Raw genomic sequence first — 114,206 nt, 5'->3', positions numbered from 1 at the left:
TTCGGTGTGGTGGTCAAGGTGGTGATCAGCACCGCCGGCTTACGCTCGATGAACACTTGGCGCAGCATCAGGTCGCGTCCCTCGCGTTGCCAGGTGTAGTCGAGCAACGTGGTGGTGAGCCCCTGCAGCACGGTGTCCCAGCGCTGGACCAGCTTGAAGCCCGGCAATTGCTGCTCCGCGCTCTTGAGCTGGCGATCCACGTACTCGGCAAAAGGCGCATCGCCCTGGCTGGCGTCGCGGCTGATTACAAAACTGGCTTCTTTGGCAGGACCGACCGCCGGCAACTTGAAAATATTGATGCTCTGGTCCTGCCAGGCATCGGGGATGTCGAGATCGGCTTCTTGAATGCGGTAGGAGGTCACAGTAATCGCTTTCCATGGACGTGAGGTGACGCGCGAAGTAGCAGATATTCAAGTAATGCCTGGCAACAATCAAGAACCGGGTTCCTCTGCCTCACGTAAGGCACTACATTATGCGATCAGCGTCACTACTCTAGCGATCAAGCGCCCCGTAGGAGCTGCCGAAGGCTGCGATCTTTTGATCTTTCGCTTTAGACTCAAGGGTCTGGGCAAAGATCGCAGCCTCGCGTTGCTCGACAGCTCCTACGAGGATGCAAGGCATCAACAAGGGATAATTGATGTTATTCAACCAAGCCTCCCGCCTGGCCAAGATCACCAGCCCCCTGGGACCCGAGGTGCTGTTGCTCAAGGACATGGGCGGCGGCGAAGAGCTGGGCCGGTTGTTCAACTATGAGTTGCAACTGCACTCGCTGGACAACGCCATCGACCTCAACCAGGTGCTCGGTAAACCGATGTGCGTGAGCCTGCAACTCGATGGCGGTGGCGAGCGCTATTTCCACGGCATCGTGTCGCGCTTCAGCCAGAACGTCGACCAGGGCCAGTTCGCCAGTTATCAAGCCACCTTGCGCCCGTGGCTGTGGCTGCTGACCCGCACCTCCGACTGCCGGATTTTCCAGAACCTGACCATCCCGCAGATCATCAAGCAGGTGTTCCGCGACCTGGGCTTTTCCGATTTCGAAGACGCCCTCAGCCGGCCCTATCGCGAGTGGGAATACTGCGTCCAGTATCGCGAGACCAGCTTCGACTTCGTCAGCCGGCTGATGGAACAGGAAGGCATCTATTACTTCTTCCGCCATGAGCAGGGCCGCCATGTGCTGGTGCTGGCCGACGCCTACGGCGCCCACACCACCGCGCCCGGCTACGGATCGGTGCCTTACTATCCGAAGAACGAGCAGCAGCGCGAGCGCGATCATATTCACGATTGGCACCTGGCCCAGGAAGTCCAACCCGGCTCGCTGGAGCTCAACGACTACGACTTCCAACGGCCCAGCGCGCGCATCGACGTGCGCTCGGCCATGCCCCGACCGCACGCCGCTGGCGACTATCCGCTGTTCGATTACCCGGGCACCTACGTGCAGAGCGAAGACGGCGAACATTACGCCCGCACCCGCATCGAAGCCTTGCAGACCTTGCACGAGCAGGTCGAGCTGGCGGGTAACGCCCGGGGCCTGGGCTCGGGGCATCTGTTCAGCCTCACCGGCTTCAGCCGCCAGGACCAGAACCGCGAATACCTGATCGTCGGCGCGCGCTACTACTTGTCCCAGGAAAGCGGTGAATCCGGTGTCGGCGCGCCGTCGGCCCAGTTCGAAAGCAGCCTGACCTGCATCGACGCCCAGCAAAGCTTTCGCCCGATGGCGATCACTCACCGGCCCATCGTCAAGGGCCCGCAGACAGCATTGGTGGTCGGCCCGAAGGGCGAGGAAATCTGGACCGATCAGTTCGGCCGGGTGAAGGTGCACTTTTATTGGGACCGTCACGACCAGTCCAACGAGAACAGTTCGTGCTGGATTCGCGTGTCGCAATCCTGGGCCGGCAAGAATTGGGGCTCGATGCAGATCCCGCGCATCGGCCAGGAAGTCATCGTCAGCTTCCTGGAGGGGGATCCGGACCGGCCGATCATCACCGGTCGGGTCTACAACGCCGAACAGACCGTGCCCTACGATCTGCCCGAGAACGCCACCCAGAGCGGCATGAAGAGCCGTTCGAGCAAAGGCGGCACGCCGGCGAACTTCAACGAAATACGCATGGAAGACAAGAAAGGCGCCGAGCAGCTTTACATCCATGCCGAGCGCAACCAGGACATCGTGGTCGAGGTGGATGAAAGCCATTCGGTGGGCCACGACCGCAACAAGAGCATCGGCCACGACGAAACGGTGACCATCGGCAACAACCGCCTGCGCATCGTCAAGCAGGAAGACATCCTCTCGGTGGGCCAGCGCAAGACCGACAGCATCAGCCAGAGCTACGTCATCGAAGTGGGCGAGAACCTGCGTCTTGTCTGTGGCGAGAGCATCCTGGAGCTCAACGCCAGCGGCCAGATCAACCTGACCGGCGTGCAAATCAGCTTCTATGCCAGCGGCGATGCCGAGTTCAACACCGGCGGCGTGCTGCACCTGAACAATGGCGGCGGCCCCGGCGCCACGCCGGACGGCCAAGGCGTCAAGGCCAGCATCGACGCCAACGTCGCCGCCGCGTTCCCGGCGCCCAAGGGCTAACTTCGAGAATCCAGCACCATGACTTACCGCCTCAACGAATTCCAGCTCCAACTGCCGCCCAGCGAGTTGCTCGACGCCTCGATCAACATCCTCAAGTTTCCCGGACTGGGCACGTCCCTGATCGTCAGCCGCAGCCTGCTGGCCGAGGCTGAAACCCTGCAAAGCAACCTCGACGACCAGCTCAAGCGCCTGGAAAAACAAGTCCAGGACCTGCGCTGTCAACCGGGCGCAACGCTGCGCGTAGGCGCGAACCAGGAAGTCGAAGCCATCGAATTGCGCAGCCAGTTCAACAAGGGCAACGAAAAGGTCTTCCAGTACCAGTTGGCGCTGGTATTGCCAGGCACGCGCAAGATGCTTGCCTTGAGTTATGTGAAGGCCGAGAAGCTGGGCGATGCCGAAGCGGCGCATTGGGCGATGATCAAGGGGTCGTTGATGTTTGACGGCCAGGCTTGACCTACAACCAACCGCATCAACGATGATGCCCATGGCGAGGGAGCTTGCTCCCGCTGGGTCTGTAGGAGCTGCGTAGGAGCTGCGTAGGAGCTGCCGAGCAAAGCGAGGCTGCGATCTTTTCACGGCCAATTGAGTCTTAAGCGAAAGATCAAAAGATCAAAAGATCGCAGGCTTCGCCAGCTCCTACAGAGCCGAGCGGGAGCAAGCTCCCTCGCCACGGGCTGTCGGGTGGATCCGAGGGTGTGTTCGTTAACCTTCCACCAAACCACACATGCTTGCGCCTTTGCCTACAACTACGCCAGAGTCCGCCGGCTTGTTCCGCCACCCGCGCGTTGAATAACGTCGATCCCCGCTAGCCGCCACACCGCAAGCCTCTGTGGCGAGGGAGCTTGCTCCCGCTGGGTCTGTAGGAGCTGCGTAGGAGCTGCCGAGCAAAGCGAGGCTGCGATCTTTTCACTGCCAATTGATTCTGAAGCGAAAGATCAAAGATCAAAGATCAAAAGATCAAAAGATCGCAGGCTTCGCCAGCTCCTACAGGGGCCGAGCGGGAGCAAGCTCCCTCGCCGGGGTCTCGGGTTGGCTTAACGAATGGTTGCTATCCAGCGGCCACAAAAAAAGGCATGCCGATCACCATCGGTATGCCTTTTTTGTTGCCGCTTCCTTCCCTCGACCGAGGTACTCGCCGCAATTATGGGTTGACGCTGTCCTTCAAGGATTTGCCCGGCTTGAACGCAACGGTGTTGCTGGCCTTGATTTTCACCGGCTCGCCGGTTTGTGGGTTCTTGCCGGTGCGGGCGCCGCGGTGGCGTTGCAGGAAGGTGCCGAAGCCGACCAGGGTGACGCTGTCCTTGCGGTGCAGGGCGCCGGTGATTTCTTCGAGGACGGCGTTGAGGACGCGGTTGGCTTGTTCTTTGGTGAGGTCCGCTTTTTCCGCGATGGCGGCGGCGAGTTCTGGTTTACGCATGAATGAAGCCCCTTTGACGGTTTTTTTGTTGTTATGTCCGTGCTGTTCTCTTCGGAACAACCCCTAAGGCGCCGCAGGCTCTACTCTGCGGCAGACGGGAGTGAGGATGGCACGGGGCCGCAACCGGCGCCAGTGGCCGGCGGGCGTTTGTGGCCTCAAAAGCAGGGTATTTACGACAGAACGACCGGCATTTACGCCAGCAGCGCCGGAAGCTGCTTGTTCAGCGCCAGTTTCTCCATCACCGCCGCGCCGGTCAGCGCGTAACCCAGCAGGTTGCCTTGGGCGTCGCGGCACAGGGCCTTGATATCGGCGCCCTGCCCTTCGACGCTCCACACGCCTTCGGTGCCCCGTTGCGGTGGCGAAACCACCAGTGGGCACACCGGCGTCTTGACGGTGATCGGCATGGCGCCGTAGCTGACGGCGGTCGGGTTGCCGGCCAAGGTTTGGGCCAGGGCCCGGGCGCAGCTCATCAGCGGCATGACATAGAGCAGATTCAAGCCATCGACCTCGGCGCAATCGCCCAGGGCGTAGATATTGGCGTGGGAAGTCTTCAGGTGGCGGTCGACTACCACGCCACGATTGACCACAAGGCCAGCCGCGGCGGCCAGGTCAATGCGCGGGCGCAGGCCGATGGCCGAGACCACCAGGTCGCAGGCAATCACTTGGCCGTCCGACAGGTGCGCTTCCAAGCCGTCAGCCACCCGTTGCAGGCGATTGAGTACCGGGCCGAGGTGGAAACGTGCGCCGAGGCTTTCCAGCCCGGCCTGTACCGCGGCGGCGGCAGCCGGGTGCAGCAGCGTCGGCATGACCTGCTCGCACGGGGCCACCAATTGGACTTCGTAGCCGCCGAGGATCAGGTCGTTGGCAAATTCGCAGCCGATCAGGCCGGCGCCGAGCAGCAACACCCGGCGCTTGCCCGCGGCGGCGGCCCGGAAGCGCGCGTAGTCTTCAAGATCGTTGATGGGGAAGATCAGGTCCGCCCCGTCGCCCTGCACCGGCACGCGCACGGTTTCAGCGCCCCAGGCCAGGATCAGGTCGCGATAGCTCACCGCCTCTTCGCCGATCCACAGGCGCTTGTGGCCCGGGTCGATGCCGCTGATGCGCGTGTGGGTGCGCACCTCGGCGTTCAGTTGCTCGGCCATGGCGCCGGGTTCGGCCATGCTCAGGCCATCGGCGTCCTTGTTCTTGCCAAAGCCCGTGGAGAGCATCGGCTTGGAGTAGGAGCGGCCATCGTCCGCGGTAATCAGCAGCAACGGGGTTTCGCTGTCGAGCTTGCGAAATTCCCGGGCCAGGTTGTAACCGGCCAGGCCCGTACCGACGATAACGACAGGTGCGCTCATGTTGCTCTCCATATAGGGGAAATAATCAGCCGATTGCGATCATTTCAAAATCCATTTTGCCGACGCCGCAATCCGGGCACAGCCAGTCCTGCGGTACATCTTCCCAACGGGTGCCGGGCTCGATGCCATCGTCTGGCCAACCCAGGGCTTCGTCATAGATCAGGCCGCAGACGATACATTGCCACTTCTTCATTCCAATACTTCCTCAAGATGTCAGGCCTTGGCCGGTATTTTCCGGCTCAGGGCGGTTTTGTACTGATCGATCGCGACAGATGCAAGCAGGATCGGCGCGACAGCCTTCGGCTCGGTCAAAATCGCCGACCGGCATGGTAAGCTCGCGACCTCATTTGCTGCCACTCAAGACCCCAGTGCCGCCGACAAATTCGATATTTCCTACACTTCAATGGCTGCCCCAACACCTGCTGTCGCCCCGCCCGGATGCGTGCGTCATGGATTGGCTGTTTGACGAAGGCTCCCTGACCCGGCGCCTGACAGGCCTGTCGAACGATCACTTCAGCGTGACGCCGCTGTTCGAAGGCTGGCAGCCGTTGCGCACCGACGAATGTGCCGCGCTGGACCTCGCCGAGGGCAGCGAGGGTTGGGTGCGCGAAGTGTACTTGCGCGGCCACGGTGAGCCATGGGTGTTTGCCCGCAGCGTGGCGGCACGCAGTGCGTTGCAAGGCGACGGCTTGCAGATGGACGAACTGGGCAGCCGCTCCCTGGGCGAGCTGCTGTTTTGCGACCAGGCGTTCCAGCGCCGGGCGATCGAGGTCTGCCATTACCCGAGCGAATGGCTGCCGCCACAGGTTCGCGCCCACGCGCTGTGGGGCCGTCGTTCGCGTTTCGATCGCGGCGCATTGAGCGTGCTGGTGGCAGAGGTGTTCCTGCCAAGCCTGTGGACGGTCGCCCGCGCCTATCCGGAGAATTGCTGATGTACACGCAACTGCTCAAATCCTTGAACCGCCTCAATCCGCGGGCCTGGGACTTCGTGCAACTGACGCGCATGGACAAGCCCATCGGTATCTACCTGCTGCTGTGGCCAACGCTGTGGGCGTTGTGGGTTGCCGGCGAAGGCTCGCCGTCCCTGGCCAACGTCGTGATTTTCGTCCTTGGCGTGGTGCTGACCCGTGCCGGCGGTTGCGTGATCAACGACTGGGCCGACCGCAAGGTCGACGGTCACGTCAAACGCACCGAGCAACGGCCCTTGGTCAGCGGCAAGATCAGCTCGAAAGAGGCGCTGGTGTTCTTCGCGGTGCTGATGAGCGTGAGTTTCCTGCTGGTGCTGTGCACCAACGCGCCGACGATCCTGCTGTCCCTCGGCGGCCTGGCGCTGGCGTGCAGTTACCCGTTCATGAAGCGCTATACGTATTACCCACAGGTGGTGCTGGGCGCGGCGTTTTCCTGGGGCATGCCGATGGCGTTCACCGCCGAAACCGGTCATCTGCCGGCGGCTGCGTGGCTGCTGTACATTGCCAACCTGCTGTGGACGGTGGGCTACGACACCTACTACGCGATGACCGACCGGGACGATGACCTGAAGATCGGCGTGAAATCCACGGCGATTTTATTTGGCGATGCCGACCGGGTGATCATCCTGACCCTGCAGGGCCTGGCCTTGGGTTGCCTGTTGCTGGCTGGCGCGCAGTTCAAACTGGGTGGCTGGTTCCACCTGGGGCTGGTGGCCGCTGCGGCGTGTTTCGCCTGGGAGTTCTGGTACACCCGTGGCAAGGACCGGATGCGTTGCTTCAAGGCGTTCCTGCACAACCACTGGGCCGGGTTGGCGATTTTCGTGGGGGTTGTGTTGGATTACGGGTTGCGCTGAATCAAGCTCGGCGCACGTTGACCCCGTGGCGAGGGCGCTTGCTCCCGCCGGGCCTGTAGGCGCTGTGTAGGAGCTGTGTAGGAGCTGTGTAGGAGCTGCCGAGCGAAGCGAGGCTGCGATCTTTTCACTACTCATCGAAGCTTGAGCAAAAGATCAAAAGATCAAAAGATCAAAAGATCGCAGGCTTCGCCAGCGCCTACAAAGCCGAGCGGGAGCAAGCTCCCTCGCCACGAAAAGCAGTCCGGCCGGTCAATCGGGCTTGGCAACTTTCCAGGCACCGTCCATCAAGCCATCGCCCGTCTTGTCTCCAGCGTCTTTGTCCTTCACAAAGGTGTACAACGGCTTGCCGTCGTAAGCCCATTGTTTTTTACCGTCGTCACGCTTGATCACAGTCCATTCGCCCATGGATTTGTCATCGTCCTTCGCCATGAGCGGCGGCCAATTAGACGCACACTTGTCGTTGCACATCGACTTGCCGGCGGAGTCCTTGGCGAAGGTGTAAAGGGTCATGCCCTTGTGGTCGGTGAACATACCGTCCTTCTCCATCGCAGGATCGGCAGCCATCGCAAATCCAGGCAGGGCCAGGGCAGCAGATATCAGCAGGGTTTTCAAAGAAACAGTCATGCGCGTCATAGGAAACCTTCCTTTGTAGTTGTCAGGATTCGGACTGAAAAGCGTAGTCCAGGATCCCCTTTGCTGCCTCGCACGGAAATTTCTGTCACACGACTGCAATAATTCCGTTATCTAATGCGGCGCAAGACAGTTAAATGACAAGAGGATTACCCCATGGTTGGCAGGAGCATTCTGATCGTCGACGACGAGGCGCCCATCCGCGAGATGATCGCCGTTGCGTTGGAGATGGCCGGCTATGACTGCATGGAAGCAGAGAACTCCCAACAGGCCCACGCCATCATCGTCGACCGCAAGCCAGACCTGATCCTGCTGGACTGGATGCTGCCCGGCACGTCCGGCATCGAGCTGGCGCGGCGTCTCAAGCGCGATGAGCTGACCGGTGATATCCCGATCATCATGCTCACCGCCAAGGGCGAAGAGGACAACAAGATCCAGGGCCTGGAAGTCGGCGCCGACGACTACATCACCAAGCCGTTTTCCCCACGAGAACTGGTGGCGCGCCTGAAGGCCGTGCTGCGTCGGGCCGGGCCGACCGATGGCGAAGCGCCCATCGAAGTCGGCGGCCTGCTGCTCGACCCGATCAGCCACCGCGTGACCATCGACGGCAAGCCTGCCGAGATGGGCCCGACCGAATACCGCCTGCTGCAATTTTTCATGACCCACCAGGAGCGCGCCTACACCCGCGGGCAGTTGCTGGACCAGGTCTGGGGCGGCAACGTCTACGTCGAGGAGCGCACCGTGGACGTGCACATCCGACGCCTGCGCAAAGCCCTCGGCGATGCCTACGAGAATCTGGTACAAACCGTGCGCGGCACCGGTTATCGTTTTTCAACAAAGGCTTGAGAGCAGCTGCAAGCTTTCAGCTACAAGCGGCAAGTCAAAGCCGCGTAGCGTTAGCTTGCCGCTTGTAGCTTGGAGCTGCTTTTCTCCCAAGGATTTTCCGTGAATCAAAACTGGCATGGCACCCTGATTCGCCACATGTTGTTGCTGGTTACCGGTTGCCTGTTGATCGGCCTGATCACCGGGTATTACGGCTGGAGCCTGGCCGCGGGCCTGGCGCTCTACTTGGCCTGGACCCTCAAGCAGTTGCTGCGCCTGCACGAGTGGCTGCGCCTGCACCAACCCGACGAAGCCCCGCCCGACGGCTATGGCCTGTGGGGCGAGGTGTTCGACAGCATCTATCACCTGCAACGGCGCGACCAGCGCGTCCGGGGCCGCCTGCAAGCGGTGATCGACCGCGTCCAGGAGTCCACCGCCGCGCTGAAAGACGCGGTGATCATGCTCGACAGCGAAGGCAACCTGGAATGGTGGAACCGCGCCGCCGAAACCCTGCTGGGCCTCAAGACGCCCCAGGACAGCGGCCAACCGGTGACCAACCTGGTGCGCCACCCGCGCTTCAAGGAATATTTCGAGCAGGACAATTATGCCGAACCCCTGGAAATCCCCTCGCCGACCAACGATCGGCTGCGCATCCAGCTCTACATCACGCGCTACGGCAATAACGAGCACCTGATGCTGGTGCGGGACGTGACGCGCATCCATCAGTTGGAACAGATGCGCAAGGATTTCATCGCCAACGTATCCCATGAACTGCGCACGCCGCTGACGGTGATCTGTGGTTACCTGGAAACCCTGCTCGACAACGTCGAGGAGGTGAACCCGCGCTGGAGCCGGGCCTTGCAGCAGATGCACCAGCAGAGCGGACGCATGCAGACCCTGCTCAACGACCTGCTGTTGCTGGCCAAGCTGGAAGCCACCGACTACCCCTCGGACAACCAGCCAGTGCCCATCGAGGAGCTGCTGCAGACCATCGCCGAAGATGCGCAGGAGCTGTCCGGCCCCAAGCAGCAGGCGATCACGCTTGAAGCCGACCCCGCCGTGCAACTCAAGGGCAGCGAGGCGGAACTGCGCAGCGCGTTTTCCAACCTGGTGTTCAACGCGGTCAAGTACACGCCGGAGCAAGGACGGATCCACGTTCGCTGGTGGGGCGATGAGCAAGGCGCGCACCTGAGCGTGCGCGACTCCGGCATCGGCATCGACAGCAAGCATTTGCCGCGCTTGACCGAACGGTTCTACCGGGTCGACTCCAGCCGCAACTCCAACACCGGCGGAACCGGCTTGGGATTGGCCATCGTCAAGCACGTCCTGCTACGCCATCGCGGGCGCATGGAAATCAGCAGCGTGCCCGGCCACGGCAGTACGTTTACCTGCCATTTCGCCCCGGCCCAGGTGGTTCACGGACGGCTCTCAAGCCGCGACGAGTGATGCCGACTGGCCGTCCCCTCTAGGCAATCGACCGGTCAGCCGCTACATTGGCTGACTTGTGCCTGCCTTTTCAGGCGCCGATTTCCAACCCTACGAACATACGGAACCCGCAAAACCCCATCATGGACCCTTCCCCTGGCTTGTCCCTCGTTACGCTCTTCGCCGAATTCGGCATGATTCTCTTTGCTCTGATCCTGGTCCTGCTCAACGGTTTTTTCGTTGCGGCCGAATTCGCCATGGTCAAGCTGCGCTCGACCCGGGTCGAGGCCATCGCCGAGCAGAACGGCTGGCGCGGGCATATCCTGCGCACCGTCCACAGCCAGCTCGACGCCTACCTGTCAGCCTGCCAATTGGGCATCACCCTGGCTTCCCTGGGCCTGGGCTGGGTCGGTGAGCCGGCGTTCGCCCACATCCTCGAACCGTTGCTGGGCGCGGTCGGCGTCCAGTCGCCGGAAGTGATCAAGGGCGTGTCGTTCTTCACCGCGTTCTTCATCATTTCGTACCTGCACATCGTGGTCGGTGAACTGGCGCCCAAATCCTGGGCCATCCGCAAACCCGAGCTGTTGTCGCTGTGGACCGCCGTGCCGCTGTACCTGTTCTACTGGGCCATGTACCCGGCGATCTACCTGCTCAACGCCAGCGCCAACGCCATCTTGCGGATTGCCGGCCAAGGCGAGCCCGGCCCGCATCATGAACACCACTACAGCCGCGAGGAACTGAAGCTGATCCTGCACTCCAGCCGTGGCCAGGACCCGAGCGACCAAGGCATGCGCGTGCTGGCCTCCGCCGTGGAGATGGGCGAGTTGGAAGTGGTGGACTGGGCAAACTCCCGGGAAGACCTGGTGACGCTGGAATTCAACGCGCCGCTCAAGGAAATCCTGGCGATGTTCCGCCGCCACAAGTTCAGCCGTTACCCGGTGTACGACAGCGAGCGACAGGAGTTCGTCGGCCTGCTGCACATCAAGGACCTGCTGCTGGAACTGGCCGCCCTGGATCACATTCCCGAATCGTTCAACCTGGCTGAACTGACCCGGCCGCTGGAGCGCGTGTCGCGGCACATGCCGCTGTCGCAATTGCTGGAGCAGTTCCGCAAGGGCGGCTCGCACTTCGCCTTGGTCGAGGAAGCCGACGGCAACATCATCGGCTACCTGACCATGGAAGACGTGCTGGAAGTGCTGGTGGGCGATATCCAGGACGAACACCGCAAGGCCGAGCGCGGCATCCTGGCCTACCAGCCGGGCAAGCTGCTGGTGCGCGGTGACACGCCGCTGTTCAAGGTGGAGCGCCTGCTGGGGATCGACCTGGATCACATCGAGGCGGAAACCCTGGCCGGGTTGGTCTATGAAACCCTCAAGCGGGTGCCGGAAGAGGAAGAAGTGCTGGAAGTCGAAGGCCTGCGGATCATCATCAAGAAGATGAAAGGGCCGAAGATCATCCTGGCGAAGGTGTTGATGCTCGATTGAGGGTCGACCTGCTTTCCGGCGACACTCTCCTGTGGCGAGGGGATTTATCCCCTCGCCACAAAAAGCCCCTCGAATATCCAGTGCTACTGCTTGCCCAACGCAAAGTTGGGCAGCTCGCCCACCGGCTGGTTGAACTGGTAGGGAATCGACACCAGCCCCAACCCGGTGTTGCGCTGCACCACGAAGTGCAGGTGCGGGCCGGAGCTGTTGCCGGTGTTGCCCGACAGTGCCAACGGCGTACCCACCATGACCCGTTGCCCTTCCCTGACGCTCACCGAGCCCTTCTGCAGGTGCAGATAGACGCCCATGGTCCCGTCATCGTGCAGCACGCGCACGAAGTTGCCCGAAGGATCGGTTCCACGCCCGGTCTGCTCGTTCTCGGTCTTGACCACCACGCCGCGCCGCGCCGCGATGATCGGCGTGCCTTCGGGCATGGCGATGTCCATGGCGTAGCGGTTCTTCGGACCGTAGTGGCTGTATTGACCGTTGGCGCCCTGGCTCAGCCGAAACGGCCCGCCACGCCACGGCAACGGATATTGATAGGCCTGCAACGTGCCTGCCGGGTCGCCCAGGGAGTATTCGAACCTTGGGGTATAGGCCAGCGGCCTTCCCGGTCGCGTCGCCGTCAGCAGCGCCAGGCGCAGCTTGCTGCGCGCAGGCAGCACCCGACGAATCGGCCGGCTCGGCGCCCCGCTGACATTGCGCAACCCGGCGAAACTCAATTCGATCTCCACGGGCGCATACAGGTCGTTGCGCACGTACACCGCGTCCGCGCCCTTCTGCTTCCTGATGTCGAGAAACACCTGGCGCTCGAGGCGTTCGACCATGCGATCGCGGAACACGAACACCTGCGAACCCTTGCTGGGGCGGTCGCTATAGGAGACCACACCATTGGCATCGGTGGATTTGTAGATGGTCATGGCCATGGCCGGGGTGGCAGCCAGGACAAGACCACAGGCGAACAGCAACGGCACGAGCATGGGCAAGAATTCTGTCGAAATGAAGGCCTGCAAAGCAGCCTAGCAGCTGGGATGGACCAGCGTAGTCGACGGATGTTTCAAAATTGGATCAGCGGTCGGTGTTGGAGCTGATGGCCCCATCGTCGGATCGCCGCCCGGAGCAAGCTCGCTCCCACAAGGATCTTCAGTGCTCACTGGATCAACTGTGGGAGCGAGCTTGCTCGCGATAGCGGACTGAGGGGCGCCGCCGGATCAGGCGCCCGGTACGAAGTGCTTCTGCGCCGTGCCGCGGGCGATCAGGCGCGAGATGTAGTCGAGTTTCTGCGGATCCTTGTCGACGAAACGGAAGGTCAGTTGCAACCATTCGCTGTCCGGCGTCTGCTCGTGGGCGACGATGGCGTGCAGGTAACCGTTCAGACGGGCGGTCTCGGCGTTGTCGCCCTGCTCCATGTCCAGCACCGAGCTTTCCAGCACTTGCGGCAGGGTGTCGGTGCGCTTGACCACCAGCAGCGCTTCCTTGAGGCTCAGGGCCTTGATCACGCATTGCTGGGTGCCACTGGACAGGCGCAATTGGCCTTGCCCACGATTGCTGGTCGGCGCGGACGCGGCGGGTGCCTTGACGGGCGGGCTGTTGAGCAGGCCACGGGCGGCAGCGGCCGCCGGTGCAGGGGCGGCTGGGGCAGCGGGCTTGGCAAAGGGGTTCACGGCTGGCGCTGCGGCGGCGGCCGGAGCAGCCTTGCCACCGGTCAGGGCACTGAGCGAATCGTTGCCAAACGCCGAATTCATCTTCGTCGGGGCGCTGTTCATCAGCGTGTCGAGCTTGCCGACCTTGTTCAGGGCCTGCTTGACCTTGGTCAGCAATTGTTCGTTGGTGAACGGTTTGCTGACGTAGCCGGAAACGCCGGCCTGGATCGCCTGGACCACGTTTTCCTTGTCGCCACGGCTGGTGACCATGACGAACGGCATGCCCTTGAGGTTGTCCTGCTGACGGCACCAGGTCAACAGCTCCAGGCCCGACATCTCCGGCATTTCCCAGTCGCACAGCACCAGGTCGAACGCTTCACGGGCCAGCAGGGCCTGGGCTTTCTTGCCGTTCACCGCGTCTTCGATGCGGATGCCTGGGAAGTAGTTGCGCAGGCACTTCTTCACCAAGTCACGAATGAACGAAGCATCGTCCACGACCAACACACTGACCTTACTCATCCAGATACACCTCTAAAAAATCCCGGCAAGCATACCGCTTTACTGATGGCACACTGCCAAAAACCTTCAGTCACGCCGGGACTTTTCGTTCACGGGGTGCTGCTTTCGATTAAAAAAACCGCAAAAAAAAGCCCGACCAGAAGGCCGGGCGCTTTTCTTGGCAATCTTACTTATCGTCAGTTTCAGCGGGAACATTAGCGGTTTCGGACGGGGTGCCCTCCACTTCTTCCTTCATCCGCTTGAGCCCCATGTGCCGCACGTCGGTACCACGCACCAAGTAGATCACCAGTTCCGAGATGTTGCGTGCATGATCGCCGATGCGCTCCAGGGAACGCAGCACCCAGATGATGCTCAACACCCGCGAGATGGAGCGTGGATCTTCCATCATGTAGGTCGCCAGCTCACGCAGGGCCGTCTTGTACTCGCGGTCGATGATCTTGTCGTACTGGGCCACCGACAGCGCCAGGTCGGCGTCGAAACGGGCGAAGGCGTCCAGCGCGTCACGGACCATGTTGCGCACCTGGTCACCGATGTGGCGAACCTCGACGTAACCACGCGGCGCTTCGCCTTCTTCGCACAATTGGATGGCGCGACGGGCGATCTTGGTGGCTTCGTCGCCGATCCGCTCCAGGTCAATCACCGACTTGGAGATGCTGATGATCAGGCGCAGGTCGGAAGCGGCCGGCTGGCGACGGGCGAGGATGCGCAGGCACTCTTCGTCGATGTTGCGTTCCATCTGGTTGATCTGGTCGTCGATCTCGCGCACTTGCTGGGCCAGGCCGGAGTCGGCCTCGATCAGCGCGGTCACCGCGTCGTTGACCTGTTTTTCCACCAGCCCGCCCATGGCCAGCAAGTGACTGCGCACTTCCTCCAGCTCGGCGTTGAACTGTGCGGAAATGTGGTGGGTGAGGCCTTCCTTTGAAATCATGGTTTTGCTCCGCAAAAGCTGTGAGCTGCAAGCTTCAAGCTGCAAGCTGATATATGTCGTTTCTCAAACCGCCTTTACTTGCCGCTTGTAGCTTGTAGCTTGCGGCTCTACGGCTAGCCGTAGCGACCCGTGATGTAGTCTTCGGTCTGCTTCATGGCCGGATTGGTGAACAGGGTATCGGTGTCGCCGAACTCCACCAGTTTGCCCATGTACATGAACGCGGTGTAGTCGGACACCCGCGCCGCCTGCTGCATGTTGTGGGTCACGATGACGATGGTGAACTTGGACTTGAGCTCGTAGATCAGCTCCTCGACCTTCAGCGTCGAGATCGGGTCGAGTGCCGAGCACGGTTCGTCGAGCAGCAGGACTTCCGGCTCCACGGCGATGGTGCGGGCGATGACCAGGCGTTGCTGCTGGCCGCCAGACAGGCCCAGGGCCGAATCGTGCAGACGGTCCTTGACCTCGTCCCACAGGGCCGCGCCCTTGAGGGCCCACTCCACGGCTTCATCGAGGATGCGCTTCTTGTTGATACCCTGGATGCGCAGGCCGTAGACCACGTTCTCGTAGATGGTCTTCGGGAACGGGTTGGGCTTCTGGAACACCATGCCCACGCGGCGACGCAGCTCGGCGACATCTTCGCCCTTGCGGTAGATGTTATTGCCGTAGAGGTTGATTTCACCTTCGACGCGGCAGCCGTCCACCAGGTCGTTCATGCGGTTGAAGGTGCGCAGCAAGGTCGACTTGCCGCAGCCCGACGGGCCGATGAAGGCCGTGACGCGCTGCTTCGGAATGTTCAGGCTGACGTCGTACAGCGCCTGCTTCTGGCCGTAGAACAGGTTCAGGCCGGGCACTTCGATGGCGACGGTCTCCTGGGCCAGGTCCAGGCTCTGCTTGTCGCGGCCCAGGGCCGACATGTTGATGCCGTGTGTGTGTGCTTCGTGTTGCATGGGAGGCTCCCTGTGCTAACAAATTCGGTTCGGAACGCCTGTGTGGCGGCCCCATGAAATTCCAGTGAACGCCGATCAGTGTGGGAGCGAGCTTGCTCGCGAAGGGGCCCTCGAGGCCGCCAAAAGCTTCGCGAGCAAGCTCGCTCCCACAGGGTCCGCGTCGATCATCAACTATCCAGTGCCTTGTACTTCTCGCGCAGGTGGTTACGGATCCACACCGCCGACAGGTTGAGCGTGGCGATCACCAGCACCAGCAGCAGCGCCGTGGCGTAGACCAGCGGCCGGGCTGCCTCGACGTTCGGGCTCTGGAAGCCGACGTCATAGATGTGGAAGCCCAGGTGCATGATTTTCTGGTCCAGGTGCAGGTACGGATAGTTGCCATCCAGCGGCAGCGACGGCGCCAGTTTCACCACGCCCACCAGCATCAACGGCGCCACTTCGCCAGCGGCACGGGCCACGGCGAGGATCATGCCGGTCATCATCGCCGGGCTCGCCATTGGCAGGACGATTTTCCACAAGGTCTCGGCCTTGGTCGCGCCAAGGGCCAGGGAGCCTTCGCGTACAGTCCGCGGAATCCGCGCCAGGCCTTCCTCGGTGGCGACGATCACCACCGGCACCGCCAGCAACGCCAGGGTCAGGGATGCCCAGAGCAGGCCCGGCGTGCCGAAGGTCGGCGCCGGCAAGGCTTCGGGGAAGAACAGTCGGTCAACCGAGCCACCCAGCACGTAGACGAAGAAGCCCAGGCCGAACACGCCGTAGACAATCGCCGGAACGCCCGCGAGGTTGTTCACCGCGATGCGGATCAGCCGGGTCATCGGGCCTTGGCGGGCATATTCACGCAAGTAGACCGCCGCGAGCACGCCAAACGGCGTGACGATCATCGCCATGATCAGCGTCATCATCACGGTGCCGAAGATCGCCGGGAAGATCCCGCCCTCGGTGTTGGCTTCACGCGGGTCGTCGCTGAGGAATTCCCAGACCTTGCTGAAATAGAAACCCAGCTTGGTGAACGTGCCCATGCCGTTTGGCTGATAGGCGTGCACCACCTTGCCGATGCCGATTTCCACTTCCTTGCCGTTGGCATCGCGGGCCGTCAGGCTGTCGCGGTTGAACTGGGCGTGCAAGTCGGTAAGGCGCGCTTCGATGTCCTTGTAGCGGGCATTGAGTTCGGCCCGTTCACTGTCCAGGTCGGCTTGGGCGGCGGCGTCGAGCTTGCCGTCCAGTTCCAGCTTGCGGCCGTGCAAGCGGATGCGTTCGAGGCCGGCGTTGATCGCGCCGATGTCGACCTTTTCCAGGGTCTTGAGCTCGTCGGCGAGCTTGTTGACGCGCTCGATACGCGCCTGCAATTGCGGCCAGGCGGCTTCGCCTTCGGCTACGACCTTGCCTTCTTCCTTGACGTTGACCAGATAGCCGTAGAAATTGCCCCATTCGCGACGCTCGATGGCCATCAGCTCGGGCGGCGTGGTCTGGTTTTTCAGCCAGTCACCGACGATCCAGGTGAAGTCGGTGCCGTTGAGGTCACGGTTGCCGACCTTGACCAGTTCGCGGGTCATGAACTCCGGGCCTTCGTCCGGCACCGGCAGGCCGGCGCTTTTCAGGCGCTCGCGAGGCACTTCTTCTTTCTGCACGACTTCGCCAACGACCAATTGCGCAGGCATGCCCGGCACGGTGTAGCTGGCGTGGATCAGGTCCGCCGGCCAGAAGTGGCCCAAGCCGCGGACGGCAATCACCGCCAGCAGGCCAATGGTCATGATGACCGCGATGGACACCGCGCCGCCGCTGATCCAGACGCCGGGGGCGCCGCTCTTGAACCATCCTTTCAGGGAGTTCTGTTTCACAGACTTCTACCTTTCTTAAAGCGACGAATATTTCTTGCGCAGACGCTGACGGATCAGCTCGGCGAGGGTGTTCATGACGAAGGTGAACAGCAACAGCACCAAGGCCGACAGGAACAGCACGCGGTAATGGCTGCCGCCGACTTCCGACTCGGGCATTTCCACCGCCACGTTGGCCGCCAGGGTGCGCAGGCCTTCGAACAGGTTCATTTCCATGACCGGCGTGTTGCCGGTGGCCATCAGCACGATCATCGTCTCGCCCACCGCGCGGCCCATGCCGATCATCAGCGCCGAGAAGATGCCCGGGCTGGCGGTGAGGATCACGACACGAGTCATGGTCTGCCACGGCGTGGCACCGAGGGCCAACGAACCCAGGGTCAAGCCGCGCGGCACGCTGAACACGGCGTCTTCGGCGATGGAGTAGATGTTCGGGATCACCGCGAAGCCCATCGCCAGGCCCACCACCAGGGCGTTGCGCTGGTCGTAGGTGATGCCCAGGTCATGGGAGATCCACATGCGCATGTCGCCGCCGAAGAACCAGGCTTCCATGTACGGACTCATGTACAGCGAGAGCCAGCCCACGAACAGGATCACCGGGATCAACAGGGCGCTTTCCCAACCGTCCGGCACCTTCAGGCGAATGGATTCCGGCAGGCGGCTGAAGACGAAACCGGCGACCAGGATGCCGATCGGTAGCAGCATCAGCAGGCTGAAGATCCCCGGCAGGTGCCCTTCAACGTAGGGCGCCAGGAACAGGCCGGCGAAGAAGCCGAGGATGACCGTCGGCATGGCTTCCATCAGTTCGATGACCGGCTTGACCTTGCGGCGCATGCCCGGTGCCATGAAGTACGCGGTGTAGATCGCGGCGGCAACCGCCAGCGGCGCGGCCAGCAGCATCGCGTAGAACGCGGCTTTCAGGGTGCCGAAGGTCAGCGGCGAAAGGCTCAGCTTGGGTTCGAAGTCAGTGTTGGCAGCCGTCGACTGCCAGACGTACTTGGGCTCGTCGTAGTTTTCGTACCAGACCTTGCTCCACAGCGCGCTCCAGGAGACTTCCGGGTGCGGGTTTTCCAGCGTCAGCGGTTGCAGCTTGCCGCCCTGCTCCACGATCAGGCGATTGGCCCGTGGCGACATGCCGAACAGGCCTTGGCCATCGACCACCTGGTCCACCAGCAAGGTGCGGTGGGCGGTGCTGTGGAACACGCCGAGCTTGCCGGCGGCGTCGAGGGCCACGAAACCTTTGCGACGCTCCTCGGCGCTGATTTCAACGATGGGTGTGTTGCCCATCTGGAAAGTACGGATCTGTTTGAAGCGCAGCTCGCCGTCCGGGTCGCGGGCCATGAACCACTGGGCCAGGCCGCCCTTGGAGTCGCCAATGATCAGCGAGATCCCGCCCACCAACTGGGTGGCCGCGGTGACTTGGGCATCAGCGTTTTCCAACAGTTTGTAGCGACCATTCAGGCTCTTGTCCCGCAGGCTGAACACATCGGCCTGGGCACGCCCGTTGACCACGTACAACCACTGCTGGCGCGGATCGACGAAGATGTTCTTCACCGGCTCGGTCATTTGCGGCAGATCGATACGCGTCTGCTCGCTGGTGACTTCACCGGTCATCATGTTTTCTTCGCTGGTCAGCGACAGCACTTGCAGTTGAGCACCGCTGGAACCGGCCAGCAACAAGGTCGAATCAGTCGCGTTGAGGCTGACATGCTCCAGGGCAGCGCCCTGCTCGTTCAATGCGATCGGCGTCTCGCCATAAGGGTATTCGACGGCAGGCGAGATGGTTTTCTTGCCGTCCGGGTAGGACACCTTATAGGTGTGACGGAACACCAAGGCCTGGCCGTTGGACAGGCCGATCGCCACGAGCGGGCTGCCGGGCTGGTCTTCGCCAATGGACGTCACGCTCGCGCCGGCCGGGATCGGCAGGTCGACGCGGCGCAGTTCAGCGCCACTGGCGATGTCGAAAAACAGCGCCTGGCCCTTGTCGGAGACCCGCATGGCCACCTGGTTCTGCTCTTCGATGGAGATCATCAGCGGTTTGCCGGCATCTTGCATCCAGGCAGGCGTGATCGAATCCTTGGCGGTCAGGTCCGCCCCCTTGAATAGGGGCAGCACCACGTAGGCCAGGAAGAAGAAAATCAGGGTAATGGCCGCGAGAACGGCGAGGCCGCCGACCAACACGTACCAGCGGGTCAGGCGATCCTTGAGGGCGCGGATGCGGCGCTTGCGTTGCAGCTCAGGCGTATTGAAGTCAATGCGCTTGGGAGGGGAAGTCGTAGTCATTGTGGAGTTGGCCAGATCATTCATGCGCACACCCTAGCGATCCTGTATGACAGAAAGATGACAATGCAGTGACGCAACAAATCCGCCGCCAGCGGTGAGCGGCAGCGGACAGGAATTGGGGCTATGGGGGCAGGCTTCACCCCCACAGGAAACCCGGGCATCGGCCCGGGTTCAGGTGTTACTTCTTGGCGACGTTGCCGCCTTCTTGCAGACCCAGGTCAGCCAGTGCCTTGGCGGCGACTTTGGCTGGAACCGGGATGTAGCCGTCCTTGACCACGACTTCCTGGCCTTGCTTGGACAGGATCAGCTTGACGAACTCAGCTTCCAGCGGCGCCAGGGGCTTGTTCGGTGCCTTGTTGACGTACACGTAGAGGAAGCGCGACAGCGGGTACTTGCCGTTCAGGGCGTTTTCTTCGGTGTCTTCGATGAAGTCCGTGCTGCCTTTCTTGGCCAGGGCCACGGTCTTCACGCTGGCGGTCTTGTAGCCGATGCCCGAGTAACCGATGCCGTTCAGCGAAGAGCTGATCGACTGCACGACCGAAGCCGAGCCTGGTTGTTCGTTGACGTTTGGCTTGTAGTCACCTTTGCACAGGGCTTCTTCCTTGAAGTAGCCGTAGGTGCCGGACACCGAGTTACGACCAAACAGTTGCACTGGCTTGTTGGCCAGGTCGCCGGTCACGCCCAGGTCGCCCCAGGTCTTCACGTCGGCCTTGGCGCCGCACAGGCGAGTGGACGAGAAGATCGCGTCAACCTGTTCCATGGTCAGGTGCTGGATCGGGTTGTCCTTGTGCACGAACACGGCCAGGGCGTCCACGGCAACCGGGATAGCGGTTGGCTTGTAGCCGTACTTCTGTTCGAAGGCCTGCAGTTCGTTGTCCTTCATCTTGCGGCTCATCGGGCCCAGGTTGGCGGTGCCTTCGGTGAGTGCGGGTGGCGCGGTGGAGGAACCGGCGGCCTGAATCTGGATGTTTACGTTCGGGTATTCTTTCTTGTAGTTCTCGGCCCACAAGGTCATCAGGTTGGCCAGGGTATCGGAGCCGACGCTGGACAGGTTGCCCGACACACCAGTGGTCTTGGTGTAGCTCGGGATCGCAGGGTCAACAGCGGCAACCGCGTTGGCAGTCGCAACGCCAGCGGCGACAAAGGTCATTGCCGCCATCAAACGCTTCAGTTTCATGCCTTACTCCTAGCAGATAGGGTGTGTTAAGTCGGCCAAGTATCGGTAAGCCGTGTGAACACTCTATGGCTGAAATATGACAATTGGATGAAAGGCCAGTATTGAGTTTTGCAAGATGATTCTTGTGGCGAGGGAGCTTGCTCCCGCTGGGTCTGCAGGCGTTGTAGGCGCTGCCGAGCGAAGCGAGGCTGCGATCTTTTCACTGCCAATTGATTCTGGAGCGAACGATCAAAATCGAAAGATCAAAGGATCGCAGGCTTCGCCAGCTCCAATTACAGAACGCTGCGCGAGCAAGCTCCCTCGCCACATGAGTCACTCCCGCCTTGAGTAGGCAGCCGCCTAGCGACCTTGCTTCCAAAGGTACCCACCAATCACCATCCCGATCCCGCAGATGATCGCCACGTAATACGCCGGCCCCATCGGGCTCTCCTTCAACAGCAACGTCACCACCATCGGCGTCAAGCCACCGAAGATTGCGTAGGCCAGGTTGTAGGAAAACGACAAGCCACTGAAGCGCACCACGGCCGGAAAGGCGTTGACCATGACGTAGGGCACCGCGCCGATAGTGCCCACCAACAAGCCACTCAAGGCGTAGAGCGGGAACAGCCACTCGGGGTGAGCGAACAGGCTGTGATAGAAGGTCCAGAAGGTCATCAACAGCAGGCCGCTGCCAAAGACGAACACTCGGCCAGCGCCGAAGCGGTCGGCCAGTACACCGGCGCCGATGCAACCGAAACTCAGGAACACGATCGCCAGGCTATTGGCCTGCAACGCCGTGGTCGGGCTGAAGTGGTAGACGGTCTGCAGCACCGTTGGCGTCATCAGGATCACCACGATGACGCCGGCCGACAGCAACCAGGTCAGCAGCATCGAAATGGCGATGGCGCCACGATGGTCGCGCAGCACCGCGCGCAACGGCACTTCTTCGGCCAAGGCCTTGCGCTGTTGCAGCTCGGCGAACACCGGGGTTTCGTGCAACCAGCGGCGCAGATACACCGAAAACAGGCCGAACACACCGCCCAGCAGGAACGGAATCCGCCAGGCGTAATCCGCCACTTCCACTGGCGTATAGATGCTGTTGATGGCGGTAGCGACCAACGAACCCAACAGAATCCCCGCGGTGAGGCCACAGGTCAGCGTGCCGCAGGCGTAGCCAATGTGCCGCGCCGGAACGTGCTCGGAAACGAATACCCAGGCGCCCGGTACTTCGCCGCCAATCGCAGCGCCTTGGATCACGCGCATCAGCAACAGCAGAATCGGCGCCCACATGCCGATCTGCGCATAGGTCGGCAGCAAGCCCATGATCAGCGTCGGCACGGCCATCATGAAAATGCTCAGGGTGAACATTTTCTTGCGCCCCAGCAGGTCGCCGAAGTGAGCCATGATGATTCCGCCCAACGGGCGAGCCAGGTAACCGGCGGCAAAAATGCCAAACGTTTGCATCAGGCGCAGCCATTCAGGCATTTCGGCGGGGAAAAACAGTTTGCCGACCACGGTGGCAAAGAACACGAAAATGATGAAGTCGTAGAACTCCAGCGCGCCGCCGAGGGCAGAAAGCGACAAGGTCTTGTAGTCGTTACGGGTCAGCGGACGGGCGGGTTGTGCGGACGTCGCCGTGCTCGAAGGCGCAGTGGTCATGGCAAGGGCTTCTCTTATAGTCAGTTCTCGGCCCGACAACACCGGATGGGAGCCCGGGCAGGTTCGGCACGATAGCAAATTGTTCGAAAAAGCACATAGAGGCGCGTAATTGACAGTCAAAATCAGAACCCGATGGTCGTATCGACGTCTATCGCCCGATATACTCGCAACCTTGCGACACTCTGTAAGGGGTTGCTGTGCGAAAACGTCGTTGGTGATGTAGGACAAATCAGCCGGTTTCGCAGAGTTTCCCTTTGGCACGCCTTTATGAAAAACGTGACGAACGAGGCATGTTCGGGCTGAATCGTTTTTTTCAAAGACGGCTATTCACCTGAAGTACACGACTGAGTTACGGGTCAGAGGCACCCCCGGCATGATAGAGCTCGAACAAGAAGATCCAATTCCGCAAGGCGACCTGGCCCTGCAAATCACCGCGCTTCCCCGTGACACCAACGGCTTCGGCGACATTTTCGGTGGCTGGCTGGTGTCCCAGATGGACCTCGCCGGCACTGCGATGGCCAGTAAGGTGGCGGGTGGGCGCGTGGCGACCGTAGCGATTGATCGCATGGCGTTCCTGGTGCCGGTGGCGGTGGGCGCACAGTTGTCCTTCTATACCCAGGCGTTGGAGATCGGCCGCAGCTCGATCCAGATGATGGTCGAGGTATGGAGCGACGACCCGCTGTCCAGTGAATGGCGCAAGGTCACCGAAGCGGTGTTCGTGTTCGTCGCCATCGACGGCAGTGGACGCACGCGCTCGGTTCCACCACGGGCCCGTTAAACGCGGCAACCGTTTTGCGGTCCATTGCAGTCCATGTTCCTGAACGAGATTTGCAACATGCCTACGCCCAACGTCGAAGCCGTCAAACTGGATGAACTGAACGGTTGGCGCATCCGCCACGGTCAGGCCGAGTTGCTGGTGGCCCAGCAAGGCGCGCATATCCTCAGTTATCAGGTGGACGGCCAGCCGCCGCTGATCTGGCTCAATGACCAGGCCACCTTCAAGGCCGGCAAGAGCATCCGCGCCGGCGTGCCGGTGTGCTGGCCTTGGTTCGGCAACCTGACCCGCAACCCCGACAGCGTGCAGGCCATGCGCGTGAGCAACGAACCGGCCACCGCCCACGGGCTGGTGCGGGCGATGGATTGGGAATTGAAGGGCATCGAGGCCGAAGGTGAAAGCCTGAAAATCGAATTCGTGCTGCCCTATCCCGAAAACGGCTTGTCGGGCTGGCCCCACCAGGTCGATCTGACATTGACCATCGTGATGGACGAGCAACTGAATATTCGCCTCACCAGCCATAACCGTGGCAGCGAAACCGTCAGCCTCAGCCAGGCGCTGCACAGCTATTTCGCAGTCAGCGATGTGCGCAACGTGCAGGTCGAAGGGGTGGATGGCTTGAGCTACATCGAGACCCTGGACGATTGGAAGACCCACGCCCAGGCCGGTAACCTGCATTTTGCCGGCGAAACCGACCGCATCTACCTCAATACCCCGCCGACACTGAGCATCGTTGACTCGCACTGGCAACGCCGAATCCAACTGACCAGCACCGGCTCACGCTCGGCGGTGATCTGGAATCCCTGGACCGAACGGGCCAAGGCCTTCAGCGACATGGCTGACGATGGCTGGCAGCGCATGCTGTGCATCGAGACGGCGAACGTGATGGATGATGTGGTGACGTTGTTGCCAGACGCCAGCCATACCCTGGGCGTGAGTATTTGCAGCAAGCCGCTCTGACACCGCAAGCCCACTGTGGGAGCGAGCTTGCTCGCGATAGCGGTTTGACAGTCAACATCAGCGTAGACTGACACACCGCTTTCGCGAGCAAGCTCGCTCCCACAATCGGATCTGTGTTTCGGCCAGCCAGCCAGCTACAAATCCGCCTCCTGCACCACCCTCACCTTCTCCGCCTCCAGCGCATACGCCGCGCTCGCCAAGTCGTTGTCGACCTTTTCGATCTTCAGCGTGCCCGTCACCCACAGCGGCGTATAGATGTCGTCCAGCTTCAAGCCCTTGGGATAGCGCACCAGCACCAATTGATTAGGCGGCGGTGGCGGGACGTGGATGCAAGCGCCCGGATAAGGCACCAGGAAAAACAGCGTACTGCGGCCCTTGGCATCGCTTTCCAGGGGGACCGGATAGCCTCCGATGCGGATGTGCTTGTCGTTCATCGACGCCACGGTCTTGGTCGAATACATCACCGCCGGCAAGCCCTTGCTCTGCTTCAAGCCACCTTTTTCAGTGAAGGTGCCGTTGGCTTCAGGGGAGTTGTGGTCAATATCCGGCATGGCCTCGAGGGCTTTCTGGTCCGACTTGGGCATCAGTTCGAGCCAGTCGGTTTCCGGCAGCTCGGCGGCGTGGGCCAGGCCACTGCCCAGCAAAAGAAGGGTCAACACTAGACGGCGCATGAAAGGGCTCGGCAATGAGTGGGTATGAAACGCCGGGCAGTTTAGCCCTCTCTGTGCGCCGCGCAGAGAGGGCTTCATCAAGTTTAATCAGTTTCTCTTGATCAGGCCGTAGATCACCAACAGCACGATCGCGCCCACCAGGGCACCGATGAAACCCGCGCCTTGGCCGGCCTGGTAGATGCCCAGGGCCTGGCCGCCATAAGTGGCTGCCAACGAACCGCCAATACCGAGCAGGATGGTCATGATCCAGCCCATGCTGTCATCGCCGGGCTTCAGGAAGCGTGCGAGCAGGCCAACGATCAAGCCGATAAAAATGGTTCCGATGATTCCCATGGCATTTCCCTCTGATTAGACGCAAAGCCAAAACCTGATCAGGTTTTGGCACTTAGCCATGAGAGAGGTTAGCCGATGAATGGTTCCACCGGTGTTGCAGACTATTGTTCGGCGATCAGCGTCTCGACCTTGATGATCTGCTGGGCCAGGGTGTCCCGATCGGCGCAACGCAGGTTGGCGTGACCGACCTTGCGCCCGGCTTTGAACGCCTTGCCATAGTGGTGCAGGTGGCAGTCGGCAATCGCCAGGACTTTCTCGGTGTGCGGCACTTTGCCGATGAAGTTCAGCATCGCGCTTTCACCGACCTTGGCGGTCGAACCCAGCGGCAGCCCGGCCACTGCCCGCAGGTGGTTTTCGAACTGGCTGCACTCGGCGCCTTCGGTGGTCCAGTGTCCGGAGTTATGGACGCGCGGGGCAATTTCGTTGGCCTTGAGGCCGCCGTCCACTTCGAAGAACTCGAACGCCATGACGCCGACGTAATCGAGCTGCTTGAGCACCCGGCTGGAGTAGTCTTCGGCCAGGGCTTGCAGTGGATGGTCGGTACTGGCGACGGACAGCTTGAGAATGCCGTCCTTATGGGTGTTGTGCACCAGCGGGTAGAAGCGGATCTCGCCGTCGCGTGCGCGCACGGCGATCAGCGAGACTTCACCGGTGAACGGTACGAAACCTTCCAGCAGGCAACCGACACTGCCCAGCTCGGCAAAGGTGCCGGCGACGTCTTCAGGGTTGCGCAAGACTTTCTGGCCCTTGCCATCGTACCCCAGGGTGCGGGTCTTGAGCACGGCCGGCAGGCCGATGGCCGCGACAGCGGCTTCAAGGTCAGCCTGGGATTGGATGTCGGCGAAGGCCGGCGTCGGGATGCCCAGGTCCTTGAACATGTTCTTTTCGAACCAGCGGTCGCGGGCGATGCGCAGGGCTTCGGCGCTTGGGTAGACCGGGACGAACTGGGACAGGAAGGCAACGGTTTCGGCCGGGACGCTTTCGAATTCGAAGGTCACCAGGTCGACTTCATCGGCCAACTGGCGCAGGTGGTCCTGGTCGCCGTAATCGGCCCGCAGGTGTTCACCCAGGGCAGCGGCACAGGCGTCCGGCGCCGGGTCCAGGAAAGCGAAGTTCATCCCCAGCGGGGTTCCCGCCAGGGCCAACATGCGACCCAACTGGCCGCCACCGATTACACCGATCTTCATTCGTCAACAACCTCAGGCAATGCGTGGGTCTGGATTGTCCAGGACGCTGTCTGTCTGCTCAGCGCGGAATTTTTTCAGCACGGTATGAAACTGTGGGTGCTTGGCGCCCAGGATACTCGCCGACAGCAGGGCCGCGTTGATCGCGCCGGCCTTGCCGATAGCCAGGGTCGCGACCGGGATGCCGGCCGGCATCTGCACGATCGACAGCAGCGAATCGACACCCGAGAGCATCGAGGATTGCACCGGCACGCCCAGCACTGGCAGGTGGGTCTTGGCCGCACACATGCCTGGCAAATGGGCGGCGCCACCGGCACCGGCAATGATCACCTCGATGCCACGCGCCTCGGCTTCTTCGGCGTACTGGAACAGCAGGTCCGGGGTACGGTGGGCGGAAACCACTTTCACCTCGTAAGGGATGCCGAGCTTTTCCAGCATATCGGCGGTGTGGCTAAGGGTGGACCAATCGGACTTGGAGCCCATGATCACGCCAACCAGTGCACTCATCGTCGTGCCTCTTCTCTCTGGGCGCCCTCGGGCGCGTCAAAAAACAACAAGCCACGCGGGAAACCAGCGTGGCTTGTTGTACGAATGATGGCCGGGGGAACCGACCGAAGGCCGGGCAGTATACCGAAAAAGGTAAATTAAACGCACTTTCGCCGACCATCTGTCTTTTGCGGTGAAGCGGCGGTTTTATTGACTCGCAGGTCAGCAGAAAAACGCCTCAGATCCCTGTGGGAGCGAGCTTGCTCGCGATAGCGGTAGGTCAGTCAAATCGGCGCTGACTGACCTACCGCTATCGCGAGCAAGCTCGCTCCCACAAGGGGCTGCATGGGGGTCAAGAACCGGCCACACCCTGCGCCACCCCGCCCTCAAGCTTGCGCCACAACAACCGCACGTTGGCCTTGCGCACCAGGGCGCAGCGGTACAGGCGGATCTCCAGCGGCACATGCCATTGCGCCCCGCCGCAGATCACCAATTCGCCCCGGGCCAGTTCGTTGCGCACACTCAGGTGAGGGACCCAGGCGATGCCCAAGCCTTCCAGGGCCATGCTTTTCAGGCTGTCGGCCATCGCGGTCTCGTAGACCGTGGTGAAACGCAGCGCACGCTGGCGCAGCAACTGATTGACCGAACGCCCGAGGAAGGCCCCGGCGCTGTAGGCCAGCAGCGGCACGCTGGCCTCGCCTTCCAGATCGAACAATGGCCGGCCCTGTGCGTCGGCGGCGCAGACCGGAAGCATTTCGGTCTGGCCCAGGTGCAAGGACGGGAAGATTTCCGGATCCATCTGCATCGCTGAGTCCGGATCATAGAACGCCAGCATCAGGTCGCAGCCACCTTCGCGCAGGGCATGTACGGCATCGCCCACGTTGGTCGCCACCAGTCGCGTGGCGATGTTCATGCCGTCGTTGCGCAACTGGGCGATCCAGCGCGGAAAGAACCCCAGCGCCAGGGAGTGCGCGGCTGCCACCTGGATGACTTCGCCCTGCCCGCCCTCCAGATGATGCAGATGTCGCAACACTTCGCCCAACTGCTCGACCACCGTGCGCGCCGTCACCAGGAACAGCTGCCCTGCGGCGGTCAGTTCGATGGGCGTGCGCGAGCGATTGACCAGCGTCAGCCCCAGCGCCGCTTCAAGGCTGCGGATCCGCCGGCTGAAGGCGGGCTGTGTCACAAAGCGTCGTTCGGCCGCCTGGGAAAAACTGCGAGTCGCGGCCAGGGCACTGAAGTCCTCGAGCCATTTGCTTTCAAGATTCATCACCGTCCTCCCGAAGGACGCACCAAAACAGGTCACACGTTCGCCGCGTCGCCGGCGTCACACGGGCATTATGCCGAATATGCATAGGCCAGTGTTTAACAGCATTGGCCCTAATTTTTCTGAAAGCCTAGGATTCACAGCGTTCCGGCTCAGACCGGGTCCTTATTGAGATGATTTCCATCATGTCCTCCGCTGCATCATTCCGCACAGAAAAAGACCTGCTTGGCGTACTCGAAGTACCGGCGCAAGCGTATTACGGCATCCAGACCCTGCGAGCGATCAACAACTTTCGTCTCTCCGGTGTCCCGATCTCGCATTACCCCAAGCTGGTGGTCGGTCTGGCAATGGTCAAGCAAGCCGCCGCTGACGCCAACCGCGAACTTGGCCAGCTCAGCGAAGCCAAGCACGCCGCGATCAGCGAAGCCTGTGCGCGGTTGATCCGTGGCGATTTCCACGAAGAGTTCGTGGTGGACATGATCCAGGGCGGCGCCGGCACGTCGACCAACATGAATGCCAACGAAGTCATCGCCAACATCGCGCTGGAGGCCATGGGTCACCAGAAGGGCGAATACCAGTACCTGCACCCCAACAACGACGTGAACATGGCGCAGTCCACCAACGACGCCTACCCGACCGCGATCCGCCTGGGTCTGCTGCTGGGCCACGATGCGTTGCTGGCCAGCCTCGACAGCCTGATCCAGGCGTTCGCCGCCAAGGGCGAAGAATTCAGCCACGTCCTGAAAATGGGCCGTACTCAACTGCAAGACGCCGTGCCGATGACCCTCGGCCAGGAATTCCGCGCCTTCGCCACCACCCTGAGCGAAGACCTGGCACGCCTGAAAACCCTGGCGCCTGAATTGCTCACCGAAGTGAACCTGGGCGGCACCGCCATCGGCACCGGCATCAACGCCGACCCGCGCTACCAGGCCTTGGCCGTACAGCGCCTGGCAACCATCAGCGGCCAACCGCTGGTGCCAGCCGCCGACCTGATCGAAGCCACCTCCGACATGGGCGCCTTCGTGCTGTTCTCCGGCATGCTCAAGCGCACCGCGGTCAAGCTGTCGAAGATCTGCAACGACCTGCGCCTGCTGTCCAGCGGCCCACGCACCGGCATCAACGAAATCAACCTGCCGGCCCGCCAGCCTGGCAGTTCGATCATGCCGGGCAAGGTCAACCCGGTGATCCCGGAAGCGGTCAACCAGGTGGCGTTCCAGATCATCGGCAATGACCTGGCCCTGACCATGGCGGCCGAAGGCGGCCAACTGCAACTGAACGTGATGGAACCGCTGATCGCCTTCAAGATCTTCGACTCGATCCGCCTGCTGCAACGCGCCATGGACATGCTGCGCGAGCACTGCATCGTCGGCATCACCGCCAACGAAGCGCGCTGCCGTGAGCTGGTCGAGCACTCGATCGGCCTGGTCACCGCCCTGAACCCGTACATCGGCTATGAAAACGCCACCCGGATCGCCCGTGTTGCCCTGGAAAGCGGCCGCGGCGTACTGGAACTGGTGCGCGAAGAAGGCTTGCTCGACGACGCCATGCTCGACGACATCCTGCGCCCGGAAAACATGATTGCCCCGCGTCTGGTCCCACTGAAGGCTTGATCGACGCGACCACTGCTCACCAGGTCGAGGGACTAGACACCTCTCACCTTTTGAGGGCTTGGGGACTCGTTCCCCAAGCCCTTTTTTTTAACAAAAGGCTGTAAGCAAGACAGAACTGTAGGAACGAGCTGACCCTCGATAAACAGCGACGCGCTGCCGTTGTACCCCGCGTCGTTCGCCATCGCGAGCCAGCTCTCTCCCGCAAGAACCTGACCGAAAGGCCAGGAGAAACAAGGGTCCGTTTCGTCGCATGCACCACAACTGTGCAGACGGGCGTCGCACTGATAGGTATAGTGCCGCCCCTCTTCGCATGAGTGGTCGTCGTCAACGAGGCCGCAACAAACATGCGAAAACCGAACTAATAACAAACCCGCGAAGTGGACCGGGACGAAGCATCCCCAATCTGTCGAGCCGCGTGCCGACCGATGTAACACGATGTTTCCAAATGGCCATCATTGCTTAAACAAAAAACAGCGAGGAATACTCATGCTCGAAGTCATCAACGACTTCCTCTCAGGGAAAGTGCTGATCGCGCTCATTGTCGGGCTCGGTGGCTACTTCACGATCCGCTCGCGTTTCGTCCAGTTCCGTCACTTCTTCCATATGTTCGCGGTGTTCCGTGACAGCCTGAAAAGCAGCACTGACCAGCTCAGTTCGTTCCAGGCCTTGATGCTCAGCCTGGCCGGTCGCGTCGGCGCGGGCAACATTGCCGGTGTCGGCATCGCCGTGACCCTCGGCGGTCCGGGTGCGGTGTTCTGGATGTGGGTGACCGCGCTGGTCGGCATGTCCAGCAGCTTCTTCGAATGCTCCCTCGGCCAGCTCTACAAGCGCTGCGACTCCGAAGGCCAGTTCCGTGGCGGCCCGTCCTATTACATCCAGCACGGCCTGCAGAAACGCTGGTTGGGCATGATCATGGCGTTCCTGCTGCTGATCACCTTCGGCTTCGCCTTCAACGGCCTGCAAGCCCACGCCGTGACCCACTCCCTGAACAACGCCTTCGGCCTCGACACCACCTACACCGGCCTGGGCCTGGCAGTGCTGCTGGGCCTGGTGTTCATCGGCGGGATCAAGCGTATCGCCAAGGTTGCCGACCTGCTGGTACCGGTCAAGACCCTGGTGTACATCGCCGTGACCATCTACGTGATCGTCCTGCAGTTCGAACACGTACCGGGCATGCTGGCGACCATCGTCAAGAGCGCCTTCGGTCTCGACCAAGCCTTTGGCGGCCTGATCGGCAGCGCCATCGTCATGGGCGTCAAGCGTGGCGTATTCGCCAACGAAGCCGGCCTGGGCAGTGCGCCTAACGTCGCCGCCGTTGCGGCGGTCGAGCACCCCGTGGCACAAGGTGTGGTCCAGGCGTTCAGCGTATTCCTGGACACCTTCGTAATCTGCACCTGCACCGCGCTGCTGATCCTGCTGTCGGGTTTCTACACCCCGGGCTTCGAAGGCGACGGCATTGCCCTGACCCAGAACTCCCTGGCGGCCGTGGTCGGCGATTGGGGCCGGATGTTCATTTCCGTGGCCCTGGCGCTGTTCGTGTTCACCTCGATCCTCTACAACTACTACCTGGGCGAGAACAACCTGCGCTTCATGCTCGGTGAGAACCGCAAGGCGCTGATGGCTTACCGCGCCCTGGTGCTGGTCCTGATTTTCTGGGGCGCCATCGAGAACCTGAGCACGGTGTTCGCGTTTGCCGACATCACCATGACCCTGCTGGCGTTCGTGAACCTGATCGCGCTGTTCCTGCTGTTCAAGGTCGGCATGCGCATCCTGCGCGACTACGACGACCAGCGTTCGGCCGGCATCAAGGTGCCTGTCTTTGATTCCAGCAAGTTCCCGGACCTGGACCTGGATCGCAACGCCTGGCCAGCGACCCCATCGGCACCGCTCGCCAAGCCTGAAAACGCCCAGGCGGGCGTGGCCGCAGCGCAACGCTGATCGGCAAGCTGATCGTAAAAAACCGGGCGCATCCCCTGCGCCCGGCGTGACACAACACGAGGTCGGCGTCATGCTCGGCCTTATGTTGTGACGGCTAACCCAAGCGGCCGTTTTCATCCTCGGAGAACAATCCATGAATTCCTCGACCTACCCTGCCGCCCAGCACGTCATGGTGCTCTACACCGGCGGCACAATCGGCATGCAAGCCAGTGCCAACGGCCTGGCCCCGGCCTCCGGCTTCGAAGCGCGGATGCGCGACTACCTGCACAGCCAGCCTGAGCTGGTCGTACCGCAGTGGCGCTTCCGGGAAATGTCGCCGCTGATCGACAGCGCCAATATGACCCCAGCCTACTGGCAGCAACTGCGCGAAGCGGTGGTCGACGCCGTGGATATGCAGGGCTGCGACAGCGTGCTGATCCTGCACGGCACCGACACCCTGGCCTACAGCGCCGCCGCCATGAGCTTCCAGTTACTGGGCCTGCATGCGCGGGTCTGCTTCACCGGTTCGATGCTACCCGCCGGCGTGACCGACAGCGACGCCTGGGAAAATCTCAGCGGCGCGCTGGTCGCCCTTGGCCAAGGCCTGGCGCCAGGCGTACACCTGTATTTCCACGGTGAACTGCTGGCGCCGACCCGTTGCGCGAAAGTGCGCAGCTTCGGTCGTCACCCGTTCAAGCGCCTGGAACGCCAGGGCGGTGGCGTCAAGGCCGCTTCTCTGCCAACCCAGTTGAATTACAAACAGCCGAAACACCTGGCGAATGTCGCGGCGCTGCCGCTGTTCCCCGGCATCGGTGCCGAAATCATCGACGGCCTGCTGGGCAGTGGCATCCAGGGCCTGGTGCTGGAGTGCTACGGCAGCGGCACCGGGCCGAGCGACAATCTGGCATTCCTCGCCAGCCTGGAGCGGGCGCGGGACAGCGGCGTGGTGGTGGTCGCGGTCACTCAATGCCATGAAGGCGGCGTCGAGCTCGACGTGTACGAAGCCGGCAGCCGCTTGCGTGGCGTTGGCGTGTTGTCCGGCGGCGGCATGACCCGTGAAGCGGCGTTCGGCAAGTTGCAGGCGTTGATTGGCGCTGGGTTGCCGGTGGATGAGGTCCGGCGGTTGGTTGAGCTGGATCTGTGTGGTGAGTTGATCTGACACCCTGCCAAACCCTGTGGGAGCGAGCTTGCTCGCGATAGCGGCGGCACAGTTGACATCTACTTCGACTGACACACCGTCATCGCGAGCAAGCTCGCTCCCACTAGGGTCCAGCGTTCGCGTCGCGAAACTGGGCCGGCATATAACTTGCTCCATCTCCCGTCTCCCCAGGCTGGAAACGGACCATGCTGCATTCCCACCTCACCACGCTCAACGCCGTCTCCCTGGTGCTCGACGCCTTCAAGCACGACGGCCTGCCCCGTGATGCGTTACTGGCCGGCAGTGGCATCAGCACGGCGGATTTGAGCCGGGCCGACACGCGCATCACCACCAACCAGGAAATGCAGGTCTGTGCCAACGCCGTCGCCCTCAAGCGGGATATCGGCCTGGAGCTGGGCCGCAACATGCACGTTTCGTCCTACGGCATGCTCGGGTACGCCCTGCTCACCAGTGCCACCTTAGGTGACGCTTTGCGCCTGGCGCTGCGCTACCCGGCGCTGTTGGGAACACTCTTCGAGTTGGCCTTGGAAGACGATGGCCAGCACATCTGGCTCAGCGCCAGCGACTATCGGGAGAACCCGGCCCTGGCGGTGTTCAACGCCGAGTTCTGCATGGTCTCGCTGAAGGTGATCTGCAACGACCTGCTCGGTCACCCGCTGCCCTTGCGCGCAGCGCGGTTCGAACATTCGGCGCCGGATTACCAGGCGCGCTACGCCAACCTGTTCGACTGCCCGGTGCGCTTCGACAGCATCGACAACGCCTTCGCCTTCGACCGCCATTGGCTGGAACAACCCCTGCCGCTGGCCGACCCCATCACCCATCACGCCATGGCCGAACGCTGCCGCCGGCAGAACACCGAATTCACCGGCCGCCAGGCCTGGCTGGGACGAATCCGTCAGTTGCTCGTCGCGCAACTGGACGCTGCGCCAGGCCTGGAAGGCCTGGCCGAACAAATGAACTGCTCGGCGCGCACCCTGCGCCGGCATTTGAAGGACCTGGGTTGCAGCTATCAGGAACTGCTCGACGAACTGCGCTTCGAACGGGCCAAGCAAATGCTCTGCGAGGATCAATTGCCGATCTATCGGATTGCCGAAATGCTTGGCTTCAGTGAAACGGCGAGCTTTCGCCATGCCTTCGTACGCTGGAGCGGCGTGGCGCCGAGTCGGTTCAGGGCGTGAGCGTTGGCTTCAACACAAACCCCGTGGCGAGGGAGCTTGCTCCCGCTCGGCTGTAGGAGCTGACGAGCGAAGCGAGGCTGCGATCTTTTCGCCGCCCATTGAGGCTGGAGAAAAAGATCGTCCGAACGCGGCCCGAGCCTTCGCCAGCTCCTACAGAGCCCAGCGGGAGCAAGCTCCCTCGCCACCGGTTGTGAGGCGCGTCTGACAGATTGCTCAGCCCTTCCGCCAAGCCACGCATCCTTGCGCCTTTGCCTACAACTACGCCAGAATCCGCCGGCTTGTGCGCCTTGCACCCGGGCTCTATCGTTTCCCTGTCGCTGACACCAGCGAATAGGCTTGGCGGCCTGGTTTCGAAAGGCGCAACAATACCCCTCAGCGTTATTGCGATGCTTCTGGCATTGGCATTCGTTATGACGGGTTGCGCAAGGATCCCCTCGGGGATACCGGGTTCCTTTCGTTCCGGGCCGCCAACCTTGCGTAATCCGTCACCCCAACTGCTTGGCGGCAGCCGGTGACGGTTCCTCATACGAAAGGAGCTTCACTATGTTCAAGATCACACCAAACCCTCCAGAAGCAGATCCCAACTCTCCTTACCTGGACGGCCTAAACGCCAAAAAACTCGAAGATGCCGCCACGCGCGCATTGGACTTTTATCTAAAGCCCAAACCAACAAAACCCAAAGAAACCATCAAGCCCGGCCAGCTATTCACCGTCGTAAAAGACCTCGACAACGAATGCCTGCTGGCCAACCTCAGCGAAACCCTGGCTTCAGCCGATGCGATGGTCAACGAACTGGCGTTCGATCTGGAAGGCTCCAACCGCCATGTGCTCCTCGGCATCCAGCAATTGATCGAGCTGAGCTCGCTGCTGGCGAACCGAGTGTTGGATAACGTCGATCCTCGATAACCGCTGCACCGCAATCCGCTATGGCTTGGAAGCTCGCTTCCTCGTCATAGCATTTCGGAAGTGATCGAAAAATGAGCAAATTGAAAGCGACCAAAACCGGCAAGGCCGGCAAGCGTAAAGGGCAAGACACTCTTGGACGCTTATATGTACGTAGCTTGCGCAAAGCTCGTGTTACTCGTTCGATGGACCTGCGGATGCTCGACCGTATCCGGCACGGCTCGTCCGAAGTGTCAGACGGTGCGCTCGCTGGTTCGCGCTTGGTCAAACTTTCCGTCACCACTTAAATCACGAAAAAACGACCAACTACTGGCGAACCGAGTGTTGGATAACATCAACCCTCGATAGCCGCTACACCAACGCCGTGGCGAGGGAGCTTGCTCCCGCTCGGCGGCGTGGCCGTCGCAAACCGGCCAACGCGGTTTAAGCGTTGTATCGGTTGGGGCCGCTTCGCGGCCCAGCGGGAGCAAGCTCCCTCGCCACGGGTTGTGAAGCTGTAGAACCCGCCCACGCCCCGAACCAGCGCACCCCCGCGCCAACAAGGGGCGATTTTCGGTCAAACCTTTTGGCCAGTTCGATCCCCTTTTGGCCTTTCCTGCCGTTCTCCTAAACCCCGCGTGCCGCAAGACTTGATCCCGCGAATCAGCCCTGCGGAGAACAAGAATGCTGACGATCTACTCAGACGATCACCACCTGCACCACGGACGCTGTGAATTGATGGACGGGCAGTTGATGCCCTGTTTCGAGATGCCATCCCGCGCCGACCATGTGCTGGAGCGGGTCAAGGCTCGGGCGCTAGGGCCGGTGGAGGCGCCGAAGGACTTTGGCCTGGCGCCGATCCAGCGTATCCACAGCCCGGCCTATCTGGAGTTCTTCAAGGGCGCCTGGGCGCGCTGGGCCGAATTCAACCGCGACGGCGACCTGCTGCCCTACACCTGGCCGGCCCGCACGTTACGCACGGTAATCCCGACCAGCCTGCACGGCCAACTCGGCTATTACAGTTTCGACGGCGGTGCGCCGATCACCGCCGGCACCTGGCAAGCGGCGTACAGCGCAGCCCAGGTCGCCCTCACCGCCCAGGCCGACATCCAACGCGGTGCGCGAAGTGCCTTTGCGTTGTGCCGCCCGCCGGGTCATCACGCCGCCAGCAACTTGATGGGCGGTTATTGCTACCTCAACAACGCCGCCATCGCCGCCCAAGCGTTTCTCGACCAAGGCCACCAGAGAGTCGCGATCCTCGATGTGGATTACCACCACGGCAACGGCACCCAATCGATTTTCTACGAGCGCAGCGACGTGCTGTTCGCCTCGATCCACGGCCACCCGGAGGCCGAGTTTCCGTTCTTCCTGGGCTACGAAGATGAGCGCGGCGAAGGCAAAGGCGCGGGTTTCAACTTCAACTACCCTTTGCCGGCCGGTTCAGGTTGGGACACTTGGAGCGCTGCGCTGGAGCAGGCCTGTGGCGAAGTCCAACACTACGACGCCGATGTCATCGTCGTGTCCCTGGGCGTGGACACGTTCAAGGACGACCCGATCTCCCAATTCAAGCTCGACAGCCCGGACTACCTGGCGATGGGCAAGCGCATCGCCGCTCTCGGCAAGCCGACCTTGTTCGTAATGGAAGGCGGCTACGCCGTGGCAGAAATCGGCATCAACGCCGTAAACGTCCTTGAAGGTTTCCAAAGCGCCCAATGAGGAACAACAACATGAACAGACTCAAGCACCTGATGGCCCCGGCCCTGTGCGCCGCGCTGCTGTGTGGCGCCGCCCAGGCCGAGGAGCGCACATTGCGCGTCTACAACTGGTTCGACTACATCACGCCCAAGGCCCTGGACGATTTCAAGGCGCAGAACAGCCAGGTCAAGCTGGTCTACGACATCTTCGACACCAACGAAGCCCTGGAGGCCAAGCTGTTGACGGGCAACGCCGGCTACGACGTGGTGGTGCCGTCCAACGTGTTCCTGGCCAAGCAGATCGAAGCCGGCGTGTTCCAACCTCTGGATCGCAGCAAGCTGCCGAACTGGAACCACCTCGATCCCAAGCTGATGAAGCTGATCGAAGCCAACGACCCCGGCAACAAATTTGCGGTGCCCTACATGTACGGCACCATCCTGATCGGCTTCAACCCGGACAAGGTCAAGGCCGCCCTGGGTGACAACGCGCCGGTGGACAGTTGGGACCTGATCTTCAAGGAAGAAAACATCAGCAAGCTCAAGCAGTGCGGTGTCGCCCTCCTCGACTCGCCATCGGAAATCCTGCCCTTGGCCTTGCAGCACCTGGGCCTGGACCCCAACAGCAAGAAACCGGCGGATTACGCCAAGGCCGAAGCGCTGCTGCTGAAGATCCGGCCCTACATCACCTATTTCCATTCGTCCAAATACATGGCCGACATCGCCAACGGTGACATCTGCGTGGCCGTCGGTTATTCCGGCAGCTTCTCCCAGGCCGCCAACCGCGCCAAGGAAGCCAAGAATGGCGTGACCGTGGACATGCGCCTGCCCAAGGAAGGCGCGCCGATCTGGTTCGACATGCTCGCCATCCCCAAAGGCGCCAAGAATCCGGCTGACGCCTACACCTTCATCAACTATCTGCTGCAACCGCAGGTGATCGCGCCAATCAGCGATTTTGTTGGCTATCCGAACCCGAACCAGGATGCCACCGACAAGGTTGACCCAGCGATCCGCGGCAATCCCAATCTGTATCCGACCGAGTCCGCCATGGCGACGCTCTACACGCTGCAGCCGTTGCCGAGGGAGGCAGAGCGGGCACGGACGCGCGCATGGACCCGGATCAAATCAGGCCAATAAAATCCCGCAGCCTATACATAGTTACCACCTTCCCTGTTTTCGATCTCCCTAGCATGGATATCCCGAAGCGTTCGACTTCGGGTATCCATTATCGCGAGACAGGGAGACTCAGATGACATCAGCCACCAACACCACCCGCCGGCCCCCCAACCTCAGGGACGCGGTGAAAAACCTGCTGTTTGCCGGGCCCTCATATCCAGAAGTTGCCGCCGTCCTGCTGGGGGACGCCCTCAAAGTCATGTATCCGACGCTCGACCTCAACCCGCGCACCACCGTGGTAGGCGAGCCGCTCTGGGACCTGGTCGACGGTGAGGTCGTAGAGCTCGGGACGCGCTACGACACGCTCAGCAACATGCTGGCCGGGCAAATGGACGAGAACGATTCAATTTGCCTGATCGAGGGAGAGCATTTTCTAACCCGATTACCGATCACCCACCCTGTGGTCCATCTACCAGTACGTATCGACCAGATCGGAAACCTCATCAACGAACTCGTGCCCGTCATGTTGCCCGCCTTCCAAGAACAACAGTTGATGTACTGGAATACGTCAGTGGGTGCAGCCGGACCGCGCTGGCGTGAGCTTTCCAATACGCTGCGCAAGTTCTGGGACGTCAAGCAGGTCAAAGGGTGGACCGCGGCTGAGTGCAATATGGCCAGGCAATTATTCCTTTGCCCCTCGTTGGACGACCGCAAGCTCAAAGATCCCTATGCGACCCACGCGTACCTGATCGACATGGATGCCGTTGACGGCAACCAGGCAAAACACCTGTTCGAAAACACCATCGTGGTGCTGATTGGCCAGATCGACAATAAGGAAGTCATCCTCACGTACTCGATTCTCAATGGCTACCAACGGTTCGATTCAGCGCACGCACTTGGACAATCCCTGCCGGGTTACTTGAGCGATACCCGCGCCAGTGAAATAAAATGGCGGCTGTACGAACCCAACGGCAATATCTTCGATCACAAGGCTTGCGGGCTGGTCGACATGCAAATCCAGGTCATCAGTTCCCCCGCGTTCGTCGAAGACGATACGTCGCAAGAGCGACCCCCCCCTCGCGCCAACGCGCAGCTCCCCAACAAAGACATCAACAAGGCGTGGTTGGAGGTACATACCCTCGACTGGTTGAAAGCAGCCTCGATAGCCGACCAGTTCCAATTCGCCCAGCACCTGAAGGATCTCTCGGCATTGAACAGCACGCATGCCGGAGCAACCTACCGGGATGACATTCCCTTTATCAAGGCCTTCGCGCTAAGCGCCCTGAAAAAACAGATTCTGTCGGATCATCCCGACGCCTCGGCGCTTGACCTGAACAAAATCGAGATTGAGATAAGAAGTGCCGTGCTCTGGGGAACCTTCGCTGTTCCCGGGAAAATCGATACCACCCGGCTCAGCCTCGTCGAGCTGGCCTTGCAGAATCTCATCGCGCTGCCTTTGGGCGACAAGACCGTCAGGTTGATCGATGGCCATGCATTGCCCACGTGGATGACAGTCGACTACCTCAAAAGTGTCATCACCAAGATCGACATAGGTCGCGTTTATCCCGAGCTGGTCAAACAAAAGCTGCTCGATGATCCTGCGCAGGCGAGCCGCCGTGAAAATCTCTACACGTCCCAATTACGCGTTCAGCTACCCATGCTTGCGCTGGAGAACAAAATTCGCCAAATGGGCAACATTGACGAACGTGGCTACCGTTACGTCGCCGCGCTCATGGAGCCCAACGAAGAGGACCGCAAGGTAAATGGGCAACCCGTCGTCCTGCGCAGGCTGGCCTTTATTTCAAAGCAATTGATTGATACCGAAGAAGACGTCGTAGCCAATATGTTCGTGATCGGTCCGAAGGATCCGGATGCCGGACCGTATCTGCTCTACCGCCCCTTGCTTGAGCCGCAGCTCTGCCAATACCCATCGTCCACCAACCTGTTGTATGCAATCCGCCAGACAGCCTCCTTGCGTCAGTCGGTACTGGCGTGGCTGCCCGACGATGTGCGCAACCATTACAGTCGCTATGTGTTCCCTACCCCCCTGCCCTCGCCTTGGATCGTCGTGGATTTTTTAGCGGACCCCGTTGATGTGTTACTGAGCAAAAATCCTGTCAGTTTGAGCACCAAGGCGCTGGAGGCAGATTTCCTCCCGCTGTTGTACAAGGCCAACGCCAATGCGCTGGCCGAGCTCGCCGACCGTCAGTCGGTCTCCGACAGTGAAAGTCGCTGGGAGAGTTTCAAGCAGGCCGGCTGGCTGATTTTCAACCTGGCGTTGCCCTATCTGGGAACCACCGTAGGAACCGCGGTCTGGCTCTCGCAGATCCTGGACGATGTCGAAACCCTGGAGAAAAGTAGCGAAGAGGCCGACAGCCAGACCAAGTGGGAAGTGTTCGTCGACCTGCTGCTGAATCTGTCGGCGGCACTCACCACTCACGCCATAGACCGCGCCCGTAAAAACATGCGTAGCCGCCAAACAGAGACGCCTGAGGTGGTGCGCGAACTCCATGGCCTGAAGCCCGCCAAACCCATCACCATTGAAAGAGTTGCGTCAGTGACGGAAACGCTGCCAACCGAGCATTACGAGGCCATCCACTCTATCGGTGCCTTGTCTGACGCATCGCAAGAGACGGCGAAGATCCTTGAAACATTCGCCGTCACTCAACCCGAGCAGACCGGCGTGCCAAGCGCTGAGGGCCCCTTCGCAGGGCTTTATGAGCGAGAGGGGGAATGGCACGCAAACATGGCCGGCAAATGGGTCAAGGTGAAAGTGGAAGGGGAGCAGGTTTACATTGTCGATCCGATGGACCCCACGCGCACGGGGCCTCCCTTGACCAGCGACACCTTCGGCCAGTGGCGCATCGATACTCGCCTGCGCCTACACAGTGGCGGATCGAAAGGCGCCAGACAAAAAGTCATTACTGAAGCGAAAGCGTTCGGTATCGAAAAGCTTGCAGAGCTGAACCAGCTCGAACAAAGGAAGGTTGAGAACCAGCAGCTGTTGACAATGGAGGCGCAGGCATTGGAGCAGGCATCGGGCCCCTCCAGGGCGCGCGCTCGCGACACTTTCGTCGCTACGTTGAGAACGCAGCAAGAAAGCTTCGAAAATGCCCTTGAGATACTGAGGAAATGGCCCGTATACCAGGCCATGCCCGATGCACCTCGCAAGCGCCGAGCCTATTTGAACGCGCAGGTCAGCGTCACTTTCGAAGAAATGGCCCAGTTGAAAGAAACCTTCACCCCGGTGCTCGCTGAAGCGTTGAAACTGCATGCCACTCGTGTGCGGGTGACGGAACAACGGCACGTGGAGACCGCCACCAGCATGATCCGGGTCGGCGATGACATGATCATATGCCTGGACTACATGGAGACCCGCTTCACCGAGCTCAAGAAGTTGGGGGCCTACGGCTTTGAATCTGTGCACACACATCGCCCAAACATGCCGTCGTACAGAAGTTACGAACTGCGGCTTATCCAGTTGGACATGTATCGCCACCTCTGCCTGTCCATCAACAGTTTCTATAGGATTCCCGAAGGCTGGCACGCCATCAATCAGGTCGTTGACAACGCCAAGGTTGCCTTCCAAAGCCTGAACACCCTGGTCGGTGAGCGAAGCCGGATTCGGCTGGACGAACAAATCGATGCCTACGGCAGCTTGGTAGAGCAGTCCTCCGGAATAGAAGAACATCTTGACTACATCAGCAGCGAATATCAGGACAGCGTGCGCCCGGCAGACCTCACTCGACTGACTGATCGAATCCGCATTTTCCAGCGAGGCGCACAGGACCTTTTGGCGCAGAGCCTCTTTGAACGAGACAATCAGCGAAGCCAGGGGGCTCTTTACCAGCAACGTCCCACCCCAAGGAAAAAGTTCATCAGGGCACGTTTCTGGGGCCTCGTCAGCGGCGAACCGCGTCTATTGAAGGGTATCAAGGAAACAGATTGGCTGGACGTCAGGGACCCTTTCACAAACGAAATCATCGTTACATTCCACCGCAAGGAAAACGGCGAATGGGTACCCCACGTCGACGCCACGCTCAGTGAAGCCTCGGAGGTGTTCCCCGCCCTGTCCGTGAGCCTGGAAAAGGGCCAAGCCCTGATCGATGGACTGGATGAGTTCAAGACACAGCTGCAGGAGCGCATAGAACAACCGGATCGAACACCTGCCGGTATCGGGATGATACTCAACGCACATGCAAACCGGATGGAAGTGATCGGCGTCGCGATCAATAAGGCGCTGGAGCGCGCTGCAAACGAAACGGTCGGGATCTCAGCGAAACAGGAGCAAGAGGCCAACTCCATGCGCCAGACGCTGAAGAGGGAGTCGAGCGCGCTTTACCAGCTGGGGAACGAAATCGTGCTCAAGATCATCAAGCAAAGCCCGCCGACCATGAATGACGTTGTGTGGCTTAAAGATCGGCAGCTGATCTCCATCAAGAAAGTGACGAGTCGGCAGCGAAACAAAGGCCACCTTGCCGGTTACCTCGACAGGTATGAGATCAAGGACGTCAGGGAGCGTAAAACGCTCTGGTTTGCAGAGTTCCGTTATTCAACCGACTGGGTACCTGACTCCGCCTACCTCTCTGGACGCCTGAAAACCCCGGAACAAGTCAAGGAGGGAGCGACCGTCAAGCCCACCAAAGGTATGACCAATCGTCAGTTGATCGCCCAATATCGCAGCGAAATCGCTGTGGACCAGGCCAAGGCCGTGTTCTTTTCCTGACGCTTTCAACATCAGGGGCTCCAGGCTTTCGACAACCCCGCCAGCGCGTTGCCAATCGCCGCTGGCGGGACGGCTGCGAACCCCAGCACCAGGCCGGCACGCACATCCGCCGGCCCGGTGCCGGGCAACCAGTAGCTGCTCAAACCATTGATTTCCACGCCGACACCGTTCGCCTGGGCGATCAACTCGCGCTCGCGCTCGACGTTATCCACCGCCACCGTAACGTGCAGCCCCGCCACGACCGTAGGCATGGCCCCCATACCCGCAACGGTCTTCGGCCAGCCCGACAACAACGCGTCTCGACGGGCCAACGCGGCCCGACGCATGCGCCTGATGTGCCGTTGGAAATGCCCGGTGGCCATGAATTCGGCCATCACCGCCTGGGTGCTGACTTCGGAATGGCGCACATCCACCGCACGGCGTTGGGCGAAGGCGTCGACCAGGCCAGGCGGCAATACCAGATAGCCCAAGCGTAGGGCCGGAAAGGCGACTTTGCCGAACGTCCCGATGTACAAGACACGTCCCTGGCGATCCAATGCGGCCAACGGTGCCAGCGGCGCGCCGCTGTAGCGGTACTCGCCGTCATAGTCGTCTTCGACGATCCAGCCATTATTGCGCTCGGCCCAGGCCAGCAGTTCCAGGCGGCGAGCGAGGCTCATGACGACCCCGGTCGGATACTGATGGGACGGCGTGACGTAAGCCAGCCGACAAGTGCTCAACGTATCGAGTGTCGTGCAATCGAGACCATCACTGTCCACCGGCACTCCTTTCACATCGCCCCCAGCGACGGAAAACGCATGCCCTGCGGCGCGATAGCCTGGATTTTCCACGGCGACGATGTCGCCAGGGTCCACCAGCAGCTGTGCACAAAGACTGATGCCCTGCTGGGCGCCGCTGGTGATCACAATTTGTTCAGCTGTGCAATGCAGGCCTCGGGAGCTGCGCAAATAAGCGGCAATCAGGTTTCGCAAGCGCGCATCACCCTGGGCGTCGCCATAACACAACTGCTCCAGGTCGGGCTTGCGCCAGAAAGCGGCATTCAGCTTGGCCCACACGTCAAACGGGAACAGATCAAACGCCGGGACGCCGACCCGAAACGCCCTCGGTGGGCCAACCGGCGGCTGGGGCAGATGGTGTTTTTCGACGCGGGCCAACGCACCGCTGTGGATAATTTTGCTGGATGAACCGACAGGTAAATCAAGCCAATCTGTGGATAACCCTGTGGCTAAGCCTGTTGAAAACCCTGTGGACACTTTTGTGGATAACTTCTGCAGCGCAAGCGCCGAAGAAGACAACTTCGCCACGTAGGTACCGTCGCCTACCCGACCTTCAATGAAACCCTCGGCGTAGAGCTGATCGTAGGCACGTACCACGCTGTTGCGCGAAATGGATAAGGCCGTTGCCAGGTCACGGCTGGCCGGCAGGCGCGTGCCGCTGGCAAGCCGCCCGTCAAGGACTCGCGAACGCAACGCCTGATAAAGCTGACGACTCAGGCCCTGGCGACGATCGAGCTCTATTCCGGCGGGGTTGAAAGACAATGGCGGCACGGCGTCGTTCATGACTGCACTCGTGAATGGACCTACTGAATTGCCTGAAAGTGGCTCTTACAACAGACCAATATCCTGCCTAGGATGCAGGCATTCGCCAAGGAAAATCTCCATGTACAACCCAAAGAACTTTGCCGTGGAAGACCTGCCCCAACTGCACCGGATGATGGGCGATTGCCGCCTGGCCGTATTGATCACCCACGGTGAACACGGCTTTCAAGCCAGCCATTTGCCGCTGTTGCTGGACACAGAGCAAGGGCCAAATGGGAGCCTCCATGGACACATGGCCCGAGCCAATCCGCAATGGCGCGACCTGGAGGCAGGCGCCGAAGCGTTGGTGATATTCGCCGGGGCCGACGCTTACGTGAGCCCGGCTTTCTACCCCGGCAAGGCTGAGCATGGCAAAGTCGTACCGACCTGGAACTACTTGGCAGTGCACGCCTACGGCACCGCAGAGGTGTTCAGCGACCCCGATCGATTGCGCAACTTGGTCGGCGCCTTGACCGACCACCACGAAACCGGCCGCGCCCAACCCTGGAAGATCGATGACGCACCGGCGGAGTACATCGACAGCATGCTCAAGGCCATCGTCGGTTTCGCCCTGCCCATCCAGCGCCTGGAAGGCAAACGCAAGCTCAGCCAGAACCGTAGCCCCGCCGATGCCACGGGCGTACGCAACGGGCTCGCCGCCAGCCCCGATCCGCGGGACCAAGCCCTCGCGCACCTGATGCCAGACCTATCGACCAAGGAATGAACATGAACCAGACCGACATTCGCCTCGTCACCCCTGAAGACTACGCAGCCTGGCTGCCGCTGTGGCAGGCCTACCTACAGTTCTACAACACCGAGCTGCCAGACGCGGTGAGCCAAAGCACTTGGCAACGTTTGCTCGATGAGCATGAACCGACCCACGGCGCTCTCGCCTGGAGCGGCGGCAGGGCCGTGGGGCTGGTGCATTTCATCTACCACCGCTCCAACTGGAGCATTGAAAACTCCTGCTACCTGCAGGATCTGCTGGTGGCGGAACAGACCCGCGGCACCGGCGTCGGTCGCCAGCTCATCGAGTTCGTCTACGCCACGGCCAAGGCCGATGGTTGCTGCAAAGTGCATTGGCTGACCCACGAGACCAACGCGACAGCCATACAGCTGTATGAGCGCATTGCCGAACGCCCAGGCTACATTCAATTTCGCAAAGCCCTTTAAGGAGCGCAGCATGTCGACTTCCCTTGCCGATTGGAAAGGTGTCCCGGCGCCTTCTACGCAGTTGATCGAAGGGCGTTTCATCCGCCTGGAAAAACTCGACCCGGGGCGTCATGCCGACGGTTTGTGGCAAGCCCTCGAAGGGCCTGGCGCAGACCCGAAACTCTGGGACTACTTGCCCTACGGTCCATTCAAGGATCGCGGCGCCTTCGACGTGTGGCTCAATAATCACGCGACCCACGTCGACCCGTATTTCTTCAGCGTGATCGACCGTGCCAGTGGTGACGTACAGGGCATTCTCAGCCTGATGTCGATTGTCCCTGCCCAAGGTCGCATCGAGATCGGCCACGTGACCTTCGGCGCCCCGATGCAGCGTTCGCCGAAAAGCACCGAAGCGATTTACCTGCTCGCCAAGGAGTCTTTTGCCTTGGGTTACCGGCGTCTCGAATGGAAGTGCAACAACGCCAACGCCCGCTCCAGGTACGCCGCCGAACGATTGGGCTTCACCTTCGAGGGCGTGTTCCGCCAGCACATGGTGGTCAAGGGGCAAAACCGCGACACCGCGTGGTATTCGATGCTCGATTCGGAATGGCCGGTGATCTGTGCAGGGTTCGAGCGGTGGTTGAGCGAGGAAAACCAGACCGCGGATGGGCAGGTGCGTGGCCTGGTGGAGTGTCGGTCGTCGATTGCGGTTGACTGATCACCCCTGACCGCGAGCAGACACGCTCCCACTGCGCCATGTGGGAATGTGCCTGCTGGCAATGGCGGTTACGACTCAGCGCAGCTGTTGCGCCAGCACCGCGATGTGCTCCGGCCCGATCCCGCAGCAGCCGCCCAGATGACTCGCGCCACGCGCCTGCCAGTCGGCTGCCCATTGCAGATAGCCCGGCGGATCGAGGTCTTCGCGCAGGGGATCGAGCCCGTCGTTGGCCGTCGCCTCCTTCGGTTGCGGCGGGAAGGCGTTGGCATAGGCGCCGATGTGGATCTTCACTCCCAACCGCTCGAAAGCGGCCCGCGCCGCATCGATTGCCGCGCCGATCACTTCAGGCTGGCTGCAATTGAACAGCAGCGTCTCGACGCCCAGTTCAGCCGCGACCGCCGCAGCCTCCGCCACCGGCTCGCCGGAACGCAGGCGCGGCACTTCGTCCGTATCTTCGTCTTTCAAGGTAAACGACAGCCAGAACGGCTTGCCATCCTTCGGCAGCCCGGCGTGAATCGCCCGCGCTTCGGTTGTCGAGCTCTGGGTTTCGGCCAGCCACAGGTCAACGTGAGGCGCCAGGCCCGTCACCAGCGGCGATAACAGCTCACTCGCGCGGGCGGCGTCAAACAGATCAGGGCGATAGGAACCGAACAAGGGCGGCAGCGACCCGGCCACCCGTACCGCTTTGCCTGAAGCTTTCACCGCCCGCTGGGCCAGCTCACCGGCCAGAGCGGCCAATGCTTGGCCTTCCGCGGCGAAACGCGCCTCACCGATATGGAACGGCACCACGGCGTAACTGTTGCTGGTGATGACGTTGGCACCGCTGGCGATATAAGCGGCGTGCACAGCCTCCACGGCCTGAGGCGCTTCGCTCAAGGCCAGCGCCGACCATTCGGGCTGTCGGAACGGCGCGCCACGGCGTTGCAGTTCACGGCCCATGCCGCCATCGAGAATGACTGTTGCTGTGCCCATATGCGATTCACTCATAAGCTTATGAAAAATACTCACTACCGGAGTTGTTCTTATAACTATTTAATACGCACCATTCAGCGAACTACAACTTATTTTTCTAACAGGGCCTTCATATGAAATTACAACCATTGCTGGCCCTGGGCCTCACGCTGCTGGCCGCTTCTTCGCAAGCATTCGCCGGCGCCACGCTGGATCGCATCGATCAGAAAAAAGAGCTGGTCGGCGTGCTGATGGAAAGCTATCCGCCCTTCTCGTTCCTCAACGATCAGAACCAGCTCGACGGTTTTGACGTGGACGTCGCCAAGGCCGTGGCACAGAAACTGGGCGTGAAACTGCGCCTGGAAACGCCGTCCTGGGACGTAATCGCGGCCGGTCATTGGAGCGGGCGCTACGACATCTGCATCTGCTCCATGACGCCGAGCAAGGCCCGCGCCGAAGTGTTCGATTTCCCGGTGCAATACTACGCGTCGCCTGCGGTCATCGTGGTCAATGCCAAGGACGACCGTATCCACGGCGCCAAGGACTTGAGCGGCAAGAAAGTCGGCTTGACCAGCGCCTCCAGCTACGAGAGCTACCTGAACAAGAACCTGGTGATCGAAGGCGCCGAGGATACCCAACTGAGCTATCCGTTCGATGACGTGCAGATCGCCCCGTACGACACCGACAACGTGGCGTTCCAAGACCTGGGCCTGGGCGCCGGGGTGCGCCTGGACGCGGTGCTGACCAACCTGGTGACTGCCCAGCCGCGCTTGACCGAAGACAAGCGCTTCAAACTGGCCGGCGCGTCGCTCTACTCCGAACCGAACTCGGTGGCCATCGAGAAGGGGGATGCGCAGTGGGACAGCAAGGTGCGTGAAGTCTTTGCCCAGTTGAAACAGGACGGCACCTTGAGCAGACTCTCGCAGAAATGGATCGGCGCCGACATCACCCAATGACTTCTTTTCCACCCCCTCAGCCACCGCCTTCGGTGGCTGAATCCCGACTGCAAAAAATCTTCGGTTTTCGTACCCGGTTGTACCTGACCTGGGCGGTGATGCTGGTGCTGTTCGCCAGTTTCTTCCTGAGCTTCGACCTGAAGTTCTCCATCATCCTCGACAAACTGCCGAACCTGCTGGGCGTGCACTTGGCACCCAATGGCTTTCTGCAGGGCGCGGTGCTGACGTTATTCCTGTGCCTGTGTTCGATCGTCGCTTCGTCCTTGCTGGGCTTCATCACCGCCCTGGCGCGGCTGTCCAGCAGCGCGGTGGCGTTCGGCATCGCCAGTTTCTACGCATCGTTCTTTCGCGGCACGCCGCTGTTGATCCAAATCCTGCTGATCTACCTGGGCCTGCCGCAACTGGGCGTAGTACCCGGCGCCGTCGCCGCCGGGATCATCGCCCTGTCGCTGAATTACGGCGCCTACCTGAGCGAAATCTTCCGCGCCGGCATCCTTGGCGTCCCCCACGGCCAACGCGAAGCCTCCCTTGCCCTGGGCCTGAGCGAAACCGTGATCTTCTGGCGCGTCACCCTGCCCCAGGCCATGCGCACCATCATCCCGCCGACCACCAACCAATTCATCTCCATGCTCAAGGACTCCTCGCTGATCTCGGTGATGGGGGTCTGGGAAGTGATGTTTCTGGCGCAGTCCTATGGGCGTTCCAGCTATCGGTATATCGAGATGCTGACGACAGCGGCGATCATTTATTGGCTGATGTCCATTGCGCTGGAGCTGATTCAGGCGCGGATGGAGCGGCATTATGGGAAGGCTTATCTCAAGCGCAGCTGACGGCTGTGTATGAACATGCTGTAGGGAAAAGCCACAGTTCCCGCCAGCCATCGCGACGATAGCCGGAACGCAACACGACCGGCCTACAAACTTCATCCACCGAATCGTGCCCACGGCGGGAAGATGGCTGGCATCGCCGCCCGGGCTGAATTTTTAAAGTGCGACCTTCTCCATCACAGGTCGCACTCAATGCCTACCCAACACGTATTCCTGCCCCAACATCTCGCGCTGGCAATAGCGCTGGCGCTTGGTTGTGCCGAGCTTTCGATGGCCCAATCGGTTGCCGAAGAAGCCCAACCCGTTGAAACAACTGCCCAGGCGCAGGCCCGCCTCAAGGCATTCGCGGCTGCGCCAGATACGAAGCTCGAGAAGGTTTTCAAGGCCCAGGAAGCTCCCCTGTCGCTGGGCGACAGCAACGACCTGGTGATTGTCAGCAAGCAAGGCGAACTCTTCGGGCTTACCGACGGCGGCGGCGGGACTAATGTCCTGCAATTGGATATCGCCAAGGGAGGCGTCATCAATCAAATAAGCAACGTTAAGGATCTGCATCTCAAGCAAGGCGAATGGTCCAACGGCGGCGCTTTCAACGGTGCGAGCCTCGTCGACTCGAAGGCCAAGCTGACCAACACCGGTCAGATTGCGGGTGCGGTGCACGTGCTTGGTATATTCGATAACCGGGGTACCGTGGGCGGGCCCGTATTCGTTGGAAAAAACGCCACGTTCAGCGGTAATGGGACGGTCGATGCGCTGGATGTGACGGGCGTGATGAAAGTCGGTCCGGACATTGGCGCTCCTTCGGTTATCAACGATCTCAAGTTTTCCAAGAGCGCGACGTTGGTTTATGGAATCGACGCGGAGAAAGGCAGCGCCACGATCAAGGTTGGCGGTACCGCGACGTTGGGCGGTGCGACGTTGAAAATCCCCACCGTACCCGGCGAATACGTCGACACGAACAGACGCATTGTGATCGACGCGGATAAGGTGTTGGGGAAATTCGGGAAGATCGAAAATGAGCTCCTCTTTCTCACAGCGACACCTGACTACAACGTAGAGAAACAGGTAGGGCTGGTCTTTGAGCGCAACGAAGTGCCGCTGGGAGACGCAGCCACCTCTCCCAACGGTCGCAACTTGATGGAATCTATCGAAGAGCGACAACCGCCAAAAACACCGAAACCGGAACGGTCCAACACCTTGGTGGCTGCGCCTTCTCCTGCCGCCGACTCGCAAACCAGCAGCCCGACATCAACGTCCACTGAACCACCAAAAGCCATTGCTAGCGCCCCACCCAAGTCCGTCGTCAAGGTGCAAGCCATAAAGCCTGCCCCCAAACCCAACGCCGCAATTAGCGCATTGCTCGGTACTAACAAGACCACAGCCGCCGACGCCATCGACCAACTCGGCGGCTACGACACCGCTGACCTGGGCAACGCCACCCTGAGCAGCGTCGCACCGATCAGCACGGGAATGCTCTCGGCGATGGGCCGCAATAACCCCATGGGTAAGCATGACAACGGCCAAGTCTGGGTCCAAGCCATCGGCAACAATGGTAGCCTCGCCAAGGAATGGGGCGACTTTGCCCTCAAGCATTCGACCAAGGGCCTGATGCTGGGAACCGATTGGGCTGTCAGCTCCAATTGGCGGTTGGGCATCATCGGCAGCAAGACCCAGACACGCCTGGACAGCTATCAATTCGACGGAGCACTCGACAGTTGGCTCGCAGGCGCCTACGCCTTGCGCCAGGCAGGACCGCTGGCGCTGCGCCTGGGTGCCGTCTATGGCAGCCATGACGGCAGCACCAAGCGCCATGTCGCGTTCAACGGTTTCAGGGATCACCTCAAGGGTCGTTACGACGCCACGACGCAACAGGTCTTCGGACAGGTCGGCTACCACCTGGACGTCGGACAGTTCGATATAGAGCCCTACGTCCAGGTGGGTTACCAACGCTACCAACGCGACGCCTACGCGGAAAAAGGTGGCGATGCCGCGCTGCAATACCACGAACAGACCCAGGAACACTTCAGCAGCGACCTCGGCCTGCGCCTCGCCCGTCCTTTCGTGTTCGACCAAGGCATGCGATTGACGCCGCGCCTGGATGTTGCCTGGAAGCATCTGTACGGCGATATCAGGGGCAACTCCCATCAACATCTGGCAAATGGAGGCAATACGTACATCATCCAAGGAGTCGAACTGGACCGTGACAGCCTTCTCCTGCAAGCAGGACTGGACCTGGCCGTATCGCCCCGTCACACCCTGGGACTGAACTACAGCGGCGAAACGGGGCAGGACAACCGCAACGGCGCGTTGACCGGCCAATGGCGGATGATGTTCTGACGGGCGAAAAAAAAGGGGAGCACCTGCTCCCCCGAGGTAAAACGTTGCATCGAGGCTGTTGGAATCAGCCTTCGATTTCGACGAGGATCTCGCCCGGGTTGACCCGGTCGCCCTTGGCCACATGAATGGCGGTGACCTTGCCGGCGATGGCCGCCTGGACTTCGGTTTCCATCTTCATGGCTTCGGTGATCAGTACCGCTTGGCCAGCCTTCACCACGTCGCCCTCCTTGACCAGCACATCGACGATGTTGCCCGGCATGGTGGTGCTGACGTGGCCCGGCGCAGTGGCTTGCTTGCGCTTGCTGCTGCCGCCGCCGACGAATTCATTGAGCGGTTCGAACACGACCTCTTCCGGCATGCCATCGATAGACAGGTAGAAGTGACGCTTGCCTTCGGCCTTGACGCCCACGCCAGTGATATCGACGCGGTAGGTTTCGCCGTGAACGTCGATGACGAACTCGGTCGGCACGCCTTCGCCGCCCGCAGAGCTCACGCTGCCCGCCTCGGGGATTGGCAACAGCACTTCCGGAGTCAGCGTGCCGGCTTCGCGTTCCTCGAGGAACTTGCGACCGATGTCGGGGAACATGGCGTAGGTCAGCACGTCCTCCTCGGACTTGGCCAGGGCACCGATTTCGCCGCGCAGCTTGGTCATTTCCGGCTTGAGCAAATCGGCCGGACGCACGTCGATCACTTCTTCACTGCCGATGGCCTGGCGACGCAGCTTCTCGTTCACCGAACCCGGTGCCTTGCCGTAGCCGCCCTGCAGGTAGAGCTTCACTTCGTTGGTGATGGTCTTGTAGCGCTCACCGGCCAGCACGTTGAAGAACGCCTGGGTGCCGACGATCTGCGAGGTCGGGGTCACCAGCGGTGGGAAGCCGAGGTCTTCGCGCACCCGCGGGATTTCCGCCAGCACTTCGTTCATCCGGTTCAGCGCGCCCTGCTCTTTCAGCTGATTGGCGAGGTTGGAGATCATCCCGCCCGGCACCTGGTTGACCTGGACGCGGGTGTCCACTGCGGTGAACTCGCTTTCGAACTGGTGGTACTTCTTGCGCACCGCATAGAAATACAGGCCGATTTCCTGCAGCAGTTCCAAGTCAAGGCCGGTGTCGAACTCGCTGCCCTTGAGGGCGGCGACCATTGACTCGGTGCCTGGGTGGCTGGTGCCCCAGGCGAAGCTGGAAATCGCGGTGTCGATGTGGTCGGCACCGTTTTCGATGGCCTTGAGTTGGCACATCGCGGCCAGGCCGGCGGTGTCGTGGGAGTGGATGAATACTGGCAACGATTGCTCGCTCTTCAGCGCTTTCACCAGTTCGCCAGTGGCATACGGGGTCAGCAGGCCGGCCATGTCCTTGATCGCCACCGAGTCGCAACCCATGGCTTCCATCTGCTTGGCCTGGGCCACGAACGCGTCGATGGTGTGCACCGGGCTGGTAGTGTAGGCAATGGTGCCCTGGGCGTGCTTGCCGGCGGCCTTCACCGCCTCGATGGCGACCCGCAGGTTACGCACGTCGTTCATCGCATCGAAAATACGGAACACATCGATGCCGTTGACCGCAGCCTTGGCGACGAACGCCTTGACCACGTCATCGCTGTAATGGCGGTAGCCCAGCAGGTTCTGGCCGCGCAGGAGCATCTGCAAGCGAGTGTTGGGCAGCGCCGCACGCAGTTGACGCAGGCGCTCCCACGGATCTTCCTTCAGGAAGCGCACGCAGGCGTCGAAGGTTGCGCCGCCCCAGACTTCCAGCGACCAATAGCCGACTTTGTCGAGCTTGTCGCAAATCGGCAGCATGTCTTCGGTGCGCATCCGGGTGGCAAGCAGCGATTGGTGGGCGTCGCGCAGGATTGTGTCGGTAACGTGGATCTTCTTGGACATTGTCATGATTCCTTACAGGCCTGCGTGGGCGGCAATGGCGGCGGCGATGGCCAGGGCCAGCTCTTCGGGTTTGCGCTTGATCGAGTAGTTGCTCAGTTCAGGGTGGCTTTCAACGAAGCTGGTATTGAACTGGCCGCTGCGGAATTCTGGATTGCGCAGGATTTCCTGGTAATACGCAGCGGTGGTCTTGACCCCCTGCAGGCGCATGTCATCCAGGGCCCGCAGGCCACGGTCCATCGCTTCTTCCCAGGTCAGCGCCCAGACCACCAGTTTCAGGCACATCGAATCGTAGAACGGTGGAATGGTGTAGCCGGTGTAGATCGCCGTGTCGGTGCGCACGCCCGGGCCACCCGGAGCGTAGTAGCGGGTGATCTTGCCGAAGCTGGGCAGGAAGTTGTTTTTCGGGTCTTCGGCGTTGATGCGGAACTGCAACGCAAAACCCCGGTGCTGGATGTCTTCCTGCTTGACCGACAGCGGCAGCCCGGACGCAATGCGGATCTGCTCACGAACGATGTCGATACCGGTGATTTCTTCGGTGATGGTGTGTTCCACCTGCACCCGGGTGTTCATCTCCATGAAGTACACCTCGCCTTCGGCGAGCAGGAACTCCACGGTGCCGGCATTCTCGTAGCCCACGGCCTTGGCGGCACGTACCGACAGGTCGCCGATGTAGGCGCGCTGCTCGGGGGTCAGTTGCGGGCTCGGGGCGATTTCGATCAGCTTCTGGTTGCGGCGCTGGATCGAGCAGTCCCGTTCGAACAGGTGTACCACGTTGCCAAAACTGTCACCGAGGATCTGCGCTTCGATGTGCTTGGGATTGACGATGCATTTTTCCAGGAACACTTCCGCCGACCCAAACGCCTTGGTGGCTTCGGAGATCACGCGCGGGAAGGCCTGTTCGAGCTCCTCGCGGCTGTTGCAGCGACGAATACCCCGACCACCGCCGCCGGACGTGGCCTTGAGCATCACCGGGTAACCGATCCGGTCACCTTCGGTCAGCGCTTCTTCGATGCCCGCGACGTTGCCTTCAGTACCCGGCGTGACCGGCACACCGGCCTTGATCATGCTGCGGCGCGCTTCGGTCTTGTCGCCCATGCGGCGAATGACTTCCGCCGACGGGCCAATGAATTTGATGCCGCGCTCAGCGCAGATGTCCGCCAGTTCGGCGTTTTCCGAGAGAAAACCGTAGCCGGGGTGCAAGGCATCGCAGCCGGTCTCCACCGCCAGGTTCACCAGTTTGCGCGGGTTGAGGTAGCCGGCCAGCGGATCGGCGCCGATGCTGTGGGCCTCGTCCGCACGCTTGACATGCAGCGCATGGCGGTCCGCGTCGGAGTAGACCGCGACCGAGCGAATGCCCATCTCGGCGCAGGCGCGCACGATGCGGACGGCAATCTCACCCCGGTTGGCGATCAGGATCTTTGTTATCAATTGGAGGTTCCCTTGAGCCGGTGATACCCACGGCCTGGGTTCAGGCCGATGCGTGACCAGATGTAACAATTGGTCGCAGGTCCACACTAGTACCGGCTGGGGATTAACAAAAATGAATAATTATTGGGTCGTGCATAAGCAAAGACTTATAGTTGTGCTCATTGTCTCGGCCCAGAGTGTTTGAAAAATGCGTAAGTCATTGATGCGTATGACGTTGCGTCAATTGCAAATCTTCAATGAGGTGTGCGATCTGCGGTCCTACAGTCGCGCTGCCGATGAAATGTCGCTTACGCAACCGGCGGTCAGCCTACAGATTCGCTCCCTGGAAGAGCTTATTGGCCAGCCATTGTTTGAGTACGTTGGCAAGAAACTCTACATGACCGAAGCCGCCGAAGCGTTGCAACGCGCCAGCCGGGATATTTTCGGTCGCCTGGAAAACCTCGATATGCAACTCTCTGATATGCAGGGTTCGCTGCAAGGCCAGTTGAAGCTGGCAGTGGAGTCCAGCGCCAAGTATTTCGTCCCGCATCTGTTCGCCGCGTTCAAGCGCCAGCATCCGGAGGTCAACCTGAACCTCACGGTGGTCAATCGCGGCCAGGTCATCCGACGGCTTTCGGACAACCGCGACGACCTGGTGATCATGTCCATGGTGCCCCAGGACATGGGCCTGGAGTTTTTGCCTTTTCTCAACAATCCGATCGTCGCCGTGGCGCCACCCGATCATCCGTTGTGTCACATGGGCCCGCTGCGTTTGCAAGACCTGGAGCCTTACACGCTGCTGCTGCGCGAACCGGGCTCCGGCACACGGCTGGCCTGCGAAGAATATTTCAAGGAAAAGCGGGTGCACTTCACCCAGACATTAGAGGTAGCGTCGGCCGAGGCTCAGCGTGAGTGCGTGGTCGCCGGGCTGGGCGTGGCGCTGTTGACGCGCCACGCCGTGAGCCGGGAGCTGTCGTCCGGCGCGCTCATCGAGTTGCCGGTGGAGGAATTGCCGTTGTACCGCAGTTGGTGCCTGGTGCAGGCCAGGGCCAAACGCCTCTCACCGGTGGCTCATGCCTTCCTGGCCTTCGTTCGCGGCGAGCGTGCCCAGATCATCGGCCTGGTTGAACGTTTCGACGGGAAGCCGCCGGTGTTGCCTGCCAGTAATTGAATTCAACCGCGTCAGGAAATTCGCTGATTTCGGCGAGCAGTTGGCGTTGCTCGAAACGGTCTTCGATCGCACGACGGAACGCCATGCGGCGCTGGTCTTCCTGCTGACGACGGGTTTTGGCGGCGCTGCGTTCTTCGTAGGACTGGGTCATGTCGAGACTCCCAAGACGTATACGGGAGCTTTACGATGAAGGTTGGGGATGACCGTTTGGGGGCGCGACCGTTACAGAACGATGAATTCAGGAGAAATGTTCCCCTGTGGCGAGGGAGCTTGCCCCCGCTCAGCCGTAGGAGCTGTGTAGGACTGTGTAGGAGCTGTCGAGTGCAACGAGGCTGCGATCTTCTCCCAGACACTTGAATCTCAAGCGAAAGTTCAAAATCAAAAGATCGTCCGAACGCGGCCCGAGCCTTCGGCAGCTCCTACCACAGCCGAGCGGGAGCAAGCTTGGGATTTCAGTCGTCCAGCGCCTTCACCGACTTGGGCGACAACCGCAGGCTACGAAGACTGCGCTTCACGCTCTTGAGGTGGTTGACCAGGCTCGGGCCACGCGCCATGGCGACGCCCATCGCCAGGACGTCGATCACCACCAGGTGGGCTATGCGCGAGGTCAGCGGCGTGTAGATCTCGGTGTCTTCATGCACATCAATGGCCAGGTTTACCGTGGAGAGCTCGGCCAACGGCGTCTGGCTCGGGCACAAGGTAATCAGCGAGGCACCGCTTTCACGCACCAGGTTGGCGGTAATCAGCAAGTCCTTGGAGCGCCCCGACTGGGAAATACAGATTGCCACATCGGTTGGCTTCAGCGTGACGGCCGACATGGCTTGCATGTGAGGGTCGGAATAGGCCGCTGCCGTGAGCAGCAACCGGAAGAATTTGTGCTGGGCATCCGCCGCCACCGCGCCCGAGGCACCGAAGCCATAGAACTCGACGCGCTGGGCCTGGGACATGGCCGTGACAGCCTTCTGCAACGCCACCGGGTCGAGCTTCTCGCGAACCTCCATCAGCGTGTGCAAGGTCGTATCGAAGATTTTCAGGCTGTAGTCGGCGACCGAATCGTCTTCATGGATCGCAAACTGGCCAAAGCTCGCACCGGCCGCCAGGCTTTGCGCCAACTTGAGTTTCAGGTCCTGGAAACCCGAGCAACCAATGGCCCGGCAAAAACGCACGATGGTCGGTTCGCTGATGCCAACGCTGTGGGCAAGATCGGCCATGGAACTGTGCATCACGGCCGCAGGATCAAGCAGTACATGATCGGCGACTTTCAGCTCCGACTTGCGCAGCAGGTGGCGTGACTGGGCGATGTGTTGCAACAGGTTCAAAGGGCTGGACTCTTGTTATGGGCAGGTGCCGGGATGTAGCAATCTTGTAGTTATACTACAAGAATTGTCTTTATGCCTGCCCAATACGTAACTGATTTAGCCCCGCCAACCCTTGTTTTGGCGGGGAACGCTTCATGTAGCCGTCACAGCGAGGGAAGCAGGGAAAAGTTCGAAACGATTCCTCGATCCAACCCGGCGTGCGGTTCTATTTTTGCGCCTCCAACAAGCGGGCCAAGCCTTCAGCGTCGACCGGCCGACTGATGAGATACCCCTGGACCTCGTCGCATTGTTCATTTTTCAGGAAATCGAGCTGCCCTTGCCGCTCCACGCCCTCGGCCACTACCTTGAGCGAAAGCCCATGGGCCATCGCAATGATCGCGCGGGTAATGGCCGCGTCCTCGCCGCCCTCCTCCAGGCCGCGAATGAAGGCCTGGTCGATCTTCACGTAGTCCACCGGAATACGCTTGAGGTAACTCAGGGAAGAATAGCCGGTGCCAAAATCATCGATGGCCAGCTTGACCCCCAAATCCCGTAGCTGCTGAAACGTCGCGATAATATGCTCAACGCTGTCGAGCAATTGGCTCTCGGTCAATTCGAGCTCCAGGTAATGAGGGGCCAGGCCCGTTTCCTCCAATACCTGCCGCACCTGACTGACCAACTTGCCTTGGCGCAGCTGATGCACCGATAAGTTGACCGACACCCTGATCGGCGCGAGTCCCTGGCGCTGCCACTCACACGCCTGCCAACACGCCTGTCGCAACACAAACTCGCCAATCGGCCCGATCAGACCGGTTTCTTCGGCCAAACCGATGAAATCCGCCGGAGGAACCTGGCCCATGCTCGGATGGTTCCAGCGTACCAACGCCTCTGCGGCGTTCAGGCGACCGGTCTCCAGGCACAACTTGGGTTGATAAAAAACATTCAGTTGTTGCTCTTCGAGTGCCTTGCGCAACTGGTTCTCCAGTTGCAGGCGTTCCAGCGTGCTGGCCTGGAGGCTATCGGTGTAGAACTGGAAATTATTGCCACCCAGATGCTTGGCGTGCTGCATGGCCATGTTGGCCTGGCTGACCAGCGTGGAAATTTCCCGTGCGTTATCGGGCAACAGGCTGATGCCAATGGAAGCGCTGACCACCAGTTCGTGGCCGTCGATGGTCACCGGAACGCGGAGTTTGGCTGCCAGCCGGGTCGCAACGCGCGCCAGGCTCGAAAGATTGCCGTAGGCGTCGAACAGCACCGCGAACTCGTCTCCGGACAGCCGGGCGATGGTATCGGCCTCCGGCAGCGCATTGATCAGGCGCCGAGCCATTTTTTGCAGCAGTTGGTCGGCGATGTCATGACCGAGACTGTCGTTGAGCAGCTTGAAACGATCCAGATTGATATGCAGCAGCGCCAGGCTCCGTCGCCCACCCTGGCGCACCCGCTGATGGGCTTCTTGCAGGCGCTCGCGAAACAGTGAACGGTTCGCCAGGCCGGTCAATTCGTCGTAATGCGTGAGATAGCGCATCCGCTCCTCGGACTCGCGTCGGGCCGAGAGATCCGCGAAGAAGCCGACGATATGGCTGACGTTGCCTCGCAGATCGCGGACTACGTTCAGCTGCAGCCACTGCGGATAAAGCTCGCCGTTGGCGCGAGCCTCCACCAGTTCGCCTTGCCAGGTGCCGTACTGCCTGAGGGCTTGGCGAATGATCGGATAGTGTCGGCGCGCATCGCGGCTGCATGGCAGGTCGACCACGTTGCGCCCCAACATGTCGGCGATATTGAACCCGGTCACCCGCGTGAACGCCTGGTTGGCGGCCAGCAACGCGTAGTTCGGGTCGAAGATCACGATGCCTTCGCTGGCGGCCTCGAATACCGTGGCCGCCAGTTGCCGTTGCTGTTCAAGCTCTTTGCTTGCGCTGATGTTTCGCCGGGTGCCCACCATGCGTAAAACCCGACCGCCAGGGCTGCGTTCCACGGCTCGACCACGGTCTTCGATCCAGACCCAATGGCCGTCGCCATGACGGACGCGGTATTCGATCTGGTAATCCTCGCTACGGCCCTTCAGGTGTTCGACAAGCGCGCGCTTGAGCGCGGGAAGGTCTTGCGGATGCAGCCGCGGGGTCAGATGGCTGAGCATGGCCGTGACGTATTCGGGCTCCAGGCCAAACAGTTCCTTGAGTTGGGTGTGATGGACTTCGTCGGTCTGCAGGTTCCAGTCCCAGAGCCCCAGCTCGCTGGCTTTCAGGGCAAGGGCCAGGCGCGCCTCGCTTTTACTCAGGGCTTGGCTGGCGGCGTCCAGCTCCAGGCTGCGCTGCGCCACGCGTTCTTCCAGGCCAACCTGGGCCGCACGCAGCCGGGCCTCGGCAGAACGACGCTGTTCGACCTCCCGGGCCAAGGCCTCGTTAAGCTGCGCGCCACGGGCTTGCGCCTGCTGCAAATGCTCGATCAGGGCCTGGTTCTGAAACCGTCGCAGCATGCCGTTGTGTATCAGCCGGTTGACCTGCCAGGCCACCACACTCAGGAAAACCAGCAGGACCAGCCCAAGCCAGCCCCAACCGAGCTGCTGCTCATCACCGCCCCAGAAAAGATAACCGATTGCCGGCAACAGGCACGGCAAGGTGAAGGACAGGTACGCCGAAAGGCTGACGGCGTAGGCAACGCTGGCCGACAACGTAGCCGCGCCGATCAGGCCAAACGCCCAGGCCTGTTGTTGGAAGCTGTCCGCCGGAACCAGCGCAATGCCGGCGCCGGCCAGCGTCAGGCCGGTCATGGCCGAGCCCAGCAAAAACATGCGCAACCAGATCGGGTGCGCCTGGCGGCTTGGCATCGCCGAATCGAACGCTGCCACCTGGATCACCCGCAGCGCTACCAGCGATAACAGCCAGACCAGCCATACACTGACCAGGAAATAGCGCGATGGCTGCCACAACAGTGCGGCACAGACCAGACCGTTGATCAGCATGAACAGCGTGGGCAGCAGTGAGCCCTGATACAGCAGCCTTGTGCGTTCGACCGCCATTTCCGTGGCGTACTGCTTGTAAATGACCCGCGGCTCAACACAAGGGCCCGCCAGATCGGAATTGAAGGTCATAGTCGATGTTCTTGTTCTTATTCAGGGGCGCATGGTGCACCCGAAACGAGAACCGAGCATACACAAGCCAAAGGCCATCCCACACTGCTCTCGCTCATAAAAATGCTGAAAAAAATGGCCATTCCACTGGGCACTGGTGACGTCAGGCAAGCGCCGCCCATGCCTGTAGAGGCTGACCAACCGGTCGTCACCCAGCGGTGTTTTGTCGGTTGATGCAAAGCTCGGTTTGCCCAGGGTGGCGTCGCACCCTAGAATGCGCCGATGCGCGATGATCTCTCCCTTCTGCTGAATTCCCTTAACGATGCCCAACGCCAGGCAGTTGCTGCCTCCGTGGGCCGTCAGTTGGTCCTGGCCGGTGCCGGCTCCGGCAAGACCCGAGTGCTGGTGCACCGTATCGCCTGGTTGATCCAGGTCGAGAACGCCTCGCCCCATTCGATCCTGTCGGTCACCTTTACCAACAAGGCTGCCGCTGAGATGCGCCATCGCATCGAACAACTGATGGGCATCAATCCGGCCGGCATGTGGGTCGGTACGTTCCACGGCCTGGCGCATCGCCTGCTGCGAGCCCACTGGCAGGAAGCCGGCTTGAGCCAGACGTTCCAGATCCTGGACAGTGATGACCAGCAGCGCCTGGTCAAGCGGGTCATCCGCGAACTGGGCCTGGATGAACAACGCTGGCCGGCCCGTCAGGCCCAATGGTTCATCAACGGCCAGAAAGACGAAGGCCTGCGCCCACAACATATCCAGGCCAGCGGCGACCTTTTCCTGGCGACCATGCGCAGCATCTATGAAGCCTACGAGGCGGCGTGCCAGCGTGCCGGTGTCATCGACTTTTCCGAGCTGCTGCTACGGGCCCTGGATCTCTGGCGTGACCACCCGGGCCTGCTGGCCCATTACCAGAAGCGCTTCCGCCATGTCCTGGTGGACGAATTCCAGGACACCAACGCCGTTCAATATGCGTGGTTGCGCCTGCTCGCCAAGGGCGGCGACAGCCTGATGGTGGTGGGCGACGACGACCAGTCGATCTATGGCTGGCGTGGCGCGAAGATCGAGAATATCCACCAGTACTCGGCGGATTTTCCTGACGCCGAGGTCATTCGCCTGGAACAGAACTACCGCTCCACCGCCGGCATCCTCAAGGCCGCCAACGCCTTGATTGCCAACAACACCGGGCGCCTGGGCAAGGAATTGTGGACCGACGGCAGCGAAGGCGAGGCGATCAATCTCTACGCCGCCTTCAACGAACACGATGAGGCCCGCTATGTCGTGGAAACCATCGAGAGCGCATTGAAGACCGGCCTGGCCCGCAGCGACATCGCGATCCTGTATCGTTCCAACGCCCAATCACGGGTGCTGGAAGAAGCCCTGCTGCGCGAACGGATTCCTTACCGGATCTATGGCGGCCAGCGCTTCTTCGAGCGCGCCGAAATCAAGAACGCCATGGCCTACCTGCGCCTGATCGAAGGCCGTGGCAACGACGCGGCCCTGGAGCGGGTGATCAACGTGCCGACGCGGGGCATCGGCGAGAAAACCGTCGAGGCGATTCGCGAGCATGCCCGCCACAGCCATGTGTCGATGTGGGAAGCCATGCGCCAGCTGGTCGACAACAAAGGCGTGACCGGCCGTGCCGCCGGGGCCCTGAAGGCCTTCATGGATTTGATAGAAGACCTGGCTGCCAAGTGTGGGGAAATGCCACTGCACCTGATGACCCAGACCGTCATCGAGCAATCCGGCCTGATCGCCTATCACGAAGCGGAAAAAGGCGAGAAAGGCCAGGCCCGGGTGGAAAACCTCGAGGAACTGGTCAGCGCCGCGCGCAACTTCGAAACGACCGAAGAAGACGAAGACCTTTCGCCACTGTCGGCCTTCCTCGGCCATGCTTCCCTGGAGGCCGGCGACACCCAGGCCGACGAGCATGAAGACAGCATCCAGCTGATGACCCTGCACAGCGCCAAGGGCCTGGAATTCCCGTATGTGTTCCTGGTGGGCATGGAGGAAGGCCTGTTTCCCCACAAGATGAGCCTGGAAGAACCCGGACGCCTGGAAGAGGAACGCCGCCTCGCCTACGTCGGCATCACACGCGCCATGCAGAACCTGGTGATGACCTACGCAGAAACCCGACGCTTATATGGCAGCGAAACCTACAACAAGGTATCGCGCTTCGTACGCGAAGTACCGAAAGGTCTCATTCAGGAAGTGCGTCTTTCCAACAGCGTCAGCCGTCCGTTCGGCGGCAGCCAGCAACAAAGCAGCAGTCTGTTCGGCGGCAGCGATATCCCGGAAACCGGCTTCAGCCTGGGCCAGGCGGTACGGCATTCGGTGTTCGGCGACGGCGTGATTCTCAACTTCGAAGGCGCCGGTGCCCAGGCTCGGGTACAGGTCAATTTCAGCGAAGGCAGTAAATGGCTGATGCTGGGGTATGCCAAGCTCGAGGCGATTTAAAGGCCTTGTAGGAACTCTGTGGGAGCGAGCTTGTTCGCGATAGCGGTGGATCAGTCATTATGGTTGCTGACTGACACACCGCTATCGCGAGCAAGCTCGCTCCCACAGGTTGTTCTGGGGACGCCAAACATTTCCGATAGAACTTGTTCCCCTTTCCTACAGCCCAAAGCGAACAGGCCTGCTTGCACAGCCGAACCTGAACCTCAGCTGTCACGCAAAAGCCCGAAACACTCTGCCGCTAGCCAGCAACAGTTCAGCTGTGCAACATGGCGCGCGTGCTATCCACAAATGGGAATGCCTTTATATGAAACGTTTTCTTAGCATCGCCATGGCGTTGTGCATCGGCCTGACGATGGCCATCGACGCCAATGCCGCCAAGCGTTTTGGCGGTGGTAAAAGTTCGGGCGCAGCCCCGACTCACCAGACCAGCCAGATGGCGCCGTCCTCTGCCGCCGGGTCCACTGCCGCCACCGCAGGCGCGGCCGGCGCTGCTGGCGCCGCTACCAAGGCCAGCGGCGCTTCCCGCTGGCTCGGCCCCCTTGCCGGTATCGCCGCCGGTGGCCTGCTCGCTTCCATGTTCATGGGCGACGGTTTCCAGGGCATGCAAATCTTCGACATCCTGATCATGGCGGTCATCGCCTTCCTGGTCTTCCGTTTCATCGCAGCCCGTCGTCGCAAGCAGCAGGAGCAGTTCGCTCCGGCCGGTCATGCGCCGATGCAGCGTGAAGTGTTCAACCAGCAGCCTGCCGGCGGTTCGATCTTCGGTGGCGCGGCCGCTCCAGTGGCGCGTCCAGTGATCAATGCGCCCGCCTGGTTCAACGAACAGCGCTTCATCGAAGCGGCGCGCAGCCACTTCATGTCCTTGCAGCAGCACTGGGACGCGAACGAAATGGACAAGATCGCCGAGTTCGTAACCCCACAACTGCTTGAGTTCCTCAAGCGCGAGCGGGCCGAGCTGGGTGACGGCTACCAGTCCACCTACATCGATAACCTGCAGGTGCAACTGGACGGCGTCGACGATCGCGCCGACAAGACCATCGCCACCCTGACCTTTATCGGCGTGTCGAAAGACTCCCGCTTCGACCAGGGTGAAGCGTTCAGCGAAAGCTGGAACATGGAACGCGCCCAAGGCGAGAACCAGCCTTGGCTGGTGGCTGGTATCCGCCAGAACGGTTGAACCTTTTCGCGTTTCGCATGTTGAAATAAAAGAACCCCGGCACTTGCCGGGGTTTTCTATTTCGCAGTTGCATCTATGGCGGGCTACTGTATAAACCGCCCATATAAAACCGCGCCATCGAGAAAGAGGATCCCGGACGTGGAAGAAATCATCGAACAATTACGCGAAGCCAACGAACCCGTGCCGGTTCCGCTGGAGTTACCTGATGAAGATCTGCTGGTAGAAATCGAAGAGCAGTTGTTCATCGATATCCCCTTCGTATTCAGGGAATTTTTGCTGACCGTCAGCGATGTCGTCTATGGCAGCCTGGAACCGGTGACTGTTACCGATCCGCAATCCCATACCTACCTGCCGGACGTAGCGGCCAACGCCTGGGACGCTGGCGTCGACCGGAGCCTGATTCCGATTTGCCAGGACGGCGATGATTATTACTGCGTCGAAGAAGACGGCACCGTGGTGCTATGGCTGGCCGAGGAAGAACTGATCGCCGAGGAAACCTGGGAGTCGGTCTGGCATTGGGCACGGGACGTCTGGCTGGAAAGCTGATCCGCCAGAGCCCGGCGCTGGTCAATGCCCGGACGATTCCTTGTGATTGTCCAGCGTATCGAGCAAAGCCACCTGCATCCGCGTGTGCAGGCGGACAAACCAGCGCCAGAGCAGCGCCGCCACGACAGTCGCCACCACGGCAATCAGCAACAGCAACTTGTTGGTCGGCAAGATACTGGCCGACAAGGCTGCCAACAGCAGGAAGATCACCAGCAGCGACAGGATAGGGATCACTTCGGCGATCACCCGACGCACGCGCTGGGTATGGCGGCCGGCCATCTCCGGCTTTACGCCCATCTCCGCCAGCAGCATCGACAAGGCCTTGAGCTTGCGGTACGCCGCGATCAGGAACGGCAGCGACAGCAGCAACGCTGCGCCCCAGATCAGCGCCTTTTGCCAGCTCGGGTCGCTGATCCACACCTGTAGATAAGCCGCCATCCCCTCGGCGAAGTACCCTCCGGAAACAAAAATGGCAATGACCAACGCCAGGTTGACGCCGACTTGCAGCAGGATTCGCCGGATCATGGAGGCCAGCATGGCGCCCTCACCCTGGGGCTGGATACTGCGCAACCACTCGCCATACATGCCCAGCACGCGCGCCAGTCGTTGCGGCATCGCCGATGCCAGCCTGACGGACAATGGATCAGCGGCCCGGATCAGATAAGGTGTCAGCAGCGTGGTGAGCACCGAGACAGCCACCGCCACCGGATAAAGGAAATCGCTGGTGACCTGCAGGGTCATCCCTAGCGACGCGATGATGAAAGAAAATTCGCCAATCTGTGAAAGTCCCATCCCAACGCGCAGTGAGGTGCGCCCATCATTGCCCGCGATAAAGGCACCAAGACCGCACGAAAGCATTTTACCGAGCACCACCGCACAGGTAATCACGGCTATCGGCCACGCGTATTGGAGCACTATGGCCGGATCGAGCATCAGCCCGATCGCCACGAAAAAGATTGCGCTGAACAGATCGCGCACCGGCTCTACCAGCCGCTCGATTTTCAACAGCTGTTGGGACTCGGCCATGATCGCGCCGATCAGGAATGCCCCGAGCACCATGCTGTATTCCAGCTTCACCACCAACAGGCAAAAGCCGAAGCAGAGCCCCAGTACCGTAATCAACAGCATCTCGTTACTGTCGAACTTCGCCACATAGGCCAGCAACCTGGGCACCAGTAGAATGCCGATGACCAGCGCTACGATCATGAATAACGACAGCTTGCCGACTGTCGATAACACCTCGCCCGAACTCACCGTACCGCTGACCGCGATGCTCGAAAGCAACGCGATGATGCCGATGCCAAGGATGTCCTCGACAATCAGGACGCCGAATATCAACTGCGCAAAGCGCTCGTCCTTCATCTTCAGGTCATTCAGGGCCTTGACGATAATCGTGGTCGACGAGATGGCGAGGATGGCGCCGAGGAACAGCGAGTCCATGGCATTCCAGCCGAACCAGCGCCCGATTTCATAGCCGATCCAGATCATCAGGACGATTTCCAGGAACGCCGCGATGAACGCCGTGGCCCCTACCCTGAACAATTTGCGCAGGCTGAATTCCAGGCCCAGGCAGAACATGAGAAAGATCACCCCGAGCTCGGCCAGGGTCTTGATGGTTTCTTCGTCGTGGATAAAGCCGAACGGCGGCGTGTGCGGACCGATGATGAAGCCCGCGACAATGTAGCCAAGCACCACCGGTTGCTTGAAGCGATGGAACAGTACGGTAACCAACCCCGCCGCCAGCATGATGATCGCCAAGTCTTGTATGAAGCTGATGGCATGCATGGTGGGGCTCCTTGCTGACATGACTCATGCGGAGTCGGATAGGTCCGTTTCTCTTGTAGGAAATACCCAGATGAGGGGCTTTTGCAGGTTAACACCGGGACTTCTGGCAAAAAGACGGTGCAATATATGGAAACAGATCCACCGAAGCGTGACGGCTCGCATCGGCGCAGCGTCCCGATATGAGTGGTTTGTATCTGGTAACCACAACCCAGCGCCCGCAGAGGCGCCCATCCTGAACTGCTGCCTTGAACCGTGAGAACGTTATGGAACCCGGAAACGCCCAGCTGTCGATGACGGTGTTGATGACCCCCGACATGGCCAACTTCTCTGGCAATGTCCATGGCGGCACCTTGCTCAAATACCTGGATGAAGTGGCCTACGCTTGTGCCAGCCGTTACGCCGGCCGCTACGTGGTGACGCTGTCGGTCGACCAGGTGATTTTCCGCGAGCCGATTCATGTCGGTGAGTTGGTGACGTTCCTGGCTTCGGTGAACTACACCGGCAACACGTCGATGGAAGTGGGCATCAAGGTCGTGACCGAGAACATTCGTGAGCGCTCGGTGCGCCACACCAATAGCTGCTTCTTCACCATGGTTGCGGTGGATGACTTGCGCAAGCCGGCCCCCGTCCCGCCGTTGCAACCGCAGAACAGCGAAGAAAAACGGCGCTATGAACAAGCCCAGCAACGTCGGCAGATTCGCCAGGAGCTGGAGAAGCGCTATCAGGAAATCAAGGCGGACGGGCCTTAACCAGCCGCAGAAATCAATAATGAGGAGCGAGCTTGCTCGCGATGACGATGTCACAGCCAACGCTATGTTGGACGTGAGGCCCTCATCGCGAGCAAGCTCGCTTCCACAACGGCCAGCATCGATCAGAGGCTGATTGGCACTGCCTCGAACCGCACACGCGGATGGGCGATACGGTCCTGGGCGCGGATCAACTGCAGCTCGTAACTTGCGCACGCTTGGGTTTCCAACAGGACCTCATGCACGGCCGCAGCGGTGAATTCGAAGGCCGCCACCAGGCTGTCCCCCAACAATATCCGCGCCAGGAACAACCCCGACGTGAGGTCGCCCACCCCCACTGGTTGGCGCGGAAACGCCAGCAGCGGACGGCGCAAATGCCAACTGCCATCAGCCGTGACCAGCAGCATCTCGAAACTGTCTTCGGGCTTGCCGGGGTAAGCCAGGTGTTTGACCAGCACGAGCTTCGGACCGCGGGCCAACAGCGCACGGGCCATGGCCAGACAGTCGAATAATGATTGCGCCTTGCGCCCCGAGAAACTGTCCAGCTCCAGTTGGTTCGGGCACATGATATCGGCCACGGCAGCGGCTTCCTCCAGCAGGAACTCGCTGACCTCGGGCGCCACGATACAACCCTTCTCCGGGTGCCCCATGACCGGGTCACACAGGTACAGCGCCTTTGGGTTGCAAGCCTTGATCCGCGCCACACCTGCCAGAATTGCTTGCCCCTGGGCCGCGCTACCCAGATAACCGGAGAGCACCGCGTCGCAATTGCCCAGCTCGCCGATGGCGGCGATGCCCTCCACCAACAGCGGTATCTGGGCGGGCGCGAGCACTTCACCGGCCCATTGTCCGTACTGGGTGTGATTGGAAAACTGCACGGTATTGAGCGGCCATACGTTTACGCCGACCCGCTGCATCGGAAACACGGCAGCGCTGTTGCCGGCATGGCCAAATATCACGTGGGACTGGATGGCAAGCAGATGAGGCGTACGTTTCATGCGGGAAGTTTCCGTAAAACGAATGAAATTCAAGCCGCGCAGTATGCGACTAAACGCAGCCTGTACGACAGGCCGGAGACCCAGTTAAGCTGACGGCAACTTGTTGGAGCTTTCCGTTCATGCTGACCCTTGGAAATATTTTCGTGCTGATGCTGCTGGCTACCGGTGGCGCCTGGCTGTGGCACAACCATGGCTTGCGCGAGCGCGCCTTGGCGAGGGTCATTCAACATTGCGCCAACCTCAAGATCGAGCTGCTGGACGGCAATGTCGCGCTGCGCAAGATCGGATTCGTAAAGGACGCCAGCGGACGACGTCGCCTGGCGCGTGTCTACAACTTTGAGTTCACGGTGACGGGCGAGACCCGTCATTCGGGTACGATCACTCAGTTTGGTGCCCACAGCGCCCACATCGAACTGGCGCCCTACCCGATGCCGTTCGAAGAAACCCCGCCTGCACCGATTGAATCGGTCCAGACCCGGCCCAGAGCTGAGGTCATCGAGCTCAGCCAATGGCGCCAGGAGCACAATAAGTGGAAGCCGTGAAACGCGACTGATTCACGGACATCGGCAATTTGCCAGGCTCGTTTGCAGCGCAACCACGTCCTGCGGTTCGGCGAAGATCAGTTCGATCCGTGAATCCTGTCGCCACTCGCTGGCCTGCCACTGCAACGACGCACGCTCCACTGCATTGGCCGAGACCCAACCGTCAGCGCTGTGGATAACCATCTTCGCCCGTTTCCAATGCGCGCCGTCGAGCCAACGCGTCACCGCGGCCGCATCAAAACGCTGGGACGGATGCCACCGCCAACCAATGCTCCAGCCTTCCCCCTGCTGCTGATACAGGCATATCGGCGCCATCGGATCAGTCCAGATAGCCGGGATTTGCCCCAACCCTACAGGTAGGCTCAGGTTATCCACAGCGCCATCGCCCCGAGCCGAGATGCCTGGCAATCGACTCATCGGCAGCTCAGCCTGTTGCGTCCAATACACGCCAAGCGCAGGCAACTGGGCGATAACGCGCGCCCGATCGTTGTCGGTGAGGCCTTCGGATTTGTTCAGCACCAGCAATCCGGCATCAACCAACGCCTGTCGCTGTGTATCAGGCAATGGCTTGCCGTCCGCCATCGCTCGGGCATCCAATACCATTACGCAGGGTTGGACATCCAACACGCCGAGCCAAGGCGCCGCGTTCAATTGACGCAGCAGTTGCGCCGGATGACCCAGCCCGGAAGGTTCGATGAACAGCCTGTGGGGCCGAGCCTTTCGCAGCAAGCGACCCAGGCCGATCTGAAACGGTGCGCCGTTGACGCAACATAGGCAGCCCCCGGCCACTTCGCCCAATGCGATACCATCGGTGGCCTGGGTCAGCAGCGCGGCATCCAGGCCGACCTGGCCGAACTCATTGATCAGCACCGCCCAGCGTTCATCTGCGGGGCGTTGGGCCATCAGGTGCCTGATCAGGCTGGTCTTGCCGGCGCCCAAGGGTCCAGCGATGACATGGGTCGGGATGTCTTGCAACATAGTCAAAGGCTTTGAGTGGAGGTGAAGATGCGAATGATCGGTTGGCTGTTACTGGCTTTGGCTTCGAGCCAGGCCATGGCCCAGGCGTGTATCGTACACAGCCAGGCGGAACGCCTCGACGTGAAGGTCTGCCAGCAGAACCGCAACATTCCGCAGAAGCTGTTTGCCGACGGTTTCTGCCAGCCGAGCCTGCCCGGTCAGAAAGTCGACGTGCAATACGTGGACCAGTGCCCTGGCGGCGCGTTTGGCATCTGCAGCAATGCCCAAGTCGCCAATATGCCTTATCACCAGGATATTCACTATTACGGCGTGGCGACCGATGCGGCTTATCTCAAGCCGTTCTGCGAAGGAAAAAGCCAGGGCACCTGGCTCAAGCCTTGAGCCAAGCGATCCGGTTTGATGGCATTGAAGCGGGCCCTGCGTGCCTGGGGAAGCGACGAATCAAGCCGCGACCTCGTCATGCCACGGGCCGAATGGGTCCGGTAACAGCCGCCAGGCTTCCATGCCCTGGGCCATCTCCGCGTCGGTAAGCAAGCAGGCGTTCAGTTCTTCGGTGAGTTGATCGAAATCTATATTCTGGCCGATGAACACCAGCTCCTGACGGCAATCGCCTGTCGCCGCCCGCCAGTTCTTCATGATCGTGGCGGTACTGTCCTCATCCTGCGGCCAATGATGTTTCGGCACGAACCGCCACCAACGTCCGGCAAACCCATAACGCATCAACCCGCCGGCCTGGGACCAGCTTCCTGCTTCTTCAGGTTTGCTCGCCAACCAGAAAAAACCCTTCGAACGCAGGAGCCTGCCATTGGGCCAAGGACGGTCGATGAAGGTAAAAAAGCGCTCGGGATGAAACGGCCGACGTGCCCGGTAAGCCGTCGAGGCGATGCCATACTCTTCGGTCTCCGGTACAGGTTCGCCTCGCAAAGCTTGCAGCCAACCAGGTGCCTGGGCGGCGCGTTGAAAATCGAAAAGGCCAGTGTCGAGAATGCTGGCCAGCGGCACCTGGCCCATGACCATGGGAACAATCCGCGCGTGGGTGTTGAGACGCTCCAGGATCGCGGTGAGCTCCTCTCGCTCCTGTTGGCTGATCAAGTCGATCTTGCTGATCAGAATAACGTCGGCAAATTCGATCTGCTCAATCAGCAGCTCAGTGATCGAGCGCTCGTCCTCCTCACCCAAGGTTTCGCCCCGGGACGCAAGGCTTTCGGCCGCGTGGTAATCCAACAGAAAATTTACGCCGTCGACCACCGTCACCATCGTGTCGAGGCGCGCGACATCGGCAAGGCTTCGGCCTTCCTCATCGCGAAATGTGAAGGTTTCCGCCACGGGCAGCGGCTCGGATATGCCTGTGGATTCGATCAACAAATAATCAAAACGCCCTTCCCTGGCGAGCTGCCCGACTTCTTCCAGCAAGTCCTCGCGCAACGTGCAACAGATGCAGCCGTTACTCATTTCCACCAGTTTCTCTTCGGCACGATTGAGGGAGACATCTCGCTGGACTTCGGTGCCATCGATGTTGATCTCACTCATATCGTTGACGATCACCGCGACACGCAGGTTTTCTCGGTTGCGCAGGATGTGGTTGAGCAACGTGCTCTTACCGGCACCGAGGAAGCCGGAAAGAACGGTTACGGGAAGGCGATTGGGCATCAGGTTTATCCTCATCGGTGGCCGTTCCGGCTCGACATGTATGGGCAGGCAGATTTACGTTATACTATAACAATACCTTCGTACCCACCTGCAATCCTTATTGACTGAGAACGATCCATGCGCAGTTCTGTGAGATTAATGACGGCGGGGGTGTTATTGCTTTGGACGGTCTACGCGTCAGCTCAAAACCCGCTCTTGGCGAATTGCACCCGCAGCGCGAATTTGCTGGCGTGTGTCGATGGTTACGGCAATGTCTACAGCGTTCAAACGAGTGGAAATACCCTCTATACACGCGGATTCGAGGCTGTGAGCCACCGCTATTGGGCACAAACGACTAGCCGTTATGGCCTGCTCACATTTTTCACGGGCTTGGCATCGGATGGAGAAAGTTGGGTCGGGTATAACCGGCGAGTTGGCTGGACAACGATCAATCGTTTTTCAAGCTCTGGCGGGAGCAAAGGTGCGTTCATATGCAGTCGCCTCAACGGCTGTCAGGACTCGCCGCGCTGACGTTTCACGTGGAACAGCCCGACAGGCAAGTGAAACTCCTTTCATGGGAAAGCTATTCACAAAGCAGACGTTATACTATAACGTCGAATTTTGAATTCTTTGCGGACCTCTCATGAATGCGTTAACGCTGCCCGACGTCGCTGCGCAGATTTCACGCCAAGCGCTTCCCCTCGATTGGGTCGGCATGTGTGGAATCGCCTTACCCGTGCTGTTAGGCGGCCACCGTCTCCAGGCGATGGCCGATGCAGGCGTCAGCCTGGATGACCCTGAGGCCCGCGGGATCCATATGTCACGCTTGTATTTGGCGTTGGAAACATTAGAAACGACGGAGCTCTCGCCGAGGTTATTGCATCGAATTTTGCAGCGTTTCCTTGATAGTCATGACGGCTCGTCCCACTCGGCTTCATTGACGGTCCATACCGATCTTCTGCTAAGGCGCCCGGCACTCATCAGCCCCTTGGCCGGCTGGAAGCGCTATCCGGTGAGCATCGAAGCTAGCCTTAAAAACGCGATGTTCCACGTGGAACTTCGAATCCAGATTCCCTATTCCTCCACCTGCCCTTGCTCGGCGGCACTCGCTCGACAATTGATCCAGCAACAATTCGTCAACGATTTCGCAAACAAGACGCTGGAACACGCCGAGATCCTCGCCTGGCTGGGCTCGCCAAATGGCATCGTGGCTACCCCTCATAGCCAGCGCAGCACGGCGACGCTGACCCTGCGGTTGAACAAAGAGATCGAGGACTTGCCGCTCCAATCATTCATCGATGCAGCCGAAGCAGCCCTCGGTACTGCGGTGCAAACCGCCGTCAAGCGCGCCGACGAGCAGGCGTTCGCGCTGGCCAACGGCCAAAACCTGATGTTTTGTGAAGACGCAGCACGGCGACTCACTACAGCCCTGGCAAAGCCTTCACTAATCGATGCGCTGACTGTAAGGGTCGTTCATGCCGAAAGCCTGCACGCCCATGACGTAGTGGCCGAAAGTAGCTGGACGCGAGGCGGATCATGATCAGCTGCCACGCCCTGCGCTGGGGCGCTCCCGGACAACCGCTGACACCGCCACTCACGATGGAGCGGCCAGCAGGAAGCCTCACAGCTATCATCGGGGCAAACGGCTCGGGCAAAACCAGTCTCTTGAAGGTATTCGCAGGCCTGCAAAAACCTCTGGCCGGCAAAGCCGTCGTCAACGTACCCAAGCGCGGCGGCATTTCATTCCTGCCGCAACAGCAACACCTGGATCGTCAGTTCCCCATCAGCCTGCAGGAGTTGGTGGCCGCCGGTGCTTGGCGGAGCTCACACACACCGGCGATACGGCGTCTTCGACTGGAGACCGTGCTGGAAGACTGGGCCCTGAGCGGACTCGGGCAACGCCCCTTGATGGCATTGTCTGGAGGCGAATTGCAGCGCGCCCTGCTCGCCCGATTAAGTCTGGCTGACGCACCGCTGTTGTTGTTGGATGAACCTCACGCCGCCCTCGACGAACAGGGCCAAGTGCTGCTGTGGAAACACCTTCACCGCTGGCATGCCGAGGGCAAAACCGTCGTGGTGGTGTGTCATGACCTGGGCGCGGTACGCGAACATATTCCGCACACCCTGCTAGTGAGTCATTCGGGATGCACCCTGGGCCGAAGTATCGACTTGATTGCGCAACCCCGCGCGTGGGTGGCCTGATGCTTGCGGCCATCCATTTTTGGCAACCGTTCCAGGAGTTCGTCTTCATGCGCCGGGCCTTGCTGGGCGGCCTGGTGTTGGCCTGCAGTACAGCGCCGCTGGGCGTGTTCCTGATTCTGCGGCGCATGAGTCTGATTGGTGACGCGGTGGCCCACGGCATTTTGCCCGGCGCCGCGCTGGGTTTCTGGATAGCAGGGCTCAGCCTACCGGCCTTGACGTTGGGGGGCTTGGGCGCGGGGTTGAGCATGGCAGGGCTCGCCGCTTGGATTACTCGCCGTACTGGTCTGCGGGAGGACGCCAGCCTTGCAGCGATTTATCCGATTTCCCTGGCGGCCGGCGTGTTGATTCTTGGCTTGGCCGGTAAACGCCTGGACCTGCTGCACTTGTTGTTTGGTTCTGCATTGGCTGTGGACGGCCCGACCCTGAGCGGCATGCTATGGGTCTGCGGAATCAGTCTTGGAGCAATGGCCTTGATTTATCGACCGCTGCTGCTCGACACCCTGGATCCCCTGTTCCTGCAAACAGTCAGTCGCCTGGGTCCGTTGGCCCATGGTGTGTTCCTGACCTTGGTGGTGTTGAACCTGGTGATCGGTTTCCAGGCCATCGGCGCGCTGATGGTGGTCGGCCTGATGATGTTACCGGCGGCCGCCTCACGGTTCTGGAGTCGACGCCTGCCCATTCTGATGATGATCGCGGCACTGCTCGGTTGCATCTCGGTGTGGCTGGGGTTGCTGTTGTCTTTCAATTTCTCGCTTCCCAGCGGGCCGGCCATCGTCCTGGTGGCCGGCGCGTCCTACCTGCTGTCCGTGGTATTCGGTCCGGTGCACGGTCTCCTGCACCGCCCGCCCCAGCTCACATCCCAATGAGGTGTTTCTCGATGCGCGCCCTGCTCCTGATCTTCAGCTTGATGCTGTCCTTGTCCCTGTCCGCCGCCGAAAAGCTCAAGGTAGTGACCAGCTTCAGCATCCTTGCCGACATGACGCAACAAGTCGGTGGCGAACACGTCCAGATCATCAACATGGTTGGACCGGACGCCGACGCGCACACCTACGAACCCACGCCGGACGACGCCAAGGCGCTGCTCGGGGCCAGGTTGATTATCAAGAATGGGCTGGGCTTCGAGCCGTGGCTCGATCGCCTGGTGACCAGCACGGAAACCAAGGCTGCGGTGATCAACGCCAGTCGAGGCGTGATCCCGCGATCGCTGAACGAAGATGGCGAGACGGTCCCCGATCCGCACGCCTGGCACAACCTCGCCAACGCACAGCTGTACATCAGCAATATCACCAAGGCACTCGAAGCGGCGGATCCGGACAACAAGGCCGACTACGAACGTAACAGCCAGGCGTACCTGAAAACGATCTATACGCTGCTTGCCGAAGCCAAGGCCAAGTTCGGCGCGCTGCCGCCAGGCAATCGCAAGATCGTTACGTCCCACGATGCGTTCGGTTACCTGGGCCAGGCCTATGGCATCGAGTTCATGGCGCCGCAGGGCCTGTCCACCGAACGTGAGCCCTCGGCGGCAGAAGTCGCCGCGCTGATAACCCAGATCCGCCAGGCGAAAGTCAAAGCGGTATTCATGGAGAACATCAAGGACGCGCGCCTGCTCAAGCAGATCGCCGATGAAAGCGGCGCGCATATCGGCGGCACGTTGTACTCGGATGCCCTGGCCGCGAGCGGCCCTGCCAGGACATTTACCGGGCTGTTCGAGTACAACCTCAACACGCTCTACGAGGCGTTGAGCCGGCCGTGACCGCTCGCAGCTTCTAATGCTGGCCCAGCGGGGGAAGCAAACTCCCTCGCCACGAATCCATCACATCCAGCCCGGGTCAGGCCCTCGGCTTGACCGTCCCGCAATCCTGCCCCAGCCACACGGCACGGGTATCCAGGCTACCGTTCTGCTGGATGCCCGTAGCGTTGAACGTGCCGTTGACCTTGGTAGTGAATTCCCGATCGCTCTGGAAGGTCGCGATACCATTGCCCTGGGCTTTCGGGCAACTGAAACGGAACTTCCATTGATTGCCAGTGCGCTCGGTGATCTGTTGCTTGCACCCGGATTGCGGATCCTGCAGCGGAATATCATTGGTCTGCACTTGCGCAGGCGTCAGGCAGACCCGAATGCCTTTTCCGCCCATGGTGATGCCCTGCTTCTCGAGCATCGCCCGTTGCTCCGGGGTCATCTGGGTTTGCAGCTGCCCAAGGATCAATTGCAGATCCGGCAGATTCTGGTTATCGACTTTCATGTTGCTGGTGGTCAATTCCCACAGTCCCGGTTGAAGCATCTGCGCCTGAGCCGCCAGAGGAACCGACAAGCCAACCGTCAAGGCCAAACCCAGCAGACGAACATTCATTGCAAACACTCCAGAGGACAAGTGGCCGTTAGACGCCGCCCGCAGGCTTCGGTTCAGGCCTGGGGCGAGCGAATTAAATAGCGACATTCGTCGTGGAACATGGTCTGTTAAGCATTGAAACTTCAGGAGCACGGCAGCCCCATGGATTATTTCGGCCCGCATGTTTTCGGTTACCTGATCGCGCTGCTTCACACCCTGGGTTCCATCGCCGCCGTTCACGCGGTGCTGACGGTGCGAACCGCCCAAGGCTCGATAGCCTGGGCCCTTTCGCTGGTGTTCATTCCCTATCTGACACTGATTCCATACCTGGTATTTGGTCGCAGCACCTTCGACGGCTACATCAAGGCGCGTCGGCAGGCCAACGAAGAAATGCGCAAGGCAATCTCCGAACTGAACTGGCGGCCATGGGTTGAAGAGGCACTCACCGCGCGCGCCTCCCAGGCCTACGCGTCACTCAGGGCGATGCCAAAACTGGGGCGAGCACCGTGCCTGGCGAACAATCAGGTGCGCCTGCTGGTGAATGGGCAAGCCACGTTCGAGGCAATCTTCCAGGCCATCGATAACGCCCGGGAAGCGGTCCTGGTGCAATTCTTCATCCTCCACGACGACCGACTCGGCCAGCGCTTGCAAGCGTTGCTCCTGAAGAAGGCCGCCGAAGGCGTGGCGGTGTATCTGCTCTATGACCGTATCGGCAGTCATTCCCTGCCCCACCGTTATGTCCAGGCACTGCGCGACGGCGGCGTCCACGTCAAGGCTTTCGCCACGCGCAGCGGCTGGCTCAACCGATTCCAGGTCAACTTTCGCAACCATCGCAAGATCGTCGCCGTGGACGGTGTGCTGGGGTTCGTTGGCGGCCACAACGTAGGCGATGAGTATCTGGGTGAAAAACCGCCCTTGGCCCCTTGGCGCGACACCCACGTCGAAGTACGCGGTCCGGTGGTGGCAAGCATGCAGGAGTCGTTCGCCGAAGACTGGTTCTGGGCCGCCCGCTCACTGCCACCGCTGATCCTGCCCGATACCTACCCGGACGGCGGCGTGCTCTGCCAACTGCTTGCCAGCGGCCCGGCAGACGCCTACGAAACCTGCTCGCTGTTTTTTGTCGAGGCCATCCACGCGGCCAACGAACGAATCTGGATTACCACACCGTACTTCATTCCCGACGAGGCGGTATTCGCAGCCCTGCGCCTGGCCGTGCTGCGTGGGGTGGATGTGCGCATCCTGTTGCCATCACGCCCCGACCACAAGATTGTCTACGCAGCGTCCAGCCTTTATGCGTTCGAAGCCGTTCGGGCCGGCGTGCGGGTGTTTCGTTATGAGCCGGGATTCCTGCACCAGAAAGTCGTGTTGATCGACCAGGAGATCAGCGCCATCGGCAGCGCGAACCTGGATAACCGCTCGTTCCGATTGAATTTCGAAGTGATGTTGCTGACCGTCGACATCGGCTTTGCCAGCGAAGTGCAGCAGATGCTCGAGCAGGATTTCGCCCAGGCCCACGAAGTCGCCAAGCAAGAAAGCCGGGAGACCCACCGCCTGCAGAAGATCGGCATGCGGATCGCCCGGCTTATTTCCCCGATTCTTTAAGGCGTGTAGATATCGTCACGGGTCCAGGGCAAGTCATGGCTACCGTCGGCGTGGGCCTTGACCGCGAGGACCTGGTGCAGGTTTATCCAGCCCTTGGCAAAGGCGTACGCGCAACCGGCCAGATAAAGCCGCCAGATCCGCAGCGCCTGTTCCGGTACTTCCTTGGAAGCGGCTTCGAGGTTATCTTCCAGGCGCTCGCTCCAATGATCGAGGGTCCGTGCGTAATGCATGCGCAGACTTTCCACATCAACGATCTCCAGCCCTGCTTCACTGATCTCGGCGGAGATCATCGACAGATGCGGCAGCTCGCCGTTGGGAAAGACATATTTCTCGATGAAGTCGCCAGCGCCCCGACCTACCGGGCGGCCATCGGTGTGCTTGGCAGTAATCCCGTGGTTCATCACCAAGCCACCTTCGCGCACGGCCCCGAACAGCGTCTTGCAGTACTGGGTCAGGTTGGCGTGCCCAACGTGTTCGAACATCCCGACGCTGACGACTTTGTCGAAACGACCGTCCTGGGGCAAATCCCGGTAATCCAACAACTGAAGCTCGACCTGGCTTTCCAGGCCTTCAGCCTTGACCCGCTCGCGAGCCAGCTCCAGCTGGGCGCGGCTCAGGGTAATGCCGAACACCTTGGCCCCGAACTCTCGCGCCGCGTAACGTGCCAACCCACCCCACCCGCAGCCAACGTCCAGCAGGTAGTCGCCGGGTTGCAGGCGCAGCTTGCGACAGAGATGGCGAAACTTGGCCTGCTGCGCCTGTTCAAGGGTTTCGCTGCCGGTCTCGAAATAGGCGCATGAGTACGCCATGTCGCTGTCGAGCCAGAGCTGGTAGAACGCATTGGATAAATCGTAATGGTAGGAGATCGCCTTGGCGTCGGTTTCCTTGTCGTGGACCGTGCGCACCGGCAGGTTACTGTCGTCTTCGTCCACCAGGGCCTGGCTCAGCTCGTCACAAACTCGAATGACTTCATGGATCGAGCCTTCGAGTTCGAGTTTGCCTTCGACGAACGCCGCACCCAATGCATCCAGGCTGGGATGGGTAAATTGCGCAACCATTTGTGGGTCCTTGACCACAATCGTCACGCTGGGATCGTCACCCAGCGCGAATTCATGGCCATCCCAGAGCCGCAGCCGAAGCGGTAGATGCAGATTCTGCAAGGCCGGTGGAAGTTGAGCGAGCATGAAAAATCCCCCTTGTTTCAGACGTCTGAAATGAGGGTAGCCCATGGTAGAAAAATAGCTGGCTATCGAATTTATAGCCTTTTTCTATCGTTCTTCTAAATCTACTGTTTTGAGCAGTAACTGCCTGAAGTGGTGCTACCTCTCGTAACTGACTGCGCGCGCCTTCAACAGTTCGCTCACGTAAAGGGCCTAGAGCTTCGGCAGCGGCTCCTGGAAGCGTAGCAGTCGTCCGGCATTGCCCAGTACCAACAGCGTACTCAAGTTATGCAGCAATGCCGCGATCATCGCCCCCGCGGCGCCAAGCCAGCCGAATGCGGCGAACGCGACGATGGCCAGCGTCCAGCCCAGACCGATGATCACGTTGACTTGCAGCGTGCGCCGGCACTGCCGGCTCAGTCGTACGCAAGTCCCGAGGCGCCGCAAGTCGCTGCCGATCAACACGATGTCCGCCGACGCCAGCGCGATATCCGCGCCACCCGCGCCCATCGCCACGCCGACCACGCCAGCCTTGAGGGCCAGTGAGTCGTTGATGCCGTCCCCCACCACCATGGGCCGGAAGCCGTGGTCGATCTCGGCCATGACCCGTTGGAGTTTATCTTCCGGCAAGGCCTGGGCCTGCAACTCATGAATACCGACCTCCTGGGCCAAGGCGTTGGCCACGCTCTGGCGATCACCCGTCAACAGCAATTGGCGTCCGAGGCCAAGCGTGCGCAATTCAGTCATTGCCAGCCGCGCTTCTGGCTTGACGCTGTCGGCCAGCAACAGCCAAGCGAGGAATTGTCCGTCCAGGGCCAAGCCGGCAATCGGGCCGTCATGGTTGGGTACGGCCGTGGTCTGGATGCCCAGCCTGGCGAACAACTCAGGACGACCGAGCGCAGCTTCGCCCTCCCCGGTCATGGCGACCACGCCCAAGCCCTGGCGCTCATGAATGTCGGTGAGCGGCAAATGTTGATGTTGCTCCAACAGGCCGGCCAGCGCGCGGCTGACCGGATGGCTGCTGGCCGATCCCAGGCTGGCGGCCAAGGGCAACACTATCGCCAGGTCGTCCTGGCTCCCTTCGATCGATTGCAAGCGCAAGGTGCCGTAGGTCAGGGTGCCGGTCTTATCGATCACCAGCGAAGTCAGGTCTGCCAACTCTTCAAGGAAAGCCGAGCTGCGGATCAGAATTCCATGACGCGCTGCAACCGCAATACCGGCAATCGCCGTGGCCGGCGCCGACAGCACCAAGGCGCAGGGGCACGCCGCCACCAGAACCGCGAGCATCGCCTGGGCATCGTTGGTGACGAACCAGGTCACCGCCGCCAGCAACAACACCAGCACCAGATAACTGCCGGCGTAGCGCTCCAGCAGCCGCGTGATCGGCGGCTTCGAGCGTTCTGCGTTTTGCATCAGCGCGATGACCTTGCCCAGCGTCGACTCATCACCGATGCGAGTAACCTCCAGGCGCAACACACCGTCGAGGTTGATCGCGCCACCAAAGACCTCGACCCCCACACTCGCCTCCAGGGGCACCGACTCGCCGGTGATGGGCGCAGTGTCGAGGCTCGCCTGGCCGGACAAGACCCGACCGTCCGCCGGCACTCGATCACCGGCGCGCACCTCCACCACATCGCCGGGCCGCAGGGTGCCGTTATCGACTTCGATGATCGAGCCGTCCGCCTGCACTTTGCGGCCCTGGCTGCGGGTCAGTTGGCCGAGGGCGTGAATCGCTTCCTGGGAGCCGATGACGCTGCGCTCCTCCAGCACGTGGCCGAAGATCATGATGATCGGCAACAACGCAGCCGTCAGCAGGTCGCCGGTGGCCCAGGCACCTAGCATCGCCAGGGCGATCAACTGATCGGTGATGCCATGCAGGCTCGGATAACGCAGGCTGTACCAGGCGGACCGCATCACCGGCACGGCCACCAACAGCGAGGCGGCCCCCAGCAGCAATTGACTGACGCCGCTCTGCTGCGGCGACCAGCCACGCCAAGCCAGGCCCAACGCCAGCAAACCAAGGGCGAGCATCGCCAGGGTCAATTGCCGAGCGGCTGAACGCTGCTCGGCTGAAGACAACATCGGTGAAGCAGCGGCTTGAGCGGTCATTGTCCGGCTCCCTGGATGATCAGACGGGAATCGTCCTTTGGGTCGACCGTGGTCACTGAACCTGCCTGACGAAGAATGCCCGGCATGCGTTCACGGTACAGGCGCAGCAGCATTTGCGGATCGCTGCCCTGGGCCTTCGCCAGCCCAGACACCGAGGCTGTGTCGGCCGAGGCCTTGGCGAGTCGTTCGCTGGCCTGGGCATGGGCGACTTGCACCGCACGATCAGCTTCCTGGCGGGCGGCCTGGCTTTGTTTCTCGGCTTCGGTGCGAGCATTGGCGACCGCCTTGTCGGCCTGCTGGCTGGCGGTCAGCACGGCGTTGAAGGCATTGACCGCCGGCCCCGGCAGGCTCGATTGCACATCGACCCGGACCACTTCGATGCCCAGGCCCTGCCCTGTCGCGGCGAGTTCAGACAGCCGTCGGTTAATGCCTTGTACCAAATCACCACGCAAGCGTTCACGCCGTTCGGCGGCCTGGCTGTCGCTGCCCATCAGTTCAGGACGAGCTACCAGAATGGTGTCGAGGTCCCGAGCAGCGGCAAGCGCCACGGCACTGCGAGTTGCCAGGCGGTCGAGTGCCGGCAAGACGTGCTCGCCTTGCAGAACGAAGGCGTAAGGCTCGGTGACCTTGTAGAACACCCGAACATCCAGTTGCACCACGCCCGAGTCGCCGGTCAACAAATAACCGGAACCTGCCAGGGCATCGCTGACCGGAGCGGCAAAACTGGCCACACGATCCGCTTGCAGCGCCGCATCCGAACGCAGCAAATTCTCCACCCTGCGTTCCAGGACTCGATCCGCCGCCGGGAGCAAGATCACTTGTTCCACGGGACGCGGCCAGGCCAGTAAAAGCCCCGCATTCTGGATTCGATCGAGCGCACCAAAGTGCAGGACCACTGCCCGATCCTGCGGGTCGATTTGTCGAACATTCGAAAAAATCCAAGCCAACGCGGCCAGCACAGTGACGGCATAAAGCGCCAGATAAGCCAGGCGCCCCGCCTGAATCCATGGACTCGACAATTCATTTGTTCCACGTGGAACCAAACTCATGGTCGCTTACCGTCTTTCTGTTCCTCGGTGGGAGGGCCGTCCACCAGGACGCGGAATGGTGCCGCGTCGGTGCGCAGGATCAACTTGCTACTCGGGCTGACAATCGTGCCCAAGGTGTCCAGAGAGCGCAGCAGATTGTATAGCTGCGGAGACCCCGCGTAGGCCTTGCCATAGATTTCGGCGGCATCCACTCGCGATTGCGCTTCGATGGCCGCGGCCTTGACGGTCGCATCGGCCTGCAGGACCCGCGCGTCACGTTCAGCCGCCGAGCGAATCTGCGCCGCTTCGCGCTTACCGATGGCGGTGCGCTCCGTGGCGATGGTCTCGCGCTCGGCGCGCATACGGTCCACCGTCGCGTTGAGTGTCACCGAGGGCAAGGTCAGGCGTTCGATGCCAACCTGCAAAACCCGCACGCCGTAGGTCTTGAGGAGTTGCTGCTCGATCTGCTGGCGCAGTTGGGTTTCGAAATCGACGATTTGGACTTTGGTCGCATCGGTATTGACCAGGTTCGCCAAGTCGAAACTGGCGGCCGTGGTTTCCAGGGCTGAGCCGACAAAGGTGCGAATCTGCCGCGCGGCTTCATCCGGCTGATTCTGCACCGCACGCATGAAACGCTGCACATTGTCCGGGTCGCCCTGTACCTGCCAGGTGACATAGGCCTGGATGATGATCCGGAGGCCATCCCGCGTACCAACATCCTGCAAGCCGCTGGAAGTGGTACGTAGCCGCAAGTCCACCGGGATCGCCGCCTCGAACGGTGCCGGCCAGCGCCAGCCCAGGCCCGGTTGCAGCAACACCCGCGCGGGGTTGCCGAAACGCGTAATGACCGTGGCCTCGCCCGAGCGCACTTGCACCAGGCTCGCCGCCGCGATGGCAAACGCCACCAGCAGACCCGCCCACCCCATCCGCCGCCAAGGAAAGGGCCCGGCGGGCTGCGGATCGCCATGATGAGGGTGATGATGCCCGTGGTGGTGGCCGTGATGATGGCCGGCATGGGCATGATCGGTATGGTCGTGATGGCCGTGTGAAGAAGACTGGCTCAATGGGCAGCTCCTGGCTGGACAGGGTTACGTGGCGATACGGGGTCTGTCGGCAATGTGAAGGTTCGCAAATCGATGGTTGGCAGGCTGCCGTTGGCGCCGAGGCGGTGGTCGAGGATCAGCAGGTTCGCCTTGCCCAGCCCTTGGCTCAGTTGCCCGAGGTATTGCTCGAGCACAAAGGCATGGCCGGCTGTCGCGTAGGCTTTGCGTTCGGCTTCAAAGCGCAAGTTCGCGGCCTGCGCGGTGGCGTTGATTTCCCGGGCCGCAGCCTCGGCCTGGTCGTGTGCATTGCTGGCCTGCAGTTGCGCCTGGTTGGTTTGCTCTGCAGCGGCGCCACGCTCCCGGGCGATCAGTGCCTGGGCACCGATCTGCGCAGCTTGTACCCCGTGGTAGGCATTGGCCGCGCCAGCCGGTGGGTGAATCGCCTCGACCACGGTGGCCAGGATTTCCACGCCACTGTCGAGTGACTGCAAGTCGGCCTGTACGGCCTTGCCGATTTCCTCGGCCAGACTGATCCGATCGGCACCCAATAATCCGTCCAATGTGCGTGAAGCGAACTCATGAACCAGGATGCGGCTGGCGGTGCTGCGGATCAGCGACGGCACATCCGTGCTGTTGTAAGTCGCCGCCAACGCCGCCGCATCCGTCAGGCCGATGCGGTAGACGAAACGCACGTCCATGTTGACGATCTGGAAGCTCTGTTGATCGGCGCGCTGACTGGCAATGACCTGGGACTTGTCATTGACGTGACTGGCGTCCCACAACCGATTGGCCATGGCGGGAGCCGGTCCTTCCGCCGGTTCAGCCTCGGCAGGGATGCGAGCGTCGCCGACACTGGTTGCCAGCTCATGCACGACGCCGTTCTCGACGCTCAGCACCCTGCCCCACGGCCAAGGCAATCCGACGTGCAGACCCGGGCCGAACACCTGCGCCGGTTCGCCGAAGCGCTCATAAATGCCGCGCGCTTGCAGCGGCGCTTCATGCACGCCCGTCAGCAACCAACCCACCAGCGACACCACCGCCAATACCGGCCAGAACGCCCGGCGCATGTAACTGAACGCCCAGATCTGGCGCAGGTCGATGCCAAAGCGATTGTGCAACTCATGCTGCAGGGCCAACAGCGGCCGCGGTGGCCAGCGCAGCAGGTCGGCGACCACACTTCGCCCCAGCAACGTTGGCTCCAACGTCTCGCGCCGTGCGCTGAATAATGCCAGCACTGCACGAAGCAACAACTCCATCGCCACCAGCCCCGGCAACACGCCGATCAGCACCGCAAGGCGCACCGGCCAGACTGACGTTTCCCCGGCGCAGAGCAGGCAGAAGGCGCCCAGCACGAGGACGATGATCGCCACTCGCGTCAGTTGTGCCAGCGGCAGCGCTTCTGGCCACTCGATCACAGGTTGTTGCGCCAAGTGCCGCTCAAACACCAACAAGCCAAACGCCAGTGACAACGACACCACCGCGCCAACACTGGCCGCCATACCAAGGGAAGCCGCCGGTAAAGCCAGGTTCCAGGCTTGCTCCAGACTCAGCAAGATCAGCATCGCCCAGCCGGCAAGCCATAAGACAGGCGCCCCGATTTGCTTCAACAAACCGTTCGACCGAGTGCTGATTCGCTCAAGCAGTCGCTCGTAAGCGCCCAGGTTATCAACAGGCTCGCTGGGCACAGGCGAGATATCCACAGCCGGCTGCAGCGTCGTGCGGCGCCATTGCGTCACCCACCACGCCGATTGCAGGCCCGCCACCAGCACCCAAAGGCTGGCGCTTTGGCCCACCAACAAGGCCGGCCACACGGATTGTGGTGAGAACACGCCGATGAAAAACGCCAGCACCAGTCCGAAACCCGCCAGACCGCCCAACGCAAATGCTATCCGCTTCAAGCGGCGCCCTTGGAAGGCGGCCTGCTGGAAGCGCGGCCATTCGGCCACTTGTGCGTCTTCAACCTCAAGATCGACTTGCATACCACCCCAGCTCGTGGCGACCAAAATCCGGACTGTGGTCTACGCCACTGCCGTTCCGTTACGTGTCGTTACCTTATAACTATTGCTGTGAAATTTCTGTTTTGAATTCTTCACGATAGGCCTTGAGCCTTGACCGTGATCCTTCGACGCGCTCATATTATGAGCATAATTTTTCAGCCATGCGGGAGATCGGTGATGAGCAATTACGACGTGATCATTCTGGGCGGTGGACCCGGCGGCTATAACGCGGCCATTCGAGCCGGACAGCTTGGGTTGAAAGCCGCCTGCGTCGAAGGCCGCGCCACCCTGGGCGGCACCTGCCTGAACGTCGGCTGCATGCCCTCCAAGGCGCTGCTTCATGCGTCTGAACTCTACGAAGCGGCCAAAGGCTCGGAATTCGCCCACCTGGGCATCAACGTCAGCCCTACCCTCGACCTCGCGCAGATGATGAAACAGAAGGACGAAAGCGTCGCGGGCCTGACCAAGGGCATCGAGTTTCTGTTTCGCAAGAACAAGGTCGACTGGATAAAGGGCTGGGGCCATATCGATGGGCCCGGCAAAGTGACCGTCACCGGCGAAGACGGCGCCAAGGTCGAACTGAGCGCCAAGGACATCATCATCGCCACCGGCTCGGAACCGACGCCGCTGCCCGGCGTGGACATCGATAACCGGCGCATCCTGGACTCCACCGGCGCGCTGTCCTTGGGCGAGGTGCCCCGGCACCTGGTGGTGATTGGCGCAGGCGTCATCGGCCTTGAGCTGGGTTCGGTCTGGCGACGCCTGGGGGCCCAAGTGACCGTGGTGGAGTACCTTGATCGCATCTGCCCGGGGGCGGATGGCGAGACCGCCAAGACGCTGCAACGGGCCTTGGCCAAACAGGGGATCGCGTTCAAGTTGAGCACCAAGGTCACCCGCGCGGAGTCTTCCGAAAAGGACGTGCAATTGCAGGTCGAACCGGCGTCAGGCGGCGAGGCACAGACCCTGGATGCCGACTACGTGCTGGTCGCCATCGGTCGTCGGCCTTACACCCAAGGGCTGGGCCTGGAAAACGTCGGCCTGGCGACGGATAAACGCGGCATGCTCGCCAACCAGCGCCATCGCACCGAAGCCCCTGGCGTTTGGGTCATCGGGGACGTGACTTCCGGGCCGATGCTGGCCCACAAGGCCGAGGATGAGGCCATGGCCTGCCTCGAACAGATCGTCGGCAAGGCCGGTGAGGTCAATTACGACCTGATCCCCAACGTCATCTACACCCGTCCGGAACTGGCCAGCGTCGGCAGGACCGAAGAGCAGCTCAAGGCCGAAGGCCGCGCCTACAAAGTCGGGAAATTCCCGTTCACGGCCAACAGCCGGGCGAAGATCAACCATGAGACCGAGGGGTTCGCCAAGGTCCTGGCCGATGAACACACCGACGAAATTCTCGGCGTGCACCTGGTCGGCCCGAGTGTCAGCGAAATGATCGGCGAGTACTGCGTGGCCATGGAATTCGGCGCCTCGGCCGAAGACATCGCGCTGATCTGCCACCCCCACCCCACTCGCTCGGAGGCGTTGCGCCAGGCGGCGATGAACGTGGAGGGGATGGCGACGCAGATGTAGCAGGCGACGATCCCATGGGAGCTTGCTCCCGCTGGGTCTGTAGGAGCTGCGGAGCGAAGCGAGGCTGCGATCTTTCCCCAGCCACTTGAATCTCAAGCGAAAGATCAAAAGATCAAAAGATCAAAAGATCAAAAGATCAAAAGATCAAAAGATCGCAGCCTCGCTTCGCTCGGCAGCTCCTACACAGCTCCTACACAGCTCCTACAAAGCCCAGCGGGAGCAAGCTCCCTCGCCACATGTCCTGCGTTTTTACTTCAATGAGCGGCATCACCCCGCCATCCGAGCCTTGCGCTTGCGACGGCTGATCAACGCCAGCGCAACGGCGACCACCAGCACCGCGCCGCCCACTTCCAACCAGATCTTGAATGGCCGCAGCGCCGAGCGAACGGGCGCCAAGGCCTGGGTCACGTAGCGTTTGTTGGCCTGGTCGAACGCCGGTTCCGGGCATTGGTGACCGAAATCCCACGCCCACTCCACATAAGGCCCCTCCTTCACATAACGCTGGTACAGCGCGCTTTGTTCTTCGAGGCTGGAGTTGTAACCCACTGCCCTGCACAACACCGCCGCGAACGCCTGGCTGGTATGCGGCAAGTGATCGGCGGCCTGGCTCGCCAGCGCCGTGGCGACAAAACGGTAGTGGTAGCGCACGTCCGGTTGGGCGGCGCTGGCCTGTTGCCGTTGCACTTCGCCTTCCGCCACCAGCGGGCCGACCTTGAGCTCCACCGGTTCAAAACTGTAGTTGCCTTCCAGGCTGGCGTAATCCGGCGCCATTTCGTAGCCCAGCAGTTGCATGCCGGACCGGCGCGCGATGACGGACGCATTGAAATACGCCTCGGCTCGGCTGGTCGGCAACCATTTTGACTCGGCCTCCTCACGTAGTTGTCCGTAGGCACGGGCCTTGGCCTGCAGCTCGGGATTATCGAAATAGGCCGGGGCTTCATCGTAGCGACCCTCGCGAAGCAAACGACGGCCCAGCAGGTTGCGCAGATTCGCCGCCACCGACAACGGTACGTAATTGTCTCGATCTTGCTGGCTCAACGGCGGTGGTGCCGGGACCTGTGCATCGACATATTGCTTGAGCTCATCGACGGTCAGCACACGCTCGGCGACGGTCGCCGCGTCATACCAATAATTGTACTGACCGCGATAGAGCTGATCGAAAGCTTGCAGGTAGTCGCCCCGTTGCAGCGCCAGGATCGCGCTTTCGCCATCGACCCGGCACTTGGGTTGTACTGTCTCGTAGTCCCAGTCCGGCGTGCGTCGGCCGCCCCAGGATTCGTCTTTGGGAAATGCCTGGGCGGCTTTGGCATAAGCCACCGCCGCGGCCCCCTTGTCACCGTCGCGCAGCGCGAGCTTGGCTCGTACCCACCAGGCCAACCCGGTGTCGGCGGCCTTCTCCACGAAGGCTTTGGCGCGGGTGTAGTCACCGTGTTGATAACTCACGGCGGCCAAGCGGTCGGCATCCTCCAGGTCGCCTTGGGCACTGGCTTGCAACAGCTTGACGAGGGTTTTCTCCCCGGACGGCTCTTCACCGTCCCACCAGCCAACGCGACTGAGCAGATAAGCCGTCACCAGGCGCTGGACCGCCTTGGCCTTGAGCAACTCGCGCAGGCGTTCTTCCGGCTCGACGCTCAAGCCGCCCGCCAACTGCAGCAACGAACTGTAGCCCACCGGGGAGCCTTGCAGATTTTGTGTCGCGTACAGCCCGATGGCGCTGTCCCAGTCATCAGCGGTATAGGCCACCCTGGCTTCCTCGCCGAGGCTGGAGACGCCCAACTCCAGCGGATCGCTGAAGCCGGCAATGCTCAGCTCGCGGACCTGGCGAAACGCTTGCCGCGACTGATCCAGCAACACGGCGGGTTCACCGCTGCCGGCCTCGGCGCTCATGGCAAACAACGCACGGCCCAGGGAATACGCCGCCCAGGTGCTGCGCAGGCGCCGCTCGTCGGCCGGCAACGCCAGCAACTGCTGGAAGGCCTCGACGGCGCGCTGATGATCACCGGCATTGAAGGCCGCCGCGCCAACCGCGTACAAGCGCAGCTCGGCGGGCAGGTTCGCCGCTTCAGCGGCGACCTGTTCGACATCGCCCAACGCTCGCAAACGCTCCACCACGGCTTGTTGCGGCGGGGTCAGGCCAAGCTGTTCAGCCTGGGTGCGCTGTTCCACATAGGAGGAAACGTCGTCGTAGCTGTAATCGGGATTGCGCGTCGCCTCCGTGGTCGGCTTCAACCCGGCAATGGCCTGGCCGAGACGGCTGATCTCGAAACGAAAGCTGCCTTCGGGCAATTCCGCCAGGGATTGGGCGCGGTTATCCAGCAGGCGCAATGGGAAATCCGGTCCGCAGGCCCACGCGTGACCCAGCGGCAGACTGAGGCTCAGGCACAGCAGGCGACGAGGCCACTTACGGGTAGACATTGAATCCTCCTTGGTCAATTTTCGTACAGCGCGCCCAGCCGATCGCCCGCTGGGCACCGGCAGCCAAGCGGCCTTCCTGAATGCGGGTGAAGGTAAGCAGTCCGGGGGTTTGTTGCAACGTATAACCGGCCAGGGCATCGACCCCATCACACGCGCTCACCGCCAGGGTCAGGCGCTGGGGCCAAGGCAGGTCGAGGTTGCCCTGGTTTACCAGGCGGATATCGTAGAGGCCGTCCCTCTCCTCCAGATGGACCGCCAGGCGGCTTTCCAGGCTTTCGCCACGGGCCACCGCGCCAAGGGTCGCCAGGCTCCAGACGCGCCGGTCCCCCACCAGCGGCAGGCGAAACCAGATCAACCCGCTCAAATGCCTGGGCGGTTCGGCGCGGAGCTTCATCACAAGCCCGGCCACTTGCTGCGGATCGGCCAGCAACTCCCGACGCTCGCCGCCCCGGTCGATAGGCACTTCGCTCTCCACCATCGGCGCCCCGCTTTCCTGCGTCAGCAGCGCCACGCCGTACGCCGGCAGGGCCAGGTAGAAGGGGCGCGAAGTGGCATCGCCCCAGCGCTCGGCCCAGCGCCCGGCCTGTTCAGCGTCAAACAAGCCTTGGCGCGGATCGCTGACCGCATGCACCTGCAGGACACTGCTGTCCACGGTCTTCAACAGTTCGGGCAATTCAGGGCTGCTGAGCCAGGCCGGCAACGCGGTGATGCTCAGTTGCAAGGTCGCCGGCAAGGTTTGCCGGAGCCGGGCAAGGAAGGTCCGATAGGCTGGCAACCGTGCGTTGCCGGCGTCGTGGTCGATTTCAATCCCCACCGGCGCCAGGCCCAGGGCTTGCCAGTCGCCAAGCAAGTGCTGGATCCGTGCGATCACGTCGTCTTGGTCGAGGGCTTTGAGCTGGCCGTCCAGGCGAATCACCGCAATGAGCGGTCGACCGTCAGCCTTGAGCAACGCCGCATCGATACGCGCGCGACTCCAGCCGGCGCCGGGAAACGCCTGCAGCGCCAGCACCCGCAAGCTGGAAAAATCGCCACGGCTCTGCCGCAACGCGCCTTCATGGGCCGGCGTCCATTGGCGTTGCCAGACATAGAGTTGTTGATCGAGGACGGTCGGCGCGGGCTGGTCACAGCCGTTCAAAAGCAACGCGGCCAGCGCCAGCGAAAGCCTGTGGATAAAAGTCATGAAGCGTAGCCACCCCAGGAAAGGCTGGCAGATTAACGCTTCCGTGGTCTTACAGAAACCAGCGGCGAGGACGATTGCACCCTCGCCGCAACCAGGCCGATGCTCAAGCGTCTTTCTGCAAGCCCACTGCGGTACGTGGCATGCCCACGAACCCTGGCAAGGCCTCGATCCGCGCCAGCCATGCACGTACGTTGGCATAGTCTTGCAGCGACACATTGCCCTCGGGCGCATGGGCGATATAGGTGTAGCCAGCGATGTCGGCAATGGTCGGCGCGTCACCTGCCAGATAGGTGCTGTTGCTCAGTTCCTGATCGATGACTTTGAGCAGGTTGTGGGACCGGGCAATCACATCTTCGGCGTTGTGCGACGCACCGAATACCGTGATCAGGCGCGCCGTGGCCGGACCGGCATGCAAAGGACCGGCAGCGACCGACAACCACCGCTGGACGCGAGCGGCGCCGACCGGGTCCGTCGGCAGCCAGCGACCGTGGCCGTATTGGCTTGCCAGGTACACCAGGATGGCATTGGAATCCGCCAGTACCACACCGTTATCGTCCAGGACCGGCACCTGGCCGAACGCGTTGATCGCGAGGAATTCCGGCTGCTTGTGCGCGCCCTTGGCCAAGTCGACGAAAATAATCTCGACAGGCAGTTCGAGCAGCGAAAGCATCAATTGGACACGGTGAGCGTGGCCGGAGAGTGGGAAGTGGTAGAGCTTGATTGGGTTCATGGTCGACTCCGCTGGGAAATGACGCCCTCGTTATGCGGCGTCGATAGGGTCATCTTCTGCTCAAGTCTGGCGCTGTAGAATCACCTGCAAACGCAATCCATTATTTCCGCCAGCGAAACAATGCCTCAGCCTTGCAGGGCCGGATTTTCCCGCAGCGCATTCACGATGAAGTCCACGAAACTGCGAACCCGCGCCGGCGCATTGCGCCCGCCCTGATACACCACATGAATCGGCAGGGGCGCCAGCTCGAAGTCGGCCAGGACGATTTCCAGTTCGCCTGTGGCAATGTTGCTCGCCACTTGATAAGACAGGACCCGCGTCATCCCCAACCCCAGGCACGCCGCGCCGATGGCAGCCTGGTTGGCCGTGACCACCAGCCGAGGCGCGGGCCGGACCGACAGCGGCTGGCCCGCCTCGACGAAGGTCCAGTTCCTGACCTGGCCGATGGCCGAGGACGACACCACCGGCATCCGTTCCAGGTCCTGCGGGTGTTCGGGCCGGCCATGGCGGGCGAAAAAATCGGGGGAACCGCACACCACCCGCCGCACTTCGCCGACACGGACAGCATGCAGGCTGCTATCGGGCAACTCGCCGATGCGCACGGCAACGTCGATGCCCTCTTCCACCATGCTGACGGTGCGATCCAGCAGCAAGGCGTTGACGCAAACCTCGGAAAAACGTCCCAGGTAATCCACCAGCACTGGCGTGACGAACAATTGCCCGAACAGCACCGGCGCGGTGATGGCCAGCTGTCCACGAGGCTGGGCGTGACTGCCGGCCGCCGAGTCCTCGGCTTCCTGCAAATCGCCGAGGATCCGCCGACAGTCATCGAGAAAGCGTTGGCCGGCTTCGCTCAGGTAGACGTTGCGTGTGGTCCGCACCAGCAGCGGCGTACCGATGCGTTGTTCCAACGCCGCCACCGCCCGCGTCACGCTGGCGGCCGACAGGCCCAAGCGCCGCGCGGCCGCTGAAAATCCAGAATCCTGGGCCACGGCGACAAACACCTGCATCTCCTGGAACCTGTCCATCCACCCTCCGATGAGAAATCTTGAAACAAGATTAAACACGCCTGAAAGCCGCGCCGTGTGGCCATTGTAGAGGGGTTGAGCAACGAACCGAAGCCAGCCGCAGGGTCATGGGCCAAAAACGGCTGCCGCGCTTGGTACCATTCCGCACAGTCTTCTGACTGTTTAATGACCAAACGCTCAATCCTGTGGGAGAGCCTGCTCGCGAAAAGTTGTATTGGCCGATATGACGTTGGCTGATACGACGCTTTCGCGAGCAGGCTCGCTCCCACAGGGTTCGTGTGTTTGCTGGATTGGTTTGAACAAAAGGCCCGTTTCCGTGAATGTTCTTTATCGAGCGCTGACTCATCCACTCGCGACCCTTCTCGCGCTGGCCGGATGCGTGCTCTTCGTCCCGATGGGGCTGCGCCTGGTCCTTGGCTGGTCCGACCTGCTGGGCTACCTGTCCGACTTCGCCATCGGCAGCTTATTGATCGTGTTGCTGCATCGTCGCCCCTGGTGGCTGGCGTTACCGGTATTGCTGGCCTGGACCACGCTGATGTTGGCCAGCAGCGAACTGGTCAGTGCGGTTGGACGGATGCCCACGCCGTCGGACATCCAATACCTGACCGACCCGCAATTCGTCGAGAACTCCACCAGCGGTGGTTTCGCTCATCCCTGGCTCGCCGCCGTCCAGCTAGTCACCTTGGCGCTCTGGCTGGCGGTCCACTGGATCAATCGGAGCCGCCGGGCGCCCGGCTTGCCGCGCCATGCCTGGGCGTTGCCGACGGCGCTTTTGCTGGCCCACGGCACGGTGCAAACCTGGCGGCCCAGCGAAGCGGACCAGTGGAACCTGTTCAACCTGCCCCACCAGCTCATGACGGCAGGCCTCGCCACCGGCCAGGCGCACATTCAGGAATGGATCGCCGGGGATACCGCGGAACCGCTTCCCCCCATGGAAGGGCTGACCCGACTGGATCTTCAAGGACAAAAGCTGCTCGCCGCGCCGGGCAGCGCGCGCAACGTCCTGATCATCGCCCTGGAGGGCATTCCCGGCGCCTACCTGGAAACCAATCGCCAGGCCTTGAAAAGCAGTTATCAGGAAAACCTGATGCCGCGCCTCAGCGCCTGGGCCGAGCGCGGGATGAACACGCCCGACTATGTGTTGCACAGCCACCAGACCATCCGCGGCCTGTACGCCATGCTGTGCGGCGACTACGACAAGCTCGACAACGGCACGCCCAAGGGCGTCGAAATGCTCAACCAGAGCCAGCGCAACCAGGCCTGCTTGCCTGCCCAATTGCGCAAGAACGGATTCTCGACCCACTTCCTGCAAGGCGCCGGCCTGCGGTTCATGGCCAAGGACCGGATCATGCCGCACATCGGCTTCGACACGACCCTGGGCATGGAGTGGTTCACCCGACCGGCGTACCTGGAGTTTCCCTGGGGCAAGGACGACAAGACCTTCTTCGAAGGCGCGCTGGATTACGTCGGGCACCTGCAACAGGCGGATGAACCCTGGATGCTCACGCTGCTGACGGTGGGCACGCACCAACCCTATTCAGCGCCAGAGGATTACCTGGAGCGCTACGACACCGCCAAGCAGGCCGCCGTGGGCTACCTGGACGACGCGCTGGACCGTTTTCTCGCCGGCCTGGAACGCCAGGGCATCCTGGACAATACCCTGGTGGTCATCACTTCGGACGAATCCCACGGCATCGACGATGTGCGCCTGGCCTCGTCCTGGGGCTTCAACCTCATGTTGGCGCCGGAGCCCTTGCCGCGCCTCAAGCAAGGGGTTCATGGCCATGTCGACCTCACCGCTTCGGTACTCGACTACTTCGGTTTCGAAGTGCCGACTGCGCTGTCCGGTCGCTCGATGTTCAGGGACTATCCGACGGGCCGGGAAATCATGTCGTTCACCAACGGCAAGCTGCGCTACCACGATGGCAAGGGCACCTTCACCGAATGCGATTTCCAGCAACATTGCCTCGACTACAGGAGCGAAGGCTTCATCGCCGACAGCGCCACCTACCTCGAGCAATACAGCGGCCAACGCGCAAGACTCGTCAGTGCCCGAGCGACGGCACTGGACCAGACGTTGTCCACCACGCCCTTGAACCAACACTACCAATTCGGCAGCGCGGAAAAGATCCCGTTGCCGGCCCAGGTGTCCAACGACTGGACCGACAATCTGATCGGCGCCCAGTACCTGGAAATGCCCAAGGGCACCCGCACTCGCGTCAGCTTGAGCATCCGCGCCGTGGACGCGGACCACGCCGCCTACATTTCACTCAAGGCCAAGGAGTTCGAGCAGGACGTGCCGATGGATTTGCCCACCGACATCGCGGTGACCTCCGACCAGCCGCTGGTGATGGACATCCATTTCGACAACCCGCAGCCGCGCAAGGCGTTCTCCTTCCACCTGCTCGGCCACGGGACGGGCGCCATCGAGATCAGCGACTTCAGTGTCGTGACTGAACTGCCGGAACAAACGGACCAGCCGCAATACCTCGACGATATGCAGGACGACAGCGAGCCTCAGTCCAGCTGAATGAAAAAACGCGCAGCCGCTGTAAAGCGGTTGCGCGTTTATCATTCAACCCCTTGGTGATCAGTCATTGACCAATTGCATGATTTCGAACGCGTTCAGTGCCGCGCCTCGCAGCAACTGGTCGCCGCTGATAAACAGGTCCAGCCCGTGATCGCCGTAGATCAGATTGTAGCGAATCCGTCCTACTTCCACGGCGTGCTTATAGGTCGAGGTCATGGGCATCGGATAAACGCCTTGCTTGGGTTCATCCACCACCTCGACACCGGGCGCAGCCGCCAGGAGTTCACGCACCTGGGCCAGTGATTGCACCGGTTTCCTGAAGCGCAGGCTCAGGCTCTCGGCATGGGAACGCAGGGTCGGTACCCGAACCGCCGTCGTGCTGATGGCCAGCTCCGGCTCGTCCAGGACCTTGCGCAATTCCCAGACCACTTTCATCTCTTCGCGGGTATAACCGTTGTCTTCAAACGAATCGACTTGAGGGATCACGTTGAACGCCAGGTTGTGGGCGAAGTTTTCGCTGCCGTCCTGATCGCCATAGTCGCTGAACGCCTTGGCCTTTTCACGCAACTCCAGCATGGCCGGTTGGCCCGCACCGCTGGCGGCCTGGTAAGTGGAAATGATCGCGCTTTCAAGCTCGTATGCGTCGTGCAGCGGTCCCAGCACCATGAGGGCGATTGCCGAAGAACAGTTGGGATTGGCAATCAGTTTTTCGCCCTTGTAGCGTTGACCGTTGATCGGCGGTACAAGCAGCGGGATATTCGGGTGATAGCGAAAAGCCGAAGAGTTATCGATAACGTAGGAATTTTCAGCCAGTCGCGCACCATATTCCAGGGCAAACGCCCCGGAAACACACAGGAAGACGATATCGCACGAGGCGCAGCCTTCGACCGAAAAAGGCTCGATCAGGTGCTCGGTGCTACCAGCCTTCAAGCGCTTGCCGGCCGAACGTTCAGAGGCCATGCAGACCACCTCGTAGTCGGTATCTTCAAGCAATTGCAGCATGGTCATGCCCACTGCACCGGTGCAACCCACCACGGCGACTTTCTTCATTTCGATTCCCTTATCCTGAAAAAACCCGCGCCGCCTCGAGACGGCGCAGGCGGGTATGTCATGCCGTACGCATTTGCACGGACAACCTGGCGGCTGCCGCTGCACGCTGGACCCGGATGGAGTTCAAGGTAAACAACGCAAGCGCCAGCCAGATGAACGAGAACGCCGCCAGTTTCAACGACGAGACCGGTTCACCATAAACAAATGCCGCCAACAGGAAGTTGCAAATTGGCGGGACGAACTGCAAGAAGCCCAGCGTGATCATCGACAACTGCTTGGCCGCCAGACTGTACCACCACAAAGGCAACACCGTGATCAGACCCGTCGCGACCAACAGCAGATCGCGAGTGCCCGACTGCAGGAACTGGTGCCCTTGGCCCTGGGCCTGAGCCCACACCAGGAACAGCGCCGCGAACGGCAGCAGCACGGCAATTTCCAGCGTCTGGATGACCACCGGATCGCCAGGTACCTTTTTCTTGAAGATACCGTAGAAGGAATAGCAGAAGCCGATCACCAGCGCGATCCATGGGAATGAATGCAGGTTCAGCAGCTCGAACGCCATCAATGTCACGCCTGTGACGGCCAGGAAGATCGCCCAGGTTTGCAGGGCCGTGAGACGCTCCTTGAAGATCACCCGCGACACCACCATGCTCATGATCGGGCTGAGGAAATAGCCGAAGGCCACCTCCAGCACGCGCCCGGTCATGATCCCGTAGATGTACATCAGCCACCAAAGCCCCAACACCGCAGATACCGTGAGCACATTGGCCGGGCGAACGGTCTTGAGCGTAGAGCGCAACGTCCCGACCCGCGCGGTCAGCAACACCAGTGCCAGGAGAAACAACTCGGCGAACACCACCCGCCAGGACAGCAGATGATAGGCATCGAGCCCGGCCAATGGCTTGTACCAGAGCGGGTACGAGCCCCAGAGCAGCGTGGCGCCGAGCCCGAAGGCGACGCCTTGTCCGGATTCATTCTGGGCAGTCATTGGCGTCCTCCGGCGTTGAGTTTGCGCTCGATGCCATCCCAGTACACTTCCATCAGGTGCAGGTACTGTTCAATGCCTTCAGCGAACAGACGACGCTCTTGCGGCGTTTGCAAGTGTTTTTCCATGACGTTGAACACTGCGTTGGAGTGGCCGACTTCGACTTCCATGTGCAGCGTCCAGAAGAACCGGCCGCGTTCGCTGACGCCTTCCTTGATCAAGCCATCGTTATATTTGGAAACCATCGATGCGGACATCGCCTCGTCGGCGAACAAGCCACCCAGTGCCTTTTGCAGTGGCGGTTTGCTATAGAGCGCGCAAATGCCGTCGTTCAACGCCTGAGTGCTGGGCAGGCACTTGTAGGCCTCGATCTGCTCCTCGCTGATGCCCTTGTCGTGCAGGAACTTGCGGTACAAGTCGGAATGGGAATGGGTTTCCCCCAGTTCATCGCGAGCGTTGAAGGCGATGGTGCGAAGGACCGCCTCGTCACGGGTGATGGTGGAAATCCCACAAACATAGAACGGCAGGTATTTGAAGTAGTGCAGGGTTTCCAGGTACAACACCTTGCTTTGCTCCGGCGGCAGACCGTGCTCGGCATAGGCGTTCAGAAATGGGTGCTCGGTCGCGCGATGCTTGAGGATGTATTCGATCTGCTCATCCATGAACAACTTGAGCTCCAGATCGACACCTTCGTTGCGTACGACATAGGCGGTTTCGGATTGAAACGTTTCTTGAGTGATGGACATGGCCTGCTTCCTTGAGCCCCGGGGGCAACGTTGATTTTCCAAATATGAAACCGGGCGGACACCCATCCGTCCGGCCGCTCGCCGTCAGGCCTCTTCGGTGGTCCTGGCCTTGGTATCCCAGATCACTTCGATACTTTCGTGGGCGACATCGATTCGCCGGTCATGGGCACTGGCCCAGCATGTGTTGAGAATGATCCGAGTGGTTTCCTGCTGGATCGGTACCACGTGGTGCAACGTGGTATCCGATTTGAGGAAATACACATCACCCTTGAGGTGGTGATAGGACTTGATCGGGTTGTTGAGGATGTACTGCCAGATCTGCGGGTTCTGCTTGTCCCACTCGCTGTGCGGCACGCACTGGAGCACGCCACCGATCGCCGGGTCCTCGGGCGCCTCGATGATCCAGATCATGGTGTACGGGTAATCACCCCAATGCCAGCCATGGGTATCGCCCGGGTGGCTCAGTTTGGTGATCAGGTATTGCTCCTGCTCCCAGCAGGACGCCAAGTCGTCTCCGGCAATATTGCCCAAGAACTTACGCAGCGATTCGGATTGATAAAGCGCGGGTATGAACGTCCCGCCCTCGGCGATCTCCGGTTGATTGACGTTGTACATTTTGCGGTAGGTATTACCGGTGGACGGAACCGTCACATCGCGGCGCACCGAATACTCGTCCAATAATGCATGAACTTCGGCATGAACATTTTCCAAAATCCTTTTTGGCAGAAAGGAAAAGTTTTTGAAGTTGAAGTAACCGTCGCGGCGAAATTCATTACGAATCTGCTTCATCCGGTTTTCATCCTGCAAAAGAACCTGGAAATGCTTGGCCAGTTGCTGCTCCATTACTTCAATAACCAAGCTGGACGTTTGTTCGCTCATTTATCGCTCCATTCCATTGTTATCGGTCGGTGTTACAAATCCACGGGAGGCAACGCTCTCGGAGTCGACGAGTTGCGTACCGGGAAGATTTTCTTTTCTTGCAGATTCATCAGCGGACCGGTCATCAGCGTCGTGACGATGGTCATGACCACCAGGGCGGTAAACAGCTCGCTGCCGATGATGCCCATGTCCAGGCCGATCTTGAGCACGACCAGTTCCATCAGGCCGCGGGTGTTCATCAGTGCACCGATGCTCAACGACGTCGACCAGGAGCAACCCACAAGCCGAGCGCCCAGCGCACTGCCGAATATCTTCGCAGTGACAGCCACGAGCAGGATCACCAGCAGCACCCAGGCCCCAAGCCCGGTGAACGCCGACGAGGTGGTGCTCAAGCCGGCCAGGGCAAAGAAACAGGGCATCAATATGATCAGCGATACGTGCTCCAGCCGTTCGATGATCATGTCCAGCAAACGCTGGTCACGCGGCAAGCACAGGCCGAACAGGAAGGCACCAAATACGGCGTGCACTTGCAGCGCGTGGGTCAGGCTGCCATAGATCATCACACCGGCCAGCAACGCCACGAGCACCATCGGTTGCGCAAGCTTTCCTTCGGCGGCGAGCCAACGGTTCAAGAGGGGCTTGAGCAACAGGAACGAAAAGGCCACCAGCAGCAACAGGCAACCACCCCGGACGACCAGGGCCATCCAGTCACTGTCCTGACCGTTCACCATCGCGACAGCGGCAATCAACATCCAGGCGGCCACATCGCTCATGGCGGCGGCCAGCAAGGCGATCGCACCGGTCTGCGTACCGAGCATGCCGCGTTCCTTGAGGATCCGCGCCAGTACCGGAAAAGCGGTGACGGAAAACACGGTGCCTATGAACAAGACAAAGGCCAACCGAGACGTCCCGGTGCTGGCGAAATGTTCGTACAGCCAGGGAGCTATCGCGGCGCCGAGGGAAAAAGGGATGACAATGCTGAAGGCGCCGATGACCATGGCATGGAAGCCGGTCTTGCTCTGTTTCAATGGGAAACGAAACTCGGCACCAATGACGAACATGAACAACAATATGCCCAACTCGCTCAGGACTTTGAGCTGGGTGATAGCGCTGCTATCGAATAGTTGCTGATGGAAGGCGGGAAACAACTGGCCCAGTACAACGGGGCCCAACATGAAACCGGCAATCATTTCTCCAACAACCTGTGGCTGCCCCAAGCGATTGAACGCAGCACCCAGGAGTTTTGCTGACAACATGACAAACACTATCTGGATCAGCAACATAGTCCTTTCCCTTACAACGTCCAGGTTAATCCGGTTACAACTCACAACTCCTTCAACGCCGTTATCCGTTAACAGCGTCCGTAACAGAACCCAATAAGATGCGCACACTTGGCCTATCCGTACGAATCGAATTCTGTTGAAGCAGGAATAAATCTGGAAGTGACAATCCTCTACCGGTGCGATGGGGTGGGGTACCGGTAATGCGGCGATCACCTTTGTGGGGTGCAGCCGTCTTGGTTTTCCTGATTGCCTGGCAGCGATTGTAGGGGCAGGGGACTGTCCGCTACAGTGCAGCAGACGACAATAAACGGTGAATTTACGCCAAATGAATGCTCTTCCTGGAACAGTGGCCATCCTCGTCTATGAGGGCCTTTGCGTATTCGAATTCGGCATCGCCCTCGAGATCTTCGGGCTACCCCGCCCAGAACTGGACGTCCCTTGGTATACCCACCGCATCGTTGCCGTCGACGAGGGGCCGATGCGTGCGTTGGGAGGATTGCAAATCTCCGTCGATGCGGGTCTGGAAGAGCTTGAAACCGCACAGACCATCATCGTCCCCGGTTGGCGCAACCGTTATGAGCGGCCCCCCGAAGCGCTATTGCAAGCCCTTTCAAGAGCTCATGCCCGCGGCGCACGCCTGCTGTCCATCTGCTCGGGGGTGTTCGTGCTCGCCGCCACAGGGCTGCTCGATGGAGAAACCGCTACCACGCATTGGCAGTTTTCCAAGGAGCTGGCCGAACGATTCCCCAACATCAAGGTTGACCCTAATGTGCTCTACGTCGATTCCGGCCAGGTGATCACCTCAGCCGGAAGTGCCGCCGGTATCGACGCCTGCCTGCATTTGATCGCGCGTGATTTCGGCACGCACATCGCCAACTCGGTGGCCCGACGCTTGGTAATGGCGCCACAGAGAACCGGCGGCCAGTCGCAATTCATCGTCGCCCCGGTGTGCAAGTCACCGCGCAACGAGCTGACGCGCGTGTTGCAATGGATCCGCGAGCACCTGGACCAACCGTTGAGCGTGGCTGACATGGCGGCTCGCGTGGCCATGAGCGAACGAACCTTTTTGAGGCGTTTCATTGAAACCACGGGACTGTCGCCCAAGGCCTGGCTTCAGCAGGAACGACTGAACCGCGCTCGCGAGCTGCTGGAAAGCACCGATCAAAACACCGCCGGTATCGCACACGCCTGTGGGTATCGGTCAGTGGAAAGTTTCCGCGCAGCCTTTCGCAACGCGGTGGGCCTGGCTCCCTCGGCCTACCGTGAGAGATTTGGCAGCGATGAAATCAGCATGCAAGCGGCCTGGGCAGCCAACTGCTAATCCAGCAACCGATGCAACTTGGCGTACTGCAACAACATGATGGTCTTGCCGTCACAGATTTCGCCGGTCTCGATCATGCCCAGGGCCTGGTCGAGCGGCATTTCCAAGACTTCGATCTCCTCTCCCTCGGCCTCGAGCCCGCCACCTTCGTGCTGCTTGTCTTCGTCGAAATATTCACCGACAAAAAAATGGATCCGCTCGGTCACCGAGCCCGGGCTCATGAACGCCTCGAATACCTTGCGCACGTCCTGGACGACATAGCCGGTTTCTTCCTGGGTTTCCTTGCGGATGCAGGTCTGCGGATCATCGTTGTCCAGCAGGCCGGCGCAGGTTTCGATCAACAGGCCGTCGTGCCCGTTGACGAACGCCGGGAAGCGGAATTGCCGGGTCAACACCACGGTCTGCTTGGCCTTGCTGTAAAGCAGGATGGTGGCGCCGTTGCCGCGGTCGTAGGTTTCGCGCGTCAGCTCGCGCCATTGGCCGTTGCGGCCGAGGTAGTCATAAGTGGTCTTGCGCAGGATGTACCAATTGTCCGAGAGGACCTCGACCTGCTTGATGCGTACGCGGTCCTTGATGCTGCTTGCCTGGGTCATTTTCCACTCCGTTCGAGACCAAAGCCCCATTTAAACCTATTACAACGATACCGGAACGCGAGGCAATGCTCGCTTGTGGGCTGTCTTGAGGTAAGCGCGTTCAATGATCTGTCGCGCTTTTGGCGACACCTCTTCGCCCATCAGGTAGGCATCGATTTCCTCGTAGCTGCAGCCATACGCCACTTCATCCAATTTACCAGGCGCCAAGTCCTCCAAATCGGCGGTCGGTGCCTTGCGCACCAGGTGCGCGGGGGCGCCCATCGCGTCGGCCAGCAGTCTCACCTGGGTCTTGGTCAGCCCGGACAGCGGTGCCAGATCGCATGCGCCGTCGCCAAACTTGGTGAAAAAGCCCATCACCGCCTCCGCCCCATGATCGGTGCCGACCACCAATCCGTTGCTCAGATTGGCAATGGCGTATTGCGCCAGCATCCGCGCCCGGGCCTTGGCGTTGCCTTTGGCGAAGTCGGTGAGTTCGGCCGAAGGCTGCAAGCCATCGATGGCAATGCTGCCCATCAAGCCGTCAACGCACGCGGCAATGTTGCTGATGGTGATCAAGTCCGGCCGGATGAAGTCCAGGGACGCCTGGGCGTCCTGCTCGTCGGCCTGGGCCTTGTACGGCAGCCGGACGGCGATGAATCGCGCCGCGTAGTCCTCATCGCGCAGTTGCTCCACCGCCAGTTGACATAGGCGGCCGGCGGTGAGCGAGTCGACGCCGCCACTGATTCCCAGGACCAGGGACCGGCAACCCGACTCCCGCAGGACCTGCTTGATGAACTCGACGCGGCGGGCGATCTCGCTGGCTTCGCCGCCCTGAGTGAGTTGACGGTCGATGCCCAAGTCCTGGGCAATGCGTTCTTGCTGAAACGAAGTCATATCAAGCTCCCAACTGTGGATTGATCAGGGCAACGTTGAACACTTGGGCGGCGTACCGCAGAAACGAGGCATCCTCGCAGACGTTCTTGATCGGATCATCGGAAAACTTCACCACCGGCTCGCCGTGGACCCGCACCAGCTTCATGACGATGCTCAGCGGTTCGACACCGTCGACATCGCAGGCCAAGCTGGTGCCCATGCCGAAACCGAACTTGGCCTTGCCGCGAACGTGACGCAGGATCGGCAGGCATTTTTCGAAATTGAGGCCATCGGAGAACATCAGGTCCTTGGTCCGCGGGTCGATGCCCAATTCCTGGTAGCGCCCCAGCACCTTGTCAGCCCAGACGATCGGGTCACCGGAATCCTGGCGCAGGCCGTCATAGAGCTTGGCAAAGTACAGGTCGAAATCCTTGAGGAAAAAATCGGTGCTGATGCAGTCCGTCAGGGCGATACCGAGGCGACCGCGATATTCACGCACCCAGTTTTCCAGCGCCGCGTTCTGGCTTTCGCGCAACCGCCCGAGTTGCTGGTGCACCATCAACCACTGGTGAGCCATGGTGCCGATCAGGGGCAGATCGAATTCGTAAGCCAAGTGAGCGTTACTGGTGCCGACAAAGACCCCGGGAAAGTCGCTGCGCATGACATTCACCACTTCCCGCTGGGCCCGGAACGACAGCCGCCGCCGGGTGGAGAAGTCTGAAACACGAAACTCGGCGAGTTCTTCACGGCTGGCATTTTTCTCCAGCCATTCGAATTTCTGGTACAGCTTGCGAGTCACGTCAGCCAACTCGACTTCAGGGTATTTCTCGCGGTTGCGCAGTTCGCTGACCATCGCCAATACCGGCTGCTCGAACATGATGCAGTGCAGCATCGGACCACGGACGCGGATGTGCAGCTGGCCGTCGACCTCCGAAACGTGGATGTAGCGCAAATTGAAGCGAAACAGGCCGAGAAACTGTTCGAAGTCCGGGGTCAGGTACTCACGGAAACGCTTGTTGAACAAAAACCGCTGCTCCCCCTCGCGCAGCTGCAACCCGGCGAGTTTCTCCAGTTCGACACGAATGTCCGGGATCAGGTGAGCGAGCCGCTCCTTGGAACGCACGATGAACTGGTATTCCACCTCGACATTCGGGTGCTGGTGCAAGACCGCCTGCATCATGGTGAAGGTGTAGTAGTCGGTGTCCAGAAGACTCTGGATGGTGCCGCTGTTTGTATCGAATGCACTGTCCATGTCTCTTCCTTATGCGTTTGCCAGGCGGAGGGTTTCTTCGCGCGTCGCGGCCACCGCGACGCCTGCTTGCTGCATGTCCTGAACCGCTTGCATGGCCCCTTCCTCACTGATCGCTCGGCAGGCCGGGAGGTGAACGATCACCTTGAAGCCAGCACCGGCCAGTTGCAGCGCAGTGGTCTTGACGCAGAAATCCAGCGCCAGCCCGCCAACAATGACCTGCTCCACACACTGGGCTTTGAGGTACTCGATCACCCCGGTGGACAACTTGCCGTGCAGGTCGTGGTAGCAGGCACCGTACGGATGCAAATCCGGCTCGACGCCCTTCCAGACGAAATAGTCGTAGTCGTACGGCGTCGGCAGTTGATCCAGCAGGGCGAAACCCTCAGTGCCGGGAACGCAGTGGCTGACCCAAGTGATGTCGGCGTGCTCGAGCCCGGTCGGCACGAACATCTGTGCATGATCGGCAACCACCCAGGGAGCCAGGGGCGAGTGGGCGTCCTTGCTGCCGATGCGGAGGCTGGCCAGGGACGCGATGAAATTCAGCTCACCGGCAATCTGATCACCGCCCGGTACAGGAAGCTCATCAGGGCACAGCGGTGTGAAGCTCTTCTGCGCATCGACATCGAAGGAAGCGGTTTTCCGGGTCAGGCTGTTCATGCTGGTTTTCTCCTCTTCATGGTTGGTGAGAGTACACATGATGTACTTACACGACAAGCCACTCGATGGATTTTTTTGACGGACATTCTTTTCCTTAATCAGCTTTGATCGGAAAAAATCTGGTTACATCGAGAAGGCTTTGGTTATAAAGTACACGTCATGTACCAAAAGAGGATAAGCCATGTTCGAGATTGCCCTTTATGGCGGCGCCTTCAACCCCCCTCACGCCGGTCACGCCCAGGTGATGATCGAGGCCTCGCGCCAGGCCATGCGCGTGCTGGTGGTCCCCAGCTTCCGGCATCCCCACGGCAAGCAGATGGTCGACTATGAGGTTCGCCTGAACTGGCTGGAGTCGGTCGTCGAGAAGGTGCAACCACTGTGCCGCGCCGAAGTGCGCGCAAGTCGGGTAGAACAGGTCGTGGCCCGCGGCGTGGAGGGCGCCATCTATAGCTACACCCTGCTCGCCCACCTCGCCGACAGCCTGGCTTTGGACGGCAAGCGGATCGCGTTGGTGGTGGGCCAGGATGTCGCCGATTTGCTGCCGACGTTCTATCGCGGAGAGGAATTGCTGGAGCGCTTTTCCATTCTTTGCGTCGAGGAAAAGATCCACGTGCGCAGCACGGTGGTTCGCGAACGATTGGCCTTGGGCAAGCCGCTGCCCACCCACTGGATGGCTCCGGGCATGAACCCGTTAAACTATGATCTTTACGCTACCCACGGAAATCGACATGCCCACTAGCACAGCCCCCGCGCGCGGTTACCTGCACACCATCGACCTCTGTGTGCTGCGCTTCTGCCGGGAGACCCAGGCGCTGGAAATCCTCCTGAACCGACGGGAAGCCGAGCCGTTCGCCGGCCATTGGGCACTGCCCGGGATCGTGGTCAATGGGGGGGTCGAAGATCTCACGCTGAACGACGCCGTGGAGCGCCTGCGTAATTCAAACAAGGTCGGCATGCCCCTGGCCTGGATCGAACAGGTCGGCACCGTCGGCGACGCGTTCCGCGATCCGCGCTGCTGGTCGTCCTCGACGTTCTACCTGGCGATTGCCAGCGAGACGGTCCAGCTCGCCGAACACCAGGGATTTTTCCCCCTCAAGGACGTCGCTGACGCCTCGATCAAACTCCCTTTCGATCACAACAGCCTGGTGGCGGCGGTCCAGGAACGGTTGCTGTCCAAAGCCCTCTACAGCAGCCTGCCGCTGATGTTCCTGGGCCCGGAATTCAGCGCGCCGGAAGCGGTGAGCATTTTCTCCGTGGTGCTCGATCGTCCGGTGCTCAAGACCAGCATGCGCCAGCGTTTGCTGAAGATGACCGAGGCGGGTTATTTGCAGGAAACCGGCCGCAAAAAAGCCGGCGACGGCGGCCGCCCGCAACGCACGGTGGAAAATCTCAAACCGGCCAGCGTTTATCTTTTTGACCGGTGTTTTCTGGAGTAGCGCTTAGCGCGCAAGCGTGAATACTGCGCCAGTTTCTTCGTGGTTTGCGTTGCTGCTGATCCACAGCAGCATATGAAACTATTTTTTAATAATTGCGGGAATAATCGAGAAATACCTTCAGTCACTCCAGCCCGGCAGTAAAGACCTTACCCGGATTCATCAGCCCCGCCGGGTCCAGCGTGCGCTTGATAGCACGCATCAACTCGATCTCCAGCGGATCCTTGAAGCGAACCGCCGCGTCACGCTTGGCTTGCCCAAGGCCATGCTCGGCGCTGATGCTGCCGTTGAAGGTACTCGTCATCCGGTAGATGACCTGCATGATCGCCTGTTCCCGCGCCTTGAACGAGGCGTCCGCATCGCCGACAGGCTTGCTAATGTTGTAGTGCAGATTGCCGTCGCCCATGTGACCATAAGAAACGATGCGCACGCCCGGAAAGTCCTGTTGCAGCGCGCGGTCGGTGCGCTCGATGAACTCCGGTATGCGGCTCACGGGCACGCTGATGTCATGCTTGAGGCTGGGGCCTTCATGGTTCTGTGCTTCGGAAATGCCTTCGCGCAGCGCCCACAGCGCCGCGGCCTGTGCCTGGCTGCCGGCCAATACCGCGTCGATGACCCAACCAAGCTCGAAAGCATGGGCCAGGCCGTTTTCCAGCAACGGAGCCAAGGGGGCGTCGGGGACCGTGTCGCGCAGTTCAATCAAGGCGTACCAAGGATGTTTCGCTTCCAGAGGGTCAGTGCAGCCGGCCACATGGTCCAGGACGAAATCCAGGCTCTGGCGCGACATCATCTCGAAGCCTGTCAGGCGATCAGCGCACAGGCTGCGCACATGGCCGATCAAGTCCACCGCCGCTTGAGGCGAAGGCAGCGCGACCCAGGCGGTCGCCGTGCTGTGGGTCGCCGGGAACAATTTCAACACCGCAGCGGTGATGATACCCAGCGTGCCCTCCGAGCCAATGAACAAATGCTTGAGATCGTAGCCGGTGTTGTCTTTGCGCAAGCCCCGCAAACCGTTCCAGACGCGACCGTCCGGCAGCACCACTTCCAGGCCTAGGGTCAGCTCACGCATGTTGCCGTAACGCAGCACAGCCGTGCCGCCGGCGTTGGTCGCCAGATTGCCGCCCACCGTGCAACTGCCCTCCGCCCCCAACGACAGCGGAAACAAACGTCCGGCCTGGCTGGCGGCGTCCTGTAGCTGCCGCAGGATCACCCCCGCCTCTACCGTAATGGTTTCATTGGCCAGGTCGATGTCGCGGATGCGCTTCATCCGGGTCAAGGACAACACCACTTGGTTGCCAGAGGCATCGGGGATCGAGCCGCCACATAGCCCGGTGTTGCCGCCCTGCGGTACCAAGGCAATCTGGGCGTCGTGGCAGATCCGAACAACCTCGGCCACTTCTTCGGTGGTGGCCGGGCGCACCACCAAGGCGGCCTGGCCTTGATAGGCGTTACGCCAGTCCGTCAGATAGCCTTGCATCAGCTGGGGGTCGCGCACCCATCCTGCCTGCCCGACCACCCGCTCGATGCGCTGGAACACTTCATCGTTCAACGAAGACATCCCTCTCTCCTCAACCGTTACAGAAGCCGCCCGAACCCTGGCTGGCCGGGCGTCCAGCTCGCTCACTGACAGCCCAAGGCCAAGGCTGCAACACGGGCGCGCGTTGCAGCAGCCAATGCGATGGGCTAGCTGCGCATCAGTTCAATCGCAGCACTTTTACGGTTGCGAATGACCGTCACCAAGTGCCAGGAAATGGAAGCGGCGGCCAGGATGAGGAAGCCCGCCGAGATGGGGTTGGTCAGGAAGCCACCGAAATTGCCATCCGACAGCATCAGGCCTCGGCGCAAGTTGGTTTCAGCCATCGGTCCGAGGATGAAACCGATGATGAACGGCGCGATCGGCAAACCGCTTTTGACGAACCCGTAGCCCAGCAAGCCAAACAGCAGCACTGCCCAGACATCGAAGATCCGGCTGTTCAGGCCAAAGGCACCGACCACGCAAAGCACCAGGATGATAGGCAGCAAGATGTGCTTGGGCACCGCCAACAGCTTGATGAACATGCGCAGGCCATAGAATTCCAACACCAGCATCAGCACGGACGCGAGGATCAGCGCGGCGAAGATCGTGTAGACCAGTGGCGCCTGGCTGATGAACAGCAAGGGGCCGGGCTGGATACCGTGGATCATGAAGCCACCGAGCATGACCGCCGTGGTGGTATCGCCGGGAATGCCCAGCGTCAGCAATGGAATCATTGCGCCGCCGATGCCGGCATTGTTTGCCGTTTCGCTGGCGACCACGCCGTCGATCTTGCCTTTGCCGAACTCCTCCGGTGTCTTGGAACGTTTCTTCGCCACGATGTAAGAGACGATATTCGACGTACCGGCACCGATGCCGGGCAAGATGCCGATGCCCAGGCCGATCAGGGATGAGCGGGTGGCATTAGGCAGTTGACCGACAAACTCCTTCATCGAAAAGCCAAAACCTTTCACGCCCTTCATGCTGACGTGCTGTGGCTTGGCGCGGTGGCTCAGGCGCGCGCTCTCGGCGAACTTCAGCACTTCGGCAACCGCGAACATACCGATCATCACCGTCAGCATGGCGAAGCCGCCGTTGAGGCTCGGCAGGTCAAAGGTAAAACGACGGATCGCCTCGACCGGGGCGATTCCCACGGTGGAAAAGGCAAAGCCCAGGGCACCGGCAAACAAGCCTTTGACCAGCGAGCCGGTGGACAGCGTGGCGATCAACGTCAGCGAGAAAATCGCAATGGAGAAGTATTCGTGCGGGCCAAAGCTCAGGGCCAGTTCCGCCAGGATCGGGGCGATGAACATCAGCGCGGCGATACTGAAGATTGTGCCGAGGAACGAGAACACCACGCCAATTCCAAGGGCCTTGACGCCATGGCCTTGTTTCATCAGCGGCCAGCCATCGAAGGTCGTCGCGATGGAGGCCGGCGTACCCGGTATGTTGAGCAATATCGCCGATATCAGCCCTCCCGAGGTGGCGCCAACGAACAGCGCTACCAGCAGTGCCAGGCCAGTACCAGGCCCCATCGAGTAAGTCAGCGGCAGAAACAGAGCGATCGCCATCGTGGCCGAAAGTCCAGGTATCGCACCAAAGATAATCCCCACCACCACGCCGAGGGTGATTATCAGGAAAGCATAGGGTGTGAGTACGGCCCCGAAGCCTTGTTGCATGAGTTCAATCATGGCCGTCCCCTAGAAATCCAATAGACCGACCGGCAGAAGCAAGTCGAAACCGTGGCGAAAGATGTAAAAGATCAGGACCGCCGAGACGACTGCGATCAGTGCGTATTGCAAGTGCTTGACCTTCTGTTCCCCGGGAGTTAGCACGATGAACTGGGCATACAGATAAAGCACAGTCGTGATCACGAAACCCACCGGCTCCATTAGCGCCGTGTAAAGCAGCACCAACGCCAAGGTCTTGAACACCGTTGGGTAATCAATCGCCTCAGGTTTTTCCGCAGGTTCGACACTTTTGTCCGGCAGCTTTCGCCACATCCACAGTTGCAGCGCGCCCAGCAGGCACAACGAGACGGCAAGCACCCAAGGCACAAACGCGGCATCGATCGATCCGCGACGCGGCAGGTTCATGGTCAGGACCAGATACGCCACGCCGGCGCCGAGCATGGCCAGGCCGGCGATCAGCTCGTTTCTCTTGTAGGAATCCATACAGGCTCCTTTAGCGGATAAGGACGGGGTTTCGGACGCTTGCCTGCGCGGCGCGCACCCGAACCATTACGCAAATTATTTGGCTTTACGCATCTCGTCCTTGAACTGCATGAAGTTGTCGCGGGTTTTGTTCAACGTGGCGATCGCTTCTTCGGTGCCCTGGAAGCTGACCGGCTGCTTGAACGACTTCTTCAGCTCCTCGGCGTATTCCGGCTCTTCGGTGATTTTTTTCATGGTGTCGGCCATCTTCTTGACGATGGCCGGGTCGGTGCCTTTCGGGAAGGCGACGACGTAAGGCTTGTCCAGGACGAGGTCGACGCCTTGCTCCTTGAAGGTCTTGACGTCGCCCAGCAGCGCATTGCGTTCGGCGTTGGGCTGGCCCAGGGCGCTCATCTTGCCGCTGGAAATGTAGTCCTGGACCGAGCCGTAGCTGATGGCGCCCAGATCGATGCGCTTGCCCAGCAAGGCGACGATTTTTTCGGACACGGTGCCGCTGTCGACCATTTTCAGTTTCACCCCGGCGAGCTTCTCGAACATCAAGCCTTGCAAGTGCGAGAAGTTGCCCATCTCGGTGCCGTAGGTGATGGTGCCGGGCTTGGCCTTGGCCTTCTCGATCAACTGGTCGAGGGTGTCGATGCCCGAGCTTTTCGCCGAGACGAACACCGCACCTTTGTCGACGCCGGCGATGCAGGAGATATCGAACGCATCAAAACGATCCTCCGACAGCCCAGCCACCTCGTTGACGATCAACTGGCCGGTGTGAGTAAACAGAATGGTATTGCCGTCCGGCGCCGCGCTCTTGACCGCATCGGCGGCAATCGTCCCGCCCCCACCGGCCATGTTGGTGACGACCATGGTCTTGCCGGTGACCTTGGTGAAGTACTTGGCCATCATCCGTGCGTTGAAATCGGTGTCACCGCCGGCGTTGGCGATCACCACCACTTGCACCGGTCGGCTTGGCCAGTTGCTGGCATCGGCCATTGCGGTGCCGGCGGTCAGGCTCAGAAACGAGGCGATCAAAGAGGCGCAGAGTGTTTTCTTCATTATTGTTCTCCGGGTGCTGCCATTCATTGGGGATTGAGATTGAGCGAGAAACGGACACGCGCGGTGATAACGTCTGGTGGCAGACGCGACAGTGCTTTGGATGGAATCGAGGCGTTCGGCAGTGGCGGCGAGCCCGCTCGGGGCTCCTTGGACGAGAAAGAAGGCGCTCGGCACACGGCGTTAACGCGTGGGGCCGAAGGGCTGCACATTCTCTGGGCGGCAAATGCAGGAGGCATGGCTGCACCTTTTAGTTATTATTATTTTTGACGTCATACGTTGTCGTATGACTTGATATCATCACCTCTACCTTATGTTGTCAACGCAGTTGTTCCGCGACTCACCGTGAATACGACGAACAGGGTTGGGCAACAAAGTTCGAGTTCGGATCTGCGTGCTGATCCAAACCGCCAGAACGTTTAGTTACGCCCATAAAAAACCCCCTGGATTCAGGGGGTTGGCTTGGCCAGGAATCCAGCCCGAAACTGTCGAGCCAGGAGGCTGTTCCTGCGCGCGACGTCCTTTATTCAACCGTTACCGATTTCGCCAGGTTACGCGGCTGGTCGACGTCGGTGCCCTTGAGCACCGCCACGTAGTACGACAGCAGTTGCAGCGGAATGGTGTAGAGGATCGGCGACAGGATGTCGTGGATGTGCGGCATGTGCACCACATGAGTACCTTCGCCATTAGTCATGCCAGCCTTCTCGTCCGCGAAAACCACCAATTGGCCGCCACGGGCGCGCACTTCCTGCAGGTTGGACTTGAGCTTTTCCAGCAGCTCGTTGTTCGGCGCCACGGTGACGACTGGCATGTCGTTATCCACAAGCGCGAGCGGGCCGTGCTTGAGTTCACCCGCCGGGTAGGCCTCGGCGTGAATGTAGGAGATTTCCTTGAGCTTCAAGGCCCCCTCCATCGCCACCGGGAATTGGGCGCCACGACCCAGGAACAGGGTGTGGTTCTTCTCGGCGAACAGCTCGGCGATTTTCTCCACGGTGCTGTCCATCGCCAAGGCTTCGCCCAGGCGAGCCGGCAAGCGGCGCAGTTCTTCCACAAGCTTGGCCTCGACGCCTTCCGCCAGCGTGCCGCGTACCTGGCCCAGGGACAGGGTCAGCAACAGCAGGCCCACCAATTGCGTGGTGAACGCCTTGGTCGAAGCCACGCCAATTTCACGACCGGCCTGGGTCAGCAGCGTCAGGTCGGACTCACGCACCAGCGAGCTGATGCCGACGTTGCAGATTGCGAGGCTGGCAAGGAAACCCAACTCCTTGGCGTTGCGCAGGGCGGCCAGGGTGTCTGCGGTTTCGCCCGACTGGGAGATGCTCACGAACAGGGTGTCGGGCTGCACGACCACCTTGCGGTAGCGGAACTCACTGGCGACTTCGACCTGGCACGGGATACCGGCCAGCTCTTCGAGCCAGTAACGCGCAACCATGCCGGCGTGATAGCTGGTGCCGCAGGCAACGATCTGCACATTGCGCACCTTGGCGAAGAGCTCGGCCGCCAGGGGGCCGAAGGCCTGGACCAGCACTTGATCCTGGCTCAGGCGACCTTCGAGGGTGCGCTGCACAACAGCGGGCTGCTCATGGATTTCCTTGAGCATGTAATGGCGGAACTCGCCCTTGTCGGCGGCTTCGGCGCCGTCGCGGTACTGCACGGTTTCACGCTCGACGTTCTTACCATTCAGGTCCCAGATCTGCACGCTGTCGCGGTGAATCTCGGCGATATCGCCTTCTTCAAGGTACATGAAGCGGTCAGTGACCTGGCGCAGCGCCAGTTGGTCGGACGCCAGGAAGTTTTCGCCAAGGCCCAGGCCGATGACCAGCGGGCTGCCGCTGCGGGCTGCCACGAGGCGATCCGGTTGTTTTGCGCTGATCACCGCCAGGCCATAAGCACCATGGAGTTCCTTGACCGTGGCCTTGAGCGCCACGGTCAGGTCCGCCAGATCCTTGAGCTTGTGGGTGAGCAAATGGGCGATGACTTCGGTGTCGGTGTCCGAGGTGAACACGTAGCCGAGTGCCTTGAGCTGTTCGCGCAAGGCTTCATAATTTTCGATGATGCCGTTGTGCACCACCGCGAGGTCGCCGGAAAAATGCGGATGGGCGTTACGCTCGCACGGCGCGCCATGAGTGGCCCAGCGGGTGTGCGCGATGCCCAGGCGACCGATCAGCGGCTCGGCATCCAACGCCCGTTCCAACTCACTCACCTTGCCCGGACGACGCACGCGTTCGAGCGTCTTATCATGGGTGAACACCGCCACGCCGGCACTGTCGTAGCCGCGATATTCGAGACGCTTGAGGCCTTCAAGCAGGATGGCCGTGATGTTGCGTTCAGCAACGGCGCCGACAATTCCACACATGCTATTTCTCCTGGCTGACAGACGCGCAGATGACATTGATGCCGCGGGCCTGGATCTGATCGCGTGCCTCCACGGGCAGGCGATCATCGGTAATTAAGGTATGGACGCTGCTCCACGGCAGTTCCAGATTGGGGATCTTGCGGCCGATCTTGTCGGCCTCCACCATCACGATCACTTCGCGGGCGACCTCAGCCATTACACGGCTCAGGCCCAGCAGTTCGTTGAAAGTGGTTGTGCCACGCCCCAGGTCGATGCCGTCGGCACCGATGAACAACTGGTCGAAGTCATAGGAACGCAGCACTTGCTCGGCGACTTGGCCTTGGAAGGACTCGGAATGCGGATCCCAGGTGCCACCCGTCATCAACAACACCGGCTCGTGCTCCAGCTCGCTCAAGGCATTGGCGACATGCAGGGAATTGGTCATCACCACCAGCCCCGGCTGATTGCCAAGTTGAGGGATCATGGCAGCAGTGGTGCTGCCACTGTCGATGATGATGCGCGCATGCTCGCGGATCCGCTTGACCGCGGCCCGGGCGATGGCTTGTTTATATTTGGACACGGTCTGGGCACTATCGGCCACCAACTCCTGGGGCATCGGCACCGCGCCACCGTAGCGACGCAGCAGCAGGCCGTTGGTTTCCAGGGCGGCTAGATCCTTGCGAATCGTAACTTCGGAGGTTTCGAAGCGCTTGGCCAGTTCATCCACGCTGACTTCGCCCTGCTCCTGAAGCAAGGCGAGGATGTTGTGGCGACGCTGTGGTGTGTTGCGCTTTGACATGGCGGCTTAAGTTTCGATTCGAAAGATAACGTAAGCAATCAAAACCTATTGAAGCGATACCGTCAAGACACCAGCAGAAAAATTCAGAAATCCTCTCAGCACTGTGGGAGCGAGCTTGCTCGCGAAGGGGCCAGGTCAGCCAATATTGCTTTACCTGATACACCGCAATCGCGAGCAAGCTCGCTCCCACGGGGGGTTGTGGATAACTTCAGGGCTTCTTGATCTTCTCCGGCCGCTTCCAGCCGTCGATATTGCGCTGGCGCGCACGCGCCACCGCCAATTGGCCGTTATCCACATTCTGGGTAAGTGTCGAACCGGCTGCCGTAGTCGCACCGCTGGAGATATCCACAGGCGCTACCAAGGAGTTGTTGGAGCCGATGAACACATCCTCACCCAGCACGGTTTTCCACTTGTTGGCACCGTCGTAGTTACAGGTGATGGTACCAGCGCCAATGTTGGTGCGGGCGCCGACTTCAGCGTCACCCAGGTAGGTCAGGTGTCCGGCCTTGGCGCCTTCGCCCAGGTGGGCATTCTTGAGTTCGACAAAGTTACCCACATGGGCACGGGCTTCCAGCACGGAGCCTGGACGCAAGCGGGCAAACGGGCCGGCGTCGCTGCCCTCCCCCATGATTGCGCCGTCGAGATGGCTGTTGGCCTTGACCACCACGCCTTTGCGCAGGGTGCTGTCCTTGATGACACAGTTCGGGCCGATGACCACGTCGTCCTCGATGACGACCTTGCCTTCGAGGATGACGTTGATGTCGATGACCACATCGCGACCCACGCTGACTTCACCACGTACGTCAAAACGAGACGGATCACGCAGGGTCACGCCTTGGGCCATCAGGCGACGGGCAACACGCAATTGATAGTGGCGCTCCAGCTCGGCCAGTTGCCGGCGGTCGTTGGCGCCCTGCACTTCCATGGCGTCCAGTGGCTGCTCGGTGGCAACGACCAGTCCATCGGCAACGGCCATGGCAATCACATCGGTCAGGTAGTACTCGCCCTGGGCATTGTTGTTCGACAGACGACTCATCCAGTCGCCCAAGCGCTCAGCCGGCACGGCGAGAATCCCGGTGTTGCCTTCGGTGATGGCACGCTGGGCTTCACTTGCATCCTTTTGCTCGACAATCGCCGTGACCTGGCCTTCTGCGTTGCGCACGATGCGGCCGTAGCCGGTCGGATCATCCAGCTCGACCGTCAACAGACCTAGCTGCCGTGGCGCGACATGCTTGAGCAAGCGCTGCAACGTTTCGACTTCGATCAGCGGCACGTCACCGTAGAGAATCAGTACCGTGTCAGCGGTGATGAACGGCACGGCCTGGGCCACCGCATGGCCGGTGCCGAGTTGTTTGTCCTGCAGCACAAAATTCAGGTCATCCGCCGCCAGGCGCTCACGCACCGCATCGGCACCATGGCCGATCACCACGTGGATGCGCTGTGGATCAAGTTGCCGCGCGCTGTGGATAACATGACCGAGCATGGAGTTGCCGGCGACCGGGTGCAACACCTTGGGCAGCGCCGAACGCATGCGGGTGCCCTGACCGGCCGCGAGAATAACGATTTCGAGAGACATGACTGGCTACCAATCCTGGGTGGTCAGCGGCTGCGACCAGATGATGAGTATCGGAAAAAGAAAAAAGGGTAGCCGAGGCTACCCTTTTTAATCAATCGCACAGAAAGCAGACGGCTTAGCCGCCGAACTTCTTGCGGATCTGCTGGACGG

General features: G+C 60.8%; 98 protein-coding genes (2 of these 98 running past the window's edge). 42 read left to right on the top strand and 56 right to left on the bottom strand.

The features are described from left to right. Nucleotides 1–362: the 5' portion of a DUF1795 domain-containing protein gene (locus tag M8Q45_RS25450; RefSeq protein ID WP_249876878.1), read on the bottom strand. It extends 73 nt beyond the left edge of the window; 362 of the gene's 435 nt are visible here — the first part of the coding sequence; the start codon lies at nucleotides 360–362; the stop codon falls past the left edge of the window. 275 nt (nucleotides 363–637) lie between these two features. Here M8Q45_RS25450 and M8Q45_RS25445 point away from each other — a divergent pair, with 275 nt between their 5' ends. After that, nucleotides 638–2,575 (top strand): type VI secretion system Vgr family protein, encoded by a 1,938-nt coding sequence (locus M8Q45_RS25445; protein ID WP_249876877.1) that lies wholly within the window; start codon nucleotides 638–640, stop codon nucleotides 2,573–2,575. 18 nt (nucleotides 2,576–2,593) lie between these two features. After that, complete coding sequence (locus M8Q45_RS25440) at nucleotides 2,594–3,028, top strand: DcrB-related protein (protein WP_249876876.1); 435 nt, start codon at nucleotides 2,594–2,596, stop codon at nucleotides 3,026–3,028. Between the two features lie 688 nt (nucleotides 3,029–3,716). On the opposite strand, the gene M8Q45_RS25435 is transcribed toward M8Q45_RS25440, so the two are convergent. The 3 genes from M8Q45_RS25435 to M8Q45_RS25425 form a co-directional block, all read right to left on the bottom strand. Then, nucleotides 3,717–3,992, bottom strand: coding sequence for an HU family DNA-binding protein (locus M8Q45_RS25435; protein ID WP_003213368.1), 276 nt, complete (start codon nucleotides 3,990–3,992; stop codon nucleotides 3,717–3,719). Nucleotides 3,993–4,183: 191 nt separating this feature from the next. Continuing rightward, nucleotides 4,184–5,332 (bottom strand): NAD(P)/FAD-dependent oxidoreductase, encoded by a 1,149-nt coding sequence (locus tag M8Q45_RS25430; protein ID WP_249876875.1) that lies wholly within the window; start codon nucleotides 5,330–5,332, stop codon nucleotides 4,184–4,186. A 25-nt stretch (nucleotides 5,333–5,357) separates the two neighbouring features. Continuing rightward, nucleotides 5,358–5,525 carry a rubredoxin gene (locus tag M8Q45_RS25425; protein ID WP_249876874.1) on the bottom strand — a complete coding sequence of 56 codons (168 nt, stop codon included), beginning with the start codon at nucleotides 5,523–5,525 and terminating at the stop codon, nucleotides 5,358–5,360. A gap of 175 nt (nucleotides 5,526–5,700) precedes the next feature. Here M8Q45_RS25425 and M8Q45_RS25420 point away from each other — a divergent pair, with 175 nt between their 5' ends. After that, complete coding sequence (locus M8Q45_RS25420; RefSeq protein WP_349654635.1) at nucleotides 5,701–6,264, top strand: chorismate--pyruvate lyase family protein; 564 nt, start codon at nucleotides 5,701–5,703, stop codon at nucleotides 6,262–6,264. Further along, nucleotides 6,264–7,154, top strand: coding sequence for a 4-hydroxybenzoate octaprenyltransferase (ubiA, locus tag M8Q45_RS25415; protein ID WP_249876872.1), 891 nt, complete (start codon nucleotides 6,264–6,266; stop codon nucleotides 7,152–7,154). The genes M8Q45_RS25420 and ubiA overlap by 1 nt, the downstream gene beginning before the upstream one ends. A gap of 249 nt (nucleotides 7,155–7,403) precedes the next feature. Here ubiA and M8Q45_RS25410 read toward each other — a convergent pair whose 3' ends face one another. Beyond that, nucleotides 7,404–7,787 carry a COG4315 family predicted lipoprotein gene (locus tag M8Q45_RS25410; RefSeq protein WP_249876871.1) on the bottom strand — a complete coding sequence of 128 codons (384 nt, stop codon included), beginning with the start codon at nucleotides 7,785–7,787 and terminating at the stop codon, nucleotides 7,404–7,406. Nucleotides 7,788–7,940: 153 nt separating this feature from the next. Here M8Q45_RS25410 and phoB point away from each other — a divergent pair, with 153 nt between their 5' ends. The 3 genes from phoB (at nucleotide 7,941) to M8Q45_RS25395 (ending at nucleotide 11,515) form a co-directional block, all read left to right on the top strand. Beyond that, nucleotides 7,941–8,630, top strand: a complete 690-nt coding sequence (gene phoB, locus M8Q45_RS25405) for a phosphate regulon transcriptional regulator PhoB (protein ID WP_003177195.1) — start codon at nucleotides 7,941–7,943, stop codon at nucleotides 8,628–8,630. Between the two features lie 135 nt (nucleotides 8,631–8,765). Next, complete coding sequence (gene phoR, locus M8Q45_RS25400) at nucleotides 8,766–10,052, top strand: phosphate regulon sensor histidine kinase PhoR (protein WP_249877391.1); 1,287 nt, start codon at nucleotides 8,766–8,768, stop codon at nucleotides 10,050–10,052. Between the two features lie 122 nt (nucleotides 10,053–10,174). Further along, the gene (locus M8Q45_RS25395) at nucleotides 10,175–11,515 is read left to right on the top strand and encodes a hemolysin family protein (RefSeq protein ID WP_014335895.1); all 1,341 of its coding nucleotides are present in this window, start codon (nucleotides 10,175–10,177) and stop codon (nucleotides 11,513–11,515) included. An 83-nt stretch (nucleotides 11,516–11,598) separates the two neighbouring features. On the opposite strand, the gene M8Q45_RS25390 is transcribed toward M8Q45_RS25395, so the two are convergent. From M8Q45_RS25390 to M8Q45_RS25355, 8 genes are all read right to left on the bottom strand, one after another. After that, a complete protein-coding gene (locus M8Q45_RS25390; protein WP_249876870.1) occupies nucleotides 11,599–12,495 on the bottom strand; it encodes a peptidoglycan DD-metalloendopeptidase family protein in 897 nt (298 codons plus the stop codon). Nucleotides 12,496–12,726: 231 nt separating this feature from the next. Further along, complete coding sequence (locus M8Q45_RS25385) at nucleotides 12,727–13,677, bottom strand: response regulator (RefSeq protein ID WP_249876869.1); 951 nt, start codon at nucleotides 13,675–13,677, stop codon at nucleotides 12,727–12,729. A gap of 166 nt (nucleotides 13,678–13,843) precedes the next feature. Next, complete coding sequence (gene phoU, locus M8Q45_RS25380; RefSeq protein WP_249876868.1) at nucleotides 13,844–14,605, bottom strand: phosphate signaling complex protein PhoU; 762 nt, start codon at nucleotides 14,603–14,605, stop codon at nucleotides 13,844–13,846. A gap of 113 nt (nucleotides 14,606–14,718) precedes the next feature. Then, nucleotides 14,719–15,552, bottom strand: coding sequence for a phosphate ABC transporter ATP-binding protein PstB (pstB, locus tag M8Q45_RS25375; RefSeq protein WP_030139131.1), 834 nt, complete (start codon nucleotides 15,550–15,552; stop codon nucleotides 14,719–14,721). Between the two features lie 167 nt (nucleotides 15,553–15,719). After that, nucleotides 15,720–17,390 (bottom strand): phosphate ABC transporter permease PstA, encoded by a 1,671-nt coding sequence (gene pstA, locus M8Q45_RS25370; protein ID WP_249876867.1) that lies wholly within the window; start codon nucleotides 17,388–17,390, stop codon nucleotides 15,720–15,722. A gap of 15 nt (nucleotides 17,391–17,405) precedes the next feature. After that, nucleotides 17,406–19,439, bottom strand: a complete 2,034-nt coding sequence (locus M8Q45_RS25365) for an ABC transporter permease subunit (protein ID WP_249877390.1) — start codon at nucleotides 19,437–19,439, stop codon at nucleotides 17,406–17,408. 406 nt (nucleotides 19,440–19,845) lie between these two features. Next, a complete protein-coding gene (locus M8Q45_RS25360) occupies nucleotides 19,846–20,844 on the bottom strand; it encodes a phosphate ABC transporter substrate-binding protein PstS (protein ID WP_249876866.1) in 999 nt (332 codons plus the stop codon). A 339-nt stretch (nucleotides 20,845–21,183) separates the two neighbouring features. Next, nucleotides 21,184–22,482: an MFS transporter gene (locus tag M8Q45_RS25355; RefSeq protein ID WP_249876865.1), complete on the bottom strand. Its 1,299-nt coding sequence runs from the start codon at nucleotides 22,480–22,482 to the stop codon at nucleotides 21,184–21,186. Nucleotides 22,483–22,855: 373 nt separating this feature from the next. On the opposite strand from M8Q45_RS25355, the gene M8Q45_RS25350 reads away from it, so the two are divergent. Together M8Q45_RS25350 and M8Q45_RS25345 are read left to right on the top strand one after the other, a co-directional pair. Continuing rightward, a complete protein-coding gene (locus M8Q45_RS25350; RefSeq protein WP_030139126.1) occupies nucleotides 22,856–23,260 on the top strand; it encodes an acyl-CoA thioesterase in 405 nt (134 codons plus the stop codon). A gap of 57 nt (nucleotides 23,261–23,317) precedes the next feature. Beyond that, a complete protein-coding gene (locus M8Q45_RS25345; protein WP_249876864.1) occupies nucleotides 23,318–24,217 on the top strand; it encodes a D-hexose-6-phosphate mutarotase in 900 nt (299 codons plus the stop codon). Between the two features lie 134 nt (nucleotides 24,218–24,351). On the opposite strand, the gene M8Q45_RS25340 is transcribed toward M8Q45_RS25345, so the two are convergent. The 5 genes from M8Q45_RS25340 to M8Q45_RS25320 all read right to left on the bottom strand — a co-directional run bounded on the left by M8Q45_RS25340 (nucleotide 24,352) and on the right by M8Q45_RS25320 (nucleotide 28,161). Further along, on the bottom strand, nucleotides 24,352–24,888 hold the full coding sequence (locus M8Q45_RS25340; RefSeq protein ID WP_249876863.1) for a DUF3299 domain-containing protein: 537 nt from the start codon (nucleotides 24,886–24,888) through the stop codon (nucleotides 24,352–24,354). A gap of 87 nt (nucleotides 24,889–24,975) precedes the next feature. Next, nucleotides 24,976–25,221: a GlsB/YeaQ/YmgE family stress response membrane protein gene (locus M8Q45_RS25335; protein ID WP_003187057.1), complete on the bottom strand. Its 246-nt coding sequence runs from the start codon at nucleotides 25,219–25,221 to the stop codon at nucleotides 24,976–24,978. A gap of 101 nt (nucleotides 25,222–25,322) precedes the next feature. Beyond that, the gene (locus tag M8Q45_RS25330) at nucleotides 25,323–26,408 is read right to left on the bottom strand and encodes a 5-(carboxyamino)imidazole ribonucleotide synthase (protein ID WP_181288301.1); all 1,086 of its coding nucleotides are present in this window, start codon (nucleotides 26,406–26,408) and stop codon (nucleotides 25,323–25,325) included. Nucleotides 26,409–26,420: 12 nt separating this feature from the next. Next, a complete protein-coding gene (purE, locus tag M8Q45_RS25325) occupies nucleotides 26,421–26,912 on the bottom strand; it encodes a 5-(carboxyamino)imidazole ribonucleotide mutase (RefSeq protein ID WP_003196369.1) in 492 nt (163 codons plus the stop codon). 331 nt (nucleotides 26,913–27,243) lie between these two features. Further along, the gene (locus tag M8Q45_RS25320; RefSeq protein ID WP_198796183.1) at nucleotides 27,244–28,161 is read right to left on the bottom strand and encodes a LysR substrate-binding domain-containing protein; all 918 of its coding nucleotides are present in this window, start codon (nucleotides 28,159–28,161) and stop codon (nucleotides 27,244–27,246) included. Between the two features lie 182 nt (nucleotides 28,162–28,343). On the opposite strand from M8Q45_RS25320, the gene aspA reads away from it, so the two are divergent. The 9 genes from aspA to M8Q45_RS25275 all read left to right on the top strand — a co-directional run bounded on the left by aspA (nucleotide 28,344) and on the right by M8Q45_RS25275 (nucleotide 42,437). Then, on the top strand, nucleotides 28,344–29,768 hold the full coding sequence (gene aspA, locus M8Q45_RS25315; RefSeq protein ID WP_030139110.1) for an aspartate ammonia-lyase: 1,425 nt from the start codon (nucleotides 28,344–28,346) through the stop codon (nucleotides 29,766–29,768). A 486-nt stretch (nucleotides 29,769–30,254) separates the two neighbouring features. Next, entirely contained in the window at nucleotides 30,255–31,706 is a 1,452-nt protein-coding gene (locus M8Q45_RS25310) for an alanine/glycine:cation symporter family protein (protein ID WP_249876862.1), read from the top strand. A 133-nt stretch (nucleotides 31,707–31,839) separates the two neighbouring features. After that, on the top strand, nucleotides 31,840–32,844 hold the full coding sequence (locus tag M8Q45_RS25305; RefSeq protein WP_249876861.1) for an asparaginase: 1,005 nt from the start codon (nucleotides 31,840–31,842) through the stop codon (nucleotides 32,842–32,844). 185 nt (nucleotides 32,845–33,029) lie between these two features. Then, nucleotides 33,030–34,022, top strand: a complete 993-nt coding sequence (locus M8Q45_RS25300) for an AraC family transcriptional regulator (RefSeq protein ID WP_249876860.1) — start codon at nucleotides 33,030–33,032, stop codon at nucleotides 34,020–34,022. 543 nt (nucleotides 34,023–34,565) lie between these two features. After that, the gene (locus tag M8Q45_RS25295; protein ID WP_249876859.1) at nucleotides 34,566–34,928 is read left to right on the top strand and encodes a DUF6124 family protein; all 363 of its coding nucleotides are present in this window, start codon (nucleotides 34,566–34,568) and stop codon (nucleotides 34,926–34,928) included. A 71-nt stretch (nucleotides 34,929–34,999) separates the two neighbouring features. Further along, complete coding sequence (locus tag M8Q45_RS25290; protein ID WP_249876858.1) at nucleotides 35,000–35,212, top strand: hypothetical protein; 213 nt, start codon at nucleotides 35,000–35,002, stop codon at nucleotides 35,210–35,212. A gap of 376 nt (nucleotides 35,213–35,588) precedes the next feature. Further along, a complete protein-coding gene (locus M8Q45_RS25285) occupies nucleotides 35,589–36,620 on the top strand; it encodes a histone deacetylase family protein (RefSeq protein WP_249876857.1) in 1,032 nt (343 codons plus the stop codon). Between the two features lie 11 nt (nucleotides 36,621–36,631). Next, nucleotides 36,632–37,732: a polyamine ABC transporter substrate-binding protein gene (locus tag M8Q45_RS25280; protein WP_249876856.1), complete on the top strand. Its 1,101-nt coding sequence runs from the start codon at nucleotides 36,632–36,634 to the stop codon at nucleotides 37,730–37,732. A 112-nt stretch (nucleotides 37,733–37,844) separates the two neighbouring features. Beyond that, nucleotides 37,845–42,437 (top strand): dermonecrotic toxin domain-containing protein, encoded by a 4,593-nt coding sequence (locus tag M8Q45_RS25275; RefSeq protein WP_249876855.1) that lies wholly within the window; start codon nucleotides 37,845–37,847, stop codon nucleotides 42,435–42,437. Nucleotides 42,438–42,448: 11 nt separating this feature from the next. Here the strand turns inward: M8Q45_RS25275 and pdxR are convergent, their stop codons facing one another. Continuing rightward, on the bottom strand, nucleotides 42,449–43,996 hold the full coding sequence (gene pdxR, locus M8Q45_RS25270) for a MocR-like pyridoxine biosynthesis transcription factor PdxR (RefSeq protein ID WP_249876854.1): 1,548 nt from the start codon (nucleotides 43,994–43,996) through the stop codon (nucleotides 42,449–42,451). A gap of 100 nt (nucleotides 43,997–44,096) precedes the next feature. Between pdxR and M8Q45_RS25265 the strand changes: the two genes are divergently transcribed. From M8Q45_RS25265 to M8Q45_RS25255, 3 genes are read left to right on the top strand one after another with little or no spacing between them, the layout of a single operon-like run. Further along, entirely contained in the window at nucleotides 44,097–44,738 is a 642-nt protein-coding gene (locus M8Q45_RS25265; protein WP_249876853.1) for an FMN-binding negative transcriptional regulator, read from the top strand. A 2-nt stretch (nucleotides 44,739–44,740) separates the two neighbouring features. Beyond that, nucleotides 44,741–45,187: a GNAT family N-acetyltransferase gene (locus M8Q45_RS25260; protein WP_249876852.1), complete on the top strand. Its 447-nt coding sequence runs from the start codon at nucleotides 44,741–44,743 to the stop codon at nucleotides 45,185–45,187. A gap of 10 nt (nucleotides 45,188–45,197) precedes the next feature. Further along, on the top strand, nucleotides 45,198–45,884 hold the full coding sequence (locus M8Q45_RS25255) for a GNAT family N-acetyltransferase (RefSeq protein ID WP_249876851.1): 687 nt from the start codon (nucleotides 45,198–45,200) through the stop codon (nucleotides 45,882–45,884). A 75-nt stretch (nucleotides 45,885–45,959) separates the two neighbouring features. Here M8Q45_RS25255 and M8Q45_RS25250 read toward each other — a convergent pair whose 3' ends face one another. Further along, nucleotides 45,960–46,856, bottom strand: coding sequence for a homocysteine S-methyltransferase family protein (locus M8Q45_RS25250; protein ID WP_249876850.1), 897 nt, complete (start codon nucleotides 46,854–46,856; stop codon nucleotides 45,960–45,962). Nucleotides 46,857–46,969: 113 nt separating this feature from the next. Between M8Q45_RS25250 and M8Q45_RS25245 the strand changes: the two genes are divergently transcribed. The 3 genes from M8Q45_RS25245 to M8Q45_RS25235 all read left to right on the top strand — a co-directional run bounded on the left by M8Q45_RS25245 (nucleotide 46,970) and on the right by M8Q45_RS25235 (nucleotide 50,952). Further along, a complete protein-coding gene (locus tag M8Q45_RS25245) occupies nucleotides 46,970–47,791 on the top strand; it encodes an ABC transporter substrate-binding protein (protein ID WP_249876849.1) in 822 nt (273 codons plus the stop codon). After that, nucleotides 47,788–48,621 (top strand): amino acid ABC transporter permease, encoded by an 834-nt coding sequence (locus M8Q45_RS25240; RefSeq protein ID WP_249876848.1) that lies wholly within the window; start codon nucleotides 47,788–47,790, stop codon nucleotides 48,619–48,621. Before M8Q45_RS25245 ends, M8Q45_RS25240 begins: the two co-directional genes overlap by 4 nt. Before the next feature lie 189 nt (nucleotides 48,622–48,810). Next, nucleotides 48,811–50,952 carry an autotransporter outer membrane beta-barrel domain-containing protein gene (locus M8Q45_RS25235; RefSeq protein WP_249876847.1) on the top strand — a complete coding sequence of 714 codons (2,142 nt, stop codon included), beginning with the start codon at nucleotides 48,811–48,813 and terminating at the stop codon, nucleotides 50,950–50,952. A 64-nt stretch (nucleotides 50,953–51,016) separates the two neighbouring features. On the opposite strand, the gene oadA is transcribed toward M8Q45_RS25235, so the two are convergent. Together oadA and M8Q45_RS25225 are read right to left on the bottom strand one after the other, a co-directional pair. Further along, nucleotides 51,017–52,825 (bottom strand): sodium-extruding oxaloacetate decarboxylase subunit alpha, encoded by a 1,809-nt coding sequence (gene oadA, locus M8Q45_RS25230; RefSeq protein WP_249876846.1) that lies wholly within the window; start codon nucleotides 52,823–52,825, stop codon nucleotides 51,017–51,019. Nucleotides 52,826–52,837: 12 nt separating this feature from the next. After that, nucleotides 52,838–54,253 (bottom strand): acetyl-CoA carboxylase biotin carboxylase subunit, encoded by a 1,416-nt coding sequence (locus M8Q45_RS25225; RefSeq protein WP_249876845.1) that lies wholly within the window; start codon nucleotides 54,251–54,253, stop codon nucleotides 52,838–52,840. Between the two features lie 187 nt (nucleotides 54,254–54,440). Here M8Q45_RS25225 and M8Q45_RS25220 point away from each other — a divergent pair, with 187 nt between their 5' ends. Next, entirely contained in the window at nucleotides 54,441–55,403 is a 963-nt protein-coding gene (locus M8Q45_RS25220; RefSeq protein ID WP_181288469.1) for a LysR family transcriptional regulator, read from the top strand. Here the strand turns inward: M8Q45_RS25220 and M8Q45_RS25215 are convergent. The 3 genes from M8Q45_RS25215 to M8Q45_RS25205 all read right to left on the bottom strand — a co-directional run bounded on the left by M8Q45_RS25215 (nucleotide 55,345) and on the right by M8Q45_RS25205 (nucleotide 59,792). Then, nucleotides 55,345–55,554, bottom strand: coding sequence for a PA3496 family putative envelope integrity protein (locus tag M8Q45_RS25215; protein WP_181288468.1), 210 nt, complete (start codon nucleotides 55,552–55,554; stop codon nucleotides 55,345–55,347). The two genes, M8Q45_RS25220 and M8Q45_RS25215, sit on opposite strands and share 59 nt — an antisense overlap. Before the next feature lie 301 nt (nucleotides 55,555–55,855). Beyond that, complete coding sequence (gene hexR, locus M8Q45_RS25210) at nucleotides 55,856–56,722, bottom strand: transcriptional regulator HexR (RefSeq protein ID WP_003187110.1); 867 nt, start codon at nucleotides 56,720–56,722, stop codon at nucleotides 55,856–55,858. Nucleotides 56,723–56,927: 205 nt separating this feature from the next. Next, nucleotides 56,928–59,792 carry an EAL domain-containing protein gene (locus M8Q45_RS25205; protein ID WP_249876844.1) on the bottom strand — a complete coding sequence of 955 codons (2,865 nt, stop codon included), beginning with the start codon at nucleotides 59,790–59,792 and terminating at the stop codon, nucleotides 56,928–56,930. Nucleotides 59,793–60,053: 261 nt separating this feature from the next. On the opposite strand from M8Q45_RS25205, the gene uvrD reads away from it, so the two are divergent. The 3 genes from uvrD (at nucleotide 60,054) to M8Q45_RS25190 (ending at nucleotide 63,957) form a co-directional block, all read left to right on the top strand. Further along, nucleotides 60,054–62,234 (top strand): DNA helicase II, encoded by a 2,181-nt coding sequence (gene uvrD, locus M8Q45_RS25200; protein WP_249876843.1) that lies wholly within the window; start codon nucleotides 60,054–60,056, stop codon nucleotides 62,232–62,234. A 304-nt stretch (nucleotides 62,235–62,538) separates the two neighbouring features. Next, complete coding sequence (locus tag M8Q45_RS25195; protein ID WP_249876842.1) at nucleotides 62,539–63,411, top strand: Tim44 domain-containing protein; 873 nt, start codon at nucleotides 62,539–62,541, stop codon at nucleotides 63,409–63,411. A gap of 138 nt (nucleotides 63,412–63,549) precedes the next feature. After that, nucleotides 63,550–63,957 carry an SMI1/KNR4 family protein gene (locus M8Q45_RS25190; RefSeq protein WP_249876841.1) on the top strand — a complete coding sequence of 136 codons (408 nt, stop codon included), beginning with the start codon at nucleotides 63,550–63,552 and terminating at the stop codon, nucleotides 63,955–63,957. 21 nt (nucleotides 63,958–63,978) lie between these two features. Here the strand turns inward: M8Q45_RS25190 and M8Q45_RS25185 are convergent, their stop codons facing one another. Further along, on the bottom strand, nucleotides 63,979–65,742 hold the full coding sequence (locus tag M8Q45_RS25185) for a cation:proton antiporter (RefSeq protein WP_249876840.1): 1,764 nt from the start codon (nucleotides 65,740–65,742) through the stop codon (nucleotides 63,979–63,981). Nucleotides 65,743–66,005: 263 nt separating this feature from the next. Here M8Q45_RS25185 and M8Q45_RS25180 point away from each other — a divergent pair, with 263 nt between their 5' ends. Next, complete coding sequence (locus M8Q45_RS25180; RefSeq protein WP_249876839.1) at nucleotides 66,006–66,491, top strand: acyl-CoA thioesterase; 486 nt, start codon at nucleotides 66,006–66,008, stop codon at nucleotides 66,489–66,491. A 122-nt stretch (nucleotides 66,492–66,613) separates the two neighbouring features. Here the strand turns inward: M8Q45_RS25180 and pdxY are convergent, their stop codons facing one another. Then, complete coding sequence (gene pdxY / locus M8Q45_RS25175; protein ID WP_249876838.1) at nucleotides 66,614–67,486, bottom strand: pyridoxal kinase PdxY; 873 nt, start codon at nucleotides 67,484–67,486, stop codon at nucleotides 66,614–66,616. 119 nt (nucleotides 67,487–67,605) lie between these two features. Here pdxY and M8Q45_RS25170 point away from each other — a divergent pair, with 119 nt between their 5' ends. Next, nucleotides 67,606–68,028 carry a DUF3301 domain-containing protein gene (locus M8Q45_RS25170; protein ID WP_249876837.1) on the top strand — a complete coding sequence of 141 codons (423 nt, stop codon included), beginning with the start codon at nucleotides 67,606–67,608 and terminating at the stop codon, nucleotides 68,026–68,028. A 12-nt stretch (nucleotides 68,029–68,040) separates the two neighbouring features. Here M8Q45_RS25170 and M8Q45_RS25165 read toward each other — a convergent pair whose 3' ends face one another. Then, nucleotides 68,041–69,006 carry a CobW family GTP-binding protein gene (locus M8Q45_RS25165; RefSeq protein WP_249876836.1) on the bottom strand — a complete coding sequence of 322 codons (966 nt, stop codon included), beginning with the start codon at nucleotides 69,004–69,006 and terminating at the stop codon, nucleotides 68,041–68,043. Between the two features lie 27 nt (nucleotides 69,007–69,033). Between M8Q45_RS25165 and M8Q45_RS25160 the strand changes: the two genes are divergently transcribed. Next, nucleotides 69,034–69,387 carry an NADH:ubiquinone oxidoreductase gene (locus M8Q45_RS25160; protein WP_249876835.1) on the top strand — a complete coding sequence of 118 codons (354 nt, stop codon included), beginning with the start codon at nucleotides 69,034–69,036 and terminating at the stop codon, nucleotides 69,385–69,387. A 60-nt stretch (nucleotides 69,388–69,447) separates the two neighbouring features. Here M8Q45_RS25160 and zigA read toward each other — a convergent pair whose 3' ends face one another. Then, a complete protein-coding gene (gene zigA / locus M8Q45_RS25155) occupies nucleotides 69,448–70,656 on the bottom strand; it encodes a zinc metallochaperone GTPase ZigA (RefSeq protein ID WP_249876834.1) in 1,209 nt (402 codons plus the stop codon). A 117-nt stretch (nucleotides 70,657–70,773) separates the two neighbouring features. Between zigA and M8Q45_RS25150 the strand changes: the two genes are divergently transcribed. The 5 genes from M8Q45_RS25150 to M8Q45_RS25130 all read left to right on the top strand — a co-directional run bounded on the left by M8Q45_RS25150 (nucleotide 70,774) and on the right by M8Q45_RS25130 (nucleotide 74,590). After that, on the top strand, nucleotides 70,774–71,166 hold the full coding sequence (locus M8Q45_RS25150; RefSeq protein ID WP_249876833.1) for a glutamine synthetase: 393 nt from the start codon (nucleotides 70,774–70,776) through the stop codon (nucleotides 71,164–71,166). Between the two features lie 112 nt (nucleotides 71,167–71,278). Beyond that, complete coding sequence (gene folE2 / locus M8Q45_RS25145) at nucleotides 71,279–72,175, top strand: GTP cyclohydrolase FolE2 (RefSeq protein WP_249876832.1); 897 nt, start codon at nucleotides 71,279–71,281, stop codon at nucleotides 72,173–72,175. Continuing rightward, the gene (locus tag M8Q45_RS25140) at nucleotides 72,172–72,837 is read left to right on the top strand and encodes a metal ABC transporter ATP-binding protein (protein WP_249876831.1); all 666 of its coding nucleotides are present in this window, start codon (nucleotides 72,172–72,174) and stop codon (nucleotides 72,835–72,837) included. The genes folE2 and M8Q45_RS25140 overlap by 4 nt, the downstream gene beginning before the upstream one ends. Next, a complete protein-coding gene (locus M8Q45_RS25135; protein WP_249876830.1) occupies nucleotides 72,837–73,703 on the top strand; it encodes a metal ABC transporter permease in 867 nt (288 codons plus the stop codon). Before M8Q45_RS25140 ends, M8Q45_RS25135 begins: the two co-directional genes overlap by 1 nt. Nucleotides 73,704–73,714: 11 nt before the next feature. After that, on the top strand, nucleotides 73,715–74,590 hold the full coding sequence (locus M8Q45_RS25130; protein WP_249876829.1) for a metal ABC transporter substrate-binding protein: 876 nt from the start codon (nucleotides 73,715–73,717) through the stop codon (nucleotides 74,588–74,590). Nucleotides 74,591–74,666: 76 nt separating this feature from the next. On the opposite strand, the gene M8Q45_RS25125 is transcribed toward M8Q45_RS25130, so the two are convergent. Beyond that, the gene (locus M8Q45_RS25125; RefSeq protein WP_249876828.1) at nucleotides 74,667–75,188 is read right to left on the bottom strand and encodes a DUF3617 domain-containing protein; all 522 of its coding nucleotides are present in this window, start codon (nucleotides 75,186–75,188) and stop codon (nucleotides 74,667–74,669) included. Between the two features lie 141 nt (nucleotides 75,189–75,329). Between M8Q45_RS25125 and cls the strand changes: the two genes are divergently transcribed. Then, on the top strand, nucleotides 75,330–76,769 hold the full coding sequence (gene cls / locus M8Q45_RS25120) for a cardiolipin synthase (protein WP_249876827.1): 1,440 nt from the start codon (nucleotides 75,330–75,332) through the stop codon (nucleotides 76,767–76,769). On the opposite strand, the gene cfaB is transcribed toward cls, so the two are convergent. The 5 genes from cfaB to hflK (M8Q45_RS25095) all read right to left on the bottom strand — a co-directional run bounded on the left by cfaB (nucleotide 76,766) and on the right by hflK (M8Q45_RS25095) (nucleotide 84,088). Next, nucleotides 76,766–77,953 carry a C17 cyclopropane fatty acid synthase CfaB gene (gene cfaB / locus M8Q45_RS25115; RefSeq protein ID WP_249876826.1) on the bottom strand — a complete coding sequence of 396 codons (1,188 nt, stop codon included), beginning with the start codon at nucleotides 77,951–77,953 and terminating at the stop codon, nucleotides 76,766–76,768. The genes cls and cfaB overlap by 4 nt on opposite strands. A 189-nt stretch (nucleotides 77,954–78,142) precedes the next feature. Continuing rightward, on the bottom strand, nucleotides 78,143–80,038 hold the full coding sequence (locus M8Q45_RS25110; RefSeq protein ID WP_249876825.1) for a cation-translocating P-type ATPase: 1,896 nt from the start codon (nucleotides 80,036–80,038) through the stop codon (nucleotides 78,143–78,145). Further along, entirely contained in the window at nucleotides 80,035–81,087 is a 1,053-nt protein-coding gene (hflK, locus tag M8Q45_RS25105; RefSeq protein ID WP_249876824.1) for a protease modulator HflK, read from the bottom strand. The genes M8Q45_RS25110 and hflK (M8Q45_RS25105) overlap by 4 nt, the downstream gene beginning before the upstream one ends. Beyond that, nucleotides 81,084–82,130 (bottom strand): protease modulator HflC, encoded by a 1,047-nt coding sequence (gene hflC / locus M8Q45_RS25100; RefSeq protein WP_249876823.1) that lies wholly within the window; start codon nucleotides 82,128–82,130, stop codon nucleotides 81,084–81,086. Before hflC ends, hflK (M8Q45_RS25105) begins: the two co-directional genes overlap by 4 nt. Then, complete coding sequence (gene hflK / locus M8Q45_RS25095) at nucleotides 82,127–84,088, bottom strand: protease modulator HflK (RefSeq protein WP_249876822.1); 1,962 nt, start codon at nucleotides 84,086–84,088, stop codon at nucleotides 82,127–82,129. Before hflK (M8Q45_RS25095) ends, hflC begins: the two co-directional genes overlap by 4 nt. A gap of 195 nt (nucleotides 84,089–84,283) precedes the next feature. On the opposite strand from hflK (M8Q45_RS25095), the gene lpdA reads away from it, so the two are divergent. Continuing rightward, nucleotides 84,284–85,684: a dihydrolipoyl dehydrogenase gene (gene lpdA, locus M8Q45_RS25090; protein WP_249876821.1), complete on the top strand. Its 1,401-nt coding sequence runs from the start codon at nucleotides 84,284–84,286 to the stop codon at nucleotides 85,682–85,684. Nucleotides 85,685–85,951: 267 nt separating this feature from the next. Here the strand turns inward: lpdA and M8Q45_RS25085 are convergent, their stop codons facing one another. From M8Q45_RS25085 to M8Q45_RS25070, 4 genes are all read right to left on the bottom strand, one after another. Beyond that, nucleotides 85,952–88,099, bottom strand: coding sequence for a hypothetical protein (locus M8Q45_RS25085; RefSeq protein ID WP_249876820.1), 2,148 nt, complete (start codon nucleotides 88,097–88,099; stop codon nucleotides 85,952–85,954). After that, nucleotides 88,086–89,279: a DUF3142 domain-containing protein gene (locus M8Q45_RS25080; RefSeq protein WP_249876819.1), complete on the bottom strand. Its 1,194-nt coding sequence runs from the start codon at nucleotides 89,277–89,279 to the stop codon at nucleotides 88,086–88,088. Before M8Q45_RS25080 ends, M8Q45_RS25085 begins: the two co-directional genes overlap by 14 nt. 103 nt (nucleotides 89,280–89,382) lie before the next feature. After that, nucleotides 89,383–90,009 (bottom strand): glutathione S-transferase family protein, encoded by a 627-nt coding sequence (locus tag M8Q45_RS25075; protein WP_249876818.1) that lies wholly within the window; start codon nucleotides 90,007–90,009, stop codon nucleotides 89,383–89,385. A 125-nt stretch (nucleotides 90,010–90,134) separates the two neighbouring features. Next, nucleotides 90,135–91,037 carry a LysR family transcriptional regulator gene (locus tag M8Q45_RS25070; RefSeq protein ID WP_249876817.1) on the bottom strand — a complete coding sequence of 301 codons (903 nt, stop codon included), beginning with the start codon at nucleotides 91,035–91,037 and terminating at the stop codon, nucleotides 90,135–90,137. 316 nt (nucleotides 91,038–91,353) lie between these two features. On the opposite strand from M8Q45_RS25070, the gene M8Q45_RS25065 reads away from it, so the two are divergent. Further along, nucleotides 91,354–93,567 carry an LTA synthase family protein gene (locus M8Q45_RS25065; RefSeq protein ID WP_249876816.1) on the top strand — a complete coding sequence of 738 codons (2,214 nt, stop codon included), beginning with the start codon at nucleotides 91,354–91,356 and terminating at the stop codon, nucleotides 93,565–93,567. 60 nt (nucleotides 93,568–93,627) lie between these two features. Here the strand turns inward: M8Q45_RS25065 and M8Q45_RS25060 are convergent, their stop codons facing one another. The 5 genes from M8Q45_RS25060 to M8Q45_RS25040 all read right to left on the bottom strand — a co-directional run bounded on the left by M8Q45_RS25060 (nucleotide 93,628) and on the right by M8Q45_RS25040 (nucleotide 98,483). After that, on the bottom strand, nucleotides 93,628–94,617 hold the full coding sequence (locus M8Q45_RS25060; RefSeq protein WP_249876815.1) for an aspartate-semialdehyde dehydrogenase: 990 nt from the start codon (nucleotides 94,615–94,617) through the stop codon (nucleotides 93,628–93,630). Nucleotides 94,618–94,675: 58 nt separating this feature from the next. Beyond that, entirely contained in the window at nucleotides 94,676–95,605 is a 930-nt protein-coding gene (gene rarD, locus M8Q45_RS25055; RefSeq protein WP_030139056.1) for an EamA family transporter RarD, read from the bottom strand. Then, a complete protein-coding gene (locus tag M8Q45_RS25050) occupies nucleotides 95,602–96,348 on the bottom strand; it encodes an iron-containing redox enzyme family protein (RefSeq protein WP_249876814.1) in 747 nt (248 codons plus the stop codon). The genes rarD and M8Q45_RS25050 overlap by 4 nt, the downstream gene beginning before the upstream one ends. An 84-nt stretch (nucleotides 96,349–96,432) precedes the next feature. Beyond that, nucleotides 96,433–97,227: a HalD/BesD family halogenase gene (locus M8Q45_RS25045; protein ID WP_249876813.1), complete on the bottom strand. Its 795-nt coding sequence runs from the start codon at nucleotides 97,225–97,227 to the stop codon at nucleotides 96,433–96,435. A gap of 32 nt (nucleotides 97,228–97,259) precedes the next feature. Then, a complete protein-coding gene (locus tag M8Q45_RS25040; RefSeq protein ID WP_249876812.1) occupies nucleotides 97,260–98,483 on the bottom strand; it encodes a cation:proton antiporter domain-containing protein in 1,224 nt (407 codons plus the stop codon). 352 nt (nucleotides 98,484–98,835) lie between these two features. Here M8Q45_RS25040 and ftrA point away from each other — a divergent pair, with 352 nt between their 5' ends. Beyond that, nucleotides 98,836–99,831, top strand: a complete 996-nt coding sequence (gene ftrA / locus M8Q45_RS25035) for a transcriptional regulator FtrA (protein WP_249876811.1) — start codon at nucleotides 98,836–98,838, stop codon at nucleotides 99,829–99,831. Here ftrA and nudK read toward each other — a convergent pair. Genes nudK through M8Q45_RS25015 form a run of 4 tightly spaced genes read right to left on the bottom strand, consistent with a single transcriptional unit; the run spans nucleotide 99,828 to nucleotide 103,185 of the window. Then, nucleotides 99,828–100,424, bottom strand: a complete 597-nt coding sequence (nudK, locus tag M8Q45_RS25030) for a GDP-mannose pyrophosphatase NudK (RefSeq protein WP_198796146.1) — start codon at nucleotides 100,422–100,424, stop codon at nucleotides 99,828–99,830. The two genes, ftrA and nudK, sit on opposite strands and share 4 nt — an antisense overlap. Before the next feature lie 39 nt (nucleotides 100,425–100,463). Beyond that, the gene (gene nadE / locus M8Q45_RS25025; protein ID WP_249876810.1) at nucleotides 100,464–101,297 is read right to left on the bottom strand and encodes an NAD(+) synthase; all 834 of its coding nucleotides are present in this window, start codon (nucleotides 101,295–101,297) and stop codon (nucleotides 100,464–100,466) included. A 1-nt stretch (nucleotide 101,298) separates the two neighbouring features. Continuing rightward, nucleotides 101,299–102,528: a nicotinate phosphoribosyltransferase gene (pncB, locus tag M8Q45_RS25020; RefSeq protein WP_249876809.1), complete on the bottom strand. Its 1,230-nt coding sequence runs from the start codon at nucleotides 102,526–102,528 to the stop codon at nucleotides 101,299–101,301. Nucleotides 102,529–102,537: 9 nt separating this feature from the next. After that, a complete protein-coding gene (locus tag M8Q45_RS25015) occupies nucleotides 102,538–103,185 on the bottom strand; it encodes a nicotinamidase (protein ID WP_249876808.1) in 648 nt (215 codons plus the stop codon). Nucleotides 103,186–103,366: 181 nt separating this feature from the next. On the opposite strand from M8Q45_RS25015, the gene M8Q45_RS25010 reads away from it, so the two are divergent. Further along, nucleotides 103,367–103,924 carry an adenylyltransferase/cytidyltransferase family protein gene (locus tag M8Q45_RS25010; protein ID WP_249876807.1) on the top strand — a complete coding sequence of 186 codons (558 nt, stop codon included), beginning with the start codon at nucleotides 103,367–103,369 and terminating at the stop codon, nucleotides 103,922–103,924. Next, nucleotides 103,914–104,621 (top strand): NUDIX hydrolase, encoded by a 708-nt coding sequence (locus M8Q45_RS25005; protein ID WP_249876806.1) that lies wholly within the window; start codon nucleotides 103,914–103,916, stop codon nucleotides 104,619–104,621. The genes M8Q45_RS25010 and M8Q45_RS25005 overlap by 11 nt, the downstream gene beginning before the upstream one ends. A 121-nt stretch (nucleotides 104,622–104,742) precedes the next feature. On the opposite strand, the gene M8Q45_RS25000 is transcribed toward M8Q45_RS25005, so the two are convergent. From M8Q45_RS25000 to M8Q45_RS24965, 8 genes are all read right to left on the bottom strand, one after another. After that, nucleotides 104,743–106,176, bottom strand: a complete 1,434-nt coding sequence (locus M8Q45_RS25000; protein ID WP_249876805.1) for an FAD-binding oxidoreductase — start codon at nucleotides 106,174–106,176, stop codon at nucleotides 104,743–104,745. Nucleotides 106,177–106,301: 125 nt separating this feature from the next. After that, a complete protein-coding gene (locus M8Q45_RS24995) occupies nucleotides 106,302–107,822 on the bottom strand; it encodes a tripartite tricarboxylate transporter permease (RefSeq protein ID WP_249876804.1) in 1,521 nt (506 codons plus the stop codon). A 9-nt stretch (nucleotides 107,823–107,831) separates the two neighbouring features. Beyond that, nucleotides 107,832–108,305 (bottom strand): tripartite tricarboxylate transporter TctB family protein, encoded by a 474-nt coding sequence (locus M8Q45_RS24990; RefSeq protein WP_249876803.1) that lies wholly within the window; start codon nucleotides 108,303–108,305, stop codon nucleotides 107,832–107,834. A 75-nt stretch (nucleotides 108,306–108,380) separates the two neighbouring features. Continuing rightward, nucleotides 108,381–109,349, bottom strand: a complete 969-nt coding sequence (locus tag M8Q45_RS24985; RefSeq protein WP_249876802.1) for a tripartite tricarboxylate transporter substrate binding protein — start codon at nucleotides 109,347–109,349, stop codon at nucleotides 108,381–108,383. Between the two features lie 520 nt (nucleotides 109,350–109,869). After that, a complete protein-coding gene (gene glmS, locus M8Q45_RS24980; protein WP_249876801.1) occupies nucleotides 109,870–111,702 on the bottom strand; it encodes a glutamine--fructose-6-phosphate transaminase (isomerizing) in 1,833 nt (610 codons plus the stop codon). Nucleotide 111,703: 1 nt separating this feature from the next. Then, nucleotides 111,704–112,480: a DeoR/GlpR family DNA-binding transcription regulator gene (locus M8Q45_RS24975; RefSeq protein ID WP_249876800.1), complete on the bottom strand. Its 777-nt coding sequence runs from the start codon at nucleotides 112,478–112,480 to the stop codon at nucleotides 111,704–111,706. Nucleotides 112,481–112,688: 208 nt separating this feature from the next. After that, nucleotides 112,689–114,056, bottom strand: coding sequence for a bifunctional UDP-N-acetylglucosamine diphosphorylase/glucosamine-1-phosphate N-acetyltransferase GlmU (gene glmU, locus M8Q45_RS24970; RefSeq protein ID WP_249876799.1), 1,368 nt, complete (start codon nucleotides 114,054–114,056; stop codon nucleotides 112,689–112,691). A 115-nt stretch (nucleotides 114,057–114,171) separates the two neighbouring features. Then, a protein-coding gene (locus M8Q45_RS24965; protein ID WP_030139035.1) for a F0F1 ATP synthase subunit epsilon crosses the window boundary here: on the bottom strand, nucleotides 114,172–114,206 show its end. Its footprint extends 391 nt past the window's final position; 35 of the gene's 426 nt are visible here — the last part of the coding sequence; its start codon lies beyond the right edge, outside the window; it ends in the stop codon at nucleotides 114,172–114,174.

This window comes from Pseudomonas sp. T1.Ur (assembly GCF_023516725.1).
Lineage (GTDB): Bacteria > Pseudomonadota > Gammaproteobacteria > Pseudomonadales > Pseudomonadaceae > Aquipseudomonas > Aquipseudomonas alvandae.
This window is presented reverse-complemented; position numbering and strand designations above follow the sequence as displayed.

What these genes read in the sequence shown, in the direction of transcription:
- M8Q45_RS25445 (WP_249876877.1), top strand. Translation starts at nt 638, where the DNA reads ATGTTATTCAACCAAGCCTCCCGCCTGGCCAAGATCACCAGCCCCCTG.
- M8Q45_RS25440 (WP_249876876.1), top strand. Translation starts at nt 2,594, where the DNA reads ATGACTTACCGCCTCAACGAATTCCAGCTCCAACTGCCGCCCAGCGAG.
- M8Q45_RS25435 (WP_003213368.1), bottom strand. Translation starts at nt 3,992, where the DNA reads ATGCGTAAACCAGAACTCGCCGCCGCCATCGCGGAAAAAGCGGACCTC.
- M8Q45_RS25430 (WP_249876875.1), bottom strand. Translation starts at nt 5,332, where the DNA reads ATGAGCGCACCTGTCGTTATCGTCGGTACGGGCCTGGCCGGTTACAAC.
- M8Q45_RS25425 (WP_249876874.1), bottom strand. Translation starts at nt 5,525, where the DNA reads ATGAAGAAGTGGCAATGTATCGTCTGCGGCCTGATCTATGACGAAGCC.
- ubiA (WP_249876872.1), top strand. Translation starts at nt 6,264, where the DNA reads ATGTACACGCAACTGCTCAAATCCTTGAACCGCCTCAATCCGCGGGCC.
- M8Q45_RS25410 (WP_249876871.1), bottom strand. Translation starts at nt 7,787, where the DNA reads ATGACGCGCATGACTGTTTCTTTGAAAACCCTGCTGATATCTGCTGCC.
- phoB (WP_003177195.1), top strand. Translation starts at nt 7,941, where the DNA reads ATGGTTGGCAGGAGCATTCTGATCGTCGACGACGAGGCGCCCATCCGC.
- phoR (WP_249877391.1), top strand. Translation starts at nt 8,766, where the DNA reads ATGTTGTTGCTGGTTACCGGTTGCCTGTTGATCGGCCTGATCACCGGG.
- M8Q45_RS25395 (WP_014335895.1), top strand. Translation starts at nt 10,175, where the DNA reads ATGGACCCTTCCCCTGGCTTGTCCCTCGTTACGCTCTTCGCCGAATTC.
- M8Q45_RS25390 (WP_249876870.1), bottom strand. Translation starts at nt 12,495, where the DNA reads ATGCTCGTGCCGTTGCTGTTCGCCTGTGGTCTTGTCCTGGCTGCCACC.
- M8Q45_RS25385 (WP_249876869.1), bottom strand. Translation starts at nt 13,677, where the DNA reads ATGAGTAAGGTCAGTGTGTTGGTCGTGGACGATGCTTCGTTCATTCGT.
- phoU (WP_249876868.1), bottom strand. Translation starts at nt 14,605, where the DNA reads ATGATTTCAAAGGAAGGCCTCACCCACCACATTTCCGCACAGTTCAAC.
- pstB (WP_030139131.1), bottom strand. Translation starts at nt 15,552, where the DNA reads ATGCAACACGAAGCACACACACACGGCATCAACATGTCGGCCCTGGGC.
- M8Q45_RS25365 (WP_249877390.1), bottom strand. Translation starts at nt 19,439, where the DNA reads ATGCAAGATGCCGGCAAACCGCTGATGATCTCCATCGAAGAGCAGAAC.
- M8Q45_RS25360 (WP_249876866.1), bottom strand. Translation starts at nt 20,844, where the DNA reads ATGAAACTGAAGCGTTTGATGGCGGCAATGACCTTTGTCGCCGCTGGC.
- M8Q45_RS25355 (WP_249876865.1), bottom strand. Translation starts at nt 22,482, where the DNA reads ATGACCACTGCGCCTTCGAGCACGGCGACGTCCGCACAACCCGCCCGT.
- M8Q45_RS25350 (WP_030139126.1), top strand. Translation starts at nt 22,856, where the DNA reads ATGATAGAGCTCGAACAAGAAGATCCAATTCCGCAAGGCGACCTGGCC.
- M8Q45_RS25345 (WP_249876864.1), top strand. Translation starts at nt 23,318, where the DNA reads ATGCCTACGCCCAACGTCGAAGCCGTCAAACTGGATGAACTGAACGGT.
- M8Q45_RS25340 (WP_249876863.1), bottom strand. Translation starts at nt 24,888, where the DNA reads ATGCGCCGTCTAGTGTTGACCCTTCTTTTGCTGGGCAGTGGCCTGGCC.
- M8Q45_RS25335 (WP_003187057.1), bottom strand. Translation starts at nt 25,221, where the DNA reads ATGGGAATCATCGGAACCATTTTTATCGGCTTGATCGTTGGCCTGCTC.
- M8Q45_RS25330 (WP_181288301.1), bottom strand. Translation starts at nt 26,408, where the DNA reads ATGAAGATCGGTGTAATCGGTGGCGGCCAGTTGGGTCGCATGTTGGCC.
- purE (WP_003196369.1), bottom strand. Translation starts at nt 26,912, where the DNA reads ATGAGTGCACTGGTTGGCGTGATCATGGGCTCCAAGTCCGATTGGTCC.
- M8Q45_RS25320 (WP_198796183.1), bottom strand. Translation starts at nt 28,161, where the DNA reads ATGAATCTTGAAAGCAAATGGCTCGAGGACTTCAGTGCCCTGGCCGCG.
- aspA (WP_030139110.1), top strand. Translation starts at nt 28,344, where the DNA reads ATGTCCTCCGCTGCATCATTCCGCACAGAAAAAGACCTGCTTGGCGTA.
- M8Q45_RS25310 (WP_249876862.1), top strand. Translation starts at nt 30,255, where the DNA reads ATGCTCGAAGTCATCAACGACTTCCTCTCAGGGAAAGTGCTGATCGCG.
- M8Q45_RS25305 (WP_249876861.1), top strand. Translation starts at nt 31,840, where the DNA reads ATGAATTCCTCGACCTACCCTGCCGCCCAGCACGTCATGGTGCTCTAC.
- M8Q45_RS25300 (WP_249876860.1), top strand. Translation starts at nt 33,030, where the DNA reads ATGCTGCATTCCCACCTCACCACGCTCAACGCCGTCTCCCTGGTGCTC.
- M8Q45_RS25295 (WP_249876859.1), top strand. Translation starts at nt 34,566, where the DNA reads ATGTTCAAGATCACACCAAACCCTCCAGAAGCAGATCCCAACTCTCCT.
- M8Q45_RS25290 (WP_249876858.1), top strand. Translation starts at nt 35,000, where the DNA reads ATGAGCAAATTGAAAGCGACCAAAACCGGCAAGGCCGGCAAGCGTAAA.
- M8Q45_RS25285 (WP_249876857.1), top strand. Translation starts at nt 35,589, where the DNA reads ATGCTGACGATCTACTCAGACGATCACCACCTGCACCACGGACGCTGT.
- M8Q45_RS25280 (WP_249876856.1), top strand. Translation starts at nt 36,632, where the DNA reads ATGAACAGACTCAAGCACCTGATGGCCCCGGCCCTGTGCGCCGCGCTG.
- M8Q45_RS25275 (WP_249876855.1), top strand. Translation starts at nt 37,845, where the DNA reads ATGACATCAGCCACCAACACCACCCGCCGGCCCCCCAACCTCAGGGAC.
- pdxR (WP_249876854.1), bottom strand. Translation starts at nt 43,996, where the DNA reads ATGAACGACGCCGTGCCGCCATTGTCTTTCAACCCCGCCGGAATAGAG.
- M8Q45_RS25265 (WP_249876853.1), top strand. Translation starts at nt 44,097, where the DNA reads ATGTACAACCCAAAGAACTTTGCCGTGGAAGACCTGCCCCAACTGCAC.
- M8Q45_RS25260 (WP_249876852.1), top strand. Translation starts at nt 44,741, where the DNA reads ATGAACCAGACCGACATTCGCCTCGTCACCCCTGAAGACTACGCAGCC.
- M8Q45_RS25255 (WP_249876851.1), top strand. Translation starts at nt 45,198, where the DNA reads ATGTCGACTTCCCTTGCCGATTGGAAAGGTGTCCCGGCGCCTTCTACG.
- M8Q45_RS25250 (WP_249876850.1), bottom strand. Translation starts at nt 46,856, where the DNA reads ATGGGCACAGCAACAGTCATTCTCGATGGCGGCATGGGCCGTGAACTG.
- M8Q45_RS25245 (WP_249876849.1), top strand. Translation starts at nt 46,970, where the DNA reads ATGAAATTACAACCATTGCTGGCCCTGGGCCTCACGCTGCTGGCCGCT.
- M8Q45_RS25240 (WP_249876848.1), top strand. Translation starts at nt 47,788, where the DNA reads ATGACTTCTTTTCCACCCCCTCAGCCACCGCCTTCGGTGGCTGAATCC.
- M8Q45_RS25235 (WP_249876847.1), top strand. Translation starts at nt 48,811, where the DNA reads ATGCCTACCCAACACGTATTCCTGCCCCAACATCTCGCGCTGGCAATA.
- oadA (WP_249876846.1), bottom strand. Translation starts at nt 52,825, where the DNA reads ATGTCCAAGAAGATCCACGTTACCGACACAATCCTGCGCGACGCCCAC.
- M8Q45_RS25220 (WP_181288469.1), top strand. Translation starts at nt 54,441, where the DNA reads ATGCGTAAGTCATTGATGCGTATGACGTTGCGTCAATTGCAAATCTTC.
- M8Q45_RS25215 (WP_181288468.1), bottom strand. Translation starts at nt 55,554, where the DNA reads ATGACCCAGTCCTACGAAGAACGCAGCGCCGCCAAAACCCGTCGTCAG.
- M8Q45_RS25205 (WP_249876844.1), bottom strand. Translation starts at nt 59,792, where the DNA reads ATGACCTTCAATTCCGATCTGGCGGGCCCTTGTGTTGAGCCGCGGGTC.
- uvrD (WP_249876843.1), top strand. Translation starts at nt 60,054, where the DNA reads ATGCGCGATGATCTCTCCCTTCTGCTGAATTCCCTTAACGATGCCCAA.
- M8Q45_RS25195 (WP_249876842.1), top strand. Translation starts at nt 62,539, where the DNA reads ATGAAACGTTTTCTTAGCATCGCCATGGCGTTGTGCATCGGCCTGACG.
- M8Q45_RS25185 (WP_249876840.1), bottom strand. Translation starts at nt 65,742, where the DNA reads ATGCATGCCATCAGCTTCATACAAGACTTGGCGATCATCATGCTGGCG.
- M8Q45_RS25180 (WP_249876839.1), top strand. Translation starts at nt 66,006, where the DNA reads ATGGAACCCGGAAACGCCCAGCTGTCGATGACGGTGTTGATGACCCCC.
- pdxY (WP_249876838.1), bottom strand. Translation starts at nt 67,486, where the DNA reads ATGAAACGTACGCCTCATCTGCTTGCCATCCAGTCCCACGTGATATTT.
- M8Q45_RS25170 (WP_249876837.1), top strand. Translation starts at nt 67,606, where the DNA reads ATGCTGACCCTTGGAAATATTTTCGTGCTGATGCTGCTGGCTACCGGT.
- M8Q45_RS25165 (WP_249876836.1), bottom strand. Translation starts at nt 69,006, where the DNA reads ATGTTGCAAGACATCCCGACCCATGTCATCGCTGGACCCTTGGGCGCC.
- M8Q45_RS25160 (WP_249876835.1), top strand. Translation starts at nt 69,034, where the DNA reads ATGCGAATGATCGGTTGGCTGTTACTGGCTTTGGCTTCGAGCCAGGCC.
- zigA (WP_249876834.1), bottom strand. Translation starts at nt 70,656, where the DNA reads ATGCCCAATCGCCTTCCCGTAACCGTTCTTTCCGGCTTCCTCGGTGCC.
- M8Q45_RS25150 (WP_249876833.1), top strand. Translation starts at nt 70,774, where the DNA reads ATGCGCAGTTCTGTGAGATTAATGACGGCGGGGGTGTTATTGCTTTGG.
- folE2 (WP_249876832.1), top strand. Translation starts at nt 71,279, where the DNA reads ATGAATGCGTTAACGCTGCCCGACGTCGCTGCGCAGATTTCACGCCAA.
- M8Q45_RS25140 (WP_249876831.1), top strand. Translation starts at nt 72,172, where the DNA reads ATGATCAGCTGCCACGCCCTGCGCTGGGGCGCTCCCGGACAACCGCTG.
- M8Q45_RS25135 (WP_249876830.1), top strand. Translation starts at nt 72,837, where the DNA reads ATGCTTGCGGCCATCCATTTTTGGCAACCGTTCCAGGAGTTCGTCTTC.
- M8Q45_RS25130 (WP_249876829.1), top strand. Translation starts at nt 73,715, where the DNA reads ATGCGCGCCCTGCTCCTGATCTTCAGCTTGATGCTGTCCTTGTCCCTG.
- M8Q45_RS25125 (WP_249876828.1), bottom strand. Translation starts at nt 75,188, where the DNA reads ATGAATGTTCGTCTGCTGGGTTTGGCCTTGACGGTTGGCTTGTCGGTT.
- cls (WP_249876827.1), top strand. Translation starts at nt 75,330, where the DNA reads ATGGATTATTTCGGCCCGCATGTTTTCGGTTACCTGATCGCGCTGCTT.
- cfaB (WP_249876826.1), bottom strand. Translation starts at nt 77,953, where the DNA reads ATGCTCGCTCAACTTCCACCGGCCTTGCAGAATCTGCATCTACCGCTT.
- M8Q45_RS25110 (WP_249876825.1), bottom strand. Translation starts at nt 80,038, where the DNA reads ATGACCGCTCAAGCCGCTGCTTCACCGATGTTGTCTTCAGCCGAGCAG.
- hflK (WP_249876824.1), bottom strand. Translation starts at nt 81,087, where the DNA reads ATGAGTTTGGTTCCACGTGGAACAAATGAATTGTCGAGTCCATGGATT.
- hflK (WP_249876822.1), bottom strand. Translation starts at nt 84,088, where the DNA reads ATGCAAGTCGATCTTGAGGTTGAAGACGCACAAGTGGCCGAATGGCCG.
- lpdA (WP_249876821.1), top strand. Translation starts at nt 84,284, where the DNA reads ATGAGCAATTACGACGTGATCATTCTGGGCGGTGGACCCGGCGGCTAT.
- M8Q45_RS25085 (WP_249876820.1), bottom strand. Translation starts at nt 88,099, where the DNA reads ATGTCTACCCGTAAGTGGCCTCGTCGCCTGCTGTGCCTGAGCCTCAGT.
- M8Q45_RS25080 (WP_249876819.1), bottom strand. Translation starts at nt 89,279, where the DNA reads ATGACTTTTATCCACAGGCTTTCGCTGGCGCTGGCCGCGTTGCTTTTG.
- M8Q45_RS25075 (WP_249876818.1), bottom strand. Translation starts at nt 90,009, where the DNA reads ATGAACCCAATCAAGCTCTACCACTTCCCACTCTCCGGCCACGCTCAC.
- M8Q45_RS25070 (WP_249876817.1), bottom strand. Translation starts at nt 91,037, where the DNA reads ATGGACAGGTTCCAGGAGATGCAGGTGTTTGTCGCCGTGGCCCAGGAT.
- M8Q45_RS25060 (WP_249876815.1), bottom strand. Translation starts at nt 94,617, where the DNA reads ATGAAGAAAGTCGCCGTGGTGGGTTGCACCGGTGCAGTGGGCATGACC.
- rarD (WP_030139056.1), bottom strand. Translation starts at nt 95,605, where the DNA reads ATGACTGCCCAGAATGAATCCGGACAAGGCGTCGCCTTCGGGCTCGGC.
- M8Q45_RS25050 (WP_249876814.1), bottom strand. Translation starts at nt 96,348, where the DNA reads ATGTCCATCACTCAAGAAACGTTTCAATCCGAAACCGCCTATGTCGTA.
- M8Q45_RS25045 (WP_249876813.1), bottom strand. Translation starts at nt 97,227, where the DNA reads ATGAGCGAACAAACGTCCAGCTTGGTTATTGAAGTAATGGAGCAGCAA.
- M8Q45_RS25040 (WP_249876812.1), bottom strand. Translation starts at nt 98,483, where the DNA reads ATGTTGTCAGCAAAACTCCTGGGTGCTGCGTTCAATCGCTTGGGGCAG.
- ftrA (WP_249876811.1), top strand. Translation starts at nt 98,836, where the DNA reads ATGAATGCTCTTCCTGGAACAGTGGCCATCCTCGTCTATGAGGGCCTT.
- nudK (WP_198796146.1), bottom strand. Translation starts at nt 100,424, where the DNA reads ATGACCCAGGCAAGCAGCATCAAGGACCGCGTACGCATCAAGCAGGTC.
- nadE (WP_249876810.1), bottom strand. Translation starts at nt 101,297, where the DNA reads ATGACTTCGTTTCAGCAAGAACGCATTGCCCAGGACTTGGGCATCGAC.
- pncB (WP_249876809.1), bottom strand. Translation starts at nt 102,528, where the DNA reads ATGGACAGTGCATTCGATACAAACAGCGGCACCATCCAGAGTCTTCTG.
- M8Q45_RS25015 (WP_249876808.1), bottom strand. Translation starts at nt 103,185, where the DNA reads ATGAACAGCCTGACCCGGAAAACCGCTTCCTTCGATGTCGATGCGCAG.
- M8Q45_RS25010 (WP_249876807.1), top strand. Translation starts at nt 103,367, where the DNA reads ATGTTCGAGATTGCCCTTTATGGCGGCGCCTTCAACCCCCCTCACGCC.
- M8Q45_RS25005 (WP_249876806.1), top strand. Translation starts at nt 103,914, where the DNA reads ATGCCCACTAGCACAGCCCCCGCGCGCGGTTACCTGCACACCATCGAC.
- M8Q45_RS25000 (WP_249876805.1), bottom strand. Translation starts at nt 106,176, where the DNA reads ATGTCTTCGTTGAACGATGAAGTGTTCCAGCGCATCGAGCGGGTGGTC.
- M8Q45_RS24995 (WP_249876804.1), bottom strand. Translation starts at nt 107,822, where the DNA reads ATGATTGAACTCATGCAACAAGGCTTCGGGGCCGTACTCACACCCTAT.
- M8Q45_RS24990 (WP_249876803.1), bottom strand. Translation starts at nt 108,305, where the DNA reads ATGGATTCCTACAAGAGAAACGAGCTGATCGCCGGCCTGGCCATGCTC.
- M8Q45_RS24985 (WP_249876802.1), bottom strand. Translation starts at nt 109,349, where the DNA reads ATGAAGAAAACACTCTGCGCCTCTTTGATCGCCTCGTTTCTGAGCCTG.
- glmS (WP_249876801.1), bottom strand. Translation starts at nt 111,702, where the DNA reads ATGTGTGGAATTGTCGGCGCCGTTGCTGAACGCAACATCACGGCCATC.
- M8Q45_RS24975 (WP_249876800.1), bottom strand. Translation starts at nt 112,480, where the DNA reads ATGTCAAAGCGCAACACACCACAGCGTCGCCACAACATCCTCGCCTTG.
- glmU (WP_249876799.1), bottom strand. Translation starts at nt 114,056, where the DNA reads ATGTCTCTCGAAATCGTTATTCTCGCGGCCGGTCAGGGCACCCGCATG.